We start from the raw sequence: 115,343 nt of genomic DNA, 5'->3' as shown, positions 1-115,343 counted from the left end.
CACCTGAACCAACGGGTGGTGGGTCAGATTGCGGATGGGGTTGAGCCGCTCCACCAGCACCTCGAACGGCACGTCCTGGTGCTCATAGGCGGCGACGCTGCGCGTCCGCACGTGGCTCAGCACCTCGGCGACGGTGGGGTTACCGGTCAACTCCACCCGGAGCACCAAGGTGTTGACGAAAAAGCCGACCAACTGGTCGAGGGCGGGATCGCGCCGCCCGGCAACCGGGAAGCCAACGGCCACATCGGAACTGCCGCTCAGCTTCGACAACACCACCGCCAACGCGGCCTGCACCACCATGAAACTGGTCGCGTCGTGCTCGCGGGCCACCCGGGCAATCCGCTCATGGAGCTCGGCCGGCCAGTCGACTGCGATCCGCGCGCCGCGGTTGTCGGCCACCGGCGGATAGGGCCGATCAGTCGGCAGCTCAAGGCGTTCGGGCATCCCGGCCAGCGTTTGCTCCCAGTAGGACGCCTGTGCGGCGATGGCACTGTCCGGATCGTCGAGATCACCCAACTCGTCGCGCTGCCACAGCGTGTAATCGACGTACTGAACCGGCAACGGCGCCCAGCCAGGGATCCGTCCGGCGCATCGACTGCCGTAAGCGACACTCAGATCACGCGCCAGCGGGGTGATCGACCAGCCGTCGGCGGCGATGTGGTGCACCACGATCGCGAGCACATGCTCGTCGTCTGCGATGCGGAAAAGCGTTGCTCGCAAAGGAATCTCGGCAGCCAGATCGAACGGGTGATGCGCGACCTCGCCGATGGCGTCGTTGAGCCGCCCGGCCGGCCAGTCGCGGGCATCGATCACTTGCCAGCCGAAATCAGCTTGCTCGGCGGGCACCACCAGTTGCTGGGGTTCGGTCGCGGGGAACCGTGTGCGCAGGCTCTCATGGCGGTCCACCACATCGGCCAGCGCCTGCCCCAAGGCGTCCGCGTCGAGTTCTCCGCTGATGCGCAGTGCCGTCGCCATGTTGTAGATCGGCGATGGGCCCTGCAACTGGCCAAGGAACCACAACCGCTGCTGGGCGAACGACAACGGAATCACCGCGGGGCGCTCCATGGGCACCAACGGCGCCCGCCGCTCTCCTTCCGCACCGATATGGGGAGCCAGCTGGGCAACGGTGGGCGCCTCGAAGATGGCGCGCACTGAAAGATCGGCGTCGAGGCCGTTGTTGATGGCGGCGACCAAGCGCATCGCCGACAGGGAATCCCCGCCCAGGTCGAAGAACGAGTCGTCCACACCGACCCGCTCCACGCCGAGCACCTGGGCGTAGATACCGGCCAGGAGCTCCTCGACCGCGGTCGCCGGAGGACGATACCGATCCACGCCGCTGAACTCCGGTGCCGGCAATGCGCGCCTGTCGAGTTTGCCGTTGACCGTCAGCGGCAACGCGTCGAGCACCACCACCGCCGCCGGCACCATGTAGCTCGGCAGCCGTTCGCCCAGTGCGGCGCGGACTGCGGACGGGTCCAACGCCGCGTCCACCGATTCGGTGACATATCCCACCAGGCGCTTGTCGCCGGGCCGGTCCTCGCGGGCGATCACCACCGCCTGCTTCACTCCGTCCTGCGCGGCCAGCGCGGCCTGAACTTCACCGAGTTCGATGCGGTAGCCGCGGATCTTGACCTGCTCATCGGAGCGGCCCAGATACTGCAGCTGCCCGTCATCGCCCCAGCAGGCCAGATCTCCGGTTCGATACATGCGTTGTCCCGGCGTCCCGGCGCAGCCGGACGGAGATGCCACGAACCGCGACGCCGTCAACGGACCGCGACGCCAATACCCGGCTCCCAGCCCCGCACCGGCCACATACAACTCACCGACCACACCGACGGGCGCTGGGCGCAACCACCCATCGAGCACAAAGAACGCGAGATGGTCCAACGGCACACCGACAGGGCTGACAGCTTTGTCGGCATCGGCTTCGACGATCTCGCGGAACGAGGCGTGCACCGTCGTCTCCGTAGTGCCATACATGTTGATCAGGCGCGGCGTCCCAGGATGATTCTCCAGCCACGCCCGAAGACGTTGCGGTTCAAGTGCTTCGCCGGCGAACACCACAGCTTGGAGCTTCAACTGCTGTCCCAGCTCCGGCTGTAGCGCAATGCCGGTCTGCAGCGCATAGAACGCCGAGGGCGTCTGGCTCAAGATGCTGACCTGTTCGGTCACCAGCAGCGCGAGGAAGTCTTCGGGAGAGCGGACCACCGATTCGGGCACGACGGCCAGCCGTCCGCCACGTAGCAGCGCACCCCAGATTTCCCACACCGAGACGTCGAAGGCCAGTGAATGCCATTGCGACCACACCTGTCCCGCGAGTTCGAGGTCGGAATCCACGGCGTCCAGAAGCTGGATCACATTGCGGTGGGTGATCGCCACGCCCTTCGGCGTACCGGTGGTGCCCGAGGTGTATATCAGGTAGGCGATCTCGTCGGGACTCGGCGCCGCCAGGCCGGTGCTTGGTTGGTCGTCGACCGCGGGGTCATCGATATCGATGATCAGCAGGCCACGGCCGTCCAGCCGTGACCGCAGATCCGTTGTCGTGACGGCGGCGATCGGTGCGGCGTCCTCGAGCATGAAGCTGATCCGCGCTTCGGGGTGCGCGGGATCGATGGGGAGGTAGGCCGCGCCGGTCTTGAGTACCGCCAGGATCGTCACGATCGCCTCGGCCGACCGCGGCAACAGCAAGGCCACACGCTCACCGGGCCGTGCGCCATGGCGGGCCAGCAAGTGCGCCAATCGGTTCGCCGATTCGTCGAGCTGCCGGTAGGTCAGCGACCGGCCATCGAAAGTCAGCGCAGTGGCCTCCGGGCCGCGCGCCACCTGCGCGGCGAACAACGCCGGAATCGAGACCGACCTGGCGATCGGCTCGCTCAACACCACCCGATTTCCCCACTCACCCAGACGGGTGAGTTCGGTGTCGTCGAGCACGTCGATCGACGACAGCCGCCGCGCGGGATCAGCGGTCATCGCCGACAGCATCCGTTCGAACCGCTCGATCAGCGTTTCGACGCCTCGGGCGTCGAACACTTCGGTGTCGAATTCGATGCGAAGACCCAATTCGTTGCCCGGAATGGCTTGCACCGCAAGCGGATAGTGATTGTATTCGCGGCTGACGAATTCGGAGATGGAAAGGCCCTCGATGCTCGAGAACGCGGCGGAGTCGAGGGGGTAGTTCTCGTAGACGAAAAGGGTGTCAAACAGCTGCTCGTGTCCGGTGACGCGGTGAATGTCACTCAACGCGAGGTACTGATGCTCGAGGGTGTGGTTGTAGGCCGCGTGCAGCTCGTCCAGCAGGTCGGCGGTAGTGGTCGCCGACGTGACGCGCGTTCGGACCGGCACCGTGTTGATCATCAACCCGACCATCGATTCCGCACCGACCACCTCGGTCGGTCGCCCGGAAACCGTTGTCCCGAAAGCGACGTCGTGTTGCCCGGTCATTTGGGTGAGCAACTGGCCGAACGCCGCCTGCAGAACGGTGTTGACCGTGGTGTGGCGTGAACGTGCCAGCTCATTCACCGCTCGGGTGACGTCTTCTGCGACCCGAGCCGAAACCACGCTTCGTCGGCCCAGCCCACGGCCCTGCGGCCCCACCAGTGTCGGAGTGTCGTAACCGTCGAACGCTTCACGCCAAGCAGATTCGGCGGCGTCGACATCTCTTTCCGCCAGCCAGCTGACGAACTTCCGATAAGGAACCGCCGCCGGCAGGCGCTGTCCGTGGTAGCCGGCGAAGATCTCTTGCAGGAGAATCGGAAGCGACCAGCCGTCGAGCACGATGTGATGATTGGTCAGCACGAACCGGTGCTGTTGGTCTCCGGTACGGATCAATGCCGCCCGGAACGGCGGCTGCTCGGCCAGGTCGCAGACGGCGGCGCGTTCGGCGGCGCACAAACGGTGAATCTGCTCGTCGGCGTCGCCTGCGGCACGGAGATCCAGATTTTGCCAGGGCACTGCCGGATCCGCCGGAATGATCTGCACCGGCTCGCTGAACCGATCGACGAACCGCGCCACCAGGTTCGGATGCCGGGTGGCCACAGCGTGCACCGCATCGCGTAACCGCTCGGCATCCAGCGGGCCGGCCAAAGTGATGTCCAGCTGCATGCCATACACGTGGTCGTCAGTGCCTGCCGCGGTGATCGCGTGAAACAGCAAGCCCTGCTGCAGAGGTGTGAGCGGCAGGATATCGGCGACTCGGAATCGCTTCTGTAGCTCGTCGATCTGTTGTTGACGGAGTCGAGCCGGGTCGATGTCGGACGGGGTCAAGCCGCCGCCGCCGTTGCCGACATGCGTGCAGATCCCGCCCAGCGCTTCAAACCACAACCGGCTCAACCGACTTACCCGGTCGCGGTCCAGCGCTGACGGCGCCCACGTCCAGGTGGCGTGCAACTGTGGGCCCGCCTCGGTGTCGATGGTGCTGGCGTTCAGCTCGACGGTGTGCATCAACGGCATCGGGATAGACGCCATCGTGCCGGACAGCGACAATCCGTCCGGGCGAATCTGCCACGCATCATCGTGAGAGGCGGAATCACCCACGGGGCCAAGGCGTCCCAAGTAATTGAATCCGATCGGCGGGTCTGCCACGGCCAGATCGACGTGGTTGTTCAGGTAACGCAGAAGCCCGTAGGTCAGATCGTCGGGCAGGGCCCGCAGCTGTTCCTTGGCGTCCTTGACCAGTGCACCCACCGCCGCCTCTCCGGCGATCACCTGTGCCCAGTCGAGTGCTTCAACCCTCAGCGACACGGGATATTTGGTGGTGAACCACCCGACGGTATGCGACAGGTCGATATCGTCTGCCAGGTCCTCGTTGCGTCCGTGACCCTCGACGTCGATGCCGATCGGAGCTGAGCCGGCGGCATCCAGGAACTCCGCCACCGCTAAACCGAATGCGATCAACAGAATGTCGTGAACCCCGGCATTGAACGCCGCAGGCACCTCACTCAGAAGCATCCGGGTCGTCTCGGCATTCAGGGTCACCGACAACGATTCAGCGGTTTCATAGGTGTCCACTGCTGGTCTCACCGCAGGCAACAGCGCCGGCGCCGACGCCACGTGTTGCCACGCCGGCGCGGTGGCCACCACATCGGGGTGGTGGGCGTGTTCTGCCAGCAGCGCCGCCCAGCGGGCGAACGACGTACCCGACGTCGGCAAGGCCAGCGGCCGGCCCCCGCGCAGTTGCGCCCAGGCGGTATTCAGGTCTTCCAAGAGGATTCGCCATGACACGCCATCGACAGCGAGATGGTGGATGATCAACACGAGCTGATTCGTGGAATTCGCCCACAGCGCGCTCAGCATTGAACCCGCCGCCGGGTTCAGCCGTGACCGCGCCTCGAGCAAAGCCTCTTCGGACAGCACCTCGACCGATTGCAGTACCCGCGAAGCGTCTACCGACCCCGCTCCGGGCGCCAGCAACGACCAGCCCGCGGCGCCGTCGTCTTCGACGCGGAGCCGCAGCATGGCATGCCGGTCAAGCAACGCCTGCAAGAGCACGAGCACGTCGGATTGGCTGATCCCCGCCGGAGCCTGTAACAACACCGTCTGGTTGAACTGCTCCACTGGTCCGTCGACGCTGTGCAGCCACGACATGATCGGCGTCGAGTCCACCGGACCGACACCCTCATCGATGACGCCGCTGGCAGCATCGGCCTCTTTGGCCACTGCGGCCAGCCGGGCCACAGTCTGCTCGGCGAACACATCGCGGGGCCGGAACAGCACACCGGCGGCACGTGCGCGCGCCACCACCTGCATCGACAAGATGCTGTCGCCGCCGAGCTCGAAGAACGAGTCGTCGACGCCGACCTGCTCGACACCGAGCACGTGTGCGTAGATGCCCGCCAGGATTTCCTCGACTTCGTTGGCGGGGGCGCGGTAGTGATCGACATCGATGTACTCGGGTGCCGGGAGAGCGCGCTTGTCGAGCTTGCCGTTGACCGTCAACGGCAGCGCGTCGAGGAGCACCACGGCGGCTGGCACCATGTAGGCGGGCAGCCGCTCCGTCAGCTGGCCGCGTATTCCGGCTGGGTCGGCTGCACCGGTGAAGTACCCCACCAGTCGCTTGTCGCCGGGGCGGTCCTCCCGTGCGATGACCACCGCCTGCTCCACCCCGTCCAAGGCAGCCAGCGCTGCGCGCACTTCGCCGAGTTCGATGCGGTAGCCGCGGATCTTGACCTGCTCATCCGAGCGGCCCAGATACTGCAGTTGACCGTCGGCACCCCAGCTGGCGAGGTCCCCCGTGCGATACATCCGCGCGCCGGGAGTTCCGAACGGTGACGCGACGAAACGCGACGCCGTCAACGGGCCGCGACGCCAATACCCGGCACCCAGCCCGGCGCCGGCCACGTACAACTCGCCGACCACACCGACGGGCGCCGGACGCAACCACGCGTCGAGCACGAAAAACGCAAGATTGGTCAACGGCACCCCGATAGGGCTGACATGGCGGTCGGCGTCGCTCTCGCATATCTCCCGAACCGACGCGTGCACCGTCGTCTCCGTGGTGCCGTACATGTTGATCAGCCGCGGTGACTCTGGGTGATTGTTCAGCCAGCTCCGAAGACGTTGCGGTTCAAGCGCTTCGCCGGCAAAGACCACTGCCTCGAGTTCGAGCTGCTGGCCCAGTTCGTGTGCCAGCGCATCGGCGGTTTGCAACGCGTAGAAGGCCGAGGGGGTCTGGCTCAAGACGGTGACACGTTCGCGGACCAGCAGCGCGAGGAAGTCTTCCGGTGAGCGGACCACCGATTCGGGCACGATCGCCAGCCGTCCGCCACGTAGCAGTGCGCCGAAGATCTCCCACACCGAGACGTCGAACGCCAGCGAATGCCATTGCGACCACACCTGTTTCGGCGCCAGGTCCAGGTCGGTCTCTAAGCATTCGAACAGCTGGATGACGTTGTGGTGGGTGATCGCCACCCCTTTGGGCACCCCGGTGGTGCCGGAGGTGTAGATGAAGTAGGCGATGTTGTCCGGGCTCGGCGGCGGCAGCACAAAGGTGGCTTGAGAGTCTGCTCCGGCCTCATTGATGTCGATGACGAGCAGCTCGTGCTCGTCGAGCCGCGACCGCAGATCGGCTGTCGTGACGGCGGCGATCGGTGCGGCGTCCTCGAGCATGAAGCTGATCCGCGCTTCGGGGTGTGCGGGATCGATCGGCAGATAGGCAGCGCCGGTCTTGAGCACCGCAAGGATCGCCACGATCGCTTCGATGGAGCGGGGAAACAGAATCGCTACCGATTGCCCCGGCCCCGCACCTCGAACGGCCAAAAGGTGGGCCAAGCGGTCCGTGGCTTCGTCCAACTCACGGTAGGTCAATACAGAATCCTGGCAGGTGACAGCCACTGCCTCAGGGGCTTCCGCAACCCGCGCGGCGAACATCTCCGGAATCGAGACCGGCCTCGCCGCCGAACGGACCAGTCCCGCCTCGTTGCCCCAGCCGTTCAGTTGCGCATGCTCGGCCTCGTCGACGACGTCGATCAACGAGATCGCTCCTGCGGGATCCGTCGTCATCGCCATCAAGATCTGTTGCAACCGCGCCGCCAGGTCCGCGACGCCGAGGTTCGCGAACGGCTGCCCAGAACTCACCGAATGCAGATGGATCTGGCCACCGGCGCTCAAGAAGAACAACCCGAAGTAATCGACGCGGCCAAATCGCGTAACCGAACCCGATGCAGGTGCGTCAGCAAAAGGCACCGCAGTCAGCGAAGGAATGAAGTTGATACCCACCCGCTGGGGCGACTTCCTCGGGCCGCCCGCGTTTGCCTTGCGCTCGAGGGCATGAACCGGGAAACGCTGGTGTTGCACCGCCTCGCGGATCCGGGCGTCGACATACTCACAAAATGCAGCGACCGACGAGCCGGGTGAAACGGTCAGAACCAACGGCACGATCCCGGAAACCATCGCGGGAAACGTGAAGGACTCCGGACTTGTCCGCCGATTGACCGGGAAATCAAGCACCACTTGCGAGCCCTCGGCGCGCCACCCACGCACCAACAACGCGCAGGCGGCGGTGATCACCGATGACCGGCGCATGCCCAAAGAGTCGGATAACTCATGGACCCGTTGGACAACCGACGGGTCCAATTGAACTGATTCAGAAACCGTGCATGAACCGCCTTCGTCCGCATCCGTCAGGTATTGCGGAGTTTCGGGTGGAAGATTTTTGCTCCAATACGCCAAGTCTTTGGAATATTCCTCAGACGCTTCGTATTCAGTTTCCCACGAAACCAGATCCTTTAAGGAGCCAAAAAATGGAGGCGGTACCGGCGTGCCGGAAATGAGCGAAGAATAGACGGCGGCAACCCGATTGGCGAAAAGAATGCCACCGAATCCATCGGCGACCAGGTGATGTAAGCACACGAACCAGTAGAATTGGTCGGGCCGCGTCCGGAATAACGCAAATTTGAATAGCGGCCCAGTCGCGGGCATTGGCGTCGACCGGATCAATTCGGCCAGTCGGTACGCCTCCTGCACGGGATTCTGTAAGTGCGTGAGATCGTGGACAGGAAGTTCGACATCGGGGTTGTCGACGGGCCGCTGCAAGACCCGACCATCCACCTCGTAAAACACGGCCCTGATCGGCTCGGCTTCTACCAAGGCAAGGCGAATCGCCTGTTCGAGCACGTCCGGCTCTATTGCGCCCTCGATTATGTCGAACGCGACGATGTGCCACTCCGGGTCGAATTCGCCGGTTTCCTGCGCAAGCCAGATGTCCAGCTGTCCGCGGGTTAGCGGAAGCGCCCCGTCAGCGAACTCCATCGGACTCCCTCATACTCTGGCTTTATCTGGACCTCAGCCCGCTGAGAGCCGCTCGCGAAGGCTCTTCGGTCGTATGTCGGTCCAATTCTGTTCGATGTAGTCCAGACAAGCGCCGCGGTCCGCTTCGCCGTAAACCACCCGCCAGCCGGCTGGAACATCGGCAAAAGTCGGCCACAGACTGTGTTGCTCCTCGTCGTTCACCAGAACGAGGAAACTGCCCTTGTCGTCATCGAACGGATTGGTGCTCACAGTCCTCCAGACTGATAGTCGACGTCAGTGAAGCCGTTCAAACCTTACTGCCGGCCCATCCGGGCCGGTACCAAGATCGGCAAAGTTTCTAGCGGGTCTTCCAACGTGGCTCCCCTAAGCAGTTCTGCAGTGGATCCGAGACTACGGAGTCGAACAATGGCGGCTCCCGATCCTCTGACCTGCGACGATGCACACGAAATTATCGCTTTTTGCTTTTGAACAGGCGCGGGCCCTCCGAGCTAGACGAACGTTTCCCCGACGCCCAGAGCGAACAATACCTTGACCGCGCTAGTCATGCCAAACTGTGGCTCCACGCCGCAACTGGGTATTTGACGAGCGATGATGTCTTCATCGACCTCATAAATTCGAATGAAATCATTCATCGGCGACCGCTTGCGACGATCGCAACGTCCTCGTAACGAACCGTTCGCTGGTAGTTCAATTCAAATACAGTGACACAGACATCGGCGCGGCCGCCGTGGGACGGATTCGGCGAGGCTCCTGTCAGCTCGCTGCTTCCGTGAGCCGACGCCTGCGCAGATCCGCCACACATCGGGCGGACTGCCGTTTTCGATTCGGCTGAGTTATTTTTCCGCGCTAGGCGCAGGGTTGGCCGTCATCGCCAACCGGTCACACTCTTCGAGTGGGGTCGAGCTTGCCGAGACCCGTGATCTCGAGACTCACGGACTTTCGTTGTCCTGCGGCGCCGAGCATGAACGCGATGTCGCCCACTGGGGCGCCCAGCCAGAATCGCCAGAACGGCCGTTCAAAGAATCGCCACACGTAACGGCCGTCACCGATGAGCCAATGCATTGCTATCCACAGGAGGTAATACATCGGGCGCTTCCATGGAGAAACAATCATCTCGAGATTCATTTCCATTATCTCGAGCCCCCACGCCCGATAACGCCATTCCAACTCGTACCGGCTCTGGAATTCGTGAAATGCGCGCATTTCTCCGCTGGTGACCAGGTATTCGTCAAAAACCAGGATGGATCCCTCGACGAAGTGATCTTTGCAGGTTTCTAAGGCGTGCAGGCAACTCTCGTAGGTATCCAAATCCATGTGAAAAAGCCGGATTGGCGCGCCTGGGTGCTCGGCCAAGAAAGGAGCCAATGTTTCATAGGTGCTGCCCTTGATGAACTGCACGTTGCGGCCGAGGGTAGATGGCGTGCCGTCGTCTTGCAGCTTCACGCCGGTCAATCGCAGCGCACCCTGCGCCAATGGTTCTGAGAGCGAAAAAGTTCCACGTTTGACGACTTGATTCTCGAGTTGCCAGTCTTCGACCAAACCAGAAAAGGTGTCGAAGCCATAGACCTTGCGGCGGCAAGCTTCGGACGTCAGCCTTGTCGACCAGCCGATCCATACGCCGAGATCGAGAACCAGTTCGTCAGACTGTCCGGGACGTGTCGGCACCAACTGCGATGCTTCCCACAACAGCGTGTGGCCCCGAATTTTGCGCTGGCGAATATCCGACAGCGTGTTGCGGATGAAGCCCCGATAAGCGTCGTCGTAGACCTTGGTGTCACCGGTGTACAAGTTCGGGATGAATCGGTCGCGATCTCGATAGGCCAAGCGAGCGCAGAAGAGCACCACCAGAAGGCAGCCGATCGCGATCAAGAAAATAGGAAAGAAGAAGTAGCAAGCAACGGCCACCAGAAGCCCGATGCCGACGAGGATCACCCTCCACGTGCGATGAAGGTTCGTGCGATCGACGGGCCGCTTATCGGCTGCCGTCACCGGTCCACCTCCAAGTTCTCGGTCAGTCTGCGTCGGATGCGTATCGCGCTTGCGCTCATTGGCCTTGAATCGCTGATTTGATGGCTCGCTCAATCCCGCTCTCCCCGTAACTCCTCGGTCAACCTAGGAGCCAGACGCTTCCGGAGGCGACGACGATGGCTCATCGGCTTTGCCAAGATACCAACCGTCCACGCGTCTAGTTGGAATGGCGGTCGATCCCCGCTTACTTGGAACCCTCTCCAACAGGCTGATAAGCATCTGCCGGGGCGGCGCTCCTTCGTTTGAAACGAGATTTCAGAGACAACGCAGGTTTCTCGACCAGAAACCAACTCAGCACGGCAAGCGGCAACGTGGCGATGGCCGCAATGATCGCAAACACGAAGGGATTCAAATTGCCCAGCCCGCCGATGACCAATAGCTGCTGGACAGGAAATGCGTAGATGTATACGCCGTATGAGAGATCCGTGCGCAACCGCAACCGCTTGTTGTGAAGGAGGGCACCGGAGACGATGATCGCGTAAGCCAACGGAATAGCGCCGATCACACGGTAATTCGGCATCAGACTCGCCGCGAGCACGAGGGCCGCGCACAGCGCGACGAGCGACCATCGAGCAGGAATCACGTCCCGAAGTTGGTACAGCAGGGCGCCGGCCAAGAACATGGCGGCGAAGCGCGCAGCGATGGCGCCCACTACCAGCATGGCAGTCTTGGGATCGATCTGTTGCTGCGAGTCTTGAGGTTCTTCGAGCAAGGACATTGCCCAAGCCGGCGCCAGCGCTGACGCCAACAGCGCAACAGCCATCGCCGCTGGAATGACCCAGCGGCGAGTGAGAAGCCCGAGTACGCCGAGGGCTGCGATCCCGATGTAGCAGAAGAGCTCCCACTGGAGGGTCCAAAGGGAGCCGTTCCACCCGTTCGGCCACGGGACTCCCGACGGCGTGGCGCCAACCTTGGGCTGGAGTATTGCCACTGCACTGTTCTTCAGTACGAATTCGAACGGCGCGGAGGAGACCAGCAGCCGTAAACTCGCGCCGCCCTGCATCGCCACACCGATCGGGGCGACGATGAACGCCGTGAAGATCAGGCAGACCCACAAGCCCGGCAGGAGGCGAAGACTTCGAGCGGCGAAGTAGCTGCGCAGACGCGGGTTGTTGAACCAACTCGCCGTGATGAGGAATCCCGAGATTGCGAAAAACCCGTCGACCCATGCGTCCCTCAGCAACTGGTGAAGCGGCTCGTACGAGATTGTCCGGCCGGTGAGCGGGTAGGTGTGCCACAGGATCACCCCCAACGCCAACGTCAGCCGCCAGGCATTGAGTGCGTTGTTCCGCGGATCGAACACTTGCCCGAGTTTCATGCGCCCCCGTCCGGAGCCGGCTTGACCGGCGGTCAACGCTTTCGTCGACGCCAGCAACTCTAGGGTTCGCTCTGGATAATAGGATCGAATTCGGCGGCACACGGAAAGCGCGCCGACCCGCTGCTTGTCGCAGAAGAACCGGAGGCTTCGGAGCTTGTCAACGTCCGTACTTATTACCGGCGGCGCTGGGTTTATTGGGTCTGCACTTGCGCGTCGTCTCGTCACAGCCGGTTACGACGTGGCGGTGATGGACGTGCTGCACCCGCAGGTGCACAGCGGAGGCGCCCAGATCGACCTACCGCCGTCGGTGAGGCTGTTCACCGGCGATGTCACCCACGGCCCGGACTGTGATGCCGTGCTTCGGTTGTTTCGTCCGTCGCAGATCGTGCACTTGGCGGCCGAGACGGGAACGGCCCAATCACTGGCAGAGGCAACACGACACGGGTCGGTCAACGTCGTGGGCACCACCCAGCTGCTTGACGCCTTGAGCCGTTCGGCACTCGTACCCGATCAATTCGTTCTGGCTTCGTCGAGGGCCGTCTACGGGGAAGGCGCTTGGCAAAGCGGTGAAGAGATGTTCTATCCGCCGCCGCGCAGCCATGCTCAACTGCTGGCGGGCAAGTGGGATCCGGAGGGGCCAGCCGGTGCATCGGCGGTGCCGGTGCCAAGTTGCGCAGGCCGAACAGAGGCCCGACCTACCAACATTTATGCGGCGACCAAGCTCGCGCAGGAACACATCTTGGCGGCGTGGACGGCCGCGCACGACACCGAACTCAGTGTGCTGCGTCTGCAGAATGTCTATGGGCCGGGCCAGTCGCTGACGAATTCGTACACCGGAATCGTCGCTCTCTTCGCGCGGTTGGCCCGCGAGAAAAGTCCGATCGAAATCTATGAGGACGGTCGCATTGTGCGCGATTTCGTCTTCATCGATGATGTGGTCGATGCCTTGTTTGCAGCGGTGCAAAGACCGGGAACGCGTTGCGTGGACATCGGGTCCGGCATCCCGACCACCATCCACGAGCTGGGACGCCAGATCGCCGCGATGTGCGACGCCCCTGAGCCGACCGTCGTAGGGAAATTTCGTGACGGTGACGTCCGGGCCGCAAGTTGCACCACCGAGTCGGCGGAGAACCAGCTCGACTGGCGACCGAAATGGGTGCTCGCGGACGGCCTTCCTGCGTTGCTCGAATGGATCGACAAACCGGGCGCTACGATCCGAGAAACTCCTGAAGATACGCGGGCGGCCTCAAGTTGAGCAGGCGATCACGATCTGCGGCGAGGTCGGCATAATCGAGTGACTTGATCTCCGCCTCTGAGTAGGACAGTCGCGACTCCGGGGTTCCCTTTCGCACGACTCCGACACCGCGATCGCAATCAAGCACTATGACTCGCAAATCATCGCGGGCACTGCGCAGATGGACGATCGCCTTCCAGACATCGCCGCTCCACGGGAGATAAAAGACGCGCCCGACGAGCCTTCGCCAGCGGTTCTGCTCCAAAAAGTCGGCGTACGACGTGGCCGGACAACCAATAAAAGCGCGAGCGGGATTGCAATCGTGTACGAAAATGACTCCATCGTCGCGCAGGAACTGCAGCGTGTTCTCAATGTCCAGCAAGGCCTGCGGATAAGTGTGCAGACCATCGATGAGGGCGACGTCGACCTTGCGTTCCTCGAGTAGAGCCGTCTCGTTCGCGAAGAAGTCGTTGCTGGCCGTCTCGAAGTAGTGAGTAGCGCGCGCCTTGGCGTCCGAAAGCTCGCGGGAGCGCGCCGACATCTTGAACACGGGATCGACAGCGATCTTTTCGTCAGTGGTAATGCACCGGAACGCCATCCCCTGGTTGACACCGATCTCTAGGTAGACGCGACTCGCTCGCTGGTCAAGCGCAAGCTGCACAGCCTCGATTCGGTTCACGCGACGCCCCCACACGTCGAGAAGAGACTGTTCAACGCACACCCTTACGGAGTGCGAACTCCTCCACGAGATCGGCGGTGACCGCTACGCTTTCGGCTGGCTTGGTCATCCGCATCGCAATTTCACGCGCGCGGGCAGCATACCGAGGGGCGAGGATAGTGCGGAGGTCCGCAACCAATGATTGTGGAGTAACTCTTGACAAGTGCCGAGCGACGCCGACTTCCGATCTTTTGATGGCGGATCCCCATACAGTCTGGTCGATGTCCGTCGAAAGGATCAACGCGGGGACCCCGGCACGAAGACCCGCCGCGGTGGTTCCCGGGGCGCCGTGGTGCACGACCGCCCGGCAGGCCGGAAAGACGTCCGCGTAATTCACGGTAGCCACAACTTTGACTCGCTCGTAATGGGGTACGCCGCTGAAGTCGCTCGAGCCGGCGCATACCAACGCCCGCTCATCCAAATGCTCACAAGCCGCGTTGATCATGGCGAGTGTCTCGGCGGGAGATGCGACTGGAATGCTGCCGAACCCGAAGAAAATGGGCGGTGTTCCCGCGGCAATCCACGCCAAGGCCTCCTCGTCGGCATCTGTAGGCAACTCCATCGTCAGTGTGCCGACGAACGGGCGTTGTTTTCGCCAGGTCGCCCATTCGGTTTTCAACCCGGGAAAGAAAAAATCATCGTAGGCCTGAATTTCAAGGGAACCACGCTCAGCGATTCGCCGCCCGCCAGCACGTACTGCCTCCGGTAAGCCGAGTGCGCGGCGTTGCTCGTCCTCGAGGATCTTCGCGCCGCGCCATGACAGCCACCAAAACAACGCTACTGCGCTGCGGCTCAACGGTGCTGGCAAAGAATGCAGGAGCTGGGCGCTGGGCCTGACCGGAAACCAATGCTGCGTGGCCAAGGGAATGTTGTAATACTCAGCAACATTGGCAGCGATGTCCTCGATGTTCAGTCCGGTAAAGAGCAGATCGGCACCATTGGCAAGTGCCACAAGCGTCGCGCTCATCTCTTGCCAGCACTCGGCAATAGGGTCCCAAACCTCCCCTCGCAACCTATTCAGTTCCCGGATCTTCCAGAAGCTACAGAAGAGACACGTCCAATAGGCACGGTGCGCGTGGGCTATCGGCTGCACGTTCGGCCCATAGCCGACAGCCGTAAGTCCGGCGTCCGCGACAAAGTCAACCATGTCGGGCGAGACGGCCATCCGGACATTGTGGCCCCTGGCCAACAGTTCACGACCGACCGCGGCAAAGGGCTCGACATCGCCACGACTTCCCCAGCTCGCCAGGACAAACTTCATAGCGGAACTCGATCGTGAATCACCGAAACGGTCCCCCTACCGATCAGCCAGCACTTCCAGAGTTGGCGTAATTTTCCACAAGATCAGCAGCAACCGCAGTGCTTTCGGCGGGTTTCGTTATCTGCGGGGCGACCTCACGGGCGCGGGCGCGATATTCGGGCGCGAGGATGGCGCGCAGGTCGTCGATGAGTGTTTCTAGGTTTGTCGAGGAAAAGCGACGGGCGGTGCCTACCTTCAGTCGTTTGATTGCGCCTCCTCTGAGCGACTGATCCGGCCACGTCCACAGGATCAACGTGGGAACCCCGGCGCGCAGACTTACAGCCGTCGTCCCCGCGCCACCGTGGTGCACAACCGCGCGGCAGACAGGAAAGATCGCCTCGAAATCCACCCCTTCGACAACCTTGACATGGTCGAAATGGGGGATGTCGCTGAAGTCGCTCCACGCCGAGCACACCAGTGCCCGCTCGCCCAACTGCGTGCAGGCCTCGCTGATCATGGTGAGCGTGTCGGCGGGGGACGCGACCGGGATGCTGCCGAAGCCGAACAGGATCGGCGGTGTTCCCGCCGCGATCCACGACGCGACCTCGTCGTCCGCCCCCGTCGGCGACTCCATGGTCAATGCGCCGACAAAGGGCCGGTGCCCGTCGAATTCTGACCATTCGGCTGCCAGACCGGGAAAGCAGATTTCATCGTAGGCCTGGATTTCCAACGAGCCACGTTCGGCGATTCGTCGCCACGAGGGAGCCGTGGCCCTCGGTAGGCCGAGTTCACGGCGCTGCGCGTCGTCGAGCTTCTTCGTCATGCGCCAATGTAGCCACCAGAATGCCGACATCGCAGACCGGCCAACCCACGCCGGTAGGAAGGGAAGGAGGTAACCGTGGGCGCGCATCGGAAACGTGTGCAGCGTGGCCAGTGGAATGCCGTAGTACTCGGCGATATTCGCCGCGCCTTCCTGAAAACTTATGCCGCTGAGTAGTAGGTCGGCACCTTCGGTCAACGACACCAGCGTGGTACTCATCTCCTCGCCGGACCGAATGCCGCGGTCCCAGACCTCGCGCCACAATTTGGTGACCTCTCGGACCTTCCAGAAGTTGCGGAAGAGGGATGTCCAGAAATCGCGGTGCGAGTCGATCTCCGCCTGCGTATTGAGCCCATACCCGACCGCCGCAAGCCCTGCGGCCTCGACGCCCGCGACCATATCGGGCGCAACGGCCATCTGCACCTCGTGGCCTCTGCGCTGCAGCTCACGTCCGAGGACGATGCCGGGCTCGATATCGCCACGAGTTCCGTAGCACGCCAGCACAAATCTCATCGCAGCTTTCGGTCCTCATCCTCGGGTGCGCATAGGCGATTTAGGGTAGACGGTCTTCACCAGCTCACCGGTTGCTGTTCTCAGCTGTCGTTTGTCGCCTTGGTCAGACAGCACATCCAGTATGTGTCTCGTCCGCTCTCGATGTTCCGGTAGATCGCCGATCCGTATGCCGGAACCCCGTCGCGGACGAAGCGACGTAAGAACCGCGGTGCCACATTCTCCATCGATCCCTGCATGTGGTCCGAATTGAGTGTCATTCCCCGCAGCACCTCCGCGTCGATGTCGCGCCATGACACCACCCGCAAACCGGGGACGCTATTGAGGGCCGCCTTCGCTGCAGCCGCCCAGTCGACGTGGTGCACATCGGTATACAGGAACTCCCCACCGGGGCGGAGCACCCGGGCAACCTCGGCGAGAAATCGGTCGAAGTGTGGGTAGCAGTGTGCAGACTCCACGTTGACCACCGCGTCGAAGGACTCGGCGTCGAAAGGCAAGTCTTCGGCGTCGCCGTGCACGAATTCTAATCCGGGCACTTGATGGCGGCGGCGACAGAAGTCGACACCCGCGGCGTTGAGGTCAAGGCCGACATAGGAAGCCGGGGCAAGAGCGCGTGTCAGATACGACGCGCCGCCACCGTGGCCGCAGCCAACCTCCAGCACCCGCTTGCCGACAAGCCCGCCAGCCTGGGTGGCGGTGGCGTGATACAGCTGGATGGGGTAGCGCTCGGGTTCGTCATCGTCATCCAGCGGGACGCCCATCGGCGGATCTTCTTCGTAGCCGTAATTGAGAAAAACAACGTCGTCATCGACGTGGCGGGTCAGGTAGGGGTACATCCGTTTCTGCGCACCGCGGATGGCGGCCACGGCGCCGCGCTCGAACACACCGTTGCGCATGGCGCCTGTGAACTTGGAGGTCATCCAGCGATGCTACTTGCCGCGAACGCCGGGAACGGCAAACAGGCGAATTGCGGTTCGGCGACGAAGACCTGGTACGGAGATCAGCCGAGGTTCCTCCGGCAAGCGAAATCTTCGACGAAGTTGACGACGGCCGACACGCTTTCTGCGGGTTTTGTCATGCGACCGGCAACTTCGCCCGCCTGGGCGAGGTATCCGGAAGCGAGGATAGCGCGCCGTTCCTCCACGAACCGTTTCGCGGTTGTAGGTCGAGAAGCGCCGGCCAGTACCCACTTTCAACCGCTTGACCCGGACGGCCCTGGAGCGACTCATCGAGATCGGTCGAGAGGATCGCTGAAGTCGGCCCTAGCTGAGCAGTCCAGAGCTCGCTCACCCAACTGCGGGCAGGCGCCGCCCCGATCATCGCCAGCGTGTCGGCAGCAGATTCGACCGGAATGCTGCCCAGATGCAACAATCCGTCTGCTCGAGAACTTGTCCCTCTACCCAAGTTGGTGACCTTGCGCCAGGCAGACAGCATTAGCCCGACCGAGGAGACGCAGGGTCGGCGCCCGCCACAGAAGGAATTTCGCCGAGACATTGAGGGGCTGCGTGCCGTCGCGGTCTTGGCCGTCGTCCTATTTCACGCTGAGGTGCCTGGTGTCAGCGGCGGATACGTCGGCGTGGACGTGTTCTTTGTTATCTCGGGATTCCTCATCACCGGGCTGCTCTGGCGCGATGTAAGCACCGCCGGCACTGTCCGGCTGCGCCGGTTCTATGGGGCGCGTGCCCGCAGACTGCTGCCGGCCGCCGCCACCGTAGGCGTCGTTACGGCGATCGGCTCGGCCCTCCTGTTACCCCCCTTGCAGGCGCGGACGGTCATCGGCGACGGCATCGCCAGCGCGTTGTACGTGAGTAACTACCGGTTCGCCTTTCAGGGCAACGACTACTTCTTCAGTGAGACACCGCCGTCGCCATTCCTGCACTACTGGTCCTTGGGCGTCGAGGAGCAGTTCTATCTGGTGTGGCCGTTCTTGATTATCGGTACGGCTTGGCTGATCCGGCGTGTGCGTCGGTCCAGGCGGGCCGATGCCCCGTCCTCGCAACGTCCGTATCTGGTAGTCCTCGCGTTGGTCGGAGCGTCGTCATTTGCGCTGTCACTGGCAATCACTTACTGGGTCCCTCTCGTGGCGTTCTTTTCGCTGCCCACCCGGGCCTGGGAGTTGGCCGCAGGCGGGCTGGTGGCCCTCACGGCCGGCCAGTGGCGCCGACTACCGGCACTACCGGCCGCGATCGTTGGATGGGGAGGGCTAACGCTGATCTTGCTGGCCTGCACCCTGTTTGACACAAACACGCTCTTCCCGGGTACAGCCGCGCTGCTGCCGGTGGTGGGCACGGCGCTGGTAATCGGCGCTGGCTGTGCCTCAGCTTCTCAGGGGTCTGGACGCGTCTTGTCTTTGTCGCCAATGCGGGCGATCGGCCGGGTATCGTACTCGTGGTACCTATGGCACTGGCCGGTGTTGCTGCTCGCACCGCCATTGCTCGGCCACCCGCTGGGGCTGCCCGGGAGGTTGGCGGCGGCCCTCGTCTCCCTCGTGTTGGCCGTGCTCACACTGCATCTCATCGAGAATCCACTGCGATTCGCCGCTCCCATACGCCGGTCTCCCATGCGCAGTCTCGCCCTTGGTGGTGTCGCCACCGCGGCAGCCGTCTGTGTGGGAGTGGTGTTACTGGTGTTGGTGCCCCTACCAGTCGGCCGGGGCACGCCCGCTGCGACGCTGGCAGTCACTGCAGCACCTCTTCCCATGGGCCGCAGCGTGAATGCGTACGACGCGGCGGTGCAGGACGCCTTCGCGCAAGTGCAGGCCGCGGTCGCGGCGTCTGCCGACACGAAAGCCGTACCGTCGAACCTCGACCCAACGCTTGCCGAGGCAGAAACCCAAAAACCGGCCATGTTCCTCAACAGCTGTATGCGCCAGTTTTACCAAGTCGAACAACCACCGTGTGCGACTGGAGACACCGCTTCGGCGACGACGGTGGCCCTGGTCGGCGACTCGAATGCCGCAATGTGGAGTCTGGCGTTTCAGCGGGTCGCCACCCAGCGGCACTGGCGGCTGGAGACTTTGGCTAAGGCGGGCTGCCCGCCGATTGACTTGCCCGTCACCAACCCCTTACTCCACCGGGAGTACACCGAGTGCCAACAGTGGCGCGGCGAGATGATGAACCGAATACACGCTGGGCACCCGCGGCTGGTCGTGGTGAGCTTGTGGCGGCAATACGGCGACGCCTACGGTTACCCGTCGGGTATCACGTCATACGACCCCGCCTGGATTGAGAGCTTGACCCGCCTGGTACGGCAGCTGCGCGGCACCGGCGCGGAGGTGCTGGTGCTTGGACCGATCCCGGACCCAAACTCAGTGGTGCCATGCCTATCCGAACACCTCGATGACGCGACGGCGTGCTCTCCGCAGAGGTCGACGGCGGTGAACGGACCCGGCATCGCGAGTGAGTCCGCTGCGACCAAAGCCGGCGGCGGAGAGTACGCCGACCTCACCCCGCTGTTCTGCACCGATGACCGGTGCCCGGTCATCGTGGGCAACACGCTGGTGTACCTCGACGGAAATCACGTGACATTCGAGTACTCCGAGCTGTTGGCGCCGGTAATGGGAGCGCTGGCCGACCGCGCGTTAGCCCGCGGTTGAATTCTGGTCGAGAGTGCCAATTCAGCCGACGAGCCGGTTCGTGGGAGCGTACTTCGCTACGACATTTCGCTGCTTTATCACCGCGGACGTGCCAAGTCTGCCCAGGACCGTTGTGGCGGCCGCGACGACCAACGATGGCCCCAAATGGTATTTGACCTCTTCTATACGAGACATTAGGTGTTCAACACGCGGCAATCCTTCGCAAACGATCGTCTGATCCCATGGCCATCAAACGGGTTACGCCCGCACTGTCGGCGCTTGGTCCGCGGACGCCGGAGGCCGCGCTTTCACCTGAGAACTGCAGGCGACGTGACAGGCTAGGATTTCGGCGATGAAATTTGTGCTCGCAAGTTATGGAACTCGTGGCGACGTCGAGCCGTGCGTCGTTGTCGGCCGTGAGCTGCTGCGCAGGGGACATGAAGTGCGGATGGCCGTCTCGCCTGATCTGGTTGACTTCGCCGAGTCCGCTGGGCTTGCGGCGGTCCCGTACGGCCCGGATCCGCGGCAGTGGCAGGACTTGCACCGCGACTTCTTGACGCGTTTGCTGCGCAAGTTCTGGAGGGTCCAAGATCTGATCAGGTTAGGGCGCGAAGACTGGGGCATGCTCGGTCAGATTTGGGAGGAGACCAACTCAACCCTGATGTCCCTGGCGGACGGGGCCGACCTGCTGTTCACCGGCGTGATCGGCGAGGGGCCCGCAGCCAATGTCGCGGAGTATTACGACATCCCGCTGGCAACCCTGCACACCTTCCCACTCCGGGCCAATGGACAGCTGGTGCCGTTCTTGCCGTCGCCGCTGGTCCGCTCCGCGATGACGGCGGAGGGATGGCTTTCATGGCGCCTGAACAAGAGATTCGAGGACACGCAGCGCCACCGCTTGGGCCTATCCAAGGCAACAGGCGCGTCATCGAAACGGATCACCGAACGTGGATCGCTAGAAATTCAGGGCTACGACGAGGTCTGCTTTCCCGGCCTGGCGGCCGAATGGGCGAAATGGGATGGGCAGCGTCCTTTCGTTGGTGCGCTGACGATGGAGATGCCGACGGATGCCGATGAGGAGGTCGCCTCGTGGATTGCCGCGGGAAAGCCGCCGATCTACTTTGGCTTTGGGAGCATCCCGGTCGAATCTGCTGCCGAGACGCTCGGAATGATCAGTGCGGCCTGCGCGGAGCTTGGGGAGCGGGCGTTGATTTGCTCAGCCTGGAGTGACTTCAGCCCCGTTGACGATTCCAATGACCTCAAGGTGGTGGACGCAGTGAATTTCGCGGACATCTTTCCGGCCTGCCGCGCGGTAGTCCACCACGGTGGCGCGGCCACCACGGCCATTGGCCTATGCGCCGGAGTCCCCACGCTGATCCTGTGGACGTTGCCCGATCAGTCGGCCAGGGCAGCTGCCGTCAATCGGCTGAAGGTGGGCACTGCCCGACGATTCTCGGCCACCACCCAAAAATCACTGGTCGCAGACCTTCGCCGAATCCTGGCGCCGCAATATGTCGCCAGGGCGCGTGAGATCGCGACCCGAATGACCAAGCCCGCCGAGAGCGCCGCGGCCGCCACTGACCTCCTGGAAAACCACGCCCGCGTGGGCCGTGTCGGCTGATCGACCAACGCAGGTGTCGTCCGTCACGTAATTCCCCAGGGGTTGCGCCACGTTATTCCTCAGGCGTTCAAGCCTCGGTGTTGGTGTTACCGGCCCGCGCAGGTGGTGTCTCGATAGTGGTTGCGGCTGCGTCGTTTTCGGGTCGGCAGTTGGGGCCTGTCCGTGAGGATTTGGGTGCTGGTGTTGACGAACCGGTGAAGCAGTGATTCGGCACGACCGGGTTCGGGTGATCCGGGTATCGGTCTTTGGGAGCGCGGTTACTGGTCAAGATCACGGGTTTGCCGGCGCGTCCGACAGGAGGCCCATAGTAGAGATCATCGGGCTGGGCGGTGGTGTGTTCACGCGTTGCAAAGTCATCGATGGTCAATACCAGCGGCCGGATGTATTCACGCACGCGTCGACTGAATGTGCGGTCGGCGTGGCCATCGGCTTGGTCGGCGAGCAGCATGTTGGCTGATCGGCAAACCAGCCCGCATCGGCTCCGCTCTGCGTAGCAGGCCGGTAGAAATCGAGGTCAGCTGCGGATCAGGTAACCGTTGGGCGCAAATGTCCAGCCGAATTTGTTCTCCCGCTCAACGTCATGCTCGTAATCATGTGGGAACTCATCCTCATATGCCTCGATGGCTTCATACGGGCCCGGTCCACATCCAGGAAGGACTGGGTGCCCATTGATCATGGAGTCTTCCACGATGAGGTAATCGCCAGCGGAGAGCAAAGGCCGCAATAGTTTCATCTCGTCCAAAACGTGATTCATTGCGTGGTCGCTATCCAGAATGGCGAAGATCTTGCCCGGAAACTCGCTTTTGAGGCGTTGGATATGCTCAGCAATAGCCGGCACCGTGGACCGCGATTCTACGAACAAAATATCGGAATCGGACCGCACTGCTGGCTCAAGCGATCCATGGTAGATGTCCACGGAAAGTACCTTGAATGGTTGGCCGATCCGCCTCATGATGCTCGCGAAGAATAAGGCCGAGCCGCCGTAACGCGTACCGAACTCGATTACCAAGGAGGGCTTGAGCTCAAACAGAATCTCCTGGTAATTCCACATATCGCTGACGGACTTCCAACACGGGATTCCCATCCAAGTGGTCTGCTTCCAGACCAAAGTGTTGTAGTACCACTTGTGATATTCTTCGCACTCTGAGCCTGCCGGCTGATAAAAGTAATGAGACCCTATAAGACTCTTCGTTGTTTTCAATAAACCCGCTGGCGTCGGCCAGGACTCAAATGCGGCCGCGGCAACTCGTAGTGCCGGGTTCCTGTCCACATAGCTGGCTCCGTCCGCCGCCTCTTCTCGGCTCAGTTCCAGGTGTGTGCGCTTTGGATTCCGTTGAGCATGTTTTTGTCGCCGCCATCGCATCGCAGCAATATAGCAGCCGATGGTGCCGGCACGTGCTGCGCATGTACCTGCCAGGGCTTACCGCCATGATGGTTTGGCGTAGGAGCCGCGTCACGTGAGAACACATGCACGAACGCACAACGTCTCGTGATCCGCATCGAGCCTTGTTTCGTTCCCCTGGGGCGGTGTGGCAGCGCGTTCATATCATGGCCGCGTGATGACGCCGGAATCGACGTTGTTGCAAGCCTTCACATGCCGGGCCTGTTATCGTGTGGCTTCTCGGGCCCGGTGGATTGCGCATCGGTGAACACAGCCAGCTGCTTTAGCGTCCACAGGTCGGTGATTTCACGCCGGTTTCCGAGATCATCCGCAACGCGTCGACATTGCTCGTCGGCTTGACGAGCCGGACAGCGACCAAGTCACGAAACGACCTTGTCACCACGCGCTGGCAGCAAAGCCACGCACTCCGTAGGCATGGCGTACCCACCAGCTCAGATGCTCCCCATGCCGGTGCCCACCAGAGTGATCCCACCTGCTGTAAACAGAGCTATCAGAATCTTTCGACGGTGAGCCAGCGACCAGTCGTGGAGCCGTTGCACCATCGTTTGAGTTTTCGCTGGCGCCAGCAAATAGCAGACTAGGGTGATCTCGGCGACCGCGAGCAGCCCGATGACGAACACGATAGCGGCGCTCACCTTTGTGCCGATCGCAGCTCCCGATGCCACGATGATGGCAATCAGGAATACAAGCACATCGGGTTCTGGCCCCCCAAAAAAGAAGCCGACGACAAATGCAATCCACAAGGATCCGTTTTCCCACGCATTGTGAGCGCGGCGCAGTAGCCGTCGGATTACCGATTCGCGGTCTATAGGCGCAGTCTGCACACGGCTCAACAGCCGCGAGATTGGGAGGGTTGTATTCGACCCCGCCGCCGCGGTCGACGTGTTGCTGCTCGCCGCCGGTAGGCGCGCTTGCCGGCGTCTCCGCGTCAATGAGCGTGCTGCAAGCAGCGCGGCAATGAATAGCGCGAGCACACCGATACCGACTTGAATATGCGGGACGATGGAGCTCGTGGCTAGATCGTCCGCAAAGGATTTAACTGGTGTGGCGTGCAGCAGCGCTATCGCCAACGCCGCCGCCCAAACGCACCCCGTCAGGCAACCAACCCAGAATGCGAAAAGGTTTTGCACAGGCCGCGGCCGGGAGATCACGAGGAGGATGAGCCCAAGCCGCACCGGATTGAGCGCCGCCCCAAGCGTCATGACCAGCACCGGGCCCCACATGGCCGGAACATTACATGGACGGCTCGGCCAGCTCTTTTGAAGACCCCAGATCTTGATTCGGGTAGCAAAGTATTTCAGCGCGGGGTGAGGTACTTCAGGAGCGGTGTGAGGATTGCGCCGGGGTCGGGCTACGGTCCCGGGCGGTTGTACCGGAGACGAAGGCCTCCCCTGCTGATCGGGCCGAACGCGCGCAGAAATTGAGAAGCTAGGATCTCTGCGGTGAAGTTCGTGCTGGGCAGCTACGGGAGTCGTGGCGATGTCGAGCCTTGCGTTGCCGTCGGCCGGGAGTTGCAGCGCCGCGGGCACGACGTGCGCATGGTGGTCCCGCCGGAGCTAATTCGCTTCACCGAGTCGACGGGGCTTGCGGCAGTCGGCTGCGGGCCCGACTTGCAGGCCATCCTAGACGCGCATCGCGACTTCTGGTCGTCGTTGTTCCGCCGGCCCTGGAAGGTCCGAGCGTTGATCAGGTCGCGGCGGCGGGTTGGGAAACCCATCATTGAGTGCTGGGAAGAGATGAGCACGACTTTGATGTCATTGGCCGACGGGGCCGACTTGATTTTCACTGGCCTGAATTTCGAGGACGCCGCCGCCAATGTCGCTGAGTTTCACCGTATTCCGTTGGCGACGCTACATTATTTTCCATTGCGGGCGAACGGCCAACTCCTACCGTTCCTACCGGCGCCGCTGGGACGCGCCGCGATGAGGCTATTCTGGCGGCTGAATTGGCTCGGGACGAAGAAGGTCGAGAACGAGCAGCGCCGACGACTCGGCCTACCAAAGGTGACGGGTCCCTCGGCACCGCGGATCACACAGCGTGGAGCACTCGAAATCCAAGCCTACGACGAGGCTTGCTTCCCGGACCTACCAGCCGAGTGGGCAAACCTCAGTGGTCAGCGCCCCTTCGTAGGCGCGCTGACTGTAGAGTCGCCGACCGATGCCGACGATGAGGTCGCGTCGTGGATTGCGGCAGGAACTCCGCCGATCTTCTTCGGCTTTGGCAGCATCTCGGTCGAATCTGCTGCGGAGACGCTCGCCATGATCGGTGGGGCCTGCGCGCAACTGGGTGAGCGGGCGCTGATCAGCTCCGGCGGAACGGACTTCAGCGACGCCGTCCATTTCGAGCACGTCAAGGTGGTGGAGACAGTTAATTACGCCGCCGTCTTTCCGACCTGTCGCGCGGTCGTACACCATGGTGGCGCCGGCACGACGGCTGCAGGCCTGCGCGCCGGAGTGCCCACGTTAATCCTCTCGACCGATCTTGATCAGTCGCTGTGGGGAGTCAGAGTCAAACGGTTGAAAGTGGGTACCGCTCGGCGTCTCTCCACCACGAACCAAAAAGTTCTTGTCGACGACCTGCGCATCATCCTCTCAGAACAGTACGTCGTCCGGGCCCGTGAGATCGCATCCCGAATGACCACACCCGCCGAAAGCGCTTCGGCCGCCGCAGATCTCGTAGAACGCCATGCTCAAGCTAAAACGTGCTAGAGACCGGACATACGGACATCCTTCCGGCGAGACCGGCAGTGCCATCAGTCAGGTGTCCACTATCAGAGGTCGCCCCCAACACTCGGGATGTTCGGTATACGCACGCTCCACCTCGTTCGGCGGTTGACCCGTCACGTGTTTCTCCATCCCAAAGGGGGTAGCAAGTGACGGGCCTGGGATCAGCTACTCTCGTCAGGTGAACCGGTTCGATGGCTCGCAAGCCGTCGCGAGCAAGCCATGTGTCGCCGAAGGTTGATCGGTGCGCCGGATACCTCGCACTCGCGTCTCTGATGGCCTCGCACCCAATGGCGATGCACACCCGGACATTCGGCTCGCGCCCATGGACCAGAGCTTGTATGCCCAGCACAAGGCCATCGGCCGGAACTTAGTCCTTCAGGTCGTGTGGGTTTATGAACACGCCATCGACTTCGATGGCGTGAGACGTTTTCACCACAATCTCGGTTGCGGTTTGTTGGGACGGCGCATCGAGCGTTCGCCACTGCCATTCGGCCGGCATCGGTGGGCCTCAGATGGAGCGCCGTCGGACATCGATATCGACCAGCGCGCACGTCCACGCGCTGAACTCAGCGACTGGGCTGATGAACGCGCACAACTGCCAATCGATCCGGAATGGGGGCCGGGCTGGCATCTCGGTGCCGTTGAACTCACGGACGGCTCAACCGCCGTCAGCCTCGTGATGTCCCACTATCTGATCGACGGCATCGGGGGTGTCGTCGCGCTCATCGACGCCATCCTCGGCAACACGCGCGATCTTGGTTACCCACCGCCGGCGTCACGCACTCGACGGCGCGCTGTTCTGCAGGACGCCCGACAGACAGCGCGCGACGCACGCGAGGTCGGCCGGGCGCTTGTTGTGGCGGCAAAAATGGCCCGCCAGGGCTGGCCTAATTCTGCGCAATCAGCGTCGCGACCGGTCGCTTCCCGTGGAGTCGAGGGCGACGACCACGTCCTCGTGCCCGGTATCACGATCACAATCGACCCGGGTGAGTGGGATGCCCGGGCAAAGGCTCTGGGCGGAACGAGCAACACGCTGACCGTCGGGTTGGCTGCGAAACTCGGGGAGCGCATGGGGCGCCGACGTGCCGGCGACGGTGCGGTCACCTTGCAACTTCCGATAAGCGACCGCACCGAGAGTGATACGCGTGCGAACGCGATGTTGTTTGCGCGCGTCAGCATCGATCCGACACGAGTCACGACGGATCTGCGTGGCGCCCGCGACGCCGTCAAGCAGGCGCTCACGGCTCTGCGGGAAAAGCCAGACGAGTCAATGCAGGTCCTCTGGCTGGCCCCATTCGTACCGAAGCGCACGTTGAAACGGATGGCAGACTCGATGGTCGATCCCGACCTTCCGGTGTTCTGTTCAAATTTCGGCGACCTCGGCTCGGTGGTGAATCGCCTCGACGGCACTCCCGCCGAATACGCCACCGCGCGAGTGACCAACCAAGGCGAAACACGAGAGTGGCTTGAGAAAATGGGCGGCGAAATGACAGTGCAGTCTCTGCGCCTCCCCGAGAGCGTTGTCATCAGCGTCAACGCCTACCAACCGGGTGCCGAGAACACAAAGCCCGCTCTGCGTGAGCTGGCTGCGCGCACGCTGATGGAATTCGACCTGACTGGCGAGATCGACTGACCGAACGTTCCGTGCGGCGGCAAAGCGCCCCGCCACCACCGCCGTCGGCTCGGGCGTCGTGGCTTCGACGGGGTTCGAGTCGCTGCCTGCCGAGACCCAGAAGCGGGAATCAGTCAGCCAGCCAGGCATCGTCAAGGTAATGTCCGCACCCATGTGGGGGCCTTTGCTGGTGCTTGCTTTGCTGACGACGGTCAATCCCGTGCGGCTGGGCATCGTACTTTTCGTACTCTTGCGTCCGCGTCCAATTTCGAGCCTTTTCGCATATTGGTTCGGCTGCGTGATCATCGGTCTCGCGACCGTGCTGATCCCGTTGCTGGTACTCCAGGCGGTGCCGACGTCCGCCGCCTTTATGAAGCGATTCGCTGATCCGGTCGCCAACCCGACCGCCCAGCGGATCGCCATCGGCGTCGGCGTGGTGCTGATCTTGGTTGCCGCGCTAGTCGTTCTGCGCTCGGCAGCCCGTCAGCGAGCGGGCGTGCCGAACGGTCGGCACGCCATACCCCCCCGGGCCGGCAGCGCCAAAACGGCGATTCGAGAGCAGGACTCGAACATCCCGCCGGCGCTCTTGCAGCTTGTGGGGTCGGCTCCGGGGACGGCATCCGAAGGTGGGTCTGCGGTTGCGCGGCTGCTCGGCCGCGTTCGTAAAGCGTGGCAGAACGGTTCTCCCTGGCCCGCGTTTGTGATCGGCGTTATCTTCCTCCCCCCACTCGATGGACTTTTCTTGGTCGTCGCTTTGATCGCGACGTCGGGGGCATCGCTTGAGGTGCAGCTCATCGCTGCCGTCGCCTACATTTTCGGGATGCTTGCAGTTGAGGAGATCATCCTGGTGAGCCATCTGGCTACCCCGGCGAAAACCGAAGCGGCACTGCGCCGGTTACACGACTGGACGGTCGCCCACAAACGCGCAATCCTGGTGGCGTTTCTCGCGGTGGTCGGGGTATCGATGGTGGCCAGAGGCATGGGCGGCCTCTGAATCGGCGGTCGGCTGCCGAATTGCAGTACCGCACTGCTCTTTTCGCGGAAGCGGGTGCAAATGATCCCGTGTTAGCCGCGCTGCTTGCGCCCGCCTGGGTTCGCACCGACTCCGGACGTCTGGCGATACTGGGCGAAGGTGTCATCAGACCGGCAGGGCGATTCAAGCGGCATACGGCTCTCGCATACCGGACGTCCGCTTCATTCCTTGACGAAACAGCACATTCGATATGGCACTCGGCCGTTGCGCATCGCATCGACTCCGCGCGCGTCGGCCCAACGGGACGAGGTGCGAGAAAAGGGACGCAACACAGCGGGCATGAGGCTATATATGCGATCGAGTCTCTTTTGTGTATTCAGGTCCATCGCGCGAACAACCTCAGCATTGATAAGCCTGTTCGAGAGCATCTTCATAGGAGCGTTCTCAAGCGCGGCTTCCCAAGCGGCGACCGATCCGGGGGATCTGAAATCGGTGTAGAGAAGGTGCCCTCCGGGGCGCAGTACGCGCGCCACCTCGTCGAGGAAACGGGAGAACTGAGGATAGTGGACCGAGGACTCCACATTGACTACCGCGTCGAAGGATTCGTCGGCAAAAGGAAGGCTTTGGGCATCGCCTTCCATGAAATTCAAATTGTCCACCTTGTGCCGCTTTTGACAATAAGCGATACCCTCTGAATTCAAGTCCAACCCCGTGTAGGAAGCCGGATGCATAGTACGCGCCAAATAAGAGGCTCCCCCGCCGTGGCCGCAACCAACCTCCAGCACGTCTTTCCCGCTTATATCCGCCTGGGCAGCCGTGGCGTGGTACAGCTGGATGTAATATCGATCCGGCTCATCGGAAGCTTCCAACGGCAAAGCCATCGGAGGATCCTCCTCATAGCCCACATTGAGGAAGGCCGAGTCGTTAGGACGAAGCCTTCGGGTGAAGTAGCGGTACATAGAGCGGTGTAGGCGGCTCAGACCCACCTCATCAACTGATTGAATAGCGTGGCGAACGCGATCTTTCACTTCCATTGGTGAAGCATGGCAGAACCGATCACTTGGTGCAGCGAATTGCAAGTCCTGCATCAAGATTGGTCGAAACGACACCGCAGGCCGCATGGACCGCCTGTCCGGAGCCCAGGATCGCAGGCAATGAACAGGCCTCTCGCCGCTTCCGTCGAAGCCGGTTACCCGCGCTGGACGAGCGACCGACGGCCAGTCGCCTGCCCACGTTTACCTAACGGTCCCGTAGGCCATCCACACGAGGTGGGAAAAATCTACGACACACTCCTGGGCAAACACAAACTCATCCACGGTCGTCCAATACCAACTTGAGCCGTTGGCCATACAGGCTAAGCGAATCGGCAGTCAACATAATTTCATGTGGACAGTCGACCAAGTGCTCAGCAATTTCGCCGGCAATATAAGGACGCCAGCTTTCCAGAGCAGATGTGTACCGGTCACTCTCTCCCTGCGTGGCGGAGAAAGCGACCATATTTCCCTCGAAAACGCTCGGCTCATGGGCCTCTTGCAATGCGCGGTTGAAAGTGATGTGTTGAACAAGGAGATCCAGATTCTGGACGAAAGAATCGACCAGTTGCACGTACTGAGGAAGCTCCACGGCTACTCGTTGGTGAACTCGGTCCTGAAGTTGCTCGTAGGTAAGCGACCCGTCCACGTCTGGATTGTCAATGTTGTACAGCCGCAGGACTTCTTCCAGTACGCGCTTCTTGTCCAAAGCACCGTCTGGTAGGTCGGCGCTGTCGAGGCGGGGTTGGGTGTCGATGAGGATCAGACGCTCCACAGCGCAGCCACGTCGTTGCAGCTCGACGGCGAGCTCATGTGCGACAACGCCGCCGAAGGACCAGCCGAGAAGATGATAGGGGCCGGTCGGGGAGATCTGTTGGATGCGGTCGGCATAGTTTGCCGCCATATCCCGAATCGAGCGAGGTTCAACCTCGCCGTCCTGGAGAGTCTGTTGTATTCCAATGATGGGACAGTCCAGGTACTTTCCGAGAGTCTGGTACTGCCAACTCACCCCACCGCCGGGATGGAGGCAGAACAGGGGGGCACCGGAGCCCTCCTTGAGCACCTCGATCGGGACCACTTCCGCAGCGTCGGCAGGGCCCTCTAGCTGCTGGCTCAAACCGCGCACGGAAGGCGCGTGGAACAAGGTGCGTACCGCGAGATGCGTATCCAGGCGGCTGTTGATCGCGGCTATCACCTGCATCGCCAACAGCGAATCACCGCCCAGGTCGAAGAACGAATCGTCAACGCCAACGCGCTCTAGTCCGAGTACCTCCGCGTAGATTGCGGCGACAATCTCTTCCGTCCGAGTGCCCGGGGCGCGGTAGTGATCGGTGTCGGTGTATTCGGGTGCGGGCAGAGCGCGCTTGTCCAGTTTTCCGTTGACCGTCAGCGGCAGCGCATCGAGCACTACCACCGCCGCGGGGACCATATACGTGGGAAGACGTTCGGACAGTGCTGCCCGCGCCTCGGCGGCATCGACTGTGCCAATGGAGGTTTCGGTGATGTAGCCAACCAGCCGCTTATCGCCGGGGCGGTCCTCGCGGGCGACGACCACGGCCTGATCCACCCCAGGCAGCCCTGCCAAGGCCGACTCGACCTCGCCCAGTTCGATGCGGTACCCACGGATCTTGACCTGCTCATCGGCACGACCCACATAACGCAGTTGCCCGTCAGCACCCCAGCGCACGAGGTCGCCAGTGCGGTACATCCGCGTCCCTAGCCCACCGAACGGACACGCGATGAAACGCGATCCCGTGAGTTCGGCGCGCCCCAGATAGCCATAGGTCAGGCCGCCGCCGGCCACATACAACTCTCCGACCACGCCGGCGGGCACCGAATGCAACCACTGATCGAGCACATGAAAACCCAGATTGGCCAACGGCACGCCGATAGGGCTGACGTTGCCCTCGAGGTCTGCGCTGACGATTTCGCGGAACGAGGCGTGCACCGTGGTCTCCGTGATGCCGTACATGTTCACCAACCGCGGCGATCCGGGATGGTTGCGCAACCACTTCTCCAGTCGTTGCGGTTCCAGCGCCTCTCCACCAAATATCACCGTCTCCAGCTTCAGCTCGTCTTCGCGCTCGGACGAGAGCGCATCGACGGTTTGCAATGCATAGAACGCCGACGGCGTCTGGCTCAAGATGCTGACGTTTTCGGTCACCAGAACCGAGTACAGTTCCTGCGGCGAGCGGACCACTTCTTCGGGGACCACGACGAGCCGACCGCCGCGCAGCAACGCCCCGAAGATCTCCCACACCGAGTAGTCGAAGGCGTAGGAGTGGCACTGAGTCCACACTTGCCCGGGCGAGAGCTCCAATTCCGCGTCAAGCGCCTCCAGTAGGCCCGTCACGTTGCGATGGCCGACCGCCACGCCCTTGGGTACGCCGGTAGTGCCCGATGTGTATATGACGTAGGCGATTTCATCGGGACCCGCTGCCGGCAACGCGGTACTGGGTTGATCGGCGATTCGTGGGTCGTCGATATCAATGACGAGCAGTTCGTGCCCGTTCAGGCGCGCCGCCAGTGTCGCGGTGCTGACCGCTGCCAAAGGCGCGGAATCATCGAGCATGAATTGGATCCGCGCGGCCGGGTGCGCCGGGTCGATCGGCAGGTAAGCCGCTCCAGTCTTGAGCACCGCCAGGATTGCGACGATCGCCTCGACCGACCGGTTGAACAGCAGCGCCACCCGCTCACCCGGGCCCGCACCGAGTCCGATGAGCAGATGCGCCAGTCGGTTTGACGCCTCGTCAAGCTCGCGATAAGTCATCGAACGGTCATGGAAGGTCAGCGCCACCGCCTGCGGTGCGCGTGCGACCTGATCGGCGAACAGTGCCGGGATCGACATCGCACTGGATGCCGGCGCGGTCAGCGCCGCCCGGTTGCCCCATACGTCAAGCCGGTTGAGTTCGGCCGCCTCCAACACGTCTATCGACGACAGTCGTCGCGTGGGCTCGTCGATCAGCGCAGCAACCACTCGGTGTAACCGCTCGCACAGCGCCTCGATCGTTGCCGCGTCGAACACGTCGGTGCGGAATTCCACCGCGCCACTGATCCCGGCGGGCTCACCGGCCGCATTCCAGCGTTCGGCGAGGGAGAACGTCAAATCCATGCGGGCCGTTTGGGTTTCAGCGGTCAGTGGCGTGAATTGCAGATCACCCAAGGCGAACTCAGCGGATCCGTCCGCATGCACCGACAGGTTCTGCCACGCCAACATCACCTGCACGAGTGGATGGTGGGTCAGGCTGCGGGTCGGGTTGAGTCGGTCAACGAGCACCTCGAAGGGCACATCCTGGTGCTGGTAGGCGGCGAGGCTACGCTGACGGACCTGGGCCAGTAGCTCCGTTAGCCGGGGGTCACCGCTCAGATCGACTCGAAGCACCAGGGTGTTGACGAAAACTCCCACCAGCTCATCCAAAGCCGGGTCGTCGCGCCCAGCGATCGGGAACCCGACGGCGACATCGGGAGTGGCGCTGAGCTTGGCGAGCAGCACCGCCAGGGCGGCCTGAACCACCATGAAGCTGGTTGTGTTGTGTTCGCCGGCTACCCGGGCGATCTGCTGCTGCAACTCGGCCGGCCACTCCACGGCGACGGTGGCGCCCCGGTAATCAGCCACCGGCGGGTAGGGCCGATCGGTAGGCAGATCCAAGCGCTCCGGCAGCCCGGCAAGCGCCTGTTCCCAGTAGGCGAGCTGCGCGGCGATCGGGCTGTCGGCATCGGCCAGGTCGCCCAATTGCTCACGCTGCCACAGCGTGTAGTCCACATACTGCACCGCCAATGGCGCCCAATCCGGTGCGCGCTCCGCACACCGGCTCGCATAGGCCACACCCAGATCGCGCATCAACGGGCCGATCGACAGACCGTCCGCGGCGATATGGTGCACCACGGCAACCAGTACGAACTCGTCGACCGCGACACGGAAAAGCTGCGCCCGCAAAGGGATCTCAGCGGTCAAGTCAAACGCGTAGCGCACGATCTCGCCGAGAGCTTCTTCTAACCGGTCCGCTGACCAGTCGCGTGCATCGACGACCTGCCACCCGAAATCGGCCTGCTCCACAGGGATGACGACCTGCTGGGGGCGACCCTCAGGCGCCGTGAACAACGTCCGTAGGCACTCCTGGCGATCCACCACATCGGCCAGCGCCGCTCCCAACGCGTCGGTGTCCAGCGGGCCGCTGATCCGGTAAGCAGTCGGCATGTTGTACATCGCCGACGGTCCGTGCAACTGGTCGAGGAACCAAAGCCGCTGTTGGGCATACGACAACGGGATCACCGCGGGCCGCTGCTGGACCGTCAAGGCGGCCCTACTTCTTTCACCGCCGTATGCGCTGATCCATTCGGCAAGCCCGGCCACGGTCGGCATGTCGAAGAACTCCCGGATCGGCACCTCGACACCCAGTTCGGAACGCAGCCGACCCAGCAGCCGCATCGCAGACAGCGAATGTCCACCGAGATCGAAGAACGAGTCGTCGACGCCGACTTTCGTCGCTCCGAGCACCTCGCCAAACAATGCGGCAACCAGCTGTTCGCGTTGATCGCGCGGTGCCCGATAGGCCGCACCGCTGATGAACTTCGGAGCGGGCAACGCACGCCGATCAAGCTTGCCGTTGACCGTCAATGGCAGCGAGTCCAGCATCATGATCGCCGCGGGGACCATGAACTCCGGCAACCGCTCAGCAGCGAAGTTGCGCAACTCGGCTACCCGCTCGACCGCCGCCGGGTCGTTGACGTGTCCGGCAAGTGAATCGACCGATGTCGCCGGCCGGTACACATCGGACAACACCTGCGCCCGATCATCGCTTCGGGTGTAGATCACATCCACCGAACCCGCGATGGGCGACCAGGTTACGGCGGTGGCGTAGCCCAATTGTTCGCCCAGTAGACGACACTGCTGCGGCAACACCGCATTCTCCGGCGCCGCCAGGCCGGCACGTACCTCGCCGACCGCCACTCGGTCCCCGGCTGCCGACAGCGCCTGCGCCAACGCCACCTCCGGCCATATCCCGGCATGCGGCACGGCGGTGACACGCAGCTGCGCCGGCTGCTGGGTGCGCAAGAAGTCACCCAGTGCAGCCAGGCTGCCCAGCCGTTGCCACGGTTGGGACGGCACCTCGGCCGCCGAGCGAACCAGCGCCGGAGCCTTACGCAGCACCACGTCGTAGCGGTAGCCACTGAGCTCGTTGATCGCATTCATCGCTTTGAGCTGAAGATCCACCGCAGCGATCTCGTCGAACTCTGCGGGTAACGCCACGAAGAATTCGGGGGCCAACAACAGCTCCTGTTCCGCCAGGATCTCCCGGCGCACACGTTCCCGAACTACAGCCGCGGTCTGCTCGGCACCACCGCCGTCGGCGCACACCACCCCGGTGGTGAACGCCTGCAGCAACGACAGGTTGCGCACGTCACCGATGAACACCGCACCGCCTGGCGCCAACAGCCGAACCGCCGACGCCAGCACATCGAGCAGGTATCCCGCGCTGGGGAAGTACTGGATCACCGAGTTGAGAATGACGGTGTCGAAGTGGCCCAGCGGCAGCCCGTCGGCCACGTCGGCGGGCTGCGCCCGCAACCGCACCCGGTCACCCCACGGCTGCGAGGCCACCGCCGCCTGCAGTTTCTCGATCGTGGCGGTGGAGACGTCGATGCCCCAATACTCGTCACAATCGGGCGCCAACGGCGTCAGCAGAAGGCCCGAACCGACCCCGATCTCCAGCACACGCCGCGGTCCCAGCGCACGAATGCGATCGACCGCAGCCGCGCGCCATTCGCGCATCTGCTCGAGTGGAATCGGCTCGCCGGTGTAGCTGCTGATCCACCCGCCGAAATCTTCACCCAATGCCGGCGCGCCCGCTGTGGGCGGCTCGGCCGAGTACAGGCCGCCCCACACTCGCTGCCATTGTTCGACCAGCTGAGCTTCCCGGTCGGGCTCGCGGACCAGCATCATCTCCTGGTCGGCAACGACATAGCCCACCAGTTGCCTGTCGCTCAGCGGCTCCCCGGGATCCGCGGTGTGGGCGACGACCACTGCCTGCGACACCCGCGGGTGGGCGGCGAGCACCGCGCCGATCTCACCGAGTTCGATGCGGTAGCCGCGGATCTTGACTTGTTCGTCGGCGCGCCCCAGGTAACGCAGCTGCCCGTCGGCGCCCCAGCGCACCAGATCCCCGGTGCGATACATCCGCTGCCCGGGCTTTCCGAACGGGCACGCCATGAACCGCGACGCGGTCAAACCCGGTCTACGCCAATATCCGACCCCGACCTGAGGGCCGGCGACATACAACTCGCCGACCACCCCGGCCGGTACCGGCCGCAGCCGCTCGTCGAGCACGAACAACGCCGCAGTCGGCAACGGCGCACCGATCGGCACCGCACCGGACCCGGCCGTCAACGGTGCACTCGCGGTCACCCACATCGTGGCTTCCGTCGGGCCGTACTCGTTGATCATCGCCCGGCCCGGCGCCCATCGGTCCACCACCTCCGCCGGGCACGGCTCGCCGCCGACCAGCAAGGTCACCCCATCGAGGCCCTCGGGCGACAATCCCCCGACCGCAGAGGGGGTTTGGCTCAACACGGTCACCTGTTCGGCAACCAGCAACGCGTGGAAATCGGTCAGCGAGCGGGCCACCATCTCGGGCACCACCACCAGCCGCCCACCGTGCAGCAGCGCGCCCCAGATCTCCCAGCCCGAGATGTCGAAGCTGTAGGAATGCCACTGCGACCACACCTGAGTCGGCGCCGCCAAAACGGGGTCCATGGAAGCCATCAGCTCGGTCACGTTGTGGTGGGTGATGGCCACCCCCTTGGGCGTGCCCGTGGTGCCCGAGGTGTAGATGATGTAGGCCATGTCATCGGCGGACGGTGCGGGCAGAGCGGTGTGCGGATAGTCCCGGATACGGGGGTCGTCGACATCGATGACCAGCAGGTCGTATCCGGTCAGCCGCTCGGCCAGCCGGCCGGTGGTGATCGCGACCATCGGCGCGGCGTCGCCGAGCATGAACCCGACTCGACTCGCCGGCAGCGCCGGGTCGATCGGCAGGTACGCCGCGCCGGCCTTGAGTACCGCCAGCATCGCCGCGATCGCCTCAGCAGACCGGTTGAACAGTAGTGCCACACAATCGCCCGCACCGACTCCTTGGCCGGACAGTAAGTGCGCCAACCGATTCGAGGCATCTTCGAGTTCGCGGTAGGTCACCGACTCCTCGCCGCAGCGCAGCGCCACTGCCTGCGGGGTGCGGGCCGCCTGTTCGGCGAAGGCCACCGGGATCGACGCCGAAGTGCGCGCCGGCCGGGTCAGCACCGCACGGTTGCCCACCTCATCGAGGACGGTCTGCTCGTCGGCGTCGAGCAGGGCCATCTCGCCCACTGCCACAGAGGCGTCCGCGACAACCGTCTCGAGCACGCGAACGAACCAGGCGACCAACCGCTCGATGGTGGACCGGTCATACAGGTCCGACGCATAGGTGACCGTGCCGGCGGCCATCGGCACACCCGAGTCCTGGCTGGGCACCTCGCCCAAGTCGAAATCCAAGTCCCACTTCGAAGTACCGATGGACATCTCCAGCGGCTCCACACTGATCCCGTCGAATGACGCACCGTCCGGACGCACATTGTTCTGGAACAACATGCCCACTTGGAACAGCGGATGATGCGACGTGGAGCGCACCGGGTTGAGCTGCTCGACAAGCAACTCGAACGGCACATCTTGATTGCTGTAGGCATCCAACGCCTTCTGGCGCACCCGCTCGAGCACCTCGCCGAACGAGTCCGCAGGACTCACCGAGACCCGCAGCACCCAGGTGTTGACGAAGAACCCGACCAGATCATCGAGCGCGGCATCCAACCGCCCGGCGATCGGCGAGCCCATCACCACGTCCTGGCCCACCCCCGCACGGTGCAACACCACCGCCAACACCGCCTGCATCACCATCGATGCCGTCGCATTGTGCGCCGCCGCCACCGCCTTGACCTCGGCCCACAGCGGCGCCTCGATGCGCAACTCCACCCCGTCACCCCGATAACTGGGCACCGCCGGGCGCGGGCGATCCGCCGGCAACGACACCACCTCCGGCAGGTCAGCCAACTGCGTTCGCCAATAACTCAGCTGCGCAGCGATCACACTGTCCGGATTCGACTCGACACCCAACCAATCCCGTTGCCACAGGGTGTAATCGGCATACTGCACCGGCAACGGCGACCAGCCCGGTTCCTGCCCGGCTCGACGGGCTCGGTACGCCTCGGCCACATCCCGCACCATCGGCGCCAACGACCAGCCGTCGAAAGCGATGTGGTGCACCATGATTGCGAGCACATACTGTTCGGGTTCCAACGCATAGATCTGCGCGCGAACTGGGATCTCGCTGGCCAGGTCGAACCGATACCCCGCCAAGGCCGCCAACTCGGTGGCCAGATCCTGCTCGGTCACCGACACCACGGCCGGTCCTCCACGCCGCCACATCCCCGCTGCAGCGGGCAGCACCTGCTGGAACGGCACACCGTCGACATCAGGGAAAACGGTGCGCAACGATTCGTGACGGGCGATGACATCGTCGAGAGCGGCGTCTAGCGCCGGCACATCGAGCGCACCGGTGATCCGCAACGCGGTGGGAATGTTGTACGTCCCGTAACCGTCCTCGAACCGGTTGAGGAACCACAACCGACTCTGGGCATACGACAACGGCACCGTCGACGGCCGTTCGGCTGCGACCAAGGGCGCGCGCCGAACCGAGCCCTCGCCGATGCGCGGAGCCAACTGCGCGACTGAGGGTGACTCGAAGATGGTCCGCACGGCCAAGCCGGCGTCCAGGCTGGTGTTGATCGCGGCGATGGCCCGGGTTGCCGACAGCGAGTCGCCGCCGAGGTCGAAGAAGGACTCGTCGATTCCGACGCGCTCGAGTCCCAGGACGCGAGCGTAGATGCCGGCCACGATCTCCTCGGTGGGGGTGGTCGGAGAGCGGTGCTGGCCGGCACTGTATTCGGGGGCCGGTAGCGCCCGGGTGTCGAGTTTGCCGTTGACCGTCAACGGCAGGGCGTCGAGGACGACGACGGCCGCCGGCACCATGTAGGCCGGCAGCCGCTTGGCCAGCTTCGCGCGCACTTCGGCGGGATCGATGGTGGCCGTGGAGGTTTCGGTGACATAACCAACGAGGCGTTTGTCACCGGGGCGGTCTTCGCGAGCGATGACGGCGGCGTGGTCGATTCCGTCCAGGGCGGCCAGAGCGGCGTGGACTTCGCCGAGTTCTATGCGGTAGCCGCGGATCTTGACCTGTTCATCGGCGCGGCCCAGGTACGCCAGTTGTCCGTCGGTGCCCCAACGCACCAGATCGCCGGTGCGATACATCCGCTGCCCCGGTGTGCCGAACGGGCAGGCGGTGAAGCGCGCTGCAGTCAGACCCGCGCGTCCCAGGTAGCCGTAGGCCAACCCGACGCCGGCCACGTACAGCTCACCGACCACCCCGACCGGCACCGGACGCAGCCACGCGTCGAGAACGAACAACGCAGCTCCGGGCACCGGAGTGCCGATCGGCACAACCTGCATGCCCGCCGTCAGCGGCGCGCTGACGGCGACACACATCGTGGTTTCGGTCGGGCCGTAGGCGTTGACCATCACCCGTCCCGGCGCCCAGCGGTCGACCACCTCGGTCGGGCAGGCCTCTCCGGCCATCACGACCGCTGCCGACTCCAACCCCTCATCCGGCAGCATCGCCACCGCCGACGGGGTCTGGGTCAATACGGTGACCGATTCAGCGACGAGGAGCGCGTGAAGCTCATCCGGTGCGCTCGCCACCGATTCGGGGACGACGACCAGTCGCCCACCGCGCAGCAGCGCACCGAAGATCTCCCACACCGAAACATCGAAGGCCAGCGAGTGACACAACGGCCACACGCCCGACCGGGGCAGCCCCGCATCCAACGAACCCAACAGATGGGTGACGCTGCGATGCGTGATGGCCACGCCCTTGGGAGTTCCGGTGGTGCCGGAGGTGTAGATCAGATAGGCGACGTCGTCGGGATCAGGTGCCCCGAGTCCGGTGCTGGGATAGGTGTCAACCGCGGGGTCGTCGACGTCGACGACCGTGAATTCGAAGCCGTCGAGCCGGTCGGCGAGGCCGGTGGTGCTGATCGCGGCGGTCGGCGCGGCGTCGGTGAGCATGAATTGCAGCCGCGCGTCCGGGACGATCGGATCGATCGGCAGATACGCCGCCCCCGTCTTGAGCACTGCCAGCATGGCCACGACTGCTTGAGGTGAGCGCTCGACGAGCAGCGCAACGCACTGCCCGGGACCGACGCCCCGGTCGGTGAGTAAGTGGCCCATCCGGTTCGCGGCTTCGTCGAGTTCGCGGTAGGTCATGGATCTGCCGTCACTGCTGATCGCGACAGCCTGCGGCGCGCGGGCGACCTGTGCGGCGAACAATGCCGGGATCGAGACGTGCGCATCGGACGGCGGCTGGATCAACGCGGTGCGGTTACCGAGATCTTCGATGCTGCGATGTTCGGTCGCGTCGAGCAGATCGATTGTGGACAGGCGGCGGGTCGGGTCGTCGGTGAGGGCGGTGAGCACACGCAGGAACCGCTCGACGAGCGTGTGGATGCTGGCCGCATCGAACACATCGGTGCGGTACTCCAACGACCCGGTGATTCCTACAGGTTCACCCGTGGAGTTCCATCGTTCCTCCAGGGAGAACGACAAATCCATGCGGGCGGTGTGAGTGTCCACACTCAGGGGTTGCACCTGGACATCGCCCAGAGCGGGCGTCGGGGCCTGCTGATCCGGACGGTCGAAGTTCTGCCATCCCAGCATGACCTGGATCAGCGGATGGTGAGCCAACGAGCGGGTGGGGTTGAGCCGTTCGACGAGGACTTCGAAGGGGACGTCCTGGTGTTCGTAGGCGGCCAGGCTGCGAGCGCGGACCTGCTCGAGCAACTCCGCGACGGTGGGATCCCCGTTGATTTGCACACGCAGGATCAGGGTGTTGACGAAGAAGCCGACCAGCTCGTCGAGTGCGGCGTCACGCCGCCCGGCGATAGGGAAGCCGATGGCCACGTCGCTGCTGGCGGACAGTTTGCCCAACACCACCGCCAACGCGGCTTGGACCACCATGAAACTGGTCGCCTGATGTCGAGCGGCCACCTGGGCCAGTTGTTGCTGTAGCTGCGGGGGCCAGTCGATGGCGATACTGGCCCCGCGCTGATCGGCGACCAGCGGGTAGGGCCGATCGGTGGGCAACTCGAGCCGCTCCGGCAGCCCTGCCAACACCTGCTGCCAGTAGCCCAGCTGCGCCGCGATGCGGCTGGCCGGGTCGTCGAGTTCGCCGAGAGCCTCGCGCTGCCACAGTGTGTAGTCGACATACTGCACAGCCAACGGCGCCCAATCCGGGGCCTGCCCTGCGCAGCGAGCGGCATACGCGGCCCCGACGTCACGTACCAGTGGGGCGATCGACCAGCCGTCGCCGGCGATGTGGTGCACCACTGCCACCAACGCGTGCTCGTTCGCGCCGAGGCGCAAAAGCGTTGCCCGCAACGGGATTTCAGAACCGAGATCGAAACTGTGCCCCACCACCGCGGCTACGGCCTGGTCGATCTGCTGCGCCGACCAGCCGAGGGCGTCAACCACCTGCCAGCCGAAGTCGGCCTGCTCGGGCGGGATGACGAGTTGTTGTGGGACGCCCTCGACAGCGACGAACAAGGTGCGCAGGCTTTCATGGCGGGCCACCACGTCGCCCAGCGCCGCCCCCAACGCCTCGACGTTCAGGGGGCCATTGATGGTGAACGCAGCGGGCATGTTGTAGACCGGCGACGGCCCATGCAACTGATCGAGGAACCACAGCCGCTGCTGGGCAAAGGACAACGGCACCACCTGCGGGCGGGGGCGCGCCGTCAACGATGTGCTCGTCGCATCGGCGGCGTCGGTGTGAATCCAGGCCGCGAGCCCGGCCACCGTGGGCGCGTCGAACAATGCCCGGATCGGCACGTCCACGTCCAGCTCTGCGCGGATGCGCGCCACCAGCCGCGTCGCCGACAGCGAGTGCCCGCCCAGATCGAAGAACGACTCGTCGATGCCCACCCGGCTCGCGCCCAGCACCTCGCCGAACAGCGCGGCCAACAGGTGCTCACGCTCATCCCGTGGGGCGCGGTAGGCCACCGTGCTGATGAACTCCGGGGCCGGCAACGCCCGTTTGTCGAGCTTGCCGTTGACCGTCAACGGCAACGCGTCCAACATCATGATCGCCGCGGGAATCATGAACTCCGGCAACCGCTCTGCCACGAAGCCGCGTAGCTCCGCCGCGCGCTCGATCGCGGCCGGGTCGTTGACATAGCCGGCCAACGACCCGACCGGCGCAGCCGGCACATAGACATCCGTCAACGGCTCTGCTGCGCGGGTAAGAACGATATCTACGAAACCCGCCGCGGCCGACCAGGTTACCGCCGTGGCATAACCCAGTTCCCGGCCCAGTTGATGACACTGCCGTGCCGTCACCGCACCCTCAGGCGTCGACATACCGGCACTCACCTCGTCGACCGTCACCCGATCCGCGGCCGAAGCCAGCTCCAGCGCCAATGCCGCCTCCGGCCAGATTCCGGCATGCGGAACCCCGGTCACCCGCAACTCGGGCAGGTCCGTCGTGCTCAAGAATTCACTCAACGCAGCCAAGCTGCCGAACCGTTCCCATGCTTCGGATCGGATCCGGGCCACCGAACGCGTCGACACGGGCGCCTTGTGCAGCACGACCTCGTACCGGTACCCGCTGAGTTCGTTGACCGCATCCATCGCCTTGAGCTGCACATCGACCGCGCCGATCTCCGGATACTGCGACGCCAACGCGGTGAAGAACTCCGGGGCCACGAGCAGTTCCTGCTCGGCCAGCATCTCCCGGCGCACCCGCTCGCGCACCACCGCCGCGGTCTGCTCACCTCGGACGTCTTCGGCGCACACCACCCCGGTGGTGAACTCCCGCAGCAACGCCAGGTTGCGTACGTCACCGAGAAACACCGCCCCGCCAGGGGCCAGGAGCCGTAACGCCAACCTCAATACGTCGAGCAGATAGCCCGCGCTCGGGAAGTACTGAATGACCGAGTTCAAAACGATGGTGTCGAAATAACCCTCAGGCAGCCCGTCGGCCACATCGGCCGGCTGCACCGCCAAGCGAACCCGATCCGCCCACGGCTGCGCCGCCACCGCGGCCTGCAATTTCTCGATCGTCGGCGCGGAAAAGTCGGTGCCCCAATACTCGACACATTCGGGGGCCAGCGGAGCCAGCAGCAGACCCGAGCCAACGCCGATCTCCAACACCCGGCCCGGCCCCAGCGCCCGAATTCGCTCCACCGCCGCCGTCTGCCATTGGCGCATCTGCTCCAATGGGATCGGCTCACCGGTGTAACTGGAGTTCCAGCCCCCGAAATCCTGCCCTAATCCGGTGGATACGCCTTGCTGGGTGAACGCCTGTCCGGAATACAGGTCCGCGTAGACACCCTGCCACTGGCCCACGAGCTGCGCTTCCCGGTCGGGCTCACGGACCAACTTCGTCTGCGGGTCGGGCACCACATAGCCCACCAGTTGCTTGTCGCCGACACCGTCGGCCGCATCGGGGGCGTGGGCGACGACCACCGCCTGGGCCACCCGCGGATGGGCGCGCAGCGCCGACTCGATCTCACCGAGCTCGATGCGATAGCCGCGGATCTTGACCTGCTCATCAGCGCGGCCCACATAGCGCAGCTGTCCATCAGCACCCCAGCGCACCAAATCTCCAGTGCGGTACATCCTTTGCCCTGCAGGGGCTCCCTCACCGACGAATGGGCACGCCACGAACCGCGAGCCGGTCAGCCCGGCCCGGCGCACATAGCCCACGCCCACCCCGCGGCCGGCGACGTACAACTCTCCGACCACCCCAGCCGGCACCGGACGCAACCACCCGTCCAATACAAACAACGCCGCGCCCGGCACCGGGACGCCGATCGGCACCTCCTCCGATCCCGCTGTCAGCGGAGCGCTGATGGTGGCATAGACGGTGGTCTCGGTCGGGCCGTAACCGTTGATCATCACCCGCCCCGGTGCCCACCGGTCCACCACCTCCGCCGGGCAGGGTTCGGCGGCGATCATCAGCGCCGTCTCGTCCAGCCCCTGGGGGGACAGCACACCGAGCGCCGACGGAGTCTGGCTGAGCATGCTGACTTTCTCGGCGACCAGCAACGCATGGAGATCCTGCGGGGAACGGGTCACCTCTTCGGGCACCACGACCAGCCGCCCGCCGTGCAGCAGTGCACCCCACATCTCCCATACCGAATAGTCGAACGCATACGAGTGGCACTGCGACCACACCTGCCCCGGCGCCGGCCGGTAGCGGCTGTCCATTGAGTCGAACAACCGGGTCACGTTGTGGTGGGTGACGGCCACTCCCTTGGGCAGACCGGTGGTGCCCGAGGTGTAGATGATGTGGGCGATGTCCTCAGGGGCCGCCCCCGGCAACGCGGTACTGGGTTGTCCGGCGATGCGCGGATCGTCGACATCGATCACGGCGAGATCGCACCCGCTCAGCCTGTCGGCGAGATCGCTTGTGGTGACCGCGACGATCGGCTCGGCGTCAGCCACCATGAACTCGATCCGCGTCTCCGGATAGGCCGGGTCGATCGGCAGATACGCCGCCCCGGTCTTGAGCACTGCCAGAATGGCCACGACAGCCTCGGCTGACCGATGCTGCAGCAGCGCCACAGATCGGCCCGCGCCCACGCCCAACTCGATCAGCAAGTGCGCCAACCGATTCGACGCATCGTCAAGTTCGCCATAGGTCAACGTGACCTCGCCGCAGCGGATCGCCACCGACTCCGGCGCGCGGGCCACCTGCTCGGCGAACAACTCCGGAATCGCCACCGGCCGCCTGGTCAATGGTTCGGCCAAGACCGCGCGATTGCCGACATCGTCGAGACGGGCGTATTCGCCGGAGTCGAGCAGGTCGATCGACGACAGCCGCCGCGTGGGTTCGACGACGATCGCTTCCAGAACTCGCCGGAACCGCTCGACCAGCGTCTCGATGCTGGCCGCGTCGAACACATCGGTGCGGAACTCCACCATCCCGCCGATTCCGGCGGGCTCACCGGCCTCACTCCAGCGCTCCCGCAGGAACACCACCATATCCATGCGGGCGCTTTGAGTTTCCGCGGTAAACGGCGTGATCTGCAGATCGCCCAGGGTCAGCCCGGCCGCCGAGTCATCGTCGAGACCGGGGAAATTCTGCCACGCCAACATCACCTGGATCAGCGGGTGATGGGTCAGCGACCGGGCAGGGTTGAGCCGATCGACCAGCACCTCGAATGGCACATCCTGGTGCTCGAAGGCGGCCAGTCCGCGCGCGCGCACCTGGGCCAACAACTGCGCAAAGGACGGGTCACCGTCCACCTCGACCCGCAACACCAAGGTGTTGACGAAGAATCCGACCAACTCGTCGAGCACCGGGTCACGCCGCCCGGCGATCGGGAACCCCACCGCGACATCGGAACTGGCGCTCAGCTTCGACAACAGCACCGCCAACGCGGCCTGCATCACCATGAAACCGGTCGCGTTGTGTTCGCGGGCCACCCGCGCCACCTGCTCCTGCAACTGAGCAGGCCAGTCGACTACCACGCTGGCGCCGCGGTAATCGGCCACCGGCGGATACGGCCGGTCGGTGGGCAACGCGAGCCGCTCGGGCATCCCGGCCAACGCCTGCTGCCAGTAGTCCAGCTGCGCGGCGATCGGGCTGCTCGGATCGGCGAGATCACCGAACTCGGCGCGCTGCCACAGTGTGTAGTCGACATACTGCACCGGCAACGGCGCCCAATCCGGCGCCTGTCCTGCACACCGGTTGGCATAGGCCGAGCTGAGATCACGCACGAACGGGGCGATCGACCAGCCGTCGCCGGCGATATGGTGCACCACCGCCACGAACACATGATCGTCATCGCCTAGACGGAAAAGCGTTGCCACCAACGGAATATCGACGGTCAGATCGAACTTGTGGCGCACGAGCGCGCCGACGGCGTCGGCCAGCCGCTCTGCCGGCCAGCTGCTGACATCGACTACCTGCCACGTGAATTCGGCGTCCTCGGCGGGAGCAACGACCTGCTGGGGTATGCCCTCGACCGCCGGGAACACCGTGCGCAGACTCTCGTGGCGGGCCACCACATCGCCCAGCGCCGAGCCCAGGGCGTCGGCGTCCAGCGCCCCGCTGATCCGAAACGCTGTCGGCATGTTGTAGGTCGCGACCTCGCCCTCGACCTGGTTGAGGAACCACATTCGGTTCTGGGCGAACGACAACGGGACCGCCGCCGGCCGATGCGCCACCGCTACCAACGGATTGCGCCGACCCGTCCCCTCGCCGATACGCGGCGCCAATCGCGCCACCGATGGCGCGTCGAATAAGGTGCGTACCGAGACGTCGGTGTCCAAATCGGTGTTGATCGCTGCGATCACCCGCATCGCCGACAGCGAGTCGCCACCGAGATCGAAGAACGAGTCGTCGACACCGACCCGTTCGATGCCGAGGATCCGTGCGTAGATGCCGGCCAGGATCTCCTCGACAGGGTTCGACGGAGCGCGATACCTGTCCGCATCCTGATATTCAGGTGCCGGCAGGGCGCGCTTGTTGAGTTTGCCGTTGACCGTCAGCGGCAACGCATCGATGCCCATCACCGCCGCCGGCACCATGTATGCCGGCAGCCTGTCGACCAACGCAGCGCGTACCTGCCCCGGATCGGCGGTGCCGGTGATATAGCCGACCAGACGTTTGTCGCCGGGGCGGTCCTCGCGGGCGATCACCACCGCCTGTTCCACGCCGGAAACCGCAGTGAGCGCTGCCTGGACCTCGCCGAGTTCGATGCGATAGCCGCGGATCTTGACCTGCTCGTCGGCGCGTCCCAGATAGGTCAGCTGCCCATCGGCGCCCCAGCACACCAGATCGCCGGTGCGATACATCCGTTGTCCCGGCGCCCCGGCATCCACCAACGGGCATGCAACGAACCGGGACGAGGTCAGCCTCGGGCGGCGCCAATACCCCAACCCCTGCCCCGTACCGGCCACATACAGCTCACCGACCACCCCAACCGGGGTTGGGCGCAACCACTGATCCAGTACGAGGAACCCGAGGTGGGCCAACGGCACCCCGATCGGGCTGCCATTGCTGTCGACGTCGCTTGGGGCGATCTCGCGGAACGAGGCATGCACCGTCGTCTCCGTGGTGCCGTACAGATTCAGCAGTCGCGGTGATCGCGGATGGCGGTCCAGCCATGTTCGAAGACGTTGAGGTTCAAGGGCTTCACCGGCGAATATCACGCTCTCGAGCGAGAGTTGCTGTCCCAGCTCGGGCGCCAACCCGTCAGCGGTTTGCAACGCGTAGAACGCCGATGGCGTCTGGCTCAACACGCCGACGTGTTCACGAGCCAGCAGGGCATGGAACTCCTCCGGAGAGCGAGTCACCGGCTCGGGCACCACTACCAACCGCCCGCCACCCAGTAGTGCACCCCAGATCTCACACACTGACACGTCGAAGGCATAGGAATGCCACTGCGACCAGACCCCGGCCCGGTTCACGTCAGCAGACAACGACGCAAGTAGCTCGATGACGTTGTGATGGGTGATGACCACACCTTTCGGGACACCGGTGGTGCCCGAGGTGTAGATCAGATACGCGATCTCATCGGCCGCCGGAGCGGGTAGCTCCGTGCTCGCTTGCCCCGCGAGGGCGGGATCGTTGACGTCGATGACCGCCAGCCCGCGTCCGGACAACCGCTCAGCAAGGCCGTCGGCGGTGACCGCGAGCATCGGCGCGGCGTCCTCGAGCATGAACTCGATCCGAGCCGCCGGCAGCGCCGGGTCGATCGGTAGATAGGCGGCCCCAGTTTTCAGCACCGCCAGAATCGCCACAATCGCGTCGGCCGATCGCGGAACCAGCAATGCCACAGTGTTTCCCGGGCCCACGCCGCGGCCGGCCAACAGGTGCGCCAACCGATTGGCAGCCTCATCCAGCTGCCGATACGTCATCGAGCGTCCGTCGAATGTCACCGCCGTAGCCTGTGGCGCCCGTGCGACCTGTTCGGCGAACAACGCCGGAATGGACGGCAGTCGGCCGCTCAGCGATGCAGCCCGCGACACGGCCGCCCGGTTCTCCCACCCCTCCAAGAGCACGTATTCGCCGGCATCGAGCACATCGACCGACGACAATGACCGCGTCGGGTCGGCCGTGATCGCCGTCAACACCCGCTCTAACCGCCCGATCAGCACCTCGATACTCGCCGCGTCGAAGACGTCGGTGCGGAACTCCACCGCCCCACCGATGCCGGCCGCCTCACCTGACTCACTGAAACGCTCGGCCAACGAAAACGTCAGATCCATCCGAGCCGCCTGGGTATCCACCTCCAGCGGCGTGACGTGCACATCGGATTCGGGCCCGGCGAGGCGTTCGCCGCTGTGTACGGGCAGGTTCTGCCACGCCAACAAGACCTGCACCAGCGGATGATGAGTCAGCGACCGAGCCGGGTTGAGCCGGTCCACCAACACCTCAAACGGTACATCCTGGTGCTCGAAAGCCGCCAGGCTGCGCGTACGCACCTGCGCCAAAAGCTCAGCGACACTTGGATTGCCAGACATTTCGACGCGCAAAACCAAGGTGTTGACGAACAATCCGACCAAATCATCGAGGGCCGGGTCACGCCGCCCGGCAATCGGGAACCCCACCGCCACATCGGAACTGGCGCTCAGCTTGGCCAACAACACCGACAGCGCGGCTTGGACCACCATGAAACTGGTGGCATTGTGCTCGCGCGCCACCCGGGCCAGCTGCTGCTGCAATTGCGCTGGCCACTCCACGGCCACACTGGCCCCGCGATAGTCAGCCACCGTCGGATACGGCCGGTCAGTAGGCAACTCCAGCCGCTCAGGCAATCCCGCCAGGGCCTGCTCCCAATACGCCACCTGCGCCGTGATGCGGCTTTCAGCATCGTCGAGCTCGCCCAACTGCTCGCGCTGCCACAACGTGTAATCGACATACTGCACCGGCAACGGCGCCCAGTCCGGGGCGTGGCCCGACTCTCGGCTGGCATACGCCGCGACCAGATCTCCTACCAGCGTGCTGATCGACCAGCCATCCGCGGCGATATGATGCACCACCGCCACCACCAAATACTCACCGCTGCCCAGGCCGAAAAGTGTTGCTCGAAATGGGATCTCAGATTCCAAATCGAAGCCATGCCGGACCTCGACGCCGACGGCCTCCTCCACCTGCTGCGCTGACCAACCGCCGGCATCAACAACCCGCAAGCCCGAATTCACCCGCTCGGCGGGCAGCACCACCTGCTCGGGAACCCCCTCTCGCGCCACGAACACCGTGCGCAAGCTCTCCTGACGGGCCACCACGTCGGCCAGCGCCGCGTCCAACGCATCCACATCCAGCGCACCGCTGATGCGAAACGCTGCAGGCAGGTTGTACACCGGTGAGGGCCCATGCAACTGATGCAGAAACCACAACCGTTGCTGGGCAAACGACAGCGGCAGCACCTCAGGACGTTGCCGCGTCGTCAACGGCTCGAATCCACCCGAGCGCTCATCCACGCGGGGCGCCAGTTGAGCCACAGTGGGTGACTCGAAGAGCGTGCGCACCGCCAGGTCGGCACCGAGGTCGGTGTTGATTGCGGCGATCATCCGCGTCGCCAGCAACGAGTCCCCCCCCAGGTCGAAGAACGAGTCGTCCACGCCAACCCGCTCCAGGCCCAGCACTCGGGCATAGAGGCCGACCAGAATCTCCTCCACCGCGGTCGCCGGCGCCCGGTAGCGGTCCGCGTCGGCATACTCCGGTGCCGGCAAGGCGCGCTTGTCGAGCTTGCCGTTGACCGTCAATGGCAACGCGTCGAGCACCACCACCGCCGCCGGCACCATATATACGGGCAACCGCGGACCAAGCTGCTCGCGAACCCGGGCCGGGTCCGCTCCGCCGGTGAAATAACCGACCAGCCGCTTGTCACCGGGACGGTCCTCACGCGCGATGACGGCAGCCTGCTCGACCCCGTCCAACCCGGCCAACGCCGCCTGAACCTCACCCAGCTCGATGCGGTACCCGCGGATCTTGACCTGTTCATCAGCCCGACCCATATAGACCAGCTGACCGTCAAGGCCCCACCGGACCAAATCCCCGGTGCGATACATCCGTTGTCCTGGCGCCCCCGCGCCGACGAACGGACACGCCACGAACCGCGACGCACTCAACCCACCCCGGCACCAATACCCCACGCCCACACCAGCACCGGCCACATACAACTCACCGACCACCCCGGCCGGCGCCTGCTGCAATGAGGCGTCCAACACGAAGAAGGCGAGGTGGCCCAACGGCACCCCGATCGGGCTGGCACTTCCGTTGGCGTCAGCGTCGACGATCTCCCGGAACGAGGCATGCACGGTCGTTTCGGTGATGCCGTACATGTTGATCATCCGCGGGGATCCCGGATGGTCGTCCATCCAGGTCCGGATTCGCTGTGGTTCGAGGGCTTCTCCGCCGAACACGACCGTCTCGAGCTTCAACCCCGACCTGAGTTCGGGCTCCAGCGAGTCGACGGTCGCAAGCGCATAGAACGCCGACGGCGTCTGACTCAGCACGCTGACCTGTTCGGCGACCAGCAGGGCGTGCAGATCCCGAGGGGAGCGCACTATTTCGTCGGGCGCCACGACCAGGCGGCCTCCGTGCAGCAGCGCCCCGAAGATCTCCCACACCGAGTAGTCGAAGGCCAACGAATGGCATTGCGTCCATACCTGATTCGCGAGTTGCAGATCACCGGCAAGGGTGTCGAGCATCCGCGTCACATGTCGATGGCTGATCGCCACGCCCTTGGGCACACCGGTGGTGCCCGAGGTGTAGATCAGGTAGGCGATATCGTCGGGATCTGGCGCCGCCAACGCCGTATCGGGCTGGCTGCGCACCGTGGGGGCGTCGATGTCGATGATCGGCAATCCATGCCCGGCCAACCGCTCGGCCAGATCGACGGTGCTGACCGCGGCCATCGGAGCTGCGTCGGTGAGCATGAACTGCACCCGAGCATCGGGATGCGCCGGGTCGATCGGCAGATATGCCGCGCCCGTCTTGAGCACCGCCAGAATCGCCACGATCGCTTCGGCCGACCGCGAGAGCAGCAGTGCCACGCGCTCGCCCGGACCCGCACCATGCGCGGTCAGCAGATGCGCCAACCGGTTCGACGCCTCGTCCAGATCGCGATAGGTCCATGAGCGCGTACCGAAGGTGAGCGCCGGCGCATCGGGTGTGCGCGCCACCTGCGCGCTGAACAACTCCGGAATCGACTGCGCCGGAGTGTTCGTCCGCTCGGTCAAGACCGCGCGATTGCCCCATTCGTCCAGCCGCGCGTAATCGGAGTCGTCCAGCAGATCCATCGACGACAAGCGTCGCGTGAGATCTGCAGTCATGACCGTGCCGCCACGTCGGCGGTCATCGCCATCAGGACCCGTCGCAACCGCTCGATCAGCAGCTCGATGGACGCGGTGTCGAATACGTCGGTGCGGAACTCCACTAGGCCCCCAATTCCTTCCGGTTCACCGGCGTCGCTCCAGCGTTCGGCCAAAGAAATCACCAAATCCATTCGAGCAGTTTGGGTTTGCGCCGGCAACGGTGTGACCTGAACGTCGCCGAGACTCAGTCCGGCCGCGGGCCCGCTGCTGTGCCAGGGCAGGTTGTTCCAGGCCAACATCACCTGCACCAGGGGGTGATGGGACAGGCTACGGGTGGGGTTGAGCCGATCCACCAACACCTCGAAGGGCACGTCCTGGTGCTCGTATGCCGCCAGGCCGCGCTCGCGAACCTGGGCCAGCAGCTCGGCGATCGTGGGGTCTCCCTCCAGATCCACACGCAAGACCAACGTGTTGACGAAGAAACCCACCAGCTCATCGAGCGCGGGGTCGCCCCGCCCGGCGGTCGTGATTCCCACTGCGACATCGGAACTGCCGCTGATCTTGGACAGCAGAACCGCCAGGGCGGCCTGAATGACCATGAAGCTGGTCGCGTTGTGTTCCCGGGCGAGATCGCGCACCTGCTGCTGGAGCTGCTCCGGCCAGTCCACCTCCACGCTGGCGCCGCGGTAATCGGCCACCGGCGGATAAGGCCGATCAGTGGGCAGCTGCAAGAGCTCGGGCAGCCCGGCCAGGGCGTCCTCCCAGTAGGCGAGCTGCGCGGCAATCGGACTGTCGTCGTCGTGGAGGTCGCCGAGGTGCTCGCGCTGCCACAACGTGTAGTCGACATACTGCACCGGCAATGGCGACCAGTCGGGAGTCCTGCCCGCACACCGATTGGCGTACGCCACCCCGAGATCGCTCACCAGCGGACGGACCGACCAGCCGTCGGCGGCGATATGGTGCACCACCGCCACCAGCACGTGCTGTTCGTCGGCAACACGGAAAAGCTTGGCGCGCAACGGGATCTCGTGCCGCAGGTCGAAACTGTGACGCGCCACCTCGACAACGGCTTCCTCCAGCTGCGATGCCGACCAACCTTCGGCATCGACGATGTCCCAACCGAAGTCCGCGTTCTCCACCGGCACCACGAGTTGATGGGGCAGTCCGTCGACCGACGGGAACAGCGTGCGCAGGCTCTCTTGGCGGGTCACCACATCGGCCAGCGCCGCACCCAATGCCGAGGCGTCCAGCGGTCCGCTCATCCGCAATGCGACCGGCATGTTGTACACCGGAGACGGCCCCTGCAGCTGTTCGAAGAACCACAACCGCTGCTGGGCATATGACAACGGCACTCGCTCCGGGCGTGGCATCGATTGCAGCGCCGGACGGCCGGCACCGCCACCGTGTCGGTGCAGATAGGCGGCCAGACCGCGGACGGTCGCCGCATCGAACAGGCACCGCACTGGAACTTCCCGGCCGAGGGTCAACTGAAGCCGCGCAGTTACCCGGGTAGCAACCAACGAATCCCCGCCGAGCGCGAAAAAGTCATCATCAAGGCCTACTCGGTCCACACCCAACACCTCAGCGAAGGTGTCGGCGACGATCTTTTCGGTCTGGGTCTGCGGGGCGCGGAAGGCCGTGGCCGCGAATACTGGTTCGGGTAGGGCTTTACGGTCGACCTTGCCCGAGCGAGTCAGCGGCAATTCCTCGAGGACCAGAATCTGGCTCGGCACCATGTACTCGGGTAACCGCGCGCTCATCCACTGACGCACCGCGCTGATCTTCGTGTTGGTGTCGGGATCATTCGCATAGATGCTGCGCTGATCGGCTGCGGCCGGGGCTTGATACAGATCGGTCAACGCGGGGCCGCGGGCACCGTTGCTGACAGCGATGAAGACCGCATCGAGGGTGCCGGGTACCGCGCCCCAGGTGACCACAGCGCGGTATCCCGTGTTTTCGCCGAGGCGGTACAACTGTTCGGGAACAACAGCTTGCGAGGGCGCCACGGCCTTCGTGCGCGCCTTGGCGGCGGTAAGCCCGGCGGCCAGAGCTTGTTCGACCTGCACGTCGCTGATCACGCCGGCACGCGGAATGGCGCTGACTCGCACCGCATCCATACGCTTCGCCGTCAACTGGGCTTTCAGCCCCTCTAGCCCGCCGCTTGCGTTCCACTCCCAGGTCGGCACCTCGGCCAGCGACCTGACTTCTGTCGGGTTCTTGTGGACGATCACGTCGTAGCGGTACCGGCTCAGCTCGTTGTCGGCCACGCCGCGTTTGACTTCGATGTCGAGGCCGGCCACCGACGAGCGCCCCCCAGCCCATGTCGTGAAAAACTCCGGCGCGAGCAACAATTCAGGCTCGCCAAGCAGCGCGCGCTCAACCCTCTGGCGGATCTCAGCGGCATCGTCGGTGCTGGTTCGTGCAAATGCAACCGCGGTTTGAAAGGCCCGCTGCAAGCTGTGGTTGCGCACATCCCCAATGAACAGGGCACCGCCGGGGGCCAACAAATCCAGCGCGGCGTCAATGACATCGGCCAGATACCCGGCGTTGGGGAAATACTGGATGACCGAGTTGAAGATGATGGTGTCGAAGAAACCACTCGGCAGGCGGTCGGTCACATGCGCTGGTTGAGCCAGTAACTGAACGCGATCACGCCACGGAATCTGCAACCGCTCCAGCGAGCGCGCAAGGTTGTCGACAGCCGCCGCCGACATATCGGTGCCGACGTAGCGTTCACAGTTCGGAGCGACCTGCGACAGAATCAGTCCCGAGCCCGCGCCGATCTCCAACACCCGCCGCGGCCGAAGCGCCAAGATCCGATCCACGGTGGCGCTCCGCCACTCCTGCATCTCCGCGAGGGGAATCGGATCACCGGTGTAACTGCTGTTCCAGCCGCGGAAATCCATTCCGAAGTCCGGCAACTCGACCTCAGCGCCGTACCACTCGTCATACATGTGTTGCCACTGATCGACGATCTCGACGTCATGATCGACGCTGCTGGCATGCTCCAGGGCGACGTAGGCGATCAGATGATCCGCTCCGGTGTCGCTGTGATGCACGGTGGCCGCCGCCTGGGTGACCTGCGGGCAGCCCAGCAGAGTGTTTTCGATCTCGCCCAACTCGATGCGCTGCCCGCGCAGTTTGATCTGTGCGTCGGCACGCCCGAGATACTGCAACGTGCCAGCCGGGGTCCAGCGCACGAGATCCCCGGTGCGATACATCCGTTCCCCGGCTCCCCCATATGGGTTGGCCAAGAACCGCTCCGCAGTCAATGCCAGCCGACCCACGTAGCCGCGTGCCAGCGCCGTCCCGGTCAGGTACAGCTCCCCGACCACTCCGACCGGGGCTGGGTTCAATCGCGAATCCAAGACCAGCGCACAGACGCCGGGGATCGGCGCGCCGATGTCGACGGGCTGCCCAGCCGACAGCGGTGCGGTGCCGGTCGCCCAGATCGTGTTCTCGGTGGGGCCGTAAGCGTTGAACATCTGCCGGCTAGGCGCCCAAGCGGCCACCAATTCCTCCGGGCAAGCCTCTCCGGCAGTGACCAGCGTGGCGAGCCCATCGAGCCGGCTTCGATCCAGCGATGCCAACACTGACGGCGTCAGGACGGCCGCGCTGACTTGCTGACCGTGCAGGACCGCGGTCAACGCCTCCCCGGCATAGGCCTGCGGCGAGGCCACCACCAACGCCGCTTGCGCGCCGGCCGCCCACAACATCTCGAAGACCGACGCATCGAACGTCGGCGCAGCCACCATCAACACCCGCGACCCGGTGGTCAACCCGTACGCCTCGTGTTCCGCCGCGACGAGCCCCAGCAGACCGGCGTGGCTGACGGCCACCCCTTTGGGAACGCCGGTGGATCCCGACGTGAAGATCACATAGGCGGCGTTCTCCACCGTCAGTGCAGCCAGCCGATCAGCGTCGGTGATCGCCTCGGCGCTGCGCCCCGACAGGTCCAGATCGTCGATCCGCAGCACTGAGCGTGATCCCGCCCCCGCCGGCATGTCGTCGCCACATGTCAACACGCACACCGCATCGACGGCGTCCAGCACAGTGGCGATGCGCTCTACCGGATGAGCGCGATCCACCGGCACATACACGCCGCCGGCCTTGGCGATCGCCCACCACGCCACCACCAATTCCGCGCAGCGGTCCATCGCCACGCCCACCGCGCGTTCGGGGCCGACCCCCGCCTCGATCAGCACCCGCGCCAGCCGCGTCGACCATTCATCGAGATCGCGATACGAGAGCTGCCGCTCACCATCGATCACGGCCGCCGTCTCCGGTCCGGCGGCCACAGCCGCTGCCAGCACCTGCGAGGTCAACCCAACCGGCGCGGCCACCCCGGCACCCGACCACTGCGACACCAGCAGGTCGCGCTCGCTGCGATCCAACAACGCCACGTCGCCGATCACCACCGAGGCATCGGCCACCACCGCTTCGACGATCCGGTCAAACCAACCCACCAACCGCTCGATCGAGGACCGGTCGAACAAATCCGTCGCATAAGTCACCACCCCGGTCGCCATCGGCGCCGCAGGGTCCTCGGTCGCAAGCTCCCTCAGATCGAAATCGAGGTCGAATTTGGCGGTGCGGGTAACCACCTCGACCGGTGCGACGTCGACTCCATCGAGCGCCACATCGGGCCGCACATTGTTCTGAAAGGCCAACGCTACCTGGAATAGTGGGTGATGCGACGTGGAGCGAACCGGGTTGAGTTGCTCGACCAGCCGCTCGAACGGCACATCCTGATTACTGTAGGCATCCAATGCCTTTTGCCGTACCTGCCCGAGCACGTCGCTGAACCGCTGCCCGGATTCCACGCCCACCCGCAGCACCCAGCTGTTGACGAAGAATCCGACCAATTCGTTCAACGCCTGATCTGACCGTCCGGCGATCGGGGCGCCCAGCGCGATGTCTTCGCCCATCCCGGCCCGGTGCAACACGACGGCCAGGACGGCCTGCATGACCATCGAGGCCGTGGCGTTGTGGGCCGCTGCCACCGCCTTGATCCCCGCCCACAGCTGCGGGTCGATGCGCAGTTCCACTCCGTCACCACGGTAACTAGGCACCGGCGGCCGGGGCCGATCCGTAACCAGCGAAACCACCTCGGGCAGATCGGCCAACTCCTTCTGCCAGTACGCCAACTGCCCAGCGATCACGCTGTGGGGATCGGTCTCGACTCCGAGCCACTCCTGTTGCCACAGTGTGTAATCCACGTATTGCACCGGTAGCGGCGCCCAACTCGGGGCCATGCCTTGGCGCCGCGCCCGGTACGCCTCCCCGACATCGCGGACCATCGGCGCCATCGACCAGCCGTCGAAAGCGATGTGGTGCAACACAATTCCCACCACATATTGCTCCTGCCCGACCGCATAGATCTGCGCACGAATCGGAATCTCGCCGGCCAGGTCGAACCGGTATCCGGCAAGTGTCGCCAACTCCGTGACCACGTCCTGCTCGGACACCGACTCCACCGCCGCGCCTCCGCGCCGCCACATTCCGGCTTCCGCGGGCAGCACCTGCTGCGACGGCACCCCGCTGACGTCCGGAAAGACCGTGCGCAGCGATTCATGGCGGGCAAGCACGTCATCGAGGGCCGCCTCGAGCGCCTCGACGTCGAGCGGACCGTTGATCCGGAAGGCGATCGGCATGTTGTAGGTCGCCACCCCGCCCTCGAACCGGTTGAGGAACCACAACCGGCTCTGGGCATACGACAACGGCACCACGGCCGGCCGGTTCATCGGAACCAACGGCTGGCGGCGACCCGAACCCTCGCCGATATGCGGGGCCAACTTGGACACCGTCGGAGCGTCGAACAAGGTGCGCACTCCGAGGTCGACGTCAAGGCCCGTGTTGATCGCGGCGACCAGTCGCATCGCCGACACCGAATCCCCACCCAGATCGAAGAAGGAGTCATCGACGCCGACCCGCTCCAAGCCGAGCACTTGTGCGTAGATGCCGGCCAGGATCTCCTCGACCGCGGTGTTGGGGGCGCGGTAGCCGTCTACCTCGCAGTAGTCGGGCGCCGGCAGCGCGCGCTTGTCGAGTTTTCCGTTGACGGTGACCGGCAGCACGTCGATGACCACCACCGCGGCCGGCACCATGTAGCCCGGCAGCCGCTCGGCCAGCGCCGCGCGCGCCTCGGCCGGATCGGCGGTGCCGGTGATGTAACCGACCAGGCGCTTGTCGCCGGGGCGGTCCTCGCGGGCGATGACGACGGCCTGCTCCACTCCGTCCAAAGCGCTTAGCGCGGCTTGGATTTCGCCGAGCTCGATGCGGTAGCCCCGGATCTTGACTTGCTCGTCGGCGCGGCCGAAGTACTGCAGCTGGCCGTCAGGACCCCAGCACACCAGGTCGCCGGTGCGGTACATGCGCGCGCCCGGCGTCTCGAACGGGCACGCCACAAACCGCGACGCGGTCAGCCCGGCCCGGCGCCAATAGCCAACCCCGACGCCACGGCCAGCCAGGTACAGCTCGCCGATCACGCCGGCCGGAACCGGACGCATCCACTTGTCCATCACGAAGAAGGCAGCACCGGTCACCGGCGAGCCGATGGGCGGCGCCCCCGACCCCGGCGCCAGCGGCGCACTCTTGGACGCCCACATCGTGGTTTCGGTCGGGCCGTAAACGTTGACCATCACCCGGCCGGGCGCCCACCGGTCCACCAGCTCAGCCGGACACGGCTCGGCGCCGATCACCAACGCCGCCGAATTCAGACCTTCCGGTGAGAGGAGGCCCACCGCAGACGGGGTCTGGGTGAGCACGCTGACCTTTTCGGTGACCAACAGAGCGTGGAAGTCCTCGGGGGATCGCGCCACCGAATCGGGGACCACGACCAGCCGGCCGCCGTGCAGCAGCGCACCCCAGATCTCCCACACCGAGAAGTCGAAGGCATAGGAATGGAACTGCGTCCACACCTGCCCCGGCGCCAATTCGAAACCGACGTCGAGCGCATCGAACAGCTGGGTGACGTTGTGTTGAGTGACCGCCACCCCCTTCGGTGTGCCGGTGGTACCCGAGGTGTAGATGATGTGAGCGACGTCGTCGGTGGCCGGCGCCGGCAACGGCGTGCACGGGTACTCCTCGATGCACGGATCGTCCACGTCGATCACCACCACGTCGAATCCGTCGAGCCGCTCGGCGAATTCAGCGGTGGTGACGGCGGCCCTCGGCGCGGCGTCGGAGACCATGAACTCGATTCGGGCCGCCGGCACCGCCGGATCGATCGGCAGATAGGCCGCCCCGGTCTTGAGCACACCCAGGATCGCCACGATTGCCTCGGCCGAGCGGGGGAACATGAGCGCCACCGACTCGCCGGATCCCACGCCCTGCTCGGCCAGCAGATGCGCCAGCCGGTTCGACGACTCGTCGAGAGCGCGATAGGTCCACGAGCCGTCTCCGCACACCAGCGCCACCACCTCGGGCGCGCGCGCCACTTGTGCGGCGAACAACTCCGCAATCGACACCGGCGTCGCAGGCTGCGCCAACACCGCACGGTTGCCCCACCGGTCCAGCTGCGCCCGCTCGTCGGCGTCCAGCACGTCGACCGAAGACAACGGGCGTGCGGGGTCGGCGGTCATCGCCGCTAACACCCGGCGCAGCCGGCCGACCAGTGTCTCGATGCTGGCGGTGTCGAACACATCGGTGCGGAACTCCACCGTGCCGCTGATCCCGGCGGGCTCGCCGGCCTCGGTCCAGCATTCGGCCAGCGAGAACGCCAAATCCACTCGGGCCGTGCGGGTGTCGACCGGAACCGGAGCGACCTGTACGTCACCCAAGGCGAGATCGGCCACGGGATCACCGGCGAAGTTCTGCCACGCCAACATCACCTGCACCAGCGGGTGATGGTTGAGGCTGCGGGTGGGGTTGAGCCGCTCGACGAGCACCTCGAAGGGCACGTCCTGGTGCTCGTAGGCGCCCAGGGCGCGCTGTTGCACCTGTGCCAAGAGCTCGGAGACGGTGGGGTCCCCGGCCAAGTCGACCCGCAACACCAGGGTGTTGACGAAGAAACCCACCAGCGGGTCGAGTGCCGGGTCGCGCCGTCCGGCGATCGGGAAGCCCACGGCCACATCGGAACTCGCGCTGATCTCGGCCAGCAGCACCGCCAGGGCGGCCTGCACCACCATGAAGCTGGTCGCGTTGTGCTCGCGGGCCACGCGAGCCACCTGCTGCTGCACGTCGGCCGGCCAGTCCACGGCCACGGTGGCTCCGCGGAAATCGGCCACCGGCGGATAAGGCCGGTCGGTGGGTAGCTCCAGCCGCTCGGGCAGCCCCGCCAGCGCCTGTTCCCAATACGCGAGCTGCACGGCGATGGGGCTCTCGGCATCCTCGAGATCACCCAGATGCTGGCGCTGCCACAGCGTGTAATCGACGTACTGCACCGCCAACGGCGCCCAATCCGGGCGTTGCCCGGCACACCGGCTGGCGTACGCGACCCCCAGATCAGCCACCAGCGGGCTGATCGACGAGCCGTCGGCGGCGACGTGATGCACCACCGCCGCCAGCACATGCTCTTCGGCGGCGACGCGGAAAAGCGTTGCCCGTAGCGGAATTTCGGTGGTCAGGTCGAACGCGTAGAACGCCACCTCATCGATGGCCTGATTCAGCCTGTCCGCCGACCAGTCTCGCGCATCAACGACGTCCCAACCGAAGTCCGCCCGTTCGGGAGGCACCAACAACTGCTGAGGCACACCGTCGACCACCGCGAACACCGTGCGCAGCGTCTCCTGGCGTTCCACCACATCGGCCAGCGCAGCGCCCAGCGCGTCGGCGTCAAGCTGTCCGGCCAGCCGCAACGCCACAGGCATGTTGTAAACCGTTGAGGGCCCCTGCAACTGCTCGAGGAACCACAAGCGCTGCTGAGCGAACGACAATGGCACGGTGGCCGGCCGCTCGACGGCGAACAGGGGCGGAAGCCCGGCTGAACCTTCCTCGATACGCGGCGCCAGATGAGCCACGGTGGGCGCGTCGAACAGAGTGCGCACGGCAACGTCGACGTCCAGCGCGGTGTTGATCGCGGCGATGACCCGCATCGCTGACAGTGAGTCCCCGCCGAGGTCGAAGAACGAATCGTCGACACCGACGCGCTCGAGCCCGAGCACCTGGGCGTAGATGCCGGTCAGTATTTCCTCGACTGCAGTGGCCGGGGCACGGAAGCCATCGACATCGCTGTAGTCGGGTGCCGGCAGCGCGCGCTTGTCGAGTTTGCCGTTGACGGTCAGCGGCAGCGTCTCGATCACCATCACCGTCGCCGGCACCATGTAGGCCGGGAGCCGCTCGGAGAGCTCGGTGCGGAGAAGCGCGGGGTCGGCGGTGCCCGTCACGTAGCCGACCAAGCGCTTGTCGCCCGGACGGTCTTCGCGGGCAATGACGACGGCCTGTTCTACCCCGCTCAGCCCGGCCAAGACGGCCTGGATTTCACCGAGCTCGATGCGGTAGCCGCGGATCTTGACCTGTTCGTCGGCGCGGCCCAGATAGCGCAGCTGTCCGTCGGCGCCCCATCGCACCAGGTCCCCGGTGCGATACATCCTTTGCCCTGGGGCGCCCGCGCCTCCGAACGGGCACGCCACGAACCGCGACGCGGTCAACCCGGCCCGGCGCACGTACCCGACACCCACGCCGCGACCGGCCACATACAACTCGCCGACCACCCCGGCCGGCACTGGCCGCAATCTGGCGTCGAGCACGAACAACGCCGCGCCGGGCACCGGGAGACCGATCGGCACGTCGCCCGACCCCGCGACCATCGGAGCGCTGATCGTGGCATACACCGTGGTCTCGGTGGGGCCGTAGCCGTTGATCATCACCCGGCCGGGCGCCCAACGATCCACCACCTCAGCCGGGCACGGTTCGGCGGCGATCATCAATGCCGCCGAATCCAGTCCCTGCGGGGACAACATTCCGACCGCCGAGGGCGTTTGACTCAGCACGGTCACCTGTTCGGCGACCAGCACTGCATGCAGATCCTGCGGCGAGCGGGTCACCTCCTCTGGTATCACGACCAGCCGCCCGCCGTGCAGCAGCGCACCCCAGATCTCCCACACCGAGTAGTCGAAAGCATAGGAGTGACACTGGGTCCAGACCTGCTTTGGGCCCATGTCGACACCGACATTGAGCCCGTCGAACAGCCGGGTCACGTTGTGGTGGGTGACCGCCACCCCCTTCGGCGTGCCGGTGGTACCCGAGGTGTAGATGACGTGAGCGACGTCCTCGGCAGCCGGCGCAGGCAGACCCGTCGACGGATAGCTGTCGATGCGGGGATCCTCGACATCGACCACCGTCAGACCAAAACCCTCCAGGCGCTGGGCCAAGCCCGTGGAGGTGACCGCGGCCACCGGCGCCGCATCGCCGAGCATGAAACGCATCCGCGCGTCCGGCACAGCCGGATCGATCGGCTGATACGCCGCCCCGGTTTTCAGCACACCCAGAATCGCCACGATCGCCGCCGCCGAGCGGTGAAACAGCACCGCCACACACTCACCCGGGCCGGCCCCCTCACCAACGAGCAAATGCGCCAACCGATTCGACGCCTCGTCAAGATCGCGATACGTCAGTGACACCTGGCCACAGCGCAGCGCCACCGCCTCCGGGGCGCGGGCCACCTGCTCAGCGAACAACACCGGAATCGACACTTCGGTCGCCGGCCGGGCCAACACCGCCCGGTGACCGATCTCGTCCAACAACGCGTGCTCTGCGGCATCGAGCACATCCACCGACGACAACGACCGGTTCGGGTCGGCGGTGATCGCCGCCAGCACCCGCTCCAATCGGTCGACGAGCTCCTCAATGCTGTCGGTGTCGAACACGTCGGTGCGGAACTCCACCATCCCCGAGATCCCGGCGGGCTCACCAGCCTCGGTCCAACGTTCGGCCAACGAAAACACCAAATCCATACGAGCGGTATGCGTGTCCACCGGCAGCGGGAACGCCTGCACATCACCCAAACTGAGATCGGCCGCGGAACCGCTTGTGTTCCAGGGAAGGTTCTGCCAGGTCAACATCACTTGCACCAACGGGTGATGGGTCAAGCTGCGGGCGGGATTGAGCCGATCCACCAGCACCTCGAACGGCACATCCCGGTGCTCGTAGGCGGACAGGCCACGCTGACGGACCTGCGCCAGTAATTCGGAGACGGTCGGGTCTCCGGCCAGATCGACCCGCAGCACCAGTGTGTTGACGAAGAACCCCACCAGCTCATCGAGCGCCCGATCACCACGACCGGCGACCGCGATTCCCACGGCCACATCAGAACTCGCGCTGATCTCAGCCAGCAGCACCGCCAAGGCGGCCTGCACAACCATGAAGCTGGTCGCGTTGTGCTCGCGAGCCACCCGGGCGACCTGCTGCTGCAACGCGGCCGGCCAGTCCACCGACACACTGGCCCCGCGGTAATCGGCCACCGGCGGGTAGGGCCGGTCAGTGGGTAACTCCAGCCGCTCAGGCAGCCCCGCCAACGCCTGTTCCCAATACTCGACCTGCGCTGCGATGGGGCTCTCGGCATCCTCGAGATCACCCAGTTGCTCACGCTGCCACAGCGTGTAATCGACGTACTGCACCGCCAACGGCGCCCAATCCGGGCGTTGCCCAGCACACCGGCTGGCATACGCGACCCCCAGATCAGCCACCAGCGGAGCGATCGACCAGCCGTCCGCAGCGATATGGTGCACCACCGCCACCAACACATGCTCATCCTCAGCAACGCGGAAAAGCCTTGCCCGCAACGGAATCTCAATGGTGAGATCGAAGCTGTGGCGGGCTACCGCGCCGACCGCCTCGCGCAGCCGGGCCTTCGACCAGTCACCCGCATCGACGACCTGCCAGCCGAAATCGGCCTGCTCGGGGGACAACACCACTTGCGCAGGTATGCCCTCGTCCGCCGCGAACACGGTGCGCAGGCTTTCGTGCCGGCCCACCACATCGGCCAGCGCCGCCCCCAGCGCGTCGACGTCGAGTTGTCCGGCCAGCTGCAACGCCACCGCCATGTTGTAAATCGGCGACGGCCCCTGCAACTGGTCCAGGAACCACAATCGGCTCTGGGCGAACGACAACGGCACCCGCTGCGGGCGCGGCATCGCCTGCAACGGCGCGCGAACGGTGCCGCTGGGCTGCCGGTGTAGACGGTCGGCCAGGTCTTCGACGGTGGGCGCATCGAAGAGGGTGCGCACCGGCACTTCCCTGCCCAACGCCGATGACAGGCGAGCGCTGACCCGAATGGCGACCAGCGAATCACCACCCAAGGCGAAGAAGTCGTCGTCCAGCCCCACTTGGTCCACGCCCAAGACCTCGGCGAAGGTGGCAGCGACGATCTCCTCGGTCTCGGTCTGCGGAGCCCGGAAAGGTGATGCGGCAATGAGCGGTTCGGGCAGCGCCTTACGGTCGATCTTGCCCGACGAGGTCATGGGAAATTCGTCGAGCACCACCAACTGGCTCGGCACCATGTAATCGGGCAAGCGCGCGCTCACCCATTGGCGCACCGCGCTGATCTTGGTGTTGGTGTGGGGGTCGTTGGCATAGGTGCTGGGGTGGCCGACTCGCGGAGGGGGCAGGTACACACCCGTCAACACGGCGGTTTGTCCGGCCGCAGGGGGGATGGCGAAGACGGCGTCGAGGGTGCCGGGTTGCGCACCCCAGGTGACCACGACGTGGTATCCGGTGGTCTCCCCGAGACGGTAGAGCTGCTCGGGGACAACAGCCTCGGCGGTGCTGCTTTGGGCCACGGCATCGGCTACGGACAAGCCGTCGGCCAAGGCTCGTTCGATCAGAACGTCGCTGATCAGGCCGGCGCGCGGAATCGCGTTGATCCGCACCGTGTCTGGGCGCTGCGACATCAGTGCGGCGTGCAGCCCGCTCAGGCCTTCGTAAGCGGTCCACTCCCAGGTGGGTGCGTCGGCCACCGACCGCACTGAGGTGGGAGTCTTGTGTACGACGACGTCGTAGCGGTAGCGAGTCAACTCGTTGTCGGCTGATCCGGCTTTGACTTGAATGTCGAGCCCCGCCACCGAGGCGTGTTCGGCGGCCCAGCTGACGAAAAACTCTGGAGACAACAGCAATTCAGGCTCGCCCAGCATCGCTCGGGCAACCCGTTGGCGGAGCTCGGCGGTATCGGCGTTCGCGGCGTTGGGAGTGTGGGCCAGCACGACGCCGGTTTGGAACGCGCTCTGCAAGCTGTAATTGCGGACGTCACCGATGAACAACACCCCGCCCGGGGCCAGCAGATCTACCGCGGTGTCGATGACCTGGGCCAGGTATCCGGCGCTGGGGAAGTACTGGATGACCGAGTTGATGACGATCGTGTCGAAATAACCCTGCGGCAGTGCCCCGGTGAGGTGAGCGGGCTGGGTCAGCAGCGTGACCCGATCACCCCATGGCTGCCCCGCCACCGCCGCTTGCAGCTTGCGGATCGTCGGCGCGGAAAAGTCTGTGCCCCAATACTCCTCACACGCCAGGGCGATCTGGGACAACACCAGACCCGAACCGGTGCCGATCTCCAGCACCCGCCGCGGCGCCAACGCCATGACCCGGTCTACGGTGCCCGATTGCCACTGCTCCATCTCCGCGAGCGGTATCGGTTCGTCGGTGTAGCTGCTGTTCCAGCCGCGGAAATCGCTGCCGAACTCCGACACCTCGATCTGCGCGTCGTACAGCTCGTCGTAGATGTGCTGCCACTGGTCGACCGTCTCGGTCTCGTCATCGGCGGCAGTAGCCTGGTCGAGGCTCACGTAGGCCACCAAGTGCGAGCCGTTGTCGCCGTGGTGCAAGCTCACCGCCGCCCGAGTCACCTGGGGGCAGGCCAGCAAAGTGTTCTCGATCTCGCCGAGCTCCAACCGCTGCCCGCGCAACTTGACCTGGGTGTCGGCGCGGCCAAGGTAATCCAGCGCGCCAGTCTCCGTCCAGCGCACCAGATCCCCGGTGCGATACATCCGCTCCCCTGCCGGTCCGTAGGCGTTGGCGACGAACCGTTCCGCGGTCAACCCCGCCCGGCCCACATAGCCGCGTGCGACTGCCGGCCCGCCGAGATACAACTCGCCGACCACCCCGACGGGTGCCGGGTTGAGCCGTGCATCGAGCACCAGCGCGCACACTCCGGGGATCGGCGCGCCGATGCGCACCGGTTGTCCCGCCGACAGCGCAGCGTAGGTGGCCCAGATGGTCGCCTCCGTCGGGCCGTAAGCGTTGAACATGCGGCGCCCGGGCGCCCAGGCGGCGACCGTTTCGGACGGGCAGGCCTCCCCGCCGGTGACCAACGTGTCCAGTCCACCGATACGGGCCGGATCGAGCGTCGCCAGGACGGTCGGAGTCAGCAATGCCGCATCGACCCGCTGAGCCGACAGCACCGCGGTCAACGCTTCTCCGGCATAGGCGTCGCGACCGGCCACCACCAACGTCGCCCGCGACCCCACCGCCCACAACCACTCGAACATCGAGGCGTCGAAAGTCGGTGCGGCGACCATCAGCACCCGCTCGCCGACGCCCACTTTGAACAGCTCGCGATGGGCTGCTGCCACGATCGGCAGACCGGCGTGACGCACCGCCACCCCCTTCGGCACCCCGGTCGAGCCCGACGTGAAGATCACGTAAGCGGCGTTGTCGATGTGCAGCCCAGCCAGTCGATCGGCGTCGGTGATCGGCTCCGCGCTGTGTCGCGAGAGGTCCAGAGCGTCCACCCGCAGCACTGGGCGCGGTCCGGCCCCGGCCAAAGTGTCCGTCCCACAAGTCAACACGCACAGCGCGTCCACAGCGTCCAGCACCGTCGCGATGCGCTCCACCGGATGGGCGGTATCCACAGGCACATACACGCCGCCGGCCTTGAGCACCGCCCACCACGCCACGACCATTTCCGCACACCGGTCCATCGCCACGCCCACGGCGCGCTCCGGGCCCACCCCCGCCTCGATCAACTCCCGCGCCAACCGGGTCGACCATCCATCCAGCTCGCGATACGACAGCTCCCGCGCACCGTCGATGACGGCCAACGTGTCCGGGGCGGCGGCCACCGCCGTGGTCAACAGCTGCGTCGTCATCTCCGCCGGTGCGTCCACCTGGCCGCCCGACCACTCCGTCAGCACCCGGTCACGTTCACCGCGATCAAGCAACGCCACGTCGCCGATCACGACCGAGGAGTCGACGACCACCGCCTCGATCACCCGGCCGAACCAGCCGACCATCCGCTCGATCGTGGCCCGGTCGTACAGGTCGGTGGCATAGGTGACAACCCCGGCGGCCATCGGCGCACGTGGATCATCGCCGGCCACCTCACTGATTTGGATGTCGAGGTCGAACTTGGCGGTGCGGGTATCGAGGCCGGCCGGCTCAACGCTGACCCCGTCGAGCGCCATCTCGGGCAGCACGTTGTTCTGGAAGGCCATAGCGACTTGGAACAGCGGATGATGCGAGGCGGAGCGCACCGGGTTGAGTTGCTCGACCAGCAACTCGAACGGCACATCCTGGTTGCTGTAGGCATCGAGTGCTTTGTGGCGCACCCGCGCCAGGACCTCATCGAAGTGATCTTGAGGGGCCATCCCGACCCGCAACACCCACGTGTTGACGAAGAAGCCGACCAGATCATGAAGCGCGGCGTCGGACCGTCCGGCGATCGGGGTACCCAACACCAGGTCGTCGCCGGCCCCGACTCGGTGCAACACCACCGCCATGACCGCCTGCAACACCATCGAGGGTGTCGCATTGTGTGCTGCCGCAACCGCCTTGACGCCCGCCCACAGCTGCGGTTGGATGGCCAACTCCACGCCGTCACCGCGGTAACTGGGCACCGGCGGGCGAGGCCGATCCGCCGGCAGCGTTACCACCTCGGGCAGATCGGCGAGTTCCTGGCGCCAGTAGGCCAACTGCGCGACGATCACACTGTCCGGATCGGCCTCGTCACCGAGCCAATCCTGTTGCCAGAGCGTGTAATCGGCATATTGAACGGCAAGCGGCGGCCAGCCGGCGGCCCGGCCCTGCCTGCGCGCCCGATACGCCTCGGCCACATCCCGCACCATCGGAGCCAGCGACCAACCGTCAAAAGCAATGTGGTGCACCACAATTCCGAGGACATACTGCTCGCGGCCCGTCGCATAGAGCTGCGCACGAATCGGGATCTCCGCGGCCAGATCGAAGCGGTATCCCGCCAACGCCGCCAACTCGACGGCCACCTGCGACTCCGGCAGCGACACCACCGCCGGTCCCCCGCGCCGCCACGACCCCGCTTCGGCAGGCAGCACCCGCTGGAACGGCTCACCGTCGACATCGGGGAAGACGGTGCGCAGCGCTTCATGCCGCGAAATCACGTCATCAAGCGCGGCGTCCAGCGCCTCCACGTCAAGCGCTCCACTGATCCGCAACGCCGTGGGCATGTTGTAGGTCGCTGCCCCACCCTCGAAGCGGTTGAGAAACCACAACCGGCTCTGCGCATAGGACAACGGCACCACTGACGGTCGCTCGACCGGCACCAGCGGCTCACGCCGGTCGCCTTCCTCGGTTACCCGAAGAGCCAGCTGTGCCACTGTCGGCGCGTCGAACACTGCGCGCACCCCGAGGTGCGCACCCAGGCCGGTGTTGATCCTGGCAACCAGGCGCATTGCCAGAATGCTGTCCCCACCCAGGTCGAAGAATGACTGGTCGACCCCGACGCGCTCCAGCCCCAGTACCTCGCCGTAGATGCCGACCAGGATTTCCTCGGTCGGGGTCGCCGGGGCTCGGTACTCACCGGCGGTCCACTCCGGTGCCGGCAGCGCACGCCTGTCGAGTTTGCCGTTGACCGTCAACGGCAGCACGTCGAGAACAACGATGGCCGCGGGCACCATGTAAGCCGGCAGCCGCTCGCCCAACACGGCGCGGATCTGGCCAGGATCGACTGTGCCATCCGATGTTTCAGTGACATATCCGACTAGACGTTTGTCACCGGGACGATCCTCGCGCACGACGACCACCGCTTGCGCCACCCCGCCTAGCCCCGCCAAAACTGCCTGAATTTCGCCGAGTTCGATGCGGTAGCCGCGGATCTTGACCTGCTCATCGGCGCGGCCCAGGTATTGCAGTTGCCCGTCAGTGCCCCAACGCACCAGATCGCCGGTGCGATACATCCGTTGTCCTGGCGTTCCCTCTCCTACGAACGGGCACGCGACAAACCGCGACCCCGTCAAACCTGGACGGCGCACATACCCAACCCCCACGCCACGGCCGGCCACGTACAACTCACCAACCACCCCGACCGGCACCGGACGCAACCACGCATCGAGCACAAACAACGCCGCTCCGGGCACAGGGGCGCCGATCGGCACCGCTCCTGGTCCCGCAGTCAACGGCACACTGATCGCCGAATACACCGTGGCCTCGGTAGGGCCGTAGGCGTTGATCATCACCCTGCCTGGCGCCCAGCGATCCACCAACTCTGCTGGGCAGGCCTCCCCCGCCACCACCAGGGCCGCCGATTCCAACCCCTCCGGCGATAACATTCCCACCGCAGATGGGGTCTGACACAGCACACTGACCTTCTCGGTCACCAACAACGCGTGGAAGTCGTCCGGCGAACTCGCCACCGACTCGGGCACCACAACCAGCCTCCCGCCGCCCAGCAGGGCGCCCCAGATCTCCCAGCCCGACACGTCGAAGGCGTACGAATGCCACTGCGACCACACCTGATCCGGTGCCACCAGCGCCCGATCCGCTGAGTGAAGCAACTGGGTGACGTTGTGGTGGGTGACCGCCACCCCCTTCGGGACACCGGTCGTGCCCGAGGTGTAGATCAGATACGCCACATCATCGGCCGAGGGCGCCGCCAACATGGCCGCCCCGCACCTGGCAAGGCGGGGATCGTCGACACGGACAACCGGCACCGTAAAACCATCCAGCCGCCCCGCCAAGCCCGCGGTCGTCACCGCCGCCACCGGCGCGGCATCGCCGAGCATGAACGCGATCCGCGCATCAGGGTGGCCCGGATCGATCGGCAGATAAGCGGCCCCGGTTTTCAATACCCCCAAGATCGCGATGATCGCCTCCGCACACCGCGAAAACAGCAGTGCCACACATTCACCCGGAGCCGCACCCAACCCGGCCAGCACATGCGCCAATCGATCCGCAGCCTCATCCAGTTCCTGATATGTCCAGGACCGCTCCCCACACACCAGCGCCACCACCTCAGGCGTGTGGGCCACCTGCGCAGAAAACAGCTCCGGAATAGAAACCCTGGCCACCGATTCGGCCAGCACCGCGCGATTCCCCCACCCATCCACCAAGACCTTTTCGGCGGTATCCAGCAGGTTGATCGACGAGAGCCGTCGCGTCGGTTCGGCGGTCATCGCCACCAACACCCGCTGCAGTTGCGCCGCAAGATCGGAGACGTCGAGATCGGCAAGCATTTGAGCGGCGCCCATCGTGCTCAGGAACAGCTCTTCACCGGCGCTGGAGAAGACCAACGCCAAACCGCCCACCACACCGGCATTGATCAGTGACGCCGATGCCGCGGCACCACCGAAGTCCAACGTGAACGAGGAGGGCAGGAAGTTGACGCTGACACTCTCGGCGAGCTGACCTGCGCCGCGGGAGTGCGTTCTGCGCTCGAGTGCTTGCGCTGGAAACCGCTGATGCTGCAACGCTTCCCTGATGCGCGCGTCGACATGCTCGCAGAGAACGGCGACGGAGGACTCCGGCGACACCGTCAACACCAGCGGCACAACGCCGGCCATCATCCCGGGAAGCGTCTTCGACTGCGGGCTCACCCGCCTGCTGACCGGAAAGTCGAGCACCACCTCTGAGCTCTCGGCACACCACGCACGCACCAGCAGCGCACACGCCGCGGTGATAACCGCTGTCTGAGGCACATCCCACGAGTCCGACAACTGTCGAACTCTGCGAAGGATCGCGGGGTCCAACCGCACGGGCGCGGACGGCCAATACGAACCATCGGTCGCGCCTTGGGACAACCGGTAGCTCGGTCCTGCTTCCTGCGGAAGGTTCTTGCTCCAGTAAGCGTGGTCTAGTTGGTAGTCGTTGGACGCTTCGTATTCCGACTCGCACTCGACGAGATCCGCCAAGGAGCCGAACAGCGCAGAAGGAATGGGGGCGCCGGAGACAACTGCGGAGTAGACGGACGCGATCCGTTGGCCGACCAGCGCGATACCGGACCCGTCAAGGACGATGTGGTGGCAGCACCCAAAGAAGTAATACTCATTGGGCCGGGTCTTGAATAACGCGAATTTGAAGAGTGGCCCATTGAACGACATGGGGGTGGACTGAATCGAAGATGCGAGCTTGTGCGCTTCCTGCGCAGGTTGCGCTGAGTCGCTTAGGTCGTGGAAAGCCAGTTCGACGTCCGGGTAGTCGATCGGTTTTTGGAAAACCTGGCCGTCGACTTCAAAGAATGCCGCTCTCAGAGGCTCCGCTTCGCGCACCACCAAGCGGATCGCCCATTCGAGGGCATCGTGTTCTACCGCCCCCTCGATTCGAACGAATAGCCCAAGTTGCCACTCCGCACCGAAGTGAGCCGTTTCGTGCCCGAGCCAAATATCTAACTGCCCGCGCGTTATCGGCAGCAACCGGTCATCAAGCTCCATCGGACCCCCATAGCCGCGGGTTTCTAACCATCACCCCCCGAGCTTTTATTACTCCCCGCGATCTTTCGCCAACCTGTCGCGCAGACTCTTCGGCCGTATATCAGGCCAGTTCTGTTCGATATAGTCCAGACAGGCAGCGCGGTCCGCTTCGCCATAAACCACCCGCCAGCCGGCCGGAACATCGGCAAAGGTCGGCCAAAGGCTGTGTTGCTCCTCATCGTTGATCAAAACGAAAAAGGTGCCATTGTCGTCATCGAACGGATTGATGCTCACCGTACTCCTCACCGTCTTGTCGACATCGTCTCGTCGACGGAAGTTCACCTCCCCAACGATAGATCAGGCCAACAGTGGCGGGCGGGCTTTCGGAAAGTTCCTAGCGAACTACCGAAATCGATAACGCCGGGCTCAGCAATCAGTCCGCGAACCCTGGATCAGGCGCCGGCAGCTCGGACGCCATGACCAGCAGAGATAGATTTTTTCCTGTGCAGTAGCGCCGCAGGGGAGGCACGCAGCTCGTCAGAACGACGAATCCGTCATGGCCGTCGACGCTGCGAGCGAACTCGACGTCGCCGCCGGATCATCGCCCAGCAAAGCCCGCCAAGCCTCTATGAGCTGCCCGCGCCTGCAGCGCCAAGAGATCACCGAACGGCTGCCCCGGAGACGTCCGCATGCTTTGTGTGCGCGCTACGAACCGTTGCAAACCGCCGGCACCTCACTCGAGAACACCAGAAGCGAGTCTAGCCATTCGACATTGCTATGAAACGGTCTCCGAAATACGAACACGAAGGGCACCGATTCCCGGGAAAATATTGTTCCGAGCGGAAATTTCTAGGCCGAATTCAACCCAGGGCGAGACGGTAAGACACTTCGTCCGGCGCCGAGCCACTGCACTCAACCTTTCAAGCACGAAAGCGCGAGAATGTCCTGCTCGCCCGCTCAGTAGTTGCTGCAGGTGTTCGCGACCTGTTGTATGAGCCCAAAATATTGCTCATTGCCTGGCGTGCCGGCGACCATCTGGGCCATCTGCTCGCGCTGATCCCGCGGTGCAGCTAGGAACTGCTGCACACCGGACACCGACATCGGATTGGCTTTGAATTGCGCGGCAGCGGCTGGATCTGCCGCCTCCAGTGCCGAAATCACCTGCGGGTAACTGCACGTTGTGTTGATGATCGGGCCTAGATCAGGAGTTGCAGACGCGACCCCTGCCCCAGCGATCAACGTCAGTGCCAAACCACCAGCTGCGGCGGCCAGTCTTGTCAACGACTTTTCGAGCAATTGCGACTCCCTCCCATTGAAAACTCAAGTATCCGACTCTAACCGTAAAGCTCGAACGTTGCCCGCGCTTTTGAGACCGCGCTGACCCCTCGATGAGGAACGAAATAGGCCGGAAGTCTTACGCCGTTACAGGCGAATCTAGGATGAGCGGTCGTCCGGGAGCAGATAGGACCGTACCAACGGACGGGGTCCTGACGAACGAAGCATCGAGCTGGCGGGGCGGGGACGCACTCGTTGCGGCCACCAGAACCAGCGGCCCAGCAGCGCAGCGATCGAAGGCGTCAAGAATGCGCGCACCACCAGGGTGTCGAACAACAACCCCAGCCCGATAGTCGAACCAACCTGGCCGATGATGCGCAGGTCGCTGACGACCATCGACAACATGGTGAACGCGAATACCAGGCCCGCGGCCGTAACAACCTTGCCGGTGCCGCCCATCGCCCGGATGATGCCGGTATTCAGCCCAGCGCCTATTTCCTCCCTCATTCGAGATACGAGCAGAAGGTTGTAGTCCGACCCCACGCCCAAAAGAATGATCACCGACATCGCAAGCACGAGCCAGTGCAAATGAATTCCCAGAATATGTTGCCAGATGAGGACTGAGAGACCGAACGCCGCACCCAAAGACAACGCCACCGTGCCGACAATGACCAGGGCAGCGATAAGGCTCCGCGTAATGATCAGCATGATGATGAAGACCAGACAGAGCGCCGCGACCCCCGCGATCAAAAGGTCATAGGTCGAGCCGTCGCGCATGTCTTTGTACGTCGCGGTGGTCCCAACGACATGTATTTTTGCGTTCTCCAAGGGGCTCACTTTGAGCGCTTCTTCGGCCGCAGTCCTTATCTTGTCTACCCGCGCCAAGGACTCGGGCGACCCCGGATCGTCCCGATGCGAGATGATCAAGCGCATCGCCTTGCCATCCGGCGAAAAGAACAGGTTCAGGGCGCGCTTGAAATCCTCGTTCTCGAAGACTTCGGGCGGTAGGAAGAAAGTGTCGTCGTTGTGGGCGGCGTCGAACACCCTGCCTATTGCGGTGGCGTTCTCCGATCCCTCCTCCATTTGCTCGAACATTCCTGACATGGTGCTGTGCATTGTCAGCATCGAATGCCGCATTTTGTCTATGGTCGCGATCATCTGCGGGAAATTTTCGATCATCTGCGGCATGAGCGCATCTAGCTTGTCAATGCCCTCCACCAGGATGTCCAACTGGGAGCTGATCTTATCGATACCGTCCAGCGTCTCGAATACGGATCTCATCGACGAGCAGATAGGAATGTTGTAGCAGTGCGGCTCCCAATAGAAATAGTTGCGGATGGGTCTAAAGAAATCATCGAAATCGGCAATGCTGTCTCGCACATCGTAAACGCTGTCTTCCAATTCGTGCATTTTGCCGGTCATGCGATGAGTTGTGTCGGCGAGCTGGAGCATCAAGTCGTACATGCGGTTCATCTGCGCTGACATATCTGCCATTGCGTCGGCCTGCTTGAGCATGACATCCATGCTCCCTTGCATGAAGGGCAACATTTGCACCATGCCGGCGGACTGCAGGCTGATCATGAAAGGGATCGAAGTGTGTTCAAGGGGGGTCCCCTCGGGCCGTGTTATGCCCTGCACCCTGGAGATCCCAGGAACCGCAAAGACTTTCTTGGCCAGCTTGTGCAAGGTCAGAAAATCCGTTGGATTGCGCATGTCGTGATCGGCCTCGATCCAGACGATGTCCGGCATCACTCGCGACTGGGGAAAATGCCGCTCTGCCGCCGCGAACCCCACATTGGCTGGAATGTCCTGCGGCATGTACAGCCGATCGTTGTAGCTGGTTTCGTATGCAGGAAGGGCTAACAACCCGATGAGCGCGAACACGCTGGCCGCAGCGAGAATGGGCGCGGGCCATCGGACGATCGCGGTCCCTAGTCGCCGCCATCGACGAACCGCAATCTTTCGCTTGGGATCGAACAATCCGAGTCGGCTCCCCGCGGCGATGCTCGCCGGGATGAGCGTGACGGCGACCGCAACAACAATGATCATGCCCAGCGCGCCCGGGATTCCGATGGTCTGGAAGTAGGGAAGCCTGGTAAAGCTGAGGCAGAAGATCGCAGCCGCGATGGTCGTGCCGGACGCCAAGACCACCTTGGCAACGCTGCGAAAGGTGGTATAGAACGCTGTCGCCGGGTCTTCGCCGGCCTGACGCGCCTCGTGATAGCGCCCGAAAAAGAAGATCGCGTAATCGGTTCCGGCCGCTATTCCGAGCGACACCAGCAAGTTGACAGCAAAAATCGAGAGTTCGAAGACCTGGTGATCGCCGAGGAACGCTACGAGCCCTCGAGCTACCTGTACCTGGACACCCACCATGATCGCGACGCCGATCACGGTGACGATCGAGCGGTAGACGAACAGCAGCATGATCAAGATCACCGCGACGGTGACGATCGTGATCGTGAGGATGGATTCGTCACCGCTGACGTTCATGTCCGTCACCAGCGGTGCCGGACCCGTGACGTAAGCCTTTACCCCCGGCGGCGGAGGAAGTCGCTCAACGATGTCTCGGACCGCCTCGACGGACCGATTCGCTTTCGCCTCGCCTTGGTCACCGACCAGATTCACCTGGACATACACGGCTTTGCCGTCGGCGCTTTCGGCGCCGGGAGCCGTCAGCGGATCCCCCCAGAAATCCTGCACGTGATGGACATGATCGGTGTCGGCTCTGAGCTGACGAACCAACTCGTCGTAGTACGTGTGCGCGTTGTGGCCGAGCGGCTGCTCACCCTCCAAGACGATCATCGCGAAGCTGTCGGACTCCGATTCTTTGAAGACCTCGCCCATGCGCTTCATCGCCTGCAACGACGGCGCGTCCTCCGGCACCTGCGAGACCGACTGCTCCCTGCCGACCTGTTCCAGCGACGGAAGCGCGAAGAAAGTGACAGCGGCGATCGCCACCCAGCCGACGATGATGAACACCGAAAGCCCACGAACCGCCCGCGCGATGAAAGGCGGGCGCTTATCGAGTCGGTGGTCGCTCATGCCGCCTTCAACAGGCAAGCATCGAATCGACCGATGCGGCAACGGACGCTGACACAGTTGCTCTGCACGACAAGGTCACTCACGAATTCAGCGTTCTGGGTTGAGCAGAAGGGAACGGACCAGCGGACGGGGTCCTGTCGACCGAAGCATCGAGCTGGCGGGGCGGGGGCGCACTAGTTGCGGCCACCAGAACCAGCGGCCCAGCAGCGCAGCGATCGAAGGCGTCATGAACGCGCGCACGACCAACGTGTCGAACAACAAACCCAAGCCGATCGTCGTGCCCAGTTGACCAACGGTGCGCAAGTCGCTGACCACCATCGACAACATGGTGAAGCTGAATACCAGGCCCGCGGCCGTCACGACCCGGCCCGTACCGGCCATCGCCCGGATGATGCCCGTGTTGATCCCGGCGCTTACTTCTTCCTTCATCCGGGACACCAGAAGCAGGTTGTAGTCAGAGCCCACGGCTAGGAGGCAGATGACGGCCATGACGAGCACAGCCCAGTGGATTTGGATGCCAAGAATGTGTTGCCAGACGAGCACCGAGAGCCCGAACGCCGCGCCCAACGAAAGCGCCACCGTGCCCACAATGACCATGGCGGCAATCAAGCTTCGCGTCATGATCAACATGATGATGAAAATGAGGCAGAGCGCTGAGATCGCCGCGATCAACAGGTCGTATGTGGAACCGTCGACAATGTCTTTGACCATCGCCGCACTGCCCGTGAGATATACGTTGGCATTCTCCAGTGGAGTTCCTTTGAGCGCCTCCTCGGCCGCGGTATATATGGGATCGACGAGCGCGATGCTCTCGGGCGACGCAGGTTCGCTGCGCTGGGAAATGAGGAGACGTGCCGCCTTGCCGTCGGGCGATATGAACACATCCAACACCCGCTTGAAGTCTTCGTTCTCGAAGATCTCCTCGGGGATGTAGAAAGAGTCATCATTCAGGGAAGCATCGAACGCCTTACCCATTGCAGTGGCATTGGTGCTTGCTTCGTCCATCTGGGCCAGCATCCCGGACATCGTGCTGTGCATCGTCAGCATCATCGTCCGCGTGTTTTCCATCGTCTGGATCATGGGCGGAAACTGGGCGATCATCTGCGGCATCAGCGCATCGAGAGTGTCGAGATCACCCATTAGTTCGTCCATCTGTGCGCTAATACTGTCCACACCATCGAGCGTGTCGAATATGGATCGCAGCGACCAACATATAGGGATATTGAAGCAGTGCGGTTCCCAGTAGAAGTAATTGCGAATTGGCCGAAAGAAATCGTCGAAATTCGATACGTGGTCCCGCAACTCGTTCGTGGTTTCCTCGAGCTCGTGCGTTTTCTCGACCATGCTGTGAGTCGTCGCCGCGAGCTCCTGCATCAAGCCGTACATGCGTTTCATGAGCGCTATCGTCTCGGCCATATCCTCGGCCTGCACGAGCATGTCCTCCATACGTGCTCGCTGGAATGGCAGCATTTGCATTTGACTGGCTTGGCTCATGCTGATCATGTATGGAATCGAGGTGTGCTTGAGCGGGGTTCCAGCGGGCCGGGTCGGGCCCTGCACCGAGGCGACGCCCGGGACGGAGAGGACGCCTTTGGCCAATTTGTTCAGGACCAGAAAATCGGTTGGATTACGCAAATCGTGGTCGGCCTCGATAAAAAGGATATCTGGTGCGGCCATTTGCGAGGCGGGGAAATGTCGCTGCGCGGCCTGCAATCCCTGAGCCGCGGGAATATCTTTGGGGATCGACTCCTGATCGTTGTAGCTGGGTTGATAGCCCGGCAGCGCCAACAGACCGATCATCGCGACCGCAAGCGAGGCGGCGAGGATTGGCGCCGGCCACCGGACGATCGCCGTGCCCACCCGTCGCCATCGAGGGACCTTGATCTTGCGCTTGGGCTCGAACCACTTGAAGCGGCCGCCTAGGGCGATAATGGCCGGAACCAGCGTGAGCGCCACCACGACTGCAGTGACCACACCTATCGCGGTAGGCAGGCCAAGGACCTTGAACGAGGGCAGGCGGGTGAAACTCAGACACAGAAGTGCGCCGGCAATGGTCAAACCGGAACCCAACACCACCTTGGCAGTGCCTCGGAACGTGGAGTAGAAGGCGGTTTCGCGATCCTCACCTGCCTCGAGCGCCTCGTGATAGCGACCGAAGAAGAAGATCCCGTAATCCGTTCCGGCCGCAATCAGCAGAGCCACCAGAAGGTTGACGACGAACGTCGAAAGTCCAAAGGCGCCGTTGTCACCGAGGAATGCGACGAACCCTCTGGCCACCTGCAGCTGGATGCCGACCGTCAGCATCACGACCAATACGGTCGCAATCGAGCGGAAGAAGAGGAGGAGCATGACCACGATCACGGCCAGGCTGACCAACGTGATCAGCATGACCGTCTCGTTGCCGGTCTCACCCATCTGCGCAACGAACGGCGCCGGCCCGGTGAGATAAGCCTGGATACCCGGCGGCGGCGGCATCCGCTCGAGGATCTGCCGAACGGCCTCCACGGATTCGTTCGCCGAAGCTTGGCCGACATTGCCGTTGAGGGTCACTTGGACATAGGCAGCCTTGCCATCGGCGCTTTCCGCGGCGGCGGCCGTGAGCGGGTCCCCCCAGAAATTCCGAATGTATTTCACATGCTTGGTGTCGGCTTCCAATCGACGAATCAGTTCGTCGTAGTACGCGTGCGCTTCGTCACCAAGCGGCTGCTCGCCCTCCAAGACGATCATCGCCAGCGCATCGGAAGTGGATTCACCGAAAAGCTCACCCATGCGCTCCTGCGCCTGAATCGACGGCGCATCGACGGGAGTTTCGGATACGGCCCGCTCTCTTTCGACCTGTTCCAGTTGGGGAACCGCGGTATTGAGGACGAACGCGACGGCCAACCACCCAAGGATGATCGGCAATGCCAGTCGGCGGATCCACCGCGCGATGAACGGCGGCTTGTGGCGCACTTCGTGGTTGCTCATGCTGCCTTCAGCATGCAAGAGGTGAACGCGTTGACTCCCTGGCGGATCTTCTCCGCTTTCACTTCGCCGTCGACGATGATGCGGCAGCCGATGCTGTTACTGTTGCCGGCCTGCGCGATGATGTTTCCGATGCCCGCCGCTTCGGTGATCTCGAATTTGGACGACCACGGCAGGCTGACGCCCTCGACGAACCGCGGTTCGGCATCCACGTCGAAATAGCTGATGTCTGCCACCGTCCCCGGCGGACCGAACACCTCGTAGGTCAGATACTTCGGATCGTAGGTCTGTTGATCGGCAACCTGCGTGTCGGTGTCGGAATAGGAGGGACGTTTATCGTTGCCGAACATGCCGTGCAGACGCGACACAGTGAAACCGCCAGCAATCACCACGGCAAAAATGAGCAGCGGAATCCAGACCCGCCTCAGAATCCTGAAAATCGCGAATTCCCTCCGTCCGTTTCCACGCCCGTCGACATGTCAGCCGCTCGAACATGCAACTACACATCGGCCGTGACACGCCAGACGGCGACGCCTCGGATGCGGTAAGCATCCGAGGCCAGCCGCGCGGGGGTCACCGCAAACGTGCAGCGCCTCGGGGAGCAAAACCCGATCTTGACGAGTAAAGCATGCCGTCGGCCTCCACAATTTTCCCGTTCCCAACGCGATACGGGATCGTAATGCACCCCACTGCGTTGAGGCACGGTATCTAAGTCAAGCTCTTACCGACAACTCAGGTCCCACACTTGGCCCCGGGCGGCTGAGGGAGTTTACCGTCGGTGGTTTCCATATGGAAGACACGGATCATCAAGGTCTGGTGACGATTCAACTGCGCTCGCCGGCTATCGAATTGAACCGATCGGTGTTCGTGATCGGTTGCAAGGATTGACTATTCAGCTCCCACCATCAGCAGCGCCGCCGGCGAAGAACTCGAGGATCGCCGAGTTCACTACCTGTGGTCGCTCGAGGAAGCCCAGGTGACCGGTGTCGGCGATTTCGCGGTACCGCCCGTTCGGGAGGGCAGCCGCCACCTCGGCGCCGAGGTGTGGCGGCATCACGAGGTCATCCGCGAACCCGATAACCAGCACCGGGGTGGCAATCACCTGGTAGACGCGCAGTCGATTGCTTTCCGGCGCGACCCCGTACTGGGCGCGGGTCCCGGGAGTCGACTTTGTCGGCCACATCGTGAAGGTGTCGATCCAGTCCTGAACGGTCCGGTCATCGTTCAAGGTCTTCGGTGAAAAGTTCTCGAGTAAGCGCAGTTTCGCTTCGTACGTGGGTGGCAGTTCGACGTCGGCATCGACGAAATCCCGTTCGGCTGTGGCGAAGAAGTCACGCGCACGGTCGTGGCGTCCCCGGGTGGCCATCAGCGCCGCCTGGCTCACCAACTGGGGCCGGGACAGCATCAGTTCCTGCGCGATGTATGACCCCATCGAGGTGGCCACGATTCGAACGGGCGCAGCATCGAGCTTCTCGATCAACTCGGCCGTGTCAGCCACCATCGTGGCCGTGGTGAAACCGTCGGCATCCGCCGTGGCGCCGACCCCTCTGTTGTCGAACGTGATGACGCGGTAACCGGCGGCACGGAACGCCGGCACCTGGTGGACATGCCAGGTGCGTCCGACACCGCCCTGGCCGGCGATGAACAGCACCGGATCTCCGTCTCCACGGTCGTCGTAGGCCAGGCTCACCACGGTAGGACGGTACTACGGTTGCGCTGGTACAACGGGTGCGTATGGGGGGGATAACCCCCACAAATCAGTCCGGTAAACGGCATGTTGTCCCGCTGGGCCGTTCCGTACGTTGAGATTATGGTTGCCGCCACGGGTCACGAGGTCAAGCCGGACACGGCTGACCCGACGAGGGCTGCGATGGTTCGGTACATCGGCTTGGTTCCCAGCGCTTCGATGATCGTCGGCGCGATCGCCGCCACCGTCTGGCTCTGGCTTTATCTCATCATCGTGATCCTTGGGATCTGGCTGGTCCCATCAGTGATCGGGTTCGGGCTTGCCCTGCTCTTGTTCGTGTATCTGACGCGCGGCGCAGAGTGGCTCGAGCGTCGGCGTAGCGAAGCCGTGTTCGGTATGAACATCCCGGTACCGCCCCGAAAGATGTCTCACTACAGCGGATTTCATGGGTGGTTCAACCAGCTCGGGTTGGACATCACCAGCGCCCGGTTCTGGAAGGGCTGCGCGCACCACTTCCTTCGGATGGTCTACGACCTCGTCGCCGCCGGTTTCGCACTGTTTCTGCTGGCGTTCGCGTTTCTTGCGCCGGCAGCCGCGATCGCCGTGAGCCGCAGCGACGGCGACGCCGGCCTGTCGTTCATCCCGTCTTACATTCCGCCCGCTCTGGCCTGGCCGCTGGCCATCGTCGCATTGCTTGCGGCCGTCGCAATCGTGGTGTTCGCGCCGATCATCGACGCCAAGATCGACCTTTGGCTGCTCTCCCCCTCGCCGGCCGCGATGTTTCAACAGGAACTGAACGCCCTGGACGACGCCCGGCTGGGCGCGATGTCATCCGCACACGCCGAGCGCCACCGCATCGAACGCGACCTGCACGACAGCGTGCAGTCTCGCCTCGTCTCGCTGGCAATGTCCATCGGCCTCGCCCAAACCAAATTCGACGCGGACCCGGCTGCCGCGAAGGCGCTGATCGCCGAGGCCCATCAGGACGCGAAGACCGCTTTGGTCGAACTACGGAACGTGGTGCGCGGCATCGCGCCGACGATCCTGTCCGACCGCGGCCTGGACGCCGCGCTCTCATCGGTGGTCCAGCGCGCCCAGAACACCGGGGTCTCGACGACACTGAACATCGACCTTCCCCGGCGTATCCCTGCGGAGACCGAATCGGTCGCGTACTTCGTGGTGGCCGAGGCACTCACCAATGTCGCCAAACACGCACGCGCGTCGCGTGCCGTCGTGACGGTGCGACTCGACCAAGCCCAAAACACGCTGCACGTCTCGGTATTCGACGACGGCCGCGGCGGCGCGCAGATCAGCGACAGCGCGACCGCCACCGGCCTGCGCGGTCTGGCCGACCGGGTGCGCGCCGCCCGCGGGACGTTCACGGTGACCAGCCCGGCAAGCGGACCCACAACTGTCACGGCGGTGCTGCCATGCGCATCGTGATCGCCGAAGACTCGGCCCTGTTGCGCGCGGGGGTTGAACGCCTCCTCGTCGACGCCGGCCACGAGGTCGTCGCGGGCGTGGCCGACGCCTCGAACCTGCTGGCCCTGGTCGACGAAACCAAACCCGACCTCGTGATCGTCGACGTGCGCATGCCACCGACGTTCACCGACGAGGGGATCCGCGCTGCCGCCCTGCTACGGAGCGAGAACCCCGAGTCGCCGGTACTGGTTTTGTCGCACTACGTCGAAGAGCGCTACGCCTCCGACCTGATCACGGCCGACACCCGCGGCTTCGGCTACCTGCTCAAGGACCGCGTGGCCGACGTGCCGGCGTTCCTGGACGCGGTCGCCGTCGTCGGTGGCGGTGGGACTGTGCTCGACCCTGAGGTCGTCTCCCAGATCCTCGCGCGTTCGAATCGTCGCAGCGCGCTGGATCAGCTCACCCCCCGCGAACGCGACGTACTCCAGTTGATGGCCGAAGGAAGGACCAACTCGGCGATCGCCGCGACGCTGCACATGTCGACCGGTTCGGCCGAAAAGCATGTCGCCTCCATCTTCACCAAATTGGGGTTGGCGCCCGATGACACCGAAAACCGCCGTGTCCTCGCCGTTTTGCGCTACCTCGAGTCGTAATCGAGAGAAGGGACTACAAGTCATGAGGACTAAGACGAAGACCGACCGAGAGGTGCTCGAGGATGCGTTGACGCTCATCGAGGGTGACGACGGATGGATCCAGGGCACCTACTGCCGCGACGCCGACGGCGTTGAGGTGCGCCCCGTCGCCGGCTCCCCAGGCGAATGGGTCCGGGTCCGCACCCAGCACGTCGGTGGGGGCGGCTACGTGGTGCACACCGAATCCGGGGCCACGCCATGCAGCTTCTGCCTGGGCGGGGCGCTGCGCGCGGCGGCCGGCTACTGGAGCGATGCGCAGCCCTACGTGGCACTCGACCAGGTCGAGCGGCTGGAGTGGCTGCTGCTGCGGCTGGCCAATTCCGTCGCCGCGCCGGCGTGGCCGAGCCTGCAGGCGTACAACGACGACGCATACACCACCAAGGCCGACGCGGTGCTGTTGCTCAAGCGCGCTGCGGCGCACCTTGATGCGCAGGATGATAGGGAGCCGTGATCCTCACCGACATGGCTGCCAGGTGCCGCCCCAGATCCCGGCAGAGGAGCTGCCAGATCCCCCAACTGCAGCTCCTCTGCCGCCCTTAGTGTCCGGCGGCCGACGCACCGCGGTGCGCGCCGCGCTCGTCGCCATCGCGGGATTGGTTTCGCTCGCCACGCTGGCCGGGCTCGGCGTTTTCGCGTTCGGGCTGGCCGGCAGCCGCATCGTCACCAACACGCAGGTGCTGCCGGCTGATATGCAGCGGCTGAGTATCGACACTGGCGACGTTCCGGTGGCCGTTCGGATCACCACCGATGGCAGCGCCGACGAGCCCCGCGTCGACCTGCGAATGGTGACCAGGGCAGACGGTGAGCAGCCGACCGTCGTCACCGACAACGGCAGCAGCCGCGTGACTCTCGGCGCCGCCGCTTCCGGGTTCCCGTGGTACATCGGCACCGGAGAACTCACGGTCGTCCTACCGCCCGATGTCGCAAGGGGTTTGAGCGTGACAGTCGACCGCCGGGCCGGCTCGCTCACCACCGACGCCGACCTCGATGAGCTGGTCGCGAATATCGACGACGGCGCCGTGACGCTCGGCGGCTCGGCCCGCGTGATCGACGTTGCGGTGCGCCGCGGTGACATCAGCACCGACACCAGGATCGCGGTGTCCGAATCGTTTAGGGCGACAGCCGAAACCGGCAGCATCTCGGTGGAATTCCGTGCGGCGCCGCGCACTACCGAAGCGATCGCTGGTGGCGATGTGACGGTGGGCCTGCCCGGCTCTGAGCCATACCGGGTGCGCGCCCAGTCCGAACTGCCGAACGGCGAGACGGTGACCGTACCGGAGACCCCCGACCCGAGCGCCCCCGTCGTGACAGCTCACTCGAAAAGCGGCAGCGTGAAGGTCACCGAAATCCGCTGAGGCGGGCCCGTGCAGCAAACGTTCGAGTGGCACCTGGCAAACCATTCGGCGGTCCTCGGCGCGGTGCGCCGCCCCGTCCGCCCACCCTCCCGGCGATACGCCCTTCCTTCAGGCAAGATTGACGGCATGAACAGTGGTGCAGCCTCGCCCCGGGTTCTCGTGGTCGACGACGACCCCGACGTCCTGGCCTCCCTCGAACGTGGGCTGCGGCTGTCCGGGTTCGACGTGGCCACCGCCGTGGACGGCGCCGAAGCCCTGCGTAGCGCGACCGAAACCCGGCCCGACGCGATCGTCCTGGACATCAACATGCCCGTGCTCGACGGCGTCAGCGTGGTCACCGCCCTGCGCGCGATGGACAACGACGTGCCCGTCTGCGTGCTGTCGGCGCGCAGTTCGGTCGATGACCGGGTCGCCGGTCTGGAAGCCGGCGCCGACGACTACCTGGTCAAACCGTTCGTGCTTCAGGAGTTGGTGGCGCGGGTGAAGGCGTTGCTGCGCCGCCGCGGGTCCACCGCGACGTTCTCGTCGGAGACCATCCAGGTCGGCCCGCTCGAGGTCGACATCCCGGGCCGCCGCGCGCGGGTCAACGGCGTCGACGTCGACCTGACCAAGCGCGAGTTCGACCTGCTCGCGGTGCTGGCCGAGCACAAGACCGCCGTGCTGTCGCGCGCGCAGCTGCTCGAGCTCGTCTGGGGCTACGACTTCGCCGCGGACACCAACGTCGTCGATGTCTTCATCGGCTACCTGCGCCGCAAGCTCGAAGCCGGCGGCGCACCCCGCCTGCTGCACACGGTGCGCGGAGTGGGATTCGTGCTGAGGACTCAGTGATGTGGGGGCACCGCCCGCCCGCAGGGCAGGGGGACGCTTGCGCGAAGAACCGACAGCAGTGAGCCATGAACCTGCTGTCGCGGATTTTCCGCCGAACTCCCTCACTGCGCACCCGCGTCGCGCTGGCCACCGCGATCGGCGCGGCGATCGTCGTCGTCATCGTCGGGACGGTCGTCTGGGTCGGCATCACCAACGACCGCAAAGAGCGCCTCGACCGTCGACTCGATGAGGCCGCGGGCTTCGCGATCCCGTTCCTGCCGCGTGGCCTGGACGAGATCCCGAAATCGCCGAACAACCAGGACGCCGTCATCACCGTGCACCGCGGCGGCGAGGTGACGTCCAACTCCAACGTCGTGCTGCCCCAGATGGAACCCGGTTACGCCGACACCTATGTCGACGGCGTGCGCTACCGGGTGCGCACAGTCGACATCCCCTACTACCCGGGGCCGATGTCGGTGGCCGTCGGCGCCACCTACGACGCCACGATCGCCGACACCAACAACCTGCACCGGCGGGTGATCGTCATCTGCGTTTTCGCCGTCGGTGCGGCGTCGGTCTTCGGTTGGGTGCTGGCCGCGTTCGCGGTGCGCCCACTCAAGAGCCTCGCTCAGCAGACCCGCCAGATCGACGCCGGCGACGAGGACCCGGACGTCGAGGTGCGCGGTGCCACCGAGGCCGTCGAGATCGCCGAAGCGGTCAAGGGCCTGGTCGAACGGGTCTGGAAGGAACAGGACCGGACCAAGGCGGCGCTGGCTTCGGCGCGCGACTTCGCCTCGGTGTCCGCCCACGAACTGCGCACGCCGCTGACCGCGATGCGGACCAACCTCGAGGTGCTGGCCACCCTCGATATGCCTGAGGAGCAGCGCAAGGAGGTGGTCAACGACGTCATCCGGACACAGTCGCGCATCGAGGCCACGCTCAGCGCGCTGGAACGCCTGGCCCAGGGTGAGTTGTCGACCGCCGACGACCACGTGCCCGTCGACATCACCGAGCTGCTGGACCGCGCCGCGCACGACGCGATGCGAGTCTATCCGGATCTGGATGTGTCGTTGGTGCCCGCGCCGACGGTCATCATCGTGGGTTTGCCCGCGGGCCTGCGGTTGGCGGTCGACAACGCGATCGCCAACGCCGTGAAGCACGGCGGTGCGACGCGGGTGCAACTGTCGGCGGTCAGTTCACGCGCCGGTGTGGAGATCGCGATCGACGACGACGGCGTCGGCATTCCCGAGGAGGAGCGCTCGATCGTGTTCGAGCGGTTCTCCCGCGGGTCGACGGCGTCGCACTCCGGCTCCGGACTCGGCCTCGCGCTCGTCGCGCAGCAAGCCGAGTTGCACGGCGGCACCGCCACTCTGGAGGAGAGCCCGCTGGGCGGCGCACGCCTGCTGCTGCGGCTGCCGGGCGTGCGCTGATATTGCCGAGCAGACGTAAAGTGCCCCAGAACGGCGCCTTGCTCGCGCAGGAAAAGCTAACGCGTGGCGAGCAGGTCGATCACGAAGATCAGCGTCTTGCCCGACAGCCGGTGCCCGCCGCCCGCCGGACCGTAGGCCTGCTCCGGCGGGATGACCAACTGGCGGCGGCCCCCGACCTTCATCCCGGGGATGCCGTCCTGCCAGCCCTGGATGAGCCCGCGCAGCGGGAACTCGATCGACTCGCCGCGGTTCCACGAGCTGTCGAACTCCTCGCCGGTGTCGTACTCGACCCCGACGTAATGCACCTCGACATTGCCACCGGGCACCGCCTCGGCGCCGTCGCCGACGACCAGATCGGTGATCACCAACTCGCTGGGTGGCGGGCCGGCGGGGAATTCGATTTCGGGCTTCTGCCCGGAACTTGAAGTCACCGCACTCACGGTAGTCGGGCAGACTGAGTTGATGGCCAAAGACTTCAACACCGACGCCGACATTCTCGGTCAGGTCAACAAGCTCGTCGCCGAGGAGCAGGAGCTGCGCGCCAAGCTTCAGAATCGCGAGATCGAGGAGTCAGAAGAGCATCAGCGGCTGAAGACCGTCGAGGTGCAACTCGACCAGTGCTGGGATCTGCTGCGCCAGCGCCGGGCCCTGCGGGAAACCGGCGGCGATCCGCGCGAAGCGGAGGTGCGTCCGCCGGACGAGGTCGAGGGCTACCTCAGCTGAACCCCAGCTACGACGTCATCGTCGTCGGAGGCGGCCACAACGGCCTCGTGGCGGCCGCCTATCTGGCCAGGGCCGGTCGTCGCGTGCGGGTGCTCGAACGACTCGACCATGTCGGCGGTGCGGCGGTTTCCGCGCATGTGTTCGACGGCGTCGACGCGCGACTGTCGCGCTACTCCTATCTGGTCAGCCTGCTGCCGCGGCGGATCATCGACGATCTCGGCGCGCGCGTGCGCCTGCAGCGCCGCCGCTACTCCTCGTATACGCCCGACCCGTCGACCGGCGGTCGCACCGGCCTGCTGATCGGTCCGACGTCGACGTTCGCGGCGATCGGCGCCGGCTCCGATGAGGCCGCGTTCGCCGATTTCTACCGCCGCTGCGGTGGCGTCGCCGCGCGGTTGTGGCCGACTCTGTTGCAGCCGTTGCGCGGTCGCAGCGAGGCTCGCGGTCTCGTCGACGATGCCTCCGCGTGGCGGCTGATGGTCGAGGAGCCGATCGGGCACGCGATCACCGCGGCCGTCGGCGACGACGTGGTGCGCGGGGTGATCGCCACCGACGCGTTGATCGGCACGTTCGCCCGCCTCGACGACCCGTCGCTGATTCAGAACGTGTGCTTCCTGTACCACCTGCTCGGCGGCGGCACCGGCGACTGGGACGTGCCGATCGGCGGGATGGGGGCGGTCAGCGGTGCGCTGGCGGCGGCCGCCGCCGGTTATGGCGCCGAATTGACCTGTGGTGCCGACGTTTACGCGATCGATCCGGACGGCGCGGTGCGATTCCGCCACGACGGCGCCGACCGCACCGCGCACGCCGATGTGGTGCTGGCCAACGTGACGCCGACCGTGCTGGCCGAATTGCTGGGCGAGCCGGCGCCGGAGTCGACGCCCGGCGCGCAAGTCAAGGTGAACCTGTTGCTGCGGCGGTTGCCGCGACTACGCGACGACACCGTCACGGTCGAGCGGGCGTTCGGGGGGACGTTTCACGTCAACGAGTCCTACAGCCAACTGGACCGGGCGTATGTGCAGGCCGACCACGGCGTCGTTCCCGATCCGCTGCCGTGCGAGATCTACTGTCATTCATTGACCGATCCGTCGATCCTGTCCGATGAACTGCGTGCGGCCGGTGCGCAGACGCTGACGGTGTTCGGCTTGCACACCCCGCACCGGCTGGCTTCCTCCGGCGACCCCGACCGGATGCGCGACACGTTGACCTCGGCGGTGCTCAACTCACTGAATTCCGTTCTCGCCGAACCGATTCACGATGTGTTGATGGAGGATTCGGCGGGTCGGCTGTGCATCGAGACGAAGACGACCGTCGACCTCGAGCATTCGCTGGGCATGACCGGCGGACATATCTTTCATGGCGCGTTGTCGTGGCCGTTCGTCGAGGACGACGAACCGCTGGAAACGTCGGCGCAGCGTTGGGGCGTGGCGACGGCGCACGATCGGATCCTGTTGTGCGGCTCGGGGTCTCGCCGCGGAGGCGCGGTGTCGGGGATCGGCGGGCACAACGCGGCGATGGCGGTGTTGGAAAGCCAAGCGCTCAAGTGATATCGGGGGTTACCAGCGGAGCGAGTCGATCGGCCGAGCGCAACGCCTTCGCCGATGTCGAGTAGAAGCCGAGCACGATGATCACCACGCCGAGCGCGGCGCAGATCAGCCACAGCGGTCGGGAGGCCACCGCGAAGTCCGGGCCCGTCGCCGCCAGTGCGCCACCGGCGACCGAACCGCACAGCGCCACACCGATACTCACGCCGACCTGCCTGCTGGTCGAGGCGATCGCCGACGCGGCGCCCGCTCGGTCGGTCGGCATGCCGCTGACCGCCGCGTTGGTCACCGGCGCGTTGACCATCGAGAAGCCGATACCGAAGACAGCGAAGACGACGAGCAGCTGCCACACCGGTGTCGTCGCCGACAGCTCCGCCAGCATCAACGTCGCCGCCGTGATCAGCGCGCCCGCGATCAACAGCGACGGCCGCGCGCCGAAGCGGCCCACCATCCGTCCCGACAACGGCGAGAACACCAGTGCGCCAATGGCTATCGGTAGATAGATCAGCCCGGTGTGCATGGCCGAGAAGCCGCGCTCGTCCTGCAGGTACAGCGACATCATGAACAGGAAGGCGCCCCACGAGGCGAACGCGCACACCGCGATCATCGTCGCCGACGCGAACGGGATGCTGCGGAAGAACCTCAGGTCGATGAACGGGTCGCGCCGACGCGCCTCGTAGGCGAGGAAGGCGGCCAACGCCACCGCTGCGGTCACCCCGACAGCGACGGTTCGCGGGTCGGCCCAGCCCATGACCGGGCCTTCGATGAGCATGAAGACGACGCCGAACAGGAACGCCATGCCGAGCCCCTGCCCGACCGGGTCGACGTCGCGCATGGTCGCCGACTTGGACTCCGGCACGAAGATCGCCGTCAGCAGGATCGCCAGCGCGCAGATCGGCAGGTTGATCCAGAACACCGCACGCCAGTTGATCACTTCGATGAGCGCGCCGCCGACGATCGGCCCGGCGGCCATCGAGATGCCGACGACGCCGCCCCACACGCCGATGGCCCGCGCACGTTCCACCCGGCCGGTGAAGACCTGGGTGATGATCGACATCGCGACCGGGTTCAGCATCGACCCGCCGATCGCCTGTAAGAGTCGCGCGGCGATCAGGGTTTCGATGTTCGGCGCCAGGCTGCACAGCAGCGACGCGACCGCGAACACCACGAGCCCGAGTTGAAAGGTGCCCCGTCGGCCGAACCGGTCGGCGGCGGCTCCGGACAGTAGGAGCAACGACGCCAACACCAGCGTGTATATGTCGATCACCCACTGCAGCTGGGAGCCCGTCGCGTTCAGGTCGGCGCGGATGTTCGGGATCGCGACATTGACGATCGTCGCGTCCATCGACACGATCAGCAGGCTCAGGCAGCAGGACACCAGCACGATGGCCTTGCGCCGAGCGCTCATGACGCCGTTCACTGCGCGCTCATACGGCGCGAGCGACCACTCTTGCACACGCGAACTCGGCGTGTCGCTGTACAAACACGGTCACTCGCGGAAAAGAGCAGATTGCCTAGCGGCTGTTGACGTCCTTGTAGTCGCGTTCGGTGTAGCCGGTGTAGATCTGGCGCGGACGGCCGATCTTGCCGCTGCCCTCGTCGTGCATCTCACGCCAGTGCGCGATCCACCCGGGCAGCCGGCCGAGCGCGAACAGCACGGTGAACATCCGCGTCGGAAAGCCCATCGCCCGGTAGATCACGCCGGTGTAGAAGTCGACGTTCGGGTAGAGCTTGCGCTCGATGAAGAAGTCGTCGGTGAGCGCGGCTTCCTCGAGCGTCCGGGCGATGTCCAGCATCTCGTCGTCGCCGCCGAGCTTGCCGAGGATCTTGTCGGCCTGCTCCTTGACGATGCGGGCGCGTGGGTCGTAGTTCTTGTAGACCCGGTGCCCGAAGCCCATCAGCTTCACGCCGTCCTCGCGGTTCTTGACCTTCTTGATGAACTCGTGGACGTCGAAGTCGGCCTGCCGGATCTTCTCCAGCATCTCCAGCACCGCTTGGTTGGCCCCGCCGTGCAGCGGACCCCACAGCGCGTTGATGCCGCCGGAGATCGAGGTGAACAGGTTGGCCTGCGAGGAACCGACCAACCGCACCGTCGACGTCGAGCAGTTCTGCTCGTGGTCGGCGTGCAGGATGAACAACATGTCCAGCGCGCGGACGATCTCCGGATCGACCTCGTAGGGTTCGGCCGGGAATCCGAACGTCATCCGCAGGAAGTTCTCGACCAGCGTCAGCGAGTTGTCCGGGTACAGGAACGGCTGGCCCGCCGACTTCTTGTAGGCGTACGCCGCGATGGTCGGCAACTTGGCCAGCAGCCGGATCGTCGACAGCTCGACCTGGTTGTCGTCGAACGGGTCGAGCGAGTCCTCGTAGTACGTCGACAGCGCGTTGACCGCGCTGGACAGCACCGGCATCGGGTGCGCGTTGGCCGGGAAACCGTCGAAGAACCGCTTCAGGTCCTCGTGCAGCAGCGTGTGCCGCTGGATCCGGGTGGTGAACTCCGCCAGCTGCTCCTTGGAGGGCAGCTCGCCGTAGATCAGCAGGTAGCTGACCTCGATGAAGTTCGACTTCTCCGCGAGCTGCTCGATGGGATAGCCGCGGTAGCGCAGGATGCCGGCGTCGCCGTCGATGTAGGTGATCGCGCTCTTGGTCGAAGCGGTGTTGACGAAGCCCTCGTCGAACGTGGTGTAGCCGGTCTTGGACAGCAGCGAACCCAGCGCGATGCCATCGGCGCCTTCGGAGGCGGAAACGATGTCAAGGTCAAGCGTGCCACCGGGGTACGAGAGGGTGGCTTGCCCTTCCCCACTCTTCGCGTTATCGGCCACGAGGATCCCTTCGTCGCTGCTGGGCGTAATCGAACATTGCTCTACAAAAGGTAGTCCCATTCCGGCGGGCGTGCCCCGCCGGGGGCGCTCAGTTGCTCAGCCGACCTGCCGGAGGGTTCCCGTCAGGTCGGCGAACTCCGCGAAGACCGCCTCCAGGTGCTCGATCAGGTCATCTATGGACACCTTCGACGGATCCCCGCTGACCTGCACCGCATCGTTGAGCGCCGTCACAATCACCGCACCCCATGTCACGGATGCCAATCGGACCCGCCGGTCGTCCAGCGCGACCCCCATCCGCTTGGCCAACGCGGCTTCGATCGCGTTGCCGCGGAACTCGACGGTGACCTGGCGCAACGCCGGCGACGACAAGACGATTCGCGTGATGCACAAGATCCGCTCAGCCGTCAGCTCGCCGGGCCCGGCCTGCTTGGAAGCCTTGGCCATCGTGATGTAGGCGCGCAGGATCGCCTCGAAGTGGTTCAGCTCGGCAGGTTGGCGAGCCAGTTCGACGGCGGTCTGGTCGATGATCTCGTCGACCAGCGCCAGCGCGATGGCGTCCTTGGTGGGGAAGTACCGGCTGAAGGTGCGCGGCGAGACATCGGCGATCGCGGCGATCTGCTCGACAGTCGTGTTGTCGAAACCCTGTCCATTACAGAGCTCCACGGCCGCGTCGATGAGAGTGGCCCGGGTGCGCTGCTTCTTGCGCTCGCGCAGGCCGACAGCCTGCACCCCCGTACCGTCAGACACGAAGGGCATCCTAACGTCCGAACATATGAGAGAGCTAAGAATTTGACCCACTGTAAAGCTGGCCGACGTCACGGTTCTCTCGGTGAGGCGCGCGGTAGCGAAGGAGTTCGGGGCTACCGGCGCTACGGCTGTAACCGTTCGATGCGGTCGCCTTGGACGCGAATCCTGTTGTGTATCCGATCCTCTCGGCCCTGCCAGAACTCCACGACTTCGGCGGCGATCAGGTAGCCGCCCCAGTTCGGCGGCACCGGAACCGCGTCGTGTGCGGCGAATCGCTTTGTCACGTCGGCGAGCTGCTCCAGCAGCGCCGCACGCGAGGCGATCGGCTTCGATTGGTACGACGCCCACGCACCGAGTTGGGACCCCCGCGGCCGCTTGGACCAGTAGTCGGCGGTCTCCTCCGCGGACACCTTGGTCACCGGCCCGCGGACGTGGACCTGGCGACCCAGCGGGTACCAGGGAAAGGTGGCCGACGCGTACGGCGTCGCAGCCAGTTGTGCGCCCTTGTCGGAGTCGTAGTTGGTATAGAACGTGATGCCCGCCTCGGCCACGCTCTTGCACAACACCGAGCGCGTTACGGGCCTGCCCTGCGGGTCGACGGTGCCGATCACCATGGCGTTCGGTTCGGCGACGCCCGCGCGTTCGGCTTCGGCTAACCACTTGAGCAACAACGCAGCCCAGCCGTCAGCCAGCCAGTCGGCGTCCAGGTCGGGACTACCGTCTTTCTCCGCTGAGCCGTATTCCACCCGCATCCTCGCCAAGTGCTCTCGATCTTCCGGGCCTACCGCCGCCACGCGACAACGCTACGCGGCGCTGTCCGATCAACCGGTAGTTACCACCCGAAACGCGAGTGCGAGAATCTGGCCATGAGTGCGGTGCCTGAAGACTTCGTACCCGGCCTCGAAGGCGTCGTCGCCTTCACTTCCGAAATCGCCGAACCCGACAAGGACGGCGGCGCGCTCCGGTACCGCGGCGTCGACATCGAGGACCTGGTCAACCAAAAGGTGACCTTCGGCGACGTGTGGGCGCTGCTGGTCGACGGGAAATTCGGCGACGGTCTGCCGCCCGCCGAACCGTTTCCGCTGCCCATCCACAGCGGCGATGTCCGAGTCGACGTGCAGGCGGGCCTGGCGATGCTGGCCCCGATCTGGGGCTATCCCCCGCTGCTCGACATCGACGACGCGACGGCCCGCGGCCACCTCGCCCGCGCGTCGGTGATGGCGCTGTCCTACGTCGCGCAATCCGCCCGCGGAATTCACCAACCCGCCGTCCCGCAACGCACTATCGACGAATGTTCAACCGTCACCGAGCGCTTCATGACCCGCTGGCAGGGCGAGCCCGATCCCAGGCATGTCGAGGCCATCGACGCGTACTGGGTGAGCGCCGCCGAGCACGGCATGAACGCCTCCACATTCACCGCCCGGGTGATCGCGTCGACCGGCGCCGACGTGGCGGCCGCTCTCTCGGGTGCGATCGGCGCGATGAGCGGACCGCTGCACGGCGGCGCTCCGGCGCGGGTGATCCCGATGATCGAGGAGGTCGAGCAGATCGGCGATGCCCGCGCGGTCGTCAAGGGCATCCTCGACCGCAACGAGAAGCTGATGGGCTTCGGGCACCGGGTGTACCGAGCCGAGGATCCGCGGGCCCGGGTGCTGCGCGCGACCGCCAAGCGGCTGGAGGCGCCACGCTATGAGGTGGCCGCGGCGCTCGAGCAGGCCGCGCTGAGCGAGCTGCGGGAGCGGCGACCCGACCGCGCCATCGAGACCAACGTCGAGTTCTGGGCAGCGGTGATCCTCGACTTCGCGCAGGTGCCGACCAGGATGATGCCCGCGATGTTCACCTGCGGCCGCACCGCCGGGTGGTGCGCGCACATCCTCGAGCAGAAGCGGCTCGGCAAGCTGGTGCGCCCGTCGGCGATCTACGTGGGACCGGGGCCGCGCAGCCCGGAGTCGGTCGAGGGATGGGACCGAGTCGTCCGGCCGTGACGACGGCGGCGTTCGCCTCGGCGGCAGACACGTTCGCGGGCCTGGTCCGGCGGATTCCCACCGACGCGTGGTCCGGCCCGGGCCTCGGGGAGTGGGACCTGCGCTCGCTGGTCGGTCACACGTCGCGGTCGTTGACCACGGTGATCAGTTACCTCGAGAAGCCCGCCGAGCGCGAGGACATCGCCACACCGCAGGAGTACTACGCGCGGGTGAACCCCGCCGCGTTGGGCATGGACCCCGCCGATGTGGCCGAGCGTGGCAGGCAGGCGGGCCGGGATCTCGGTGACGATCCGGCCGGTGCCGTTGCGGCGCTGGTTTCGCGCGCACGCACTCGTCTGGATGCCGTCGACGACGACCCGCTGATGACCGTGCTCGGTGGGCTGGGCATCCGGCTACGGACGTATCTGCCCACGCGGACGTTCGAGTTGGCCGTGCACAGCTTGGATATCGCCCGTGCCCTTGGCATTTCGTTCGTCTTGCCGTCTGCGGTGCTCGAGGAGGCGTTGGTCCTGGCGGCGCGCATCGCGGCCGGGCAGGGCGGCGACACGGTGCTGCTGGCGCTCACCGGGCGCGATGCGCTGCCGCCGTCGTACTCGGTCGTGTGAGGCACCGGTTTCTGTCGGAGGGTCGTGGTTGCATGGCTCACGTACCCCAGGTGGCGATGAATTGAGCGCAATCGCATGGTCGGTACTGCAAGCCCCCTGTGGGGAAGACCGAGAATCGAAAGGAACTTCCGAATGGCCATCGAGGTTCAGCCCGACGTATCCCCCATGCTCACGGTCAGCGACGGTGCTGCGGCGATCGACTTCTATGTCAAAGCCTTCGACGCCGAGGAGCTCGGCCGCGTCCCGGGGCCCGACGGCAAGAAGTTGTTTCACGCCGCGTTGCGGATCAACGGCAAGCTGGTGATGCTCAACGACGATTTTCCCGAGATGAACGACGGCAAGTCGGTGACGCCGGAAGCGCTCGGCGGCTCACCGGTGACCATCCACTTGACCGTCAATGACGTCGACGCCAAGTTCCAGAAGGCTGTCGACGCGGGCGCGACGGTCGTGATGCCGCTCGACGACATGTTCTGGGGCGACCGCTACGGCGAGCTGCGTGACCCCTTCGGACATTTGTGGTCGATGGGCCAGCCGGTGCGCGAGGTCAGCCAGGAGGAGATCGACAAGGCGGTCAAGCAGCACCAGTAGCGGGCGCTACCGGCGTAGCCCGGCGAGCAGACGCCGACCGAGCGGCGGTGCGGGGGCGTCTGCCGCCGCGGCGAGCATGTCGGCGACGGTGGTGAGCTTGACGCGCGGCCTGTCATCTCCGCCGCGGGCGATCTCGGCGGCGTCGATCGCCTTCCACCCCCGGGCGTCGACGAGGTCGGGCCGCCGGCTGCGCACGAGCCTCTCGAGCGCGGCCGGCTTGGCCCGAGCCCTGTCGGGGTCGCGCAGCAGGCCGTCGTTGTAGTCGGCGACGAGGTTGCGCACGGTCTCCGCCGCGCAGGACTTGTTGGTACCGATGAACCCGGTCGGGCCGCGCTTGATCCAGCCCGCGACGTAGCTGCCGACGACCGGTGCACCCGTTTGCGGGTCGAATACACGACCGCCGTCGTTCGGCACCACCGCCGCGGCTTCGTCGAACGGAAGCCCGCGAACCGGTCTGCCGCGGTAGCCGATCGAGGTCAGCACCAGCCCGGTGTCCAGTCGATGCGCTTTGTCGGTTCCGGTGACCGTGAACTCGATCGCGTCGGCGCGCACACCGCCGACGACCCGCTTCGGCGTCACGTTGTACGCCAACCGGATGCGGGGCCGCGTCACCGGCGCCGAAGCGTCGCCGAGCTTGCTCAACAGCTCCAGCTTGTTGCGCGTCAGCGGATCCTGCGCGGCGGCAAGGTCGCGACTGACCAGATCGTGGTCGGCGGCCGAGAGGACCACCTCGCTCGTCGACGTCAGCCCGATCAACTCGGGCAACGTGAACGCCGAGTTCGCCGGTCCGCGCCGAGCGGCGATCACCACCTCGGTCACCTTGGAGTCGCGCAGGGCGGCGAGCGCATGATCGGAGATGTCCGTGCGCGCCAGCGCGTCGGGATCGGCGGTCAGGATGCGCGCGACATCGAGTGCGACGTTGCCGTTGCCGATCAGGACCACTCGCTCGGAGCTGAGATCGACTGGCAATCCGGTGAATTCGGGATGGCCGTTGTACCAGGCCACGAACTCGGTGGCGGTGCCGGTACCCGGAAGGTCCATGCCCTCGATGTCGAGGCGGCGGTCGTTGGGCGCGCCGACCGCGTACAGCACGGCGTGATGGTGCGCGAGCAACTCGTCGTGCGTCAGGTCCGAGCCGACCTCGACGTTGAGGTAGAACGTGAAGCCGGGCTCGCGGGTGACCCTGTCGAACAACCGGGTGACGCCCTTGGTGCTCTGATGGTCGGGAGCAACACCCGCGCGGACCAGGCCGTAGGGCGTGGGCAGCCGTTCGAAGACGTTGACCCGCACGCCTTTCTGGGTGAGCAGCTCGTCGGCGGCATACATCGCCGCCGGCCCCGAACCGACGATCGCCACGGTGAGCGGGCCGGTGGGCCGCGGGTACACCATCGGCGCCTCGATGACCGGCGCCAGTTTCGACGTCGGCGGTAGCTTGCCCTCGCGCTCGGGATAGAACGCGGCGTTCAGCGCGACGAACGGCAGTTGCTTTGGCTCCAGCCGGGTGTCAGGCGCGATGGCTCCGACCGGGCAGGCCGACACGCACGCGCCGCAGTCCACGCACGCGACCGGGTCGATGTAGAGCATCTCGGCGGTGGCGAAGCCCGGCTCGTCGGGCGACGGGTGGATGCAGTTCACCGGACACGCGTAGACACAGGACCCGTCGCTGCAACACGACTGGGTGATCACATGCGGCACAAAGCCCCCTAGGCGGCGACCACGTGCTGGCGCGCCGGCTCGCTGCGGTACCGGCTCGGCTTTCCGTCGATCTTGCAGATCCGCCAGATGAGCTTGGCGATCGGGTTGATCAGGCCGGTGTCGTGGCACAGCATCCGGACGTCGCCGAACATGTCGCGCAGCATCTGCTTGGACTCGGGCGAGCGGAAGAAGACCTCTTTGCGCACCGAACGCGGGATATCGAATTCCTTCCAGAACGCCCGCGGCGGAACGATGATCGCCGAACACAGGATCCGCATGGTCAGCGGGACGTAGAGCGACAACCAGAACCGCTTGCGTCGCGGCAGATGCGGAACCCGCTTGCGCAGGTACTCGTGGGCGAACGAGATGTGGCGGGCCTCCTCGGCCACATGGATCGCCATCACCTTTTCCATGATCGGATGCAGCGACTTCCCTTCGCGCAGCACGTTCTTCTGCGTGTGGTCGATCGGCTCTTCGCCGGCGAGGATGCCGAACCAGAACGGGATGGGCAACGGCCCGGCCACCAGCGGGATCAACGGCTGAATCCACTTCAGCAGCCGCGGCATACCGGGAACGTCGGCCCCGATGCGGTTGACCATCTCCTGGAACATCAACGTGTGGTTGCACTCTTCGACCGCCTCGTGCAGGCAGTACCGGTACTCCGGTGAACCGTTCGGCGTCCAGAACGCGTACTCCATCAGGCCACGGATGAGGATCGACTCGAAGTGCAGACCGACTTTGGCGACGTTGGCCTGACGCCACATGCCGATCTCGATCTGCCGCTCGAGCGGCTGCGCCTGGTACCAGGGATGGCGGCCCAGCGGGTCGGTCGCCGGCAGAACCCAGCGCGGGTCGTTCGGCACGACCGCGAACTCCGGCGAATCCCAGTCGATGTCGGTGTACGGGTTGAAGTTGCGCCGCACCGACCCCTCGGACAGCGTGGTGAGCGTGTCGACGTAGTCCCGGTCTTCTGGGCCGTCGCCTATTTCCATGTTGCGACGCCAACGCCTGACCATACGAGTCCGGGCCATCTTCAGACCTCCCCTGTGAGGTTTACATCTGCGCCTTTAATGTCCAGCAACGGTACCGCAGGTATCGCCTACTGAACATACCCCGTTGCGCGATGTGTCACACCGGCGGTTGGTGGCTGCGATGTGACGGAGGCCACAGCTGGCGACAGACGTCCAGGTACAGGCCATCCGGTCGAATGGCGCTGCTTATTTCTCGCCGAACTCCCCGACCGCGGCTGCCCTGTTGCCGTTGCGCAGCACCGAGAAACCGGCCTCGGTCATGCCGCAGTCGGTGATGATCGCGCGGTGGCCGGGGCTGTTCATCCACCAGTTGACCGCCGCAGCTGGGACGGCGTTAACGCCGGTGCTCCAGAAGATGATCTCGCCGACATTGGCATACGACGTGTAGCCGGCGTCCGTGATGCGCTTGACGACGGAGGAACCGTCCGAGCCGGTGTGGTTGACCACGCCGTTGGCCAGCATGTCGTTGGCCTGGCGCGACGCGGCCGCGGAGAGCTGCGGGTTGGCCGCCACGGGACCGCAGCCGTTGGCGGCGCGCGTGGCGTTGATCTCGTTCAGCAACGCGCCGCCCTCGTCGGCGTGGGCTGGAGCCGCGAGCAGCGGGCTGAAAAGCGTCACCGCCGCCGCGCAGAGCGTTGTCAGCGTCGAAGTTCTCGCAAGACTCATCACGTGCCCCCCTGGGCTCGAGCTGCAGTCCCCGACAGGTCACAGTATGGACACAGCGAGGTCTCTATATCGGCCGTTTACCCACATTCCCCGGATTTTTTGTCCGCCCCTCCCCGCGGCCGGTGCGCAAGCGCGGTCACTATCGTTGACCGCATGGCCGACCTGACGATCCCCGCCGACCTCAAACCGCGCGACGGCCGCTTCGGCTGCGGGCCTTCCAAGGTCCGGCCGGAACAGCTGGCCGCGCTCGCCGCCGCCGGCGACCTGTTCGGCACGTCGCATCGCCAGGCGCCGGTCAAGAACCTGGTGGGCCGGGTGCGCGACGGGCTGCGTCAGCTGTTCTCGCTCCCCGACGGCTACGAGGTGATCCTCGGCAACGGCGGCACCACCGCATTCTGGGACGCGGCGGCGTTCGGTCTCATCGACAAACGCTCACTGCACCTGACCTACGGCGAATTCAGTTCGAAGTTCGCTTCGGCGGTGGCCAAGAACCCGTTCATCGGTGACCCCGTCGTCATCAAGGCCGACCCCGGCAGCGCGCCGAAGCCGCAGTCGGACCCGTCGGTCGACCTGATCGGCTGGGCACACAACGAGACGTCGACGGGCGTCGCCGTGCCCGTGCAACGCCCGGACGGATCCGGTGATGCCCTGATCGCGATCGACGCCACCTCCGCGGCCGGCGGCCTGCCCGTCGACATCACCGAATCCGACGTCTACTACTTCGCGCCGCAGAAGAACTTCGCCAGCGACGGCGGGCTGTGGGTGGCGATCCTCTCGCCCGCCGCGCTCGCCCGGGTCGAGGCGATCGCAGGCTCGGGCCGCTGGGTGCCGGAGTTCCTCTCGCTGCCGATCGCGATCGACAACAGCAGCAAGAACCAGACCTACAACACCCCGGCCATCGGCACGCTGCTGCTGTTTGCCGAGCAGCTGGACTGGATGCTGGCCAACGGCGGCCTTGACTGGGCGGTCAAGCGCACAGCGGACTCCTCGCAGCGGCTGTACGGCTGGGCGGAGGCGGCACCGTTCGCGACGCCGTTCGTCACCGATGCGGAGTTGCGCTCACAGGTCGTGGGCACGGTGGACTTCAGCGACGACGTCGATGCCGGAGCCGTTGCCAAGACGCTGCGGGCGAACGGCATCGTCGACACCGAGCCGTACCGCAAGCTCGGCCGCAACCAGTTGCGGGTCGGGATGTTCCCGGCCGTCGACCCCGACGACGTCAGCGCGCTCACCGCGTGCATCGACTGGGTGGTGGAGCGGCTTTAGCCGCGACCAACGGCCGGGAGCGGCTCTAGCCGCGACCAACAGGCGGGGGGCGGCTTCCTCTCCCCGCGTGTCCTACCAGGTAACAAGCCGATAACGCAGTACTGTCCGGGGAACGGGCTTGGCGCTAGCCCGGAGGAGGTCGCCATGCGGGAACTCAAAGTCGTCGGACTCGACGTTGACGGCAAACGGATCATCTGCGAGGCCGCCGGCTCCGGTGACAAGTTCATCCTGCGGCCCGACGAACGTTTGCGGGCCGCCCTTCGTGGCGACCAGCTGGGCTCGAGCCAGACACGAAATGAGACCGAGGTGCAAAACGTGCTGCGCCCCAAGGAGATTCAGGCCAGAATCAGGGCCGGTGCGTCCGTCGCGCAGGTCGCAGAGGCATCGGGCGTCGACGTGGCCCGTGTCGAGCGGTTTGCCCATCCGGTGTTGCTGGAGCGCTCCCGAGCGGCGGAACTGGCAACGGCCGCCCATCCGGTCCTTCCCGACGGCCCGTCCGTGTTGACGCTGCTGGAAACGGTCACGACGGCGTTGATCGCGCGCGGTCTCGACCCGGACGCCCCCACGTGGGACGCCTGGCGCAACGAGGACGGCCGCTGGACCGTGCAGTTGGCGTGGAAGGCGGGGATGTCCGACAACGTCGCACACTTCCGGTTCACCCCCGGCGCGCACGGCGGCACCGTGACGGCGTTCGACGACGCGGCGTCCGAGCTGATCGACCCGAGCTTCGCGCGTCCGCTGCGTCCGGTGGCAGCGCTGCGCGAGCCGGAGGTCCGGGCCGAGGAGCCGACGCTGCCGATCGACCCGCCGCTGCAGGCCACCGCCGCACCCGAAGCGCCCGAAACAGCGTCCGAGACTGTCGCACCGCAGCAGCCGAAGCCCCGCAGGGGTAAGGCGAAGCCGGCGGTGCCGGCCTGGGAGGACGTCCTGCTGGGTGTGCGCTCCAGCGGCCAGCGCTAAGCCCTATCCCCGAACCGATATCCACTAGCTTGTTGCGTCATTGATCTCGGCGGTCTCCTACATCCGCTGAGAATCTTGGCGACGCTGAGTGCCGACCGGTGATGCTAAGATCGTCCAGCAAACTGCGGCCGCGTCGTTTTCGCTCAAAGGGGTCTGGATGTCTGGGGATTTGCGCGTTGATCCTGTTGATGTGCGAATGGCCGCCGATCACGTTGATCTAGCCGCCGACAATTTGCGGGCAGGGCATGGTTCCGCCCACGAGCGCATGGGCGCTGCTCAGGCAGGATGGATTGGGACGAGTGCGTCCGCGCTGGCCTCTGCGGCAGCGAAGTGGGAACAGGAGTCGTCAGGCCTACATGCGGAGCTGGCTAAGCACGGTGAGGACTTACTGGCTGCCGCGGCCCGGTATTCGACAACGGACAACCAGGCGGCATCAAATATCGTCAGCGCCCCCAGCAAACTGTATAACGACCTGGGGATCTGACCCTTGGGCATGTCGTTGGCCGATATTCAACGGTGGGAGCCTGAACAAATCGATGAAGTCTCAGAGGCGGCGGCACAGCGCGCCCGCACGAGCGGCGAGCAGGCGCAGGCCCTACGCAATCTGCACGTGTTCTCGACTTGGAAGGGTGAGGCCGGCGAGGCCGCGAAGCAGGCAATAGAGCGCTCAGCGACCAGGCTGGACATGACAGCGAAAGAATCGTTCCTCGTGTCGCTCGGCGCGCAGAAATCAGCGCAGGACGCGCGAACGGTCAAGAACAACCTCAGCAGCATTCTCCAGGACGCCGCCGCGGGTCCGGCAGTGACGGTCGATATGGCCACCAACACCGTGATTCCGCCGGATACAACAGGATGGGACGAAGCGGAAGTAAAGGCGTTGGCGGCCAAGATCAACGATCTGGAGACCCGGATAGTCGCGGTGCTGGCTAATGCCGAAGAGACCGATGCCGATTTGGCGCGCGTGCTGACCGCAGCGACGGGCGGCGATCCCGCAACCCCGGCCGAACAAGGCGCCGCTGACGGAACCTCGCTCCAGGATGGCCAGCTCACCCCCGAGGAATCGGCGCGGCTCACTGAGAACACGACGCTTACCCCCGAGCAACTCGCGGCGCTGCAGCGCGGCAACCTGGTGCTGCCCGCCAGCCAGATGGAGTACCTGCATCAGTTGTCACGATCGCTGGATGGCAAGAGCACGCCTGAGATTCGGGCGCTGATGGACAAGCTTGGAACTGACGGGGCCCGGCTCCAAGACGCCCTACAGCTGGTGTCGAATGAACACATCAGCGCGACCGGGATCAACCCATCGCTCAAACCAGGCGACAAGGGGTATGTGCCAGCGCGGGGCGGTTTCGACGCACTCCCCGACGCCGTACGACGCGATCTCACAAAGTTTCCGTTGAACTTCCAAGAGACCAACGTAGCGCCTGGGGTCTATCCGCAAGCGCGCCAAGAACTTCGCGACCTAGCCACGATGGTTGACAAGGGCAACCCGGCACTGCAGGCAGGCACGACCTTCGACCAGCACATGCTCAAGCAAGCTGAGGTCATGCTCGAGAACTCGAAGGTTCCACCGGAAACGGTGCCGTTCGTCAAAGGGCAGGTGGACCCGGTGTTGCAGGACATGCTGTCGGCGGCCGGGCGCGACCAGTTCGCGGTGTACGACGCGCTCGCAGGTGAAGGTAGTAAACCACCGAACGACAAATTCATCGAGAACCTGATGACCCATCAATGGGCCGACGACGGGGCCGCAGCCGGCAGTCTTCTGCACGGCACCGCACCGGTCGCCAACCCCACCGACCTAACCGATCCCACGCAGCTAGCCCAAGCCACGCGGGCGGGGGAAACTCTGAACGCAGTCGATCTATGGGCCGGCTCGCACGCAGACAAGCTGCTCAACATCGCCGGGACCGACGGCCAGTCTCTCGGCCAGGTGAACCCAGAACTCACCAAGGCGCTCGCCGACGCCAACAAGCCCTACATCGACGACATGATGAAGAACAATCTTGACAACACTCGCGGATTCGACGCGCTCGACGATCCGAAGGTGGACGCTGAATTGACCAACAGCAGGGGGCTCTTCTCGGTTATCGACACCAACGAAGAGGCCGCCGCCACTCTCAACAGCCAGGCCTACCTGAATAGCCTGCAGTACCAACACAATTTCGAACAGTCCATTATCGACGGAGGCCTGGTCGACACTGGCGACCTGGAGTCGGCAGGCACTCAGCGCGGTGTCATCGAAGCGGCCGCCAATGTCGCCGCCAACGACGCGATCAGCGATGCCAACGCGGCCGCGCAAAATGCCTTTGAGAATAGGAAGCAGTGGTTTCAGCTTGCAGAAACCCTTGGCGCAAACGTGCCGGGAGTGCAGCAGATTCTCGACGGCGTTTCCGACGATGCCCTCCAAGACATGTTTGTCGGCGACGCACCAAAACCGAACGCCGCTACTCCCGTCACCATGGGCAGCTCTGATGCCCTGCAGCACTCCATAGCCCAAGAGCTTCTCAACAACCACATCGGTGACGCGAGCGCGTTCACGGAGAGGGGGTTGATTGATCCGGCAACGGGCCAGCTCAAGTCCCTTGAGGACGATGACGTGCGTCTGAGCGACTTCAAGAGCGCGTTCACCAACTATTTCGAGGGCATTGACCCGTCGGTCAAGTTCGGGATCGAAGACTACGAGGACCGCTACCGTGACGCGCTGCCTAAACCGCCCGCCGAGCCCGGAAAATGACCGCCAAAACCGTCGCGCGATGGTGCGCCGCGCTGCTGCTAACCCTCGGGACGGTGGGATGTCACGGCCGCGACGATCCCACGCCCTCTCCCGTTGAACCCAAGTTTGCGAACTGGCCGGACACGTTGGACGGCTTTAGGTTCCGATGGACGGCCGAGCCTAGCATCGACCTCCTTTCGGGTGCAGCTGTGCCGTTGCGCGCCTATCTGGAGTCGCATCGGATCGGGGACATGACCTTCGACGCCGACAACGTGTACCCGGGGTTCAAACGCGCTGTCCCCGAAATGGGCAAACCGATCGACAAATCAACCTCGAACTTGCCGTTCGAATTGTGGTACATCCAACCGGCCACCGACGCCGAGTTCGCCTTCATCCAGCCTATGCCGTTCTACGGTAACGAGTACTTCCACATCCTCGAACTCACCCGGATCGAGACCGGTTACCGCGCCTACGTGTGCGACGGTCAGTACAAGGTGTTCCGCCAAGGTGACAGTCTGGATACCTACGTGCCTGTCTTCGCCCCGACGGAGAAGTACCCCGATCCCGACCTCGATAATGCCGCAATCCGAGTCTGGCGGATCGAGTTCACCGATCGCCCGACAGCATCGGACCCAGATGCGCCGCCGACCGTCACCGCCCCTCAAAAGGGACCCAACCCCGCGCCCCTGGGAGACGTGTTCGGCCCATGGCGCATCACCGGTGCTAGTCCCAACACATCATGGGGGCCGACTGCCGAACTTGACCCGAGGTACCAGGACCTGAGACAGCAGTGCCTAGATCGAATGCCACACGACGCCGCTCAACGCCGCGCCTTCTACACCAGCCAACTCGACTCTCCACCAACAGCCGAGCCAGCGGTCCCGGGCTGGCCGGGCAACACCGCATGACCGCAGGTCGTTCGTGCGTCTGTGCACTGCGCCGTGATGGCGATGACGGGGTGTAGTGGAGGCGACGACGCGGGCGCCGACTGGACCACCGTTGGCGAACTGGCCAAGAGCGCTCGACGGCTTGCGGTTCCGCTGGGGTCCGCCGAACCCGGCATCGACGTTGCTGTCGGCCCCCGTACCGTTACGGGCTTACCTGGAGTCGCATCGGCAAGGACTGATCGAATCCACTAACGCCATGATTCGCCTGCTGACCCGGATCGCGTTCGGATTCCGCTCCCCAGAGGCGCTCATCGCCCCGGCCATGCTCGCCCTAGGTGGCCACCGCCCTGCCAGGCCGAACCAAACACCCACGGATCAGTCAGTAGAGCCACAAATATGGGCATTTTGGGTCTGCTCGGCAGGGATCAGGTCACCCGCCGAGGGCGATCGCGAGCACCACCAGCCACGCGATCGCCACACCGACTCCGGAGCCCAGCACGAACCACCGCCACACCGGCCGGTTGCGCCACCCCCACACCGTCGGGGCAAGACCGCCGACCGCGACCAGGTTGAGCCCGAGCGCCAACAGCGAATGCACCCGAAGTAGCCCGATACTGAGCACGACGATCGCGGCCGCGGTGACCGCCGCGACGAAGGCCGCCACCGTCAACCCCATCGCCCACGGCGTCGAGTCGTCGGTCATGGCGCCAATCTAATCCGCTCGTAGAACGCCAGCGCTGCGGCGGTTGCGACGTTGAGCGAGTCGGTGCCCCGCGACATCGGGACGCGCACCCGCAGATCCGCGGCCCGCATCGTGCGCTCGGTCAGTCCCGGCCCTTCGGCGCCGACCAGGATCGCCACCTTGTCGTCGACGACGGCCGACATGGCGTCGGCCAGGGTGCGCGCCGCCGGCGCAGGGGTCATCGCCAGCAATCGAAAGCCATTGTCGCGCAACTGTTCGAGGTCCGCCGGCCACGACTGCGCCCACGCATACGGCACCAGCAACGCGTGGCCCATCGACACCCGCACGGCGCGCCGGTACAGCGGATCGGCACAACCGGTGCCGAAGACGACCGCGTCGACGCCGAGGCCGGCCGCGTTGCGGAAGATCGAGCCGAGGTTCTCGTGGTCGTTGACGCCTTCGAGGACCGCGACCGTGCGGGCGTCGTCCAGCACCTCGGCGATCGACCGTTCGCGCGGCCGCGACGCCGAGGCCAGCACGCCGCGGTTGAGGTGAAAGCCGACCACCTCGGCCATCACGTCGGCCTGGACCCGGTAATAGGGCGCCGAGACGCCGGGCAGGTCGGCCGCGAGTTCCTGCATGCGGCGGTCGGTGCCCATCATCGCGCGGGGCCGGAACCGCGACGCCAGCATGCGCTGCACGACCAGCACACCCTCGGCGATCACCAGACCCTTACCGGTGGGCAGGTCGGGTCTGCGGTCGACGCTGTTGAGGTCGCGGAAGTCGTCCAGCCGTGGGTCGGACGGATCGGCGACGTCGATTACGTTGACGCTCACCGACGTCCGCAATCCGGGTCGTCTGACCGATGAGCCGGCCGCGATCGGCTAGGTTTCATAGCGATGACCCCGCATCCGCCCCCGCTGCCCGACATCCTGTTGCGGCCACTGCCGGTCATCGTCGCGATCGCGGCCGGTTGGGTCGTCGCTGCGATCCTGGCGTTCACGGTGACCGGTCTACACGAGTGGCGGCCCTACACGGTGGCCGGCCTGGGCGTCGGCGCCCTTGGCACAGCGATCTGGTTGTGGCAACGTCGCGCCGTGCGCCATGGGTCGCGCGGGGCGCAGAGCGGACTCACGTGACGACAAGACAGGAGAAGGCGATGGCAGCACCGCTGTTGCAGGCCGAAACCACGATCAACGCCCCGGTGGCGAAGGTCTGGGAACTGGTCTCCGACCTCAAGAACATGCCACGCTGGAGCCCGCAGTGCCGAATGATGAAAACCTTCGGTCCGCTGCGGCGCGGGGCGAAGACGGTCAATCTCAATCGGCGAAAGTTCCTGGTGTGGCCCACCACAAGCCAGATCACCGAGTTGATTCCGGAGAAGAAGCTCGCGTTCCGGGTGAATCAGAACGGCACGGTGTGGAGCTACGAGCTCGAACCCACCGAGACCGGCACCCGGTTGGTGGAAACGCGGCATGCCGAAAACGGTGTGAAACCGATCTCCAACATGACGGTCAACGCGTTGATGGGCGGTGTGCCCAGCTTCGAGCGTGAGCTCGTCGAGGGTATGAACGAGTCGCTGGCGCGGATCAAGGCCGCGGCCGAGCGCTAGTCGGATGACGATCAAGCGGCGAGGAACGAGCCGCGATGAGGAGTCCGACCAAAAACGCTAGTCGGCCGGCTCGGTCAGATCGAGCACGCCGTCGTCGTACGGGTCGTACAACGGAGAGCCGCCACCGGCCGGTTGCGGCGTGTCCGAGTGTGCGCCGCACCCGTATTCGGCGTCGACCACGTGACCGTCGGCGGAGAACTCGTTCGCGCAGACGCCGAACATCGTGCCCAGCGTCCCGGTGAGCGGCAGATAGAACCCGCAGTCGCGGCACACGCGCCGCGTCGAACGCGCCATCGGCGAACCCGGACCGTAATCCCCGTCGTGCCAACGTTGCGCCGCGTCCATCCGGCCCCACGGGCTGAGCACCTGCCGACGGCCCAAACCCACTTCGGCGGCGACCTCGTCGACTTCCGGATCGCCGGTGGCCATGTAGCCGGGAACCAGACGGGGGTCGTCTGCGGACGGAGCCAGGAGGTCACCGGGGCCCAGGTCGCCCGGCCGGACGCGGTCTTGCCAGGGCACCCACTTGGGCGCCAGCAACGCCGTCGGTCCGGGTACCAGCACGACCTCGCTGATCGTGGCGTGGTCGGCGCCCGGCCACGCCGCGACGACAACGGCCCACTGCCAGCCGCGATAGCCCGGCATGACGGCGAGGAACCGGTGCGTGGCCGCGGTCGGGTCGTCGAAGCTCGCCCCCAGGTACTCGCCGACGGTGTCCTCGCCGCTGAACTCGACGATCGCCGCGCGCGCGTCGTCGACGGCGCCCAGGAGTACGGCCTCCAGGTCCGGGCGCCCGGCGGCGTTCTCACCGGAAGCGTCGGCGCCGTGCTCGGCGGATTCGGTCACACTGTCCATCGCCTCCAATAGTGCCTGACCGGCGAACCGGTAGCCACACCGGTTGGCTGCGCACCCGTGGCCGCTTCGATGGTGGAGAATCGTCCTCGTGACCGGACCGCGCCGTGACCCACGAGACTCCCCGGGCCGGCGCGACCCCCGCTATTACCCTCCGCGCCCGCCCGAGGATGCCGAACATCCCGGGATGGCGAACTACCCGAGCGACGGGAGCTACCGTCGTCCTCGCCGGAGTGGGCCGACCCCGAGCGCCAACCGATGGCTACCACCGCTCGACGAGCCGACCCGTGAGTTCAGTTCCGAGCCTCCGCCGCACAGCGTGGGCAGCGCGGCGGGCGAAAGGGTCACCGTCACAAGGGTGGCCGCGCAACGCAGCCGCGAGATGGGCTCCAAGATGTACGGCCTGGTGCACCGGGCCGCCACCGCCGACGGCGCCGACAAGTCCGGGCTGACCGCGCTGACGTGGCCGGTGGTCGCGAACTTCGCCGTCGACGCTGCGATGGCCGTCGCGCTGGCCAACACGCTGTTCTTCGCCGCGGCCTCCGGCGAGAGCAAGAGCAGAGTCGCGCTGTACCTGTTGATCACCATTGCGCCGTTCGCCGTCATCGCGCCGCTTATCGGACCCGCATTGGACCGGCTGCAGCACGGCCGCCGCGTCGCGCTGGCCACGTCGTTCGCGCTGCGCACGGTGCTGGCCGTGGTGTTGATCGCCAACTACGACAGCGCCACCGGCAACTTCCCGTCGTGGGTGCTCTACCCCTGCGCGCTGGGAATGATGGTGCTGTCCAAGTCATTCAGTGTGTTGCGCAGCGCGGTGACACCGCGCGTGCTGCCGCCGAGCATCGACCTGGTGCGGGTGAACTCGCGGTTGACGACCTTCGGTCTGCTCGGCGGCACGATGGTCGGGGGCGCGGTCGCCGCGGGTGCGGAGTACCTGTTCCAGCTTGTCCAGCTGCCCGGTGCGCTGTACGTGATCGTCGCGGTGTCGGTGGCCGGTGCGGTGCTGGCGATGCGGATCCCGAAGTGGGTCGAGGTCACCGAGGGTGAGGTTCCCGCGACGCTGAGCTACCACGGTCGCACGGGCGAACTCCGGCGCCGCCTCGAGCAGCCGCCGACGAAGCCAGCGCGGCAGCCGTTGGGCCGCAACACCATCACGGCGCTGTGGGGCAACTGCACCATCAAGGTGATGGTCGGTTTCCTGTTCCTCTATCCGGCCTTCGTGGCCAAGTCACACGACGCGAGCGGCTGGGAGCAGCTGCGCATACTCGGCTTGATCGGCGCGGCCGCGGCCATCGGCAACTTCGCGGGCAACTTCACCAGCGCGCGCCTGAAGCTCGGCCATCCGGCGCAGGTCGTGGTGCGCTGCACGGTTGTCGTCACGCTGGCCGCGCTGGCCGCCGCGCTGACCGGCGAACTGCTGGTCGCCGCGATCGCCACCCTGCTCACCTCCGGCGCGAGCGCGATAGGCAAGGCGTCGCTGGATGCGTCGCTGCAAGATGACCTGCCCGAGGAGTCGCGCGCGTCGGCCTTCGGCCGTTCGGAGTCGGTGCTGCAGTTGGCCTGGGTGGCGGGCGGAGCCGTCGGCGTGCTGGTGTACACCGAATTGTGGGTGGGCTTCACCGCGATCACGTCGGGGCTGATTCTCGGCCTGGCGCAGACCGTGGTCAGCTACCGCGGCGAATCGTTGATTCCCGGCCTGGGCGGCAACCGGCCGGTGCTCGCCGAACCGGAGGGCGGCCGTCCGGACACCGCGGCGGTGGCACACGAGTGAAACGCATGCTCGCCGCGCTCGCGGCAGTGGTGGTTCTCGCGTCGGCGGGTACGGGTGTGCTCATCTGGCGGCTCAGCGATCACGACTCACCGAAATACCCTGAGATCAGTGCATTTTCGCACGGACACCTGGTCCGCGTCGGACCCTACCGGTACTGCGAGGTGCTCAACCCCACGAAGTGCGAGGTTTTCGCCGAGCAGGGCGAACTGCCGGTCACCGAACGCGATGCCGTGCAGTTGTCGGTGCCGCCGGCGATCGCGCGCGCGCCGTGGGTGCTGTTGCGGCAGTACGCGGGTGGCGACGTCATCGAGGAGTTCCGGCCCGAGACACGCTTGGCGGTGACCATTCCCACCGTCGATCCGCGGCGCGGCAAGCTCACCGGTTTCGCCGTGCTGCTGCCGACGCTGATCCGCGTCGACGGTGAAGAGGTGCCCGCCCCGCACGCCGAGTGGTCGGTGCGAACGGTGTGGGCCTAGTCGGGCGACGATCAAGCGACGAGGGACGAGTCGCGCTGAGGAGCCCGACAATTGATCTAGGCCGAGTGGCAGCCACGGCAGGCACAGGCCTCACTCCGTGCGACGTTTTGCGACGGTGCACTCGAACTCTTGCGACAGAACGTCACCCGCTGAGACTCGCGTGACACCTGTGGCGCAACCGCTAACCGGCGCCGTGTCCGTCGGGCACCCGCTCGCCGTCGCGCACTGGCCCTGGCGGTGTTCCGTCGCCGAAAGGCCTGCCGCCCAACGTCTCCCGGCCGTGCGCCGTGAGCCAGTTGGACAGCTCCGGACCCTTCGGCACAACCTGCGTCGGGTTGATGTCGGTATGCACGAGGTAGTAGTGCTGCTTGATCTGGACGAAGTCGATGGTGTCGCCGAAACCGGGCGTCTGGAACAGGTCGCGGGCATACGCCCACAGCACCGGCATCTCGGCGAGCTTGCAGCGGTTGGTTTTGAAGTGGCCGTGGTAGACGGGGTCAAAGCGGGCCAACGTGGTGAACAACCGAACGTCGGCTTCGGTGATCGTGTCGCCGACGAGGTAGCGCTGGTCGCGTAGTCGCTCCTCGAGCCAGTCGAGCGCGGTGAACAACCTGTCGTAGGCCTTGTTGTAGGCGTCCTGCGACCCGGCGAACCCGCATCGGTACACGCCGTTGTTGACCTCCGTGTAGACCCGCTGCGCCACCTCGTCGATCTCGTCGCGCAGCCGGTCGGGATACAGCTCGGGCGCCCCGTCGCGGTGATACTTCGTCCACTCGGTGGAGAAGTCCAGCGTGATCTGCGGGAAGTCGTTGATGACGACCTCGCCGGTCGGCACGTCGACGATCGCGGGCACCGTGATGCCTTTGTCGTAATCGGGGAAGCGCTTCAGGTAGGCGTCCTTGAGCCGGGGAATTCCCAGCACCGGGTCGACGCCGTCTGGATCGAGGTCGAACGTCCAGCTGTCCTCGTCATGGGTAGGCCCGCAAAAGCCAATGGACAGCGCGTCTTCCAGGCCGAGCAGCCTGCGGACGATGATCGTGCGATTGGCCCACGGGCAGGCCCGCGCCACGACGAGCCGATACCGGCCGGGCTCGACGGGGTAGCCGTCGCGGCCGTCTGCCGTGATGCGCGTGGAGATGTACTTGGTGTCGCGGTTGAACTCGCCACCTGAGTCGGACTTGTCGGCGACATATGCCATGCAGTCAGCATGCCCGCCGAGTGTCGGGTTGACGCACGCAATTCGGCGTCAGGTGTCGATCAACCCGACACTCGCCGCGGAATGCCTAGGACTCGAGCTCGCGCGCGACCGCCCGGACCACCTCGGACACCCGACGGGCGACCTTGCGGTCCGGATAACGGCCCTTACGCAGCTCCGGCTGCACCGCGCTCTCGAGCAGCGTGATCATGTCCTCGATCATGCCGTGCAATTCGTCGGGCGAGTGCTTGCGCTCGGCGGCCGCCGCCTCCCGACGCGTACGCGACAGGCTGGGCGGAGGATCGATGACCTTCAGCGTCAACGCCTGCGGACCGCGACGCCCCGCGGCGATGCCGAACTCGACGCGCTGCCCGGCCTTGAGCGTCTCGACACCAGAGGGCAGCGCCGAGGACCGGACGTAGACGTCCTCACCGTCCTCCTGCGACAGAAAGCCGAAGCCCTTCTCGGCGTCGTACCACTTCACCCTGCCGGTCGGCACTGGTCTCACCCGCTTGTCTTGACGTCAATGTAGGAAACATGGGAAACACACGAAAGCGCCCCGAATGCGCCGGGACGCGTGTTGCGATCCTACTCTGACCTCAACCTCGCCAGCACCCCCTTATCGGTAGGCTGGAGCCACCGCTGAAGGAGAAGAAGCGCCCGCTATGCGATTGATCCTGAATGTCATCTGGTTGATCTTCGGCGGCCTCTGGCTGGCGTTGGGCTACCTGCTGGCAGCGCTGATCTCCTTCGTGCTGATCATCACGATTCCGTTCGGGTTCGCAGCTCTGCGCATCGCGGTTTTCGCGCTGTGGCCGTTCGGCAACACCGTCGTCGACAAACCCGGGCCGCGGCCCGGGGCTCTCATCGGCAACATCATCTGGATCATCCTGTTCGGCATCTGGCTCGCGATCGGCCATGTCATCACCGCCGTGGCGATGGCGATCACGATCATCGGCATCCCGCTCGCGCTGGCCAACCTCAAGCTCATCCCGGTGTCGCTGATGCCGCTGGGCAAGGAGATCGTGCCGGTCGACTCGGTGACCAACCCGGAGCGGGCCTTCGCATGACCGTCGTCGGCCTCGGCCTGCCCACCGTCGCACCGGCCACCTCGGCTCCGGCCGACGGTCCGCTCATCGACACCTTCGGCCGCATCGCCACGGATCTGCGGGTGTCGCTGACCGACCGGTGCAACCTGCGCTGCACCTATTGCATGCCCGCCGACGGGCTGGACTGGCTGCCGACGGAGCGCCTGCTGCGGCCCGACGAGCTGACCCGCCTGCTGCGCATCGCCGTGACGCGGCTCGGCATCACCAGCGTGCGCTTCACCGGCGGCGAGCCGCTGGTGGCCCGCGGTCTCGAGGACGTCATCGCCGCGACGGCAGCGCTGCGGCCGAGGCCGGAGATCACGTTGACCACCAACGGGATCGGCCTCGCCGGCCGGGCCGATCGGCTGAAGCGGGCCGGACTCGACCGCATCAACGTCTCACTGGACACCGTCGACGCCGTGCGTTTCGCCGCCATCACCCGGCGCGACCGACTCGACGATGTGCTCGCCGGGCTGCGGGCGGCGAAGGCCGCGGGCCTCGACCCCGTGAAGGTCAACGCGGTTCTCGACCCGGTCACCGGCCTCGATGATGCGGTCGCGCTGCTGCGGTTCTGTCTCGACCACGGCTACCAGCTGCGCATCATCGAGCAGATGCCGCTGGACGCGGGCCATGAATGGCAGCGCGGCAAGGCGATCGGCGCCGACGAGGTGCTCGCCGCCCTGCAGCAGCATTTCCACCTCACCCCCGACAGCGCGCCGCGCGGTTCGGCGCCGGCCGAGTTGTGGCGGGTCGACGGCGGCGGCGTGGTCGGCATCATCGCCTCGGTCTCGCACGCGTTCTGCGCCGCCTGCGACCGCACCCGGCTCACCGCCGACGGCCAGGTCCGCAACTGCCTGTTCGCCCAGCAGGAGACCGATCTGCGCCAGCTGATGCGCGCCGGCGCGGACGACGAAGCCGTCGAAGCCGCGTGGCGCTCTGCGATGTGGGCGAAGGCGGCCGGGCATGGCATCAACGATCCCGACTTCGTGCAACCCGATCGGCCGATGAGCGCGATCGGCGGATGACCCGTGGGTGAGATGACGACGACGGCCACGATCGCGGTGACGGTGCGCTACTTCGCGGCCGCGCGCGCCGCGGCCGGTAACGATGAGGAGACGGTTCGGCTTCGGCCGGAAACGACGCTCGCCGAACTGGTCGTCCGATTGCGCGAGCGCGACGAGAATCTCGCGAAAGTGTTGAAACGCTGCTCTTTTCTGTGCGACGGCATCGCGGTCCGCGATGACAGCGCGGCGCTGAGCGACTCTCAAACCGTCGATGTTCTTCCCCCTTTCGCGGGCGGTTAGCCGTGATTTCTGTCACATAACGGAATGGTCACAGCCTGGCTACGGCGCGGTGGAGCTGGTCTCGGACCTGCGTAAATGCCGGAAACTGCTGGGGATTTAGAGGATTTTTAGAATTTGCCGGCGTCGGAAACGCCGTTACCGGCAGAAGATGACGCGACCACAGCGAGCCGTTACGGTTCAGTCCCAAGCCGGTCGACCTCAAACCGTCCGGCCCGCCGTGCCCAACCGCGCCGAGCTCCATCCGTTGGTGCACGGGATACCGACGAACAACTTGGATGGAGGCGGGGGACCCACCGGTCCGCCGAGTCAAAACGGACCTGGAGCCATCGGCTCCTTGGGGTGAAGCCGGATCGCATAGTGCGACACGGCCGGGCATACCTCTCCAGCCCGAACCCGACAGCTGACCTCGTAGGCGCCGAAGAGAGGACCGAGCGCACCTATGAGTGGACGGCATCGCAAGCCCACTGCATCAGCTGTAAGCGTCGCGAAAGTCGCCTTCACCGGCGCAGTTATCGGAACCGGAAGCCTCGCCCTCGCCGGGCATGCCAACGCCGCCACCGACGGCGAATGGGACCAGGTCGCCAGCTGCGAGTCAGGCGGCAACTGGGCCATCAACACCGGCAACGGCTATCAGGGCGGCCTTCAGTTCTCGCCGAGCACCTGGAGCGGTCACGGCGGCGGAGAGTACGCACCCGCAGCGCACCTGGCCACCAAGGAAGAGCAGATCGCCGTCGCCGAGCGGGTGCTCGCAAGCCAGGGCAAGGGTGCCTGGCCGTCATGCGGTGGTCCACTGTCGGGCGCCACGCCGCGCAACGTCGTCGACGACGCGGTGGAAGCGGTGCAGAACCTGCTGCCGCCCCCGCCTCCGCCGGTCAATCCGTTCGCTCCGCCACCGCCGCCTGCGCCCGCGCCCGTCGACGCACCGCAGCCTGCACCCGCGCAGCCGCCCGCTCCTCCGGCACCCGCACCGGCGGTCGCTCCGCTCGCGTCGGACAGCGGTGTGCCACACCTCGCGAGCCCGCAGAACCTGCCGCCGGGGACCACTGTCGACCGTTCGCAGGTTTCCACCGACAGCCCGAATGTCGCGTATCTCAAGGAGATCTGGCACGCGATCCAGACGCAGGACGTCAGCGGCAAGGATGCGCTGCTGGCGCTTACGCAGCGGCCGCTGACGACGCCGGATGCACCGGGCGGCCAGGCGCCGAACCTTCCGGTCGCCCCGGCTCCTGCCCCGCCGCCCGCCCCGACGGTCTGATCGCGCTCGACACGCTTTAGGCGGAGTTCACCCACTCGTCGGAGCCGTCGGCGAAGAACTGGTGCTTCCACACCGGTAGCCGCTGCTTGACGACGTCGACCAGGCGAGCGCAGGTCTCGAAGGCCGCCGCGCGATGGTCGGCCGCCACCGCGGCCACCAGCGCAGCATCACCGATCTCGAGAACTCCGATGCGATGGCTGACAGCGACGGCCCGCACGCCCGTCGCCTCGGCGGCGACTTCCGCGGCCACCTCGGCCAGGGTCTGCGCCGCCGTAGGGTGCGCCGAATACTCCAGCCGGATCACCGAGCGGCCGCTGTCGTGGTCGCGAACCACACCGGCGAAGCTGACCACCGCTCCTGCGGAGGCGTTTGCGACCAGCGCCTCGTGCTCGGCGGGTTCGATCGGCTGCCCGGACAGGTCGGCGCGCACCACGACGGCCGTCATCGCGAGTGGTCCTTTCCGCAGAGTTGATCCAGCGCGTGCTCGAGGACCCCGTCCAGCACACCCAAGCCGTCCTTGACCCCGCCGGGCGAGCCGGGCAGGTTCACGATCAGCGTGCGACCCTTGACCCCGCACACCCCGCGCGACAGCACCGACGTAGGCACCTTGTCCTCGCCGGCGCGGCGGATCGCGTCGGCCAGCCCGGGAACCTGATAGTCGACGATCTCGGCGGTGGCCTCGGCAGTGCGGTCGGTCGGCGAGATGCCCGTGCCGCCGGAGGTGATCACCACGTCGACACCTTCGCCGACGGCGGCTGAGATCGCATCGGCGACCGCGTCGCCGTCCGGTACGACGACCGGCGCTCCAGTGGCGATGTCACGGCCGGTGAGCCAGTCCACGACGATGGGCCCGCAGCGGTCCTCGTACACCCCGGCAGCGGCGCGTGTGGAGGCGATGACGACGCGACCCGAACGCATCAGCGTTCCCACGTTCCCGTCTTGCCGCCCTCTTTGCGCAGCACCCGGATGTCGTCGATGCGGGCGGCCGGGTCGACGGCCTTGATCATGTCGTAGAGGGTCAGCGCGGCCAGGCCGACCGCGGTCAGCGCCTCCATCTCGACGCCGGTGCGGTCGGTGCTACGCACGGTCGCGGTGATATCCACCGCCTCGTCGCCGATCTCGAAGTCGACGTCGACGCCCGTCAGCGCCAACTGATGGCACAGCGGGATGAGGTCGCTGGTGCGCTTGGCCGCCTGGATGCCCGCGATCCGGGCGGTGGCCAGCGCGTCGCCCTTGGGCAGCCCACTCGTGGCGATCATCGCCACGACGTCGGCGGTGGTGTGCAACGTGCCGGCCGCGACGGCCGTGCGCTTGGTGGCGTCCTTGGCGGTGACGTCGACCATGTGCGCCGCGCCGGACTCGTCGACGTGCGAGAGGCGGGCCCGCTCGGACACTTACTTGTTGACGACCGTCACCGGGTGCACGTACGGCAGGTCGTCCGCGGGCAGCGGGAAAGTGAGCTCACCGAAGGGCGACAGCGCGCCGGTCCGGTCGGTGGCAAGCTCACTGACTGCGTGGTCGTCCTCACCGTCGATCGCCGGCCAGCCCGGATCGATGTATCGCTTCTTCCCTTTGTTGTCTGCCACGCCCACATTGTGGCAAATGCCTCGACCGGTGGCGAACGGCCGTACTGCTTTACCCTGGTCAGCAATGACCGACAACGCTCCTGGCGTGCCTCTGGGCGCCTGGTTGGCTGATCTTCCCGACGA

The 115,343-nt window shown here is 65.1% G+C and carries 68 protein-coding genes, 1 pseudogene and 1 riboswitch (2 of these 70 running past the window's edge); of the genes and pseudogenes, 32 read left to right on the top strand and 37 right to left on the bottom strand.

Going from position 1 to position 115,343, the window contains the following annotated elements; all coding sequences use genetic code 11:
• From AU185_RS21835 to AU185_RS21815, 4 genes are all read right to left on the bottom strand, one after another.
• Positions 1–8,745, bottom strand: partial view of a non-ribosomal peptide synthetase gene (locus tag AU185_RS21835; RefSeq protein ID WP_082684022.1) — the 5' portion only. It extends 8,283 nt beyond the left edge of the window; the window shows 8,745 of its 17,028 coding nt (coding positions 1–8,745); the start codon lies at positions 8,743–8,745; the stop codon falls past the left edge of the window.
• Positions 8,746–8,778: 33 nt separating this feature from the next.
• Complete coding sequence (locus tag AU185_RS21825; protein ID WP_059098218.1) at positions 8,779–8,994, bottom strand: MbtH family protein; 216 nt, start codon at positions 8,992–8,994, stop codon at positions 8,779–8,781.
• Positions 8,995–9,624: 630 nt separating this feature from the next.
• Positions 9,625–10,734: a class I SAM-dependent methyltransferase gene (locus tag AU185_RS21820; protein ID WP_059098219.1), complete on the bottom strand. Its 1,110-nt coding sequence runs from the start codon at positions 10,732–10,734 to the stop codon at positions 9,625–9,627.
• A gap of 223 nt (positions 10,735–10,957) precedes the next feature.
• A complete protein-coding gene (locus AU185_RS21815; RefSeq protein ID WP_059098452.1) occupies positions 10,958–12,091 on the bottom strand; it encodes an acyltransferase family protein in 1,134 nt (377 codons plus the stop codon).
• 154 nt (positions 12,092–12,245) lie between these two features.
• Between AU185_RS21815 and AU185_RS21810 the strand changes: the two genes are divergently transcribed.
• Entirely contained in the window at positions 12,246–13,346 is a 1,101-nt protein-coding gene (locus tag AU185_RS21810; RefSeq protein ID WP_059098220.1) for an NAD-dependent epimerase/dehydratase family protein, read from the top strand.
• Here the strand turns inward: AU185_RS21810 and AU185_RS21805 are convergent.
• The 4 genes from AU185_RS21805 to AU185_RS21790 all read right to left on the bottom strand — a co-directional run bounded on the left by AU185_RS21805 (position 13,300) and on the right by AU185_RS21790 (position 17,497).
• Positions 13,300–14,004, bottom strand: coding sequence for a class I SAM-dependent methyltransferase (locus AU185_RS21805; protein WP_059098453.1), 705 nt, complete (start codon positions 14,002–14,004; stop codon positions 13,300–13,302). The two genes, AU185_RS21810 and AU185_RS21805, sit on opposite strands and share 47 nt — an antisense overlap.
• A 31-nt stretch (positions 14,005–14,035) precedes the next feature.
• Positions 14,036–15,304, bottom strand: coding sequence for a glycosyltransferase (locus AU185_RS21800; protein WP_059098221.1), 1,269 nt, complete (start codon positions 15,302–15,304; stop codon positions 14,036–14,038).
• Positions 15,305–15,347: 43 nt separating this feature from the next.
• A complete protein-coding gene (locus AU185_RS21795; protein ID WP_059098222.1) occupies positions 15,348–16,616 on the bottom strand; it encodes a glycosyltransferase in 1,269 nt (422 codons plus the stop codon).
• An 80-nt stretch (positions 16,617–16,696) separates the two neighbouring features.
• The gene (locus AU185_RS21790) at positions 16,697–17,497 is read right to left on the bottom strand and encodes a phthiotriol/phenolphthiotriol dimycocerosates methyltransferase (RefSeq protein ID WP_082684028.1); all 801 of its coding nucleotides are present in this window, start codon (positions 17,495–17,497) and stop codon (positions 16,697–16,699) included.
• Between the two features lie 467 nt (positions 17,498–17,964).
• On the opposite strand from AU185_RS21790, the gene AU185_RS21785 reads away from it, so the two are divergent.
• Both AU185_RS21785 and AU185_RS21780 read left to right on the top strand, forming a co-directional pair.
• Positions 17,965–20,208, top strand: a complete 2,244-nt coding sequence (locus AU185_RS21785) for an acyltransferase family protein (protein ID WP_082684021.1) — start codon at positions 17,965–17,967, stop codon at positions 20,206–20,208.
• Positions 20,209–20,539: 331 nt separating this feature from the next.
• Complete coding sequence (locus AU185_RS21780; protein ID WP_059098225.1) at positions 20,540–21,808, top strand: glycosyltransferase; 1,269 nt, start codon at positions 20,540–20,542, stop codon at positions 21,806–21,808.
• 67 nt (positions 21,809–21,875) lie between these two features.
• Here the strand turns inward: AU185_RS21780 and AU185_RS25245 are convergent, their stop codons facing one another.
• The 3 genes from AU185_RS25245 to AU185_RS21765 all read right to left on the bottom strand — a co-directional run bounded on the left by AU185_RS25245 (position 21,876) and on the right by AU185_RS21765 (position 24,433).
• On the bottom strand, positions 21,876–22,256 hold the full coding sequence (locus AU185_RS25245) for an ATP-binding protein (protein ID WP_156425625.1): 381 nt from the start codon (positions 22,254–22,256) through the stop codon (positions 21,876–21,878).
• Positions 22,257–22,322: 66 nt separating this feature from the next.
• Positions 22,323–23,009, bottom strand: coding sequence for a rhamnosyl O-methyltransferase (locus tag AU185_RS21770; protein WP_059098227.1), 687 nt, complete (start codon positions 23,007–23,009; stop codon positions 22,323–22,325).
• A gap of 632 nt (positions 23,010–23,641) precedes the next feature.
• Positions 23,642–24,433 carry a GAP family protein gene (locus AU185_RS21765; protein WP_059098228.1) on the bottom strand — a complete coding sequence of 264 codons (792 nt, stop codon included), beginning with the start codon at positions 24,431–24,433 and terminating at the stop codon, positions 23,642–23,644.
• Between the two features lie 219 nt (positions 24,434–24,652).
• Here AU185_RS21765 and AU185_RS21760 point away from each other — a divergent pair, with 219 nt between their 5' ends.
• From AU185_RS21760 to AU185_RS21750, 3 genes are all read left to right on the top strand, one after another.
• The gene (locus AU185_RS21760) at positions 24,653–25,918 is read left to right on the top strand and encodes a glycosyltransferase (protein WP_059098229.1); all 1,266 of its coding nucleotides are present in this window, start codon (positions 24,653–24,655) and stop codon (positions 25,916–25,918) included.
• Positions 25,919–26,258: 340 nt separating this feature from the next.
• On the top strand, positions 26,259–27,569 hold the full coding sequence (locus AU185_RS21755; RefSeq protein ID WP_156425624.1) for a condensation domain-containing protein: 1,311 nt from the start codon (positions 26,259–26,261) through the stop codon (positions 27,567–27,569).
• A gap of 58 nt (positions 27,570–27,627) precedes the next feature.
• A complete protein-coding gene (locus tag AU185_RS21750) occupies positions 27,628–28,542 on the top strand; it encodes a GAP family protein (protein ID WP_197413424.1) in 915 nt (304 codons plus the stop codon).
• Positions 28,543–28,742: 200 nt separating this feature from the next.
• Here the strand turns inward: AU185_RS21750 and AU185_RS21745 are convergent, their stop codons facing one another.
• The 9 genes from AU185_RS21745 to AU185_RS21705 all read right to left on the bottom strand — a co-directional run bounded on the left by AU185_RS21745 (position 28,743) and on the right by AU185_RS21705 (position 79,464).
• Positions 28,743–29,525: a phthiotriol/phenolphthiotriol dimycocerosates methyltransferase gene (locus AU185_RS21745; protein WP_502687740.1), complete on the bottom strand. Its 783-nt coding sequence runs from the start codon at positions 29,523–29,525 to the stop codon at positions 28,743–28,745.
• Positions 29,526–29,829: 304 nt separating this feature from the next.
• The gene (locus AU185_RS21740; RefSeq protein ID WP_082684020.1) at positions 29,830–50,982 is read right to left on the bottom strand and encodes a non-ribosomal peptide synthetase; all 21,153 of its coding nucleotides are present in this window, start codon (positions 50,980–50,982) and stop codon (positions 29,830–29,832) included.
• Positions 50,979–70,514, bottom strand: a complete 19,536-nt coding sequence (locus AU185_RS21735) for a non-ribosomal peptide synthetase (RefSeq protein WP_082684019.1) — start codon at positions 70,512–70,514, stop codon at positions 50,979–50,981. The genes AU185_RS21740 and AU185_RS21735 overlap by 4 nt, the downstream gene beginning before the upstream one ends.
• 48 nt (positions 70,515–70,562) lie before the next feature.
• Positions 70,563–70,787 (bottom strand): MbtH family protein, encoded by a 225-nt coding sequence (locus tag AU185_RS21730; protein ID WP_059098234.1) that lies wholly within the window; start codon positions 70,785–70,787, stop codon positions 70,563–70,565.
• 663 nt (positions 70,788–71,450) lie between these two features.
• Positions 71,451–71,789: a hemophore-related protein gene (locus tag AU185_RS21725; protein ID WP_172800172.1), complete on the bottom strand. Its 339-nt coding sequence runs from the start codon at positions 71,787–71,789 to the stop codon at positions 71,451–71,453.
• 138 nt (positions 71,790–71,927) lie between these two features.
• Positions 71,928–74,810, bottom strand: coding sequence for an MMPL/RND family transporter (locus tag AU185_RS21720; protein ID WP_059098235.1), 2,883 nt, complete (start codon positions 74,808–74,810; stop codon positions 71,928–71,930).
• 87 nt (positions 74,811–74,897) lie between these two features.
• Complete coding sequence (locus tag AU185_RS21715; RefSeq protein ID WP_059098236.1) at positions 74,898–77,777, bottom strand: MMPL/RND family transporter; 2,880 nt, start codon at positions 77,775–77,777, stop codon at positions 74,898–74,900.
• Positions 77,774–78,202: an MmpS family transport accessory protein gene (locus AU185_RS21710; protein ID WP_059098237.1), complete on the bottom strand. Its 429-nt coding sequence runs from the start codon at positions 78,200–78,202 to the stop codon at positions 77,774–77,776. The genes AU185_RS21715 and AU185_RS21710 overlap by 4 nt, the downstream gene beginning before the upstream one ends.
• Before the next feature lie 464 nt (positions 78,203–78,666).
• Positions 78,667–79,464, bottom strand: coding sequence for an alpha/beta fold hydrolase (locus AU185_RS21705; protein WP_059098456.1), 798 nt, complete (start codon positions 79,462–79,464; stop codon positions 78,667–78,669).
• 120 nt (positions 79,465–79,584) lie between these two features.
• Between AU185_RS21705 and AU185_RS21700 the strand changes: the two genes are divergently transcribed.
• The 6 genes from AU185_RS21700 to AU185_RS21675 all read left to right on the top strand — a co-directional run bounded on the left by AU185_RS21700 (position 79,585) and on the right by AU185_RS21675 (position 85,167).
• On the top strand, positions 79,585–80,904 hold the full coding sequence (locus tag AU185_RS21700) for a sensor histidine kinase (protein WP_059098238.1): 1,320 nt from the start codon (positions 79,585–79,587) through the stop codon (positions 80,902–80,904).
• Positions 80,892–81,536: a response regulator transcription factor gene (locus AU185_RS21695; protein WP_059098239.1), complete on the top strand. Its 645-nt coding sequence runs from the start codon at positions 80,892–80,894 to the stop codon at positions 81,534–81,536. Before AU185_RS21700 ends, AU185_RS21695 begins: the two co-directional genes overlap by 13 nt.
• A gap of 22 nt (positions 81,537–81,558) precedes the next feature.
• Positions 81,559–82,026 carry a DUF6197 family protein gene (locus AU185_RS21690; RefSeq protein ID WP_059098240.1) on the top strand — a complete coding sequence of 156 codons (468 nt, stop codon included), beginning with the start codon at positions 81,559–81,561 and terminating at the stop codon, positions 82,024–82,026.
• A gap of 88 nt (positions 82,027–82,114) precedes the next feature.
• Positions 82,115–82,930, top strand: a complete 816-nt coding sequence (locus AU185_RS21685) for a hypothetical protein (protein WP_082684018.1) — start codon at positions 82,115–82,117, stop codon at positions 82,928–82,930.
• 117 nt (positions 82,931–83,047) lie between these two features.
• Complete coding sequence (gene prrA, locus AU185_RS21680) at positions 83,048–83,758, top strand: two-component system response regulator PrrA (protein ID WP_172799383.1); 711 nt, start codon at positions 83,048–83,050, stop codon at positions 83,756–83,758.
• A 65-nt stretch (positions 83,759–83,823) separates the two neighbouring features.
• Positions 83,824–85,167, top strand: coding sequence for a sensor histidine kinase (locus AU185_RS21675; RefSeq protein WP_059098242.1), 1,344 nt, complete (start codon positions 83,824–83,826; stop codon positions 85,165–85,167).
• Positions 85,168–85,223: 56 nt separating this feature from the next.
• Here the strand turns inward: AU185_RS21675 and AU185_RS21670 are convergent, their stop codons facing one another.
• Positions 85,224–85,607, bottom strand: a complete 384-nt coding sequence (locus AU185_RS21670; protein WP_172800421.1) for an FKBP-type peptidyl-prolyl cis-trans isomerase — start codon at positions 85,605–85,607, stop codon at positions 85,224–85,226.
• A 22-nt stretch (positions 85,608–85,629) separates the two neighbouring features.
• On the opposite strand from AU185_RS21670, the gene AU185_RS21665 reads away from it, so the two are divergent.
• The gene (locus tag AU185_RS21665; protein ID WP_059098243.1) at positions 85,630–85,890 is read left to right on the top strand and encodes a DUF2630 family protein; all 261 of its coding nucleotides are present in this window, start codon (positions 85,630–85,632) and stop codon (positions 85,888–85,890) included.
• The gene (locus AU185_RS21660) at positions 85,887–87,437 is read left to right on the top strand and encodes a phytoene desaturase family protein (protein WP_059098459.1); all 1,551 of its coding nucleotides are present in this window, start codon (positions 85,887–85,889) and stop codon (positions 87,435–87,437) included. The genes AU185_RS21665 and AU185_RS21660 overlap by 4 nt, the downstream gene beginning before the upstream one ends.
• Here AU185_RS21660 and AU185_RS21655 read toward each other — a convergent pair.
• The 4 genes from AU185_RS21655 to pdxH all read right to left on the bottom strand — a co-directional run bounded on the left by AU185_RS21655 (position 87,430) and on the right by pdxH (position 91,755).
• Positions 87,430–88,842: an MFS transporter gene (locus tag AU185_RS21655; protein ID WP_059098460.1), complete on the bottom strand. Its 1,413-nt coding sequence runs from the start codon at positions 88,840–88,842 to the stop codon at positions 87,430–87,432. The two genes, AU185_RS21660 and AU185_RS21655, sit on opposite strands and share 8 nt — an antisense overlap.
• A 106-nt stretch (positions 88,843–88,948) precedes the next feature.
• Positions 88,949–90,256: a citrate synthase gene (locus AU185_RS21650; RefSeq protein ID WP_082684017.1), complete on the bottom strand. Its 1,308-nt coding sequence runs from the start codon at positions 90,254–90,256 to the stop codon at positions 88,949–88,951.
• A gap of 96 nt (positions 90,257–90,352) precedes the next feature.
• Positions 90,353–91,012, bottom strand: a complete 660-nt coding sequence (locus AU185_RS21645) for a TetR/AcrR family transcriptional regulator (protein ID WP_156425623.1) — start codon at positions 91,010–91,012, stop codon at positions 90,353–90,355.
• A gap of 113 nt (positions 91,013–91,125) precedes the next feature.
• The gene (pdxH, locus tag AU185_RS21640; protein ID WP_059098244.1) at positions 91,126–91,755 is read right to left on the bottom strand and encodes a pyridoxamine 5'-phosphate oxidase; all 630 of its coding nucleotides are present in this window, start codon (positions 91,753–91,755) and stop codon (positions 91,126–91,128) included.
• A 114-nt stretch (positions 91,756–91,869) separates the two neighbouring features.
• Between pdxH and AU185_RS21635 the strand changes: the two genes are divergently transcribed.
• The 3 genes from AU185_RS21635 to AU185_RS21625 all read left to right on the top strand — a co-directional run bounded on the left by AU185_RS21635 (position 91,870) and on the right by AU185_RS21625 (position 94,181).
• Positions 91,870–92,988 carry a citrate synthase 2 gene (locus AU185_RS21635; protein ID WP_059098245.1) on the top strand — a complete coding sequence of 373 codons (1,119 nt, stop codon included), beginning with the start codon at positions 91,870–91,872 and terminating at the stop codon, positions 92,986–92,988.
• Entirely contained in the window at positions 92,985–93,593 is a 609-nt protein-coding gene (locus tag AU185_RS21630) for a maleylpyruvate isomerase family mycothiol-dependent enzyme (protein WP_286143284.1), read from the top strand. The genes AU185_RS21635 and AU185_RS21630 overlap by 4 nt, the downstream gene beginning before the upstream one ends.
• Before the next feature lie 132 nt (positions 93,594–93,725).
• Positions 93,726–94,181 carry a VOC family protein gene (locus AU185_RS21625; protein WP_059098247.1) on the top strand — a complete coding sequence of 152 codons (456 nt, stop codon included), beginning with the start codon at positions 93,726–93,728 and terminating at the stop codon, positions 94,179–94,181.
• Positions 94,182–94,187: 6 nt separating this feature from the next.
• Here AU185_RS21625 and AU185_RS21620 read toward each other — a convergent pair whose 3' ends face one another.
• From AU185_RS21620 to AU185_RS21610, 3 genes are all read right to left on the bottom strand, one after another.
• Positions 94,188–95,876 carry an FAD-dependent oxidoreductase gene (locus tag AU185_RS21620; RefSeq protein WP_059098248.1) on the bottom strand — a complete coding sequence of 563 codons (1,689 nt, stop codon included), beginning with the start codon at positions 95,874–95,876 and terminating at the stop codon, positions 94,188–94,190.
• An 8-nt stretch (positions 95,877–95,884) separates the two neighbouring features.
• Entirely contained in the window at positions 95,885–96,907 is a 1,023-nt protein-coding gene (locus tag AU185_RS21615) for an AurF N-oxygenase family protein (RefSeq protein WP_059098249.1), read from the bottom strand.
• A 186-nt stretch (positions 96,908–97,093) separates the two neighbouring features.
• Positions 97,094–97,573, bottom strand: coding sequence for a CAP domain-containing protein (locus AU185_RS21610; RefSeq protein WP_059098250.1), 480 nt, complete (start codon positions 97,571–97,573; stop codon positions 97,094–97,096).
• 153 nt (positions 97,574–97,726) lie between these two features.
• On the opposite strand from AU185_RS21610, the gene serC reads away from it, so the two are divergent.
• The 6 genes and pseudogenes from serC to AU185_RS25240 form a co-directional block, all read left to right on the top strand.
• Complete coding sequence (gene serC, locus AU185_RS21605) at positions 97,727–98,839, top strand: phosphoserine transaminase (RefSeq protein WP_059098251.1); 1,113 nt, start codon at positions 97,727–97,729, stop codon at positions 98,837–98,839.
• A gap of 144 nt (positions 98,840–98,983) precedes the next feature.
• Positions 98,984–99,799 carry a septation protein SepH gene (sepH, locus tag AU185_RS21600; protein ID WP_059098252.1) on the top strand — a complete coding sequence of 272 codons (816 nt, stop codon included), beginning with the start codon at positions 98,984–98,986 and terminating at the stop codon, positions 99,797–99,799.
• Positions 99,800–99,887: 88 nt separating this feature from the next.
• Positions 99,888–100,283: a WXG100 family type VII secretion target gene (locus AU185_RS21595; RefSeq protein ID WP_082684016.1), complete on the top strand. Its 396-nt coding sequence runs from the start codon at positions 99,888–99,890 to the stop codon at positions 100,281–100,283.
• A gap of 9 nt (positions 100,284–100,292) precedes the next feature.
• A complete protein-coding gene (locus AU185_RS21590; RefSeq protein WP_059098254.1) occupies positions 100,293–102,533 on the top strand; it encodes a TPR repeat domain-containing protein in 2,241 nt (746 codons plus the stop codon).
• A gap of 188 nt (positions 102,534–102,721) precedes the next feature.
• Positions 102,722–103,420, top strand: coding sequence for a hypothetical protein (locus tag AU185_RS21585; RefSeq protein WP_059098255.1), 699 nt, complete (start codon positions 102,722–102,724; stop codon positions 103,418–103,420).
• A 208-nt stretch (positions 103,421–103,628) separates the two neighbouring features.
• Positions 103,629–103,785 (top strand): annotated as a pseudogene (locus AU185_RS25240) (ISL3 family transposase); the annotation flags it as partial.
• 44 nt (positions 103,786–103,829) lie between these two features.
• On the opposite strand, the gene AU185_RS21580 reads toward AU185_RS25240, so the two are convergent.
• Together AU185_RS21580 and AU185_RS21575 are read right to left on the bottom strand one after the other, a co-directional pair.
• Entirely contained in the window at positions 103,830–104,102 is a 273-nt protein-coding gene (locus AU185_RS21580) for a DUF2537 domain-containing protein (RefSeq protein WP_059098256.1), read from the bottom strand.
• The gene (locus tag AU185_RS21575; protein ID WP_286143281.1) at positions 104,099–104,929 is read right to left on the bottom strand and encodes a TrmH family RNA methyltransferase; all 831 of its coding nucleotides are present in this window, start codon (positions 104,927–104,929) and stop codon (positions 104,099–104,101) included. Before AU185_RS21575 ends, AU185_RS21580 begins: the two co-directional genes overlap by 4 nt.
• A gap of 51 nt (positions 104,930–104,980) precedes the next feature.
• On the opposite strand from AU185_RS21575, the gene AU185_RS21570 reads away from it, so the two are divergent.
• Positions 104,981–105,220 (top strand): DUF2530 domain-containing protein, encoded by a 240-nt coding sequence (locus tag AU185_RS21570; protein ID WP_059098258.1) that lies wholly within the window; start codon positions 104,981–104,983, stop codon positions 105,218–105,220.
• Positions 105,221–105,240: 20 nt separating this feature from the next.
• Positions 105,241–105,693, top strand: coding sequence for an SRPBCC family protein (locus AU185_RS21565; protein ID WP_059098259.1), 453 nt, complete (start codon positions 105,241–105,243; stop codon positions 105,691–105,693).
• A gap of 57 nt (positions 105,694–105,750) precedes the next feature.
• Here the strand turns inward: AU185_RS21565 and AU185_RS21560 are convergent, their stop codons facing one another.
• The gene (locus AU185_RS21560) at positions 105,751–106,548 is read right to left on the bottom strand and encodes a DUF3027 domain-containing protein (RefSeq protein ID WP_059098260.1); all 798 of its coding nucleotides are present in this window, start codon (positions 106,546–106,548) and stop codon (positions 105,751–105,753) included.
• A 184-nt stretch (positions 106,549–106,732) separates the two neighbouring features.
• On the opposite strand from AU185_RS21560, the gene AU185_RS21555 reads away from it, so the two are divergent.
• Both AU185_RS21555 and AU185_RS21550 read left to right on the top strand, forming a co-directional pair.
• The gene (locus tag AU185_RS21555; RefSeq protein WP_172800175.1) at positions 106,733–108,316 is read left to right on the top strand and encodes an MFS transporter; all 1,584 of its coding nucleotides are present in this window, start codon (positions 106,733–106,735) and stop codon (positions 108,314–108,316) included.
• Positions 108,313–108,792 (top strand): DUF2771 domain-containing protein, encoded by a 480-nt coding sequence (locus AU185_RS21550; RefSeq protein ID WP_059098262.1) that lies wholly within the window; start codon positions 108,313–108,315, stop codon positions 108,790–108,792. The genes AU185_RS21555 and AU185_RS21550 overlap by 4 nt, the downstream gene beginning before the upstream one ends.
• A 181-nt stretch (positions 108,793–108,973) precedes the next feature.
• Here AU185_RS21550 and AU185_RS21545 read toward each other — a convergent pair whose 3' ends face one another.
• Together AU185_RS21545 and AU185_RS21540 are read right to left on the bottom strand one after the other, a co-directional pair.
• Positions 108,974–109,990 (bottom strand): glutathione S-transferase family protein, encoded by a 1,017-nt coding sequence (locus AU185_RS21545; RefSeq protein WP_059098263.1) that lies wholly within the window; start codon positions 109,988–109,990, stop codon positions 108,974–108,976.
• A gap of 85 nt (positions 109,991–110,075) precedes the next feature.
• Positions 110,076–110,486 carry a cold-shock protein gene (locus AU185_RS21540; protein WP_059098264.1) on the bottom strand — a complete coding sequence of 137 codons (411 nt, stop codon included), beginning with the start codon at positions 110,484–110,486 and terminating at the stop codon, positions 110,076–110,078.
• A gap of 166 nt (positions 110,487–110,652) precedes the next feature.
• Here AU185_RS21540 and AU185_RS21535 point away from each other — a divergent pair, with 166 nt between their 5' ends.
• The 4 genes from AU185_RS21535 (at position 110,653) to AU185_RS21520 (ending at position 113,634) form a co-directional block, all read left to right on the top strand.
• On the top strand, positions 110,653–111,057 hold the full coding sequence (locus AU185_RS21535; RefSeq protein WP_059098265.1) for a YccF domain-containing protein: 405 nt from the start codon (positions 110,653–110,655) through the stop codon (positions 111,055–111,057).
• Positions 111,054–112,100, top strand: a complete 1,047-nt coding sequence (gene moaA, locus AU185_RS21530) for a GTP 3',8-cyclase MoaA (protein WP_059098266.1) — start codon at positions 111,054–111,056, stop codon at positions 112,098–112,100. The genes AU185_RS21535 and moaA overlap by 4 nt, the downstream gene beginning before the upstream one ends.
• Before the next feature lie 12 nt (positions 112,101–112,112).
• Entirely contained in the window at positions 112,113–112,379 is a 267-nt protein-coding gene (locus tag AU185_RS21525; protein ID WP_059098463.1) for a MoaD/ThiS family protein, read from the top strand.
• A gap of 250 nt (positions 112,380–112,629) precedes the next feature.
• Positions 112,630–112,809, top strand: a riboswitch (cyclic di-AMP (ydaO/yuaA leader).
• A gap of 9 nt (positions 112,810–112,818) precedes the next feature.
• Positions 112,819–113,634 carry a transglycosylase family protein gene (locus AU185_RS21520; RefSeq protein WP_059157008.1) on the top strand — a complete coding sequence of 272 codons (816 nt, stop codon included), beginning with the start codon at positions 112,819–112,821 and terminating at the stop codon, positions 113,632–113,634.
• Between the two features lie 16 nt (positions 113,635–113,650).
• On the opposite strand, the gene AU185_RS21515 is transcribed toward AU185_RS21520, so the two are convergent.
• Genes AU185_RS21515 through AU185_RS21500 form a run of 4 tightly spaced genes read right to left on the bottom strand, consistent with a single transcriptional unit; the run spans position 113,651 to position 115,226 of the window.
• Positions 113,651–114,079: a molybdenum cofactor biosynthesis protein MoaE gene (locus tag AU185_RS21515; protein WP_059098267.1), complete on the bottom strand. Its 429-nt coding sequence runs from the start codon at positions 114,077–114,079 to the stop codon at positions 113,651–113,653.
• Positions 114,076–114,552 (bottom strand): MogA/MoaB family molybdenum cofactor biosynthesis protein, encoded by a 477-nt coding sequence (locus AU185_RS21510; RefSeq protein ID WP_082684026.1) that lies wholly within the window; start codon positions 114,550–114,552, stop codon positions 114,076–114,078. Before AU185_RS21510 ends, AU185_RS21515 begins: the two co-directional genes overlap by 4 nt.
• On the bottom strand, positions 114,552–114,977 hold the full coding sequence (gene moaC / locus AU185_RS21505) for a cyclic pyranopterin monophosphate synthase MoaC (RefSeq protein ID WP_059098465.1): 426 nt from the start codon (positions 114,975–114,977) through the stop codon (positions 114,552–114,554). Before moaC ends, AU185_RS21510 begins: the two co-directional genes overlap by 1 nt.
• Positions 114,978–115,028: 51 nt before the next feature.
• Positions 115,029–115,226 carry a hypothetical protein gene (locus tag AU185_RS21500; protein WP_059098268.1) on the bottom strand — a complete coding sequence of 66 codons (198 nt, stop codon included), beginning with the start codon at positions 115,224–115,226 and terminating at the stop codon, positions 115,029–115,031.
• A 58-nt stretch (positions 115,227–115,284) separates the two neighbouring features.
• Between AU185_RS21500 and AU185_RS21495 the strand changes: the two genes are divergently transcribed.
• Positions 115,285–115,343: the 5' portion of a helicase-associated domain-containing protein gene (locus AU185_RS21495; protein WP_059157007.1), read on the top strand. The gene runs 2,200 nt beyond the window's last position; 59 of the gene's 2,259 nt are visible here — the first part of the coding sequence; its start codon is at positions 115,285–115,287; its stop codon lies off the right edge, out of view.

The sequence above is a fragment of the Mycobacterium sp. GA-0227b genome (genome assembly GCF_001499855.1).
Classification (GTDB): Bacteria; Actinomycetota; Actinomycetes; order Mycobacteriales; family Mycobacteriaceae; genus Mycobacterium.
This window is presented reverse-complemented; position numbering and strand designations above follow the sequence as displayed.

Bases quoted from the DNA above. Each gene is read 5' to 3' on its own strand.
- moaA (WP_059098266.1), top strand. From the start codon at position 111,054: ATGACCGTCGTCGGCCTCGGCCTGCCCACCGTCGCACCGGCCACCTCG.
- AU185_RS21665 (WP_059098243.1), top strand. From the start codon at position 85,630: ATGGCCAAAGACTTCAACACCGACGCCGACATTCTCGGTCAGGTCAAC.
- AU185_RS21655 (WP_059098460.1), bottom strand. From the start codon at position 88,842: ATGAGCGCTCGGCGCAAGGCCATCGTGCTGGTGTCCTGCTGCCTGAGC.
- AU185_RS21645 (WP_156425623.1), bottom strand. From the start codon at position 91,012: ATGCCCTTCGTGTCTGACGGTACGGGGGTGCAGGCTGTCGGCCTGCGC.
- sepH (WP_059098252.1), top strand. From the start codon at position 98,984: ATGCGGGAACTCAAAGTCGTCGGACTCGACGTTGACGGCAAACGGATC.
- AU185_RS21700 (WP_059098238.1), top strand. From the start codon at position 79,585: ATGGTTGCCGCCACGGGTCACGAGGTCAAGCCGGACACGGCTGACCCG.
- AU185_RS21785 (WP_082684021.1), top strand. From the start codon at position 17,965: ATGCTGCCCAGATGCAACAATCCGTCTGCTCGAGAACTTGTCCCTCTA.
- AU185_RS21555 (WP_172800175.1), top strand. From the start codon at position 106,733: ATGGCGAACTACCCGAGCGACGGGAGCTACCGTCGTCCTCGCCGGAGT.
- AU185_RS21740 (WP_082684020.1), bottom strand. From the start codon at position 50,982: ATGACTGCAGATCTCACGCGACGCTTGTCGTCGATGGATCTGCTGGAC.
- AU185_RS21515 (WP_059098267.1), bottom strand. From the start codon at position 114,079: ATGACGGCCGTCGTGGTGCGCGCCGACCTGTCCGGGCAGCCGATCGAA.
- AU185_RS21720 (WP_059098235.1), bottom strand. From the start codon at position 74,810: ATGAGCGACCACCGACTCGATAAGCGCCCGCCTTTCATCGCGCGGGCG.
- serC (WP_059098251.1), top strand. From the start codon at position 97,727: ATGGCCGACCTGACGATCCCCGCCGACCTCAAACCGCGCGACGGCCGC.
- AU185_RS21525 (WP_059098463.1), top strand. From the start codon at position 112,113: ATGACGACGACGGCCACGATCGCGGTGACGGTGCGCTACTTCGCGGCC.
- AU185_RS21800 (WP_059098221.1), bottom strand. From the start codon at position 15,304: ATGAAGTTTGTCCTGGCGAGCTGGGGAAGTCGTGGCGATGTCGAGCCC.
- AU185_RS21520 (WP_059157008.1), top strand. From the start codon at position 112,819: ATGAGTGGACGGCATCGCAAGCCCACTGCATCAGCTGTAAGCGTCGCG.
- AU185_RS21545 (WP_059098263.1), bottom strand. From the start codon at position 109,990: ATGGCATATGTCGCCGACAAGTCCGACTCAGGTGGCGAGTTCAACCGC.
- AU185_RS21570 (WP_059098258.1), top strand. From the start codon at position 104,981: ATGACCCCGCATCCGCCCCCGCTGCCCGACATCCTGTTGCGGCCACTG.
- AU185_RS21795 (WP_059098222.1), bottom strand. From the start codon at position 16,616: ATGAGATTTGTGCTGGCGTGCTACGGAACTCGTGGCGATATCGAGCCC.
- AU185_RS21715 (WP_059098236.1), bottom strand. From the start codon at position 77,777: ATGAGCAACCACGAAGTGCGCCACAAGCCGCCGTTCATCGCGCGGTGG.
- AU185_RS21510 (WP_082684026.1), bottom strand. From the start codon at position 114,552: ATGCGTTCGGGTCGCGTCGTCATCGCCTCCACACGCGCCGCTGCCGGG.
- AU185_RS21695 (WP_059098239.1), top strand. From the start codon at position 80,892: ATGCGCATCGTGATCGCCGAAGACTCGGCCCTGTTGCGCGCGGGGGTT.
- AU185_RS21690 (WP_059098240.1), top strand. From the start codon at position 81,559: ATGAGGACTAAGACGAAGACCGACCGAGAGGTGCTCGAGGATGCGTTG.
- AU185_RS21735 (WP_082684019.1), bottom strand. From the start codon at position 70,514: ATGGAGCTTGATGACCGGTTGCTGCCGATAACGCGCGGGCAGTTAGAT.
- AU185_RS21610 (WP_059098250.1), bottom strand. From the start codon at position 97,573: ATGAGTCTTGCGAGAACTTCGACGCTGACAACGCTCTGCGCGGCGGCG.
- AU185_RS21590 (WP_059098254.1), top strand. From the start codon at position 100,293: ATGTCGTTGGCCGATATTCAACGGTGGGAGCCTGAACAAATCGATGAA.
- pdxH (WP_059098244.1), bottom strand. From the start codon at position 91,755: ATGCGGGTGGAATACGGCTCAGCGGAGAAAGACGGTAGTCCCGACCTG.
- AU185_RS21535 (WP_059098265.1), top strand. From the start codon at position 110,653: ATGCGATTGATCCTGAATGTCATCTGGTTGATCTTCGGCGGCCTCTGG.
- moaC (WP_059098465.1), bottom strand. From the start codon at position 114,977: ATGGTCGACGTCACCGCCAAGGACGCCACCAAGCGCACGGCCGTCGCG.
- AU185_RS21565 (WP_059098259.1), top strand. From the start codon at position 105,241: ATGGCAGCACCGCTGTTGCAGGCCGAAACCACGATCAACGCCCCGGTG.
- AU185_RS21765 (WP_059098228.1), bottom strand. From the start codon at position 24,433: ATGTGGGGCCCGGTGCTGGTCATGACGCTTGGGGCGGCGCTCAATCCG.
- AU185_RS21755 (WP_156425624.1), top strand. From the start codon at position 26,259: ATGGACCAGAGCTTGTATGCCCAGCACAAGGCCATCGGCCGGAACTTA.
- AU185_RS21580 (WP_059098256.1), bottom strand. From the start codon at position 104,102: ATGACCGACGACTCGACGCCGTGGGCGATGGGGTTGACGGTGGCGGCC.
- AU185_RS21560 (WP_059098260.1), bottom strand. From the start codon at position 106,548: ATGGACAGTGTGACCGAATCCGCCGAGCACGGCGCCGACGCTTCCGGT.
- AU185_RS21615 (WP_059098249.1), bottom strand. From the start codon at position 96,907: ATGGCCCGGACTCGTATGGTCAGGCGTTGGCGTCGCAACATGGAAATA.
- AU185_RS25245 (WP_156425625.1), bottom strand. From the start codon at position 22,256: ATGCTGCTCGCCGACCAAGCCGATGGCCACGCCGACCGCACATTCAGT.
- AU185_RS21635 (WP_059098245.1), top strand. From the start codon at position 91,870: ATGAGTGCGGTGCCTGAAGACTTCGTACCCGGCCTCGAAGGCGTCGTC.
- AU185_RS21815 (WP_059098452.1), bottom strand. From the start codon at position 12,091: ATGAAACTCGGGCAAGTGTTCGATCCGCGGAACAACGCACTCAATGCC.
- AU185_RS21780 (WP_059098225.1), top strand. From the start codon at position 20,540: ATGAAATTTGTGCTCGCAAGTTATGGAACTCGTGGCGACGTCGAGCCG.
- AU185_RS21625 (WP_059098247.1), top strand. From the start codon at position 93,726: ATGGCCATCGAGGTTCAGCCCGACGTATCCCCCATGCTCACGGTCAGC.
- AU185_RS21675 (WP_059098242.1), top strand. From the start codon at position 83,824: ATGAACCTGCTGTCGCGGATTTTCCGCCGAACTCCCTCACTGCGCACC.